Below are 115,066 nucleotides of genomic sequence, written 5' to 3'. Positions count from 1 at the left end.
CAGCAGCGAATGCCGGTCGGCGATCGCCCCGACGGCGAGCCCGACGACCAACAGGACGAACACCGACAGCACTGCCGTGCCGACGCGGCGACGGCCGGCCGCGATCAGGCCGAGCCCGGGGACGAGAGCGCCGGCGATCGTCAGCAGCACCGTACGGGAGAAGTCGTCGCCGGCGTCGATATGCGCTGCGCGGCGAGGACGCGCCGACCCTTCGGCGACGGGTTCGGCCGGGTCGTACGACGACTGGGCGCGCTGAGGAAGATCCCAGCTCCACTGGTCGTCGGGCACAAGCGACTCCTCGCTCTCGGCGGCATGTGTCGGCCGGTGTCGCCATGATCCGGTGATGACCACCGACGCCCGGCTCTGACGACAGACCGCGACCAACTGTACGGGTCAAGCCTGAGAACGCGAGATGAGTCCGCTGAAGTGGCCCCGTGGAGCGTCCCAGATCGGCGCCGCGAGCCTCCCTCCGGATGGGCTCCGTGAGCGGTGTGGAGAGGTCGTCCGGGGATCGCTTTTGCTCCGGAGGCATCCCAATCGGTAGTCTTGCCGGGCGTTCCGCGTCGTCGGCGTGGGACGTTGTGTTGGGGAGGCGTCGCCTAGTCCGGTCTATGGCGCCCGCCTGCTAAGCGGGTTTGGGGCTCAAACCCCATCGCGGGTTCAAATCCCGCCGCCTCCGCCCAGGAGCCGGTTCGAATCGGCTCATTGGGGAAACTGCTGCCGGGACTATCCGGCAGCAGTTTCCCCAAACCACGGAACCTCGGCGCAGTTGGGGCATTGCTGAAGCGGGCCGGGCCAGCCGCGACGGAGCAGAACGCCGCCGACCTGGAATGCGGTCAGGCAGGTGTCGTCAACCACGTCCTCCCAGCCGTAGCGAAGCGTGAGCTCCCCACGGACCGCAGAAACATTGTCTCGACGCAGGTCGCGGAATCTTCCCTCGTCATCGTGCCCGGGACGGCCGTCGAGTTCGACGACGACCGCGTACTCCTCGTACAACACGTCCCGGTAGGCGCGGCCGGTACGCTCGGCGGGGCCGGTCGTCCGCCCGCTCTGGCGGCGTCCGTGCGGTAGCCCGTGGGCCCGCTCGACGTCATGGAGGTAACGCACCTCGAGCGCCGACTGGGCGCCGACAACGACATCGGTGATCATGTCCTGGATCAACCGCCTGTTGATGCTCCGCGAGCGCCGGTCAAGGGCTGACTGCAGCCGGCGAGGCGTTGTCTTCCGCTGCTGGATCGCCGTCATCACCCAATCGGTCGGCGACCGGAAGCTCGGTGTCAGCTTCGGATCACAGAGGTCGAGGACGGTGTCCTCGATCGTGAGCCGTGGCGGCCCACCGATCGACCGGTGGTCGTGTGCACCCGGTCGTTCGCGCTGGAAGCGCCAGGGTGGGCGGTTGCGTCGACGCGCATTGTGCGGAATCAGGACGGTGATCTCCGTCGGTGGATCGACGAGAAGCCCGTGCAGGTATGCCGCGCTGGTGCCACCGATCCGAGCGGCGTCCCCGCCGAGCAGGACGCCTCCCCACGCCTTTGCTCCCCAGTCGTTCTGTGCGCCGTCGATGGCGTACAACCCGGAATCGAGCACGTTCCATCGGCCCTGTCCGACCAAACGCGCGATCGAATGGCGCCCGAGCCCGAACGCTGCTGCCTGTTCGGCGGTCAGAACGCCTTCCTGCATCCGGGCAAGGGTGAGGAGCTCCGGCGCCGGATCGATCCGAGACTTCATCCGTCAAATCTGATGCACCCTGTCCCTCGAACCGTCCCTGCAACGTGAATCTGTGGACAACCTCCGGACCGTGCGGAGGATCGGGGAACCTGCCACCGGGAGTTCCCGGCAGCAGGTTCCCCGATCTTGCTGCGGTGGCCTTCAGCCGAGGCGGTTGCGGAGGTTGTCGAGTTCGGTACGGAGGTCGGCCGGCAGCTTGTCGCCGATCCGGTCGAACCACTCCTCGATCAACGGCAGCTCGGCCCGCCACTCCTCGGGGTCGACGGCGCTGGCCGCGGCCAGGTCCTCGGGGCCGACCGACAAGCCGGAGACGTCCAGCGAGCCGGCGGCCGGCACCGATCCGATCGGCGTCTCGTCCGCGTCGGCCCGGCCGTCGATCCGTTCGGCGATCCACTTCAGCACCCGGCTGTTCTCACCGAATCCGGGCCACAGGAAGCCGCCGTCATCGGCACGACGGAACCAGTTGACGTAGAAGATCCGCGGCAGTTTGGCCTGATCATGATCACGACCGACCTGCAGCCAGTGCTCCAGGTAGTCCCCGACGTGGTAGCCGATGAACGGCAGCATCGCCATCGGATCCCGGCGCACCACACCCACCTTGCCGGTTGCGGCCGCCGTCGTCTCACTGGACAACGTCGCACCGAAGAAGACGCCGTGCGCCCAGTCCCGGGACTGGGTGACCAGCGGGACGGTGTCCTTGCGACGCCCGCCGAAGAGGATCGCATCGATCGGGACGCCGTTCGGCGAGTTGTATTCCGGCGCCAGGGTGGGGGTCTGCTTGATCGGCGTGCAGAACCGGCTGTTGGGATGCGCCGCCGGCTCGATCCTCTGCCCTGGTTGAGGATCGACGCCGTCGGGGCCCTTCCCCGGTGTCCAGCTGCGGCCCTTCCAGTCGGTCAGGTGGCCCGGCTTGGTGGTGGTGGCGCCCTCCCACCAGACGTCGCCGTGATCGGTCAGTGCGACGTTGGTGAACAGCGAGTTGCCCTTCTCCATCGCCCGCATCGCATTCGGGTTGGTGTCCCAACCGGTGCCGGGTGCCACCCCGAAGAATCCGTACTCGGGGTTTACCGCCCAGAGCCGCCCGTCGGCCCCGAAACGCATCCAGGCGATGTCATCACCGAGCGTCTCGGCCTTCCAGCCGGGGATGGTCGGGTTGATCAACGCCAGGTTGGTCTTGCCGCAGGCGCTCGGGAAGGCCGCCGCGACGTGGTAGATGCGGCCCTCCGGCGAGGTCAGTTTCAAGATCAACATGTGCTCGGCCAGCCAACCCTCGTCGCGGGCGACGGCGCTGGCGATCCGCAGCGCGTAGCACTTCTTGCCCAGCAGCGAATTGCCGCCGTAGCCGGATCCGTAGGACCAGATCGCCCGTTCCTCGGGGAAGTGGCTGATGTACTTGGTGTCGCTGCACGGCCACGGGACGTCGGTCTCGCCCGGCTCCAGCGGTGCGCCGACCGAATGCAGGCAGGGCACGAAATCCGCCCCGCTGTCGATCATCGCGTCCAGGATCGGCGTGCCCATCCGGGTCATGATCTTCATGCTCATCACGACGTAGGCCGAGTCGGTGATCTCCACCCCGTACATCGGCTGTGCTGCGTCCGGCGACCCCATGCAGAAGGGCACGACGTACATCGTCCGGCCGTGCATCGACCCGCGGAAGAGTTCGGTCATGGTGGCCTTCATCTCGGCCGGGTCCATCCAGTTGTTGGTCGGCCCGGCGTCGTCCGGCGATGCCGAGCAGATGAAGGTTCGGTCCTCGACGCGCGCCACGTCCTCGGGATCGGTCCGGGCGTAGAACGAGTTCGGCTTGGCACGGTCGTTGAGGCGGACCAGGGTGCCGGCTCGGACCAGGGTGTCTGCCAGTTCGTTCCATTCCGCTTCCGAGCCATCGCACCACCGGACGGCGTCCGGCTCGGTCAGGGCTGCGACCTCGTCGACCCAGCTCTGCAGCTTGCTGTTGGTGATCGGGGTAGTGCCGACCGTACGGGTGGCCGTGGCAGTCACGTGAAGACCTCCAGAAGTCAGGACCATTGATAGGACCAGTAGGTGATGTGGTCTGCACGATAGTCCACGGGCACTACTGGTATTATCCGAAAACAGGAACTTGGGTTGTGTGAGTCCGATCACCCTTGTCAGCAAGCGATTTCCCAGGCTGGACGACGGTCCGAAATATGAGGCAGCTCACGGCCGCACTGGCATGACCACTGGTATGACTGGTCTGATCCGACGCTTCCATCAGGCCGCATCGGCGCCCTGATGGGAGACTGGTCGCATGACGCGCGGAGAGCAGCCACCGGGTGCCGCTCCCTACCGCAGTCGCTCGGCCGCCGAGGTGCTGATGTTCCTGCTCAGCAGACAGATCACCACCCGCCGCGAGATCGCCGAACACACCGGACTCTCCGCCGCCGCGGTGACCAAGGCGCTGCGTCCGATGCTCGAGGCCGGTCTGATCGCTGAAACCAGCCTGCCGCGCGGCAGCGGGGTCGGCGCCGGTCGGCCCACCCAGCAGGTCCGGATCGTCGGCTCGCGGGTCACGGTGCTCGGGATCAAGCTGACCGCGGACGAGGTGATCGCCGTCGTCACCAACCTGTCCGGGGTGATCATCGAGCAGGTCCGGCACCCATTGCCCGAGCCGGTCGGGACGCTCGATGTCGACCCGGTGATCAACGAGGTCGCCGCCGTCGTCGCCGACCTGTCCGGTCGGCATCGACTGGATCGGGTCGGCGTCGCGATCTCCGGGGACGTCGACACCGAGCGCGGTGTTGTGGTGCTGTCACCGTTGCTCGGCTGGCGCGATGTCCCGTTCGCCGAACGGCTGGCGTCGATGATCGGTCCGCCGGTGATCATCGACAACGACATCCGGGCCCTGACCGCCGCCGAGCAGGCCTTCGGAGACGCCTTCGGGATCGACAATTTCGCCGTCGTCACGATCGGGGAGGGAATCGGCTGCGGCTTGGTGATCGGCGGTCAGGTGTTGCGCGGTGCGTTCGGGGTGGCGGGCGAGCTCGGTCACATGATCATCAACGCGGCAGGGCTGCCGGACGCCGATGCGACCGCGGGGCGACCGCAGCTCGGACAGATCGAGCGAATGATCTCCCGGCAAGCGGTGATGCTCCGCGCCGAGGGTGCTGTGTCGACGGAGCCGCAGAGTTTTGCAGAGTTGATCACGGCAGCCGCGGCAGGCGACACCGCCGCCGGCCGGCTGTTGGAAGCCGTCGGCGGCGAGCTCGGGATCGGCATCGCCAACGTGGTCAATCTGATCGGGCCGCAGCGGCTGGTGATCTCCAGCGAAGGGTTCGATCTGGACTCCGCCTTCGGAGACCTGGTCGACGAGGTGATCCGCAGGCACGCGTTCGGGCAGGCCGCGCAGGTCGAGATCATCCACCGGGAGATCCCGTTCTCCGAATGGGCGCGCGGGGCCGCGGTGGTCGCCCTCACTCGGCAGGTGCTGCCGTCCTGAAAGCCTCCCGCGCACCCCCTGAGCCCCGCTCTCGAGGGGTGCCGGTGGGTCAGACGGTGATCTTGTCGATGTCGGGGGAGTAGCCGCCCTTGGTGGCGATCACGATGTCGTTGCTGCCCCCTTCAGGGTGATCGGGACCATGATCGACTGCGGGTGATCCCAGTCGTTGTCCCCGGTCCCGGGGAAGGTGATCCAGGTGCCGGTGTCGGCGCCGTCGACGGTGAACTGTGCCTCTCGACTGACGTCGCCGTCGACATAGTCGATCTTGACCAGATAGCGGCCGTCGGTCGGTGCGGTCACGTCCTTGATCGTCAAGGTCGCGTCGCCGCCCAGATTGCCGATCTTGGCACCGCCCGAGCAGCCCGCGCAGTCCGCGACGCCGGCGTTGCCGGTGTGGTCGTTGCCGGCGTCCTCGGCCTCGTACGTGGTCGGTCCATCGGCAGCCGACGTGGTGATCGTCTGCGGCGAGCTGGGCCGCGACGTTCTGCCGTCGGCGCTCCGCGCGACGACAGCGAACCGGTAGCCGGTCGCCGGCTCCAATCCGTCGATCGTTGCGTCGTGCTCGGCGACGTCAGAGGCGACCAAACTGCCGTTGGCGTACACGTCGAACGTTGTCGCTTCAGGCTGCCGGCCGGGGGTGACCGTCCGCCAGGCCAGTGACACCGAGCCGGCGCCGGACGCCGTACCGTGCAGGTCGACCGGCGCGGCCGGCACCGTCAGATCCACCTTCTTGGGGGTGACGCGGAACAGTCGAGAACCGTGTGGGGGCAGCGATTCGGTGATCTTCTGGGTCGCAGCTCCCAGTCCCTTGCGCTGCCAGAGATCACGGACATCGGCGGTTCCGTCGAAGCCGAGGTCGGCAAACCTTGCGGTGACATCGGCGGTGCGTTGATCATCGAGATTGAAGAGTGCGACGGTGTAGCTGCCGTCGTCGTTCTTGGCGTACCAGACCTGCTGGCGGGACGCCTGGCTCACCGGACGGGCGGGATTGCCTTGCTGGTCGACGGCGATCACCTCGTCGTTGGTGATCAAGGAAAGCCCGTACCGGTCCAGCTTGGTCAGGTCGTCACCGAGGTAGAGCGGCGCGGACTCGATCGCCCAGAGGGTCATAGTGGACTGGCGTTCGTCCTTGTTCAGTCCGTCCATCTCGCCGACCCCGACGTTGAGGGTATCGAGATTGTTCCAGTGGCCGGGCCCGGCATCGTCGATCCATTGCACGACGTCGTTCCAGCGGCCCTTGACCGAGGAGTTCCAGGTCACCAGGGTGTTGCAGTAGCACTCGACGTCGGTGTCGATCCGCCAGCCGTTGGAGTAGTTCTTCCAAGTGTCGGCCTCGGTATGTGCCAGAGCCCAGGACAGCACGAAGGTGATCGGTCGGCCGGTCGCGTGCAACGCCTTGCTCCAGGCGGCGATGTCGGTGGTGTTGTCGTAATTCTCGCCACCCTTGAACGACCCGGGTCCGACGCCGTCGATCTTGAGGAAGTCCACACCCCAACCGGCGAACACGTCGGCGATCGAGTTGATGTAGAGCTGGGCACACGGACTGTCGAAGTTGATCTTGTACGACATGTCCCAGCCGTTGGTGGTCCGCAGGTCGGGATAGACCAGGTCGGAGCTGCGGCACTGCGGCGCGCCGTAGACGGGCATCGTGCCGTCGGCGTAGGCATCCTTGCCGAGGCCGACGACGGTGTAGACGCCGAGCTTGAGACCGCGGGCGTGTACGTAGTCGGCGAGGTAGCCGATGCCGTCGGGGAACCGTTCGGCGTTGACCGTCGGGCGGCCGTACCGGTCGGCTCCGTCCTGCCAGCCGGCGTCGATGTTCACGTACTCGTACCCGTGCTTTTTCAACAACTTGTCGATCACGTCGGCCTGTTGCAGGACGTGCTTCTGATTGAGCCAGCTGCCGCCGCCGTCCGGGTTGACACCCGGGTAGGTGGTTGCCTGCAGGCTCCAGCTGCTCCAACCCAGGTAGGGTTTCGCGGCCTGTCCGCGGGACGGGTCGATCCGGGCCGTGTCGGCCGTTGACCGGGGCGTCTCCTCGGCCAGCGCCGGACCGGTCGCGCCGAGCGCGGCCAGGCTCAGGCTGAGCATCATCGCGAGGGCTGTTGTGAGTGCTCTGCGTCCGGACCGTCGGGGGCGATCGGTCGACGGGCGCTCGTGTTCTTCTTTGAACATGGGGGATCCTCAGCTGCGAGTCCGGGAACGTCGATTCCCGTCAGGAGTCGGATGGGGCGTGCACCGTCCGAGAATTCTTTCCAGAAGAAATAAATCCTGTCAAGGGTCCCGAGTCAGCAGCAGATCAATGGAACTGCGGGATGATCAGGTAGAGCGCGAACAGGATCATGACGCCGATCAGGCCGAGCGCGATCCAGCCGGTGACCGTCGCTGCCGTTGCCGTGCGGCCCTCTTCATGGGCCAGCCGTGCTCGTGAGATCTGCCGGATGCCGATGGACAGCAGCACCGCGAACACCGCGGTCACCGAGATCGAGACGACGCCGACGATCAACAGCGAGAGCCAATCGATCTTCACTGGTCGGTCCCCTTCCGGTCGGGGTGCTGGGCAGCATCGGTCGATCCGGCTGCTGCGTGTTCGGCCTGCCCGGCCGCGGCCAGTCGGCGTTCCTCCTTGGCACGCCGCTCGGCTGCCTTGCGCTGCGCTTTGGCGATCTTGTTCGGCTTGGCGGCGTTCAGGACCAGGACGTCGGCGCTGTCGGTGACGTTGCTGCGATCCACCTGGTTGCGCCGGGAGATCAGCCAGATCACCAGGCAGGCCAGGCCGAGCAGCGCGAGCAGGATCAGGGTGCCGGCCAGTTCAAGGCCGGCCAGCAGCGAAGCCGCACCGCCGACGATCGCGGCCCCGGGCAGGGTCAGCAGCCAGGCGAACATCATCCGCCGGGCGACACCCCAGCGGACGTCGGCGCCTTTGCGGCCGACGCCGGAGCCGAGGATGCTGCCGGTCGAGACGTGCGTGGTGGACAGTCCGAAACCGAGGTGCGAGGACGCCAGGATGGTGGCAGTGGTGGCCGCGCCGGCGGCAGCGCCCTGCTCGGTGTCGATCTTGACGATGCCCTTGCCCATAGTGCGCATGATCCGCCAGCCGCCCGAGTAGGTACCGAGGCCGATCGCCAGACCGGCGAGCCCGATCACCCACCAGTGTGGACCGGTGCCGGCGCCCTGCAGTCCGGCGGCAACCAGGACCAGGGTGATCACGCCCATCGTCTTCTGGCCGTCGGAGGTGCCGTGCGCCAGCGCCACCATCGCGGCAGTGAAGGCCTGGGCCCGGCGGAAGCCCTGCTTGGTGTCCTTCTTCGGCACGTCGGTGACGATCTTGTCGGCGATCCTGATCGCCGCGGCCGCGGCGAGCCCGGCGACCAGCGGGGCGGCCAGTGCCGGCAGCAGCACCTTGGAGATGACCACCCAGAAGTTGACCGAGGCAAGGCCGGCGCCGATGATGACGGCGCCGATCAGGCCACCGAAAAGGGCGTGGGAGGAACTGGACGGCAGCCCGAGCAGCCAGGTGATCAGATTCCAGATGATCGCGCCGCTCAGGCCGGCCAGCACGATCTGCGGGGTGACCAGTTTCTCGTCGAAGAACCCACCGGAGATCGTCTTGGCGACCTCGGTGGACAGGAACGCGCCGACGACGTTCAGGATGGCCGCCAGCAGCACCGCCGTACGAGGTTGCAATGCGCCGGTAGCGATCGGGCCGGCCATCGCGTTCGCACTGTCGTGGAAGCCGTTGGTGAAATCGAAGATCAGTGCGACGACAATGACGCAGATCACGACGAACAACGCAATGGTCACGGTTCCCCTTGGTCCTTCGGGGCAGAGCTACAGGGCTGGGACGCCGATGCAGCCGGTCGAACCGACGTCTCGCGGTGAACAATAGGTGACCAGTGCCGTTGGTCCGCAACCCCAGGGGTTCCTCAATCGGTTGAGTGTCGTCCATCTCTCACGATGTGGCTGGCTCCTCGGGCGCCGACCACCCCGCTCGGACGTTCCCGACGCGAACGCATTTGGGCGGAACGGCACCCGACCGCTAAGCTAAGTCGGCGTTGCTCGCCAGCGGTGAGCAACAGGCGCCCGTGGCTCAACGGATAGAGCATCTGACTACGGATCAGAAGGTTGGGGGTTCGAATCCCTCCGGGCGCGCCAGCACAGTCGCCTTTCATCGCCGCCTCCCGGTCTCCAGGGGGCGGCTTTGTCGTTGGCTGCCGACACGTGATGATCATGCACGTGAGGCGGGAGTTGGGGAGGTGATCAACTCCGCACGCCGGCAACGTCCGCCCGGCGTAGCGTGAAATCGGGAGGCCGCACGGGGGCGGCCCATGTCATCGGGGGAAGTCATGTCAGCACTGGATTCGCGGAACATCGACACGCCGGACGAGACCCGGCCCTTCAAGGATCACGGGCACATGGACATCGTCACGATCGGTGATTTCACACTCGGCAAGGGGACCTTCGAGCCCGGCTGGCGGTGGTCGGAGGACGTCAAGCCGATCGCCGGTACGGAATCCTGCCAGGCCCGCCACACCGGGATCTGCATCTCGGGTCGGATGACCGTCCGGATGGACGACGGCACCGAGGCAGCCGTCGGCCCGGGCGATGTCATGGTCATCGAACCCGGACACGACGCCTGGGTCGACGGCGACGAGGCCTGCATCATGTACGACACCGGGGTAGCGGCCTATGCCAAACAACACTGAGTGTCCGAGACAGAACTGACGGGAACACGGCAGGAGAAGTCACTGATCGCCGAACGCCACGGCAGCGCCGTGCTCGGCCTGGTGGTTGGTGAAGCCCTCGTAGCTGAGTTGTTCGACCAATCCTGCTCGGGGGAATGACTGGGTGTCGAGGTACTCCTTGGCCTTCTTCACCGCCTGTTCATTCCAGTCGACGGCGATGTGATTGACCGCGTACTTGGCATCGGCAGAACTGAACTGCTCGTATTCGAGTTGTTCGATCAGGCCGCTCTTGCTGAAGGCCGAGATCTCGAGATATTCCTCGGCCTTCGCAACTGCCTGGTCACGAGATGTGGTCCCGTCGGACGCGTCGTCCGGCGCTGTGGTGTCGGTCTCTCCGTCCGCTGTGTCCTCGCCGGTCGAGTCCCCGGCCGCCGTGTCGTCCTCAGCCGCCGCGGTCTCTGTTGCCGTGACGGTGACGGTCGGAGCCGGCTTCGGCTTCTCGGTGACAGTCGCGGTGACCGTGGGAGCCGGCTTCGGTTTCTGGGTGACGGTCGCGGTCGCCGTCGCGGTGACGGTGGGAGCCGGCTCGGGTGTCTGGGTCACGGTCACCGTCGTGGTGGGATTTGCGGTGCTCGCCTCGCCACGCCCGGTGACTCCGATGACGATGCCGAGGACGAAGGCACCGATGGTCGCAGCAATCGCTGCGATCAGCCTTCCGGGCCGCCGGCGCGGCCGATGGTCGGGTGCCGTCGGATCATCCGACGGCGACCCCGGCTGCGTCCAAGGCGGTGGCGGATCCTGCTGATCGTGTTGCCAGTCGGCGTTCTGTGTTGGGTGGTTCATGATCAAGATTCCTCGTGGCCCACGCACGCCCTTCGCAGTGCGAGACAGGCGGTCGGCACATCCGGAAATCGTCGCGGGTACCGGCAATGCTGGGGTGTCTGCCCCGCACCAGCGAGTTGCTGCACTGCTCGCTGCGCCAATGACCCGTACCGTATTCCGCCGGCCGGGTGCCCGGATCGCTTTCGCCCGTGCCAAGGACCAAGGTCCCGACTAAGCACGGACGGACCCCGCGATGGCGCTTGCCGGATACGGTTCGACAAGCAGAACCAACGGCGGAGGAACAATGGAGTTCGAGGATGCCCTGGGCGCATTGGCGGCCAAAGTTCACAGCCAGCGCGACGCGATCCAGACCGAGGAAGCAACGAAGAATGCCTTCGTCATGCCTTTCATCTCGACAGTGCTCGGGTACGACGTCTTCAACCCGCTCGAGGTGGTGCCGGAGTTCACCGCTGATGTTGGGGTCAAGCGTGGGGAGAAGGTCGACTACGCAATCATGCGCGACGGCGAAGTGCAGATTCTGATGGAGTGTAAGACCTCGAGAGACGCGCTCCGGATCGAGCACGCCGCGCAACTCTTCCGCTACTTCTCCGTGACGAACGCGCGGATCGCGGTGCTGACCAACGGGCAGGTGTTCAACTTCTATACCGATCTCGACGCGCCCAACAAAATGGACGATCGTCCTTTCCTGGTGCTGGATCTGTTGGACATGGATGAGACCCTGCTGCCCGAGCTGCGCAAGCTGACGAAGGAGAGCTTCGACCTCGAGTCGGTGATCAGTGCGGCCGAGGAGCTCAAATACGTCGGTGCCCTCAAGCGGGCCATCGCCGAGCAGTTCAAGGATCCGGACGAGTCCTTCGTCCGGCTCTTCACAGCCCAGGTCTACGACGGACGGTTCACACAGGACACTCGGGTGCAGTTCACCGCCCTCGTGCAGAAGGCAGCGAAACAGTTCGTGAACGAGCAGGTCAATGACCGGCTCAAGACCGCGCTCGGAGCGACCACCCCGATAGCCCCGGTCGTGTCTCCGGCTGAGACCGGCGGGCCACTGACAAGCGGCCCGCCGGCTGCGTCCGATCTGATGCAGGACCATGAGATCGAGACGACATTGGAGGAACTGGAGGGCTATCAGATCGTCAAGGCCATTGCTTGCGGCGACGTCAAGCCGCAGCGGGTCGTGCATCGCGACGCCAAGTCCTATTTCGCGGTGCTGCTCGACGACAACAACCGCAAGACGATCGCGCGGCTGTGGTTCAACGGCAAGAAGCAGAAATACCTCGGGCTCTTCGATGAACAGAAGAACGAGACCCGGCACGCGATCGACAGCCTTGATCAGATCTATGAGCATGCCGACACGATCCGAGCGACCGTCCGCGGCTTTGCTTCCTAGGCAGCATCAGCACGTTACGTCCGCGATGGCAGGCGGTGAAGCGCTACTCGGCGACTCCGTACGCTCCGGCGTCGAGATCATCGATCAGGGTCGGACCGGTGGGAGCCCAGTCGAGCAACTGCCGGGTGGCCGCACTGGTCGCGGACAGGTCCATCGCGAAGAAGGCACCGATCCAGCCGAAATGATCATCGACATCGTCCGGGGCGATCGAGGTGACGGGGAGATCGAGGGTGCGGCCGATCGCTTCGGCGATGGTGCGCGTCGGCACGCCTTCTTCGGCGACGGCGTGCAGGCGGGAGCCGGCCGGTGCCTTGTCGAGCCCGAGAGTGATGAGCCGGGCGGCATCGGTGCGGTGCACGGCGGCCCAGCGGTTGGTGCCGTCACCGGGATAGCCGGAGACCCCTTTCTGCTGGGCGACGGCGGCGAGGAAGGCGACGAAGCCGTGGTCGCCGGCGCCGTGCACTGTCGGAGCAAACCGCAGGCCGACCGAACGGACACCTTGCGTGACGAACTCGAGGGCGAGGCTTTCACTGCCGCCCCGCGGCGCGTCCGGGCCGTGGAACGGGGACGCATCGTCCTCGCTGGCCGGACGGCCCTTGGCCAGGCCGGCCAGTCCGGAGGCGATCAGGAACGGGCGATCACTGCCGGCCAGGGCGTCACCGATGGTCTGGGTGGCGGCCCGTTCGGCGGCGTTCGATGCTGCCTGATCGGAGAAGTCGTGTTTGTTGGCGAGGTGGATCACGGCGTCGGCCTGTTCGGCTCCGGACCGGATGCCGGCCAGGTCGTCCAGGTCGCCGCGGAGGACGGCCGATCCCTTCGCTTCCAGGGCGGCTGCCGACGCGTCGGAGCGGGCGAGTCCGGTGACCCGATGTCCGGCGGCGAGCAGGTCGTCGACGGTGGCGGAGCCGATCCAGCCGGAGGCTCCGGTGACGAATACGTGCATGTCTGTCTCCCTCGGCTCCGCAACCGGAGCGGAGCCACGAGTGGGTGATGTCAGCGACTGATGTCAGCGACAGACATCACCATACACCTGTGACGACAGTCCCTGTCATCACGCCTAGAATCGACCCATGGTGCGTTGGGAACCGAGGGCCAAGGAGCGACTGCAGGCTGCTGCGCTCGAGCTGTACGCCAGCCGTGGGTACGAGCAGACGACGGCCGCGGAGATAGCAGCGTCGGTCGGGCTGACCGAACGCACCTTCTTCCGACACTTCAGCGACAAGCGTGAGGTCCTGTTCCATGGTCAGCAGAACGTCCTGCAGGCCTTCGTCTCCGGGGTTGAGGATGCTCCGGACGACGCCTCCGCACTCGATGCTGTCGGGTACGCGTTGCGGGCTGCTGCCGCGCTCTTCCCTGACGAGCTTCGGCCCCACTCGCGGATGCGGCAAGCGGTGATCGAGCAGAACCCGGCACTGCAGGAACGCGAGTCACACAAACTCGCAGCCCTGGCCACGGCCGTCGCCGGCGCGCTCCGGGCGCGCGGGATTGCCGAACCCGCCGCAACCCTGGCTGCCGAATCGGGCTCCACCGTGTTTGCCCTTGCCTTCGCGCAATGGCTGCAGGACGGTGAGCAGCGTTCGCTCGCCCAGACCTCCGACGATGTGCTCGGCGAGCTGCGGAGCCTGAGCGCGACGAGGACGACACCGACCGGGTGATCGGAGTTGATCATGGTCGACGGTCAGGACGACTCGCAGGCGACGCCGTCGCCATCTCCGTCGAGTCCGTGCGGGTCGTCGCCGGAGACGCTGATCGGTCCGTCGACGTCTGAGCAGTCCAGATCCGGCGGGTACGGCGGGATGCACGGGTCATAGCCGGGTGCGCAGTTGCCGCCGCCACCGGCAGCCGCCGAGGGCTGTCGGACCGGTGGCTTCGGTGCCGGCGGTTCGGGCTTCGGCCGCGGCGCCGGGTGGGCCGGGATCGCCGTACGCACAGGCAATCGGAGTTTCGGGCAGCCGGAGAGTACGCGGACCATGGCGTCCCGCTCGGCGGCGGTCACCGACAGGCCGTAGTTCTTCTTGACTGCGACCTGACGGGCGACGTACTGGCAGCGGAACGGCTTGTTCGGCGGCAGCCAGGTCGCGGTGTCACCGTCACCCTTGGACGCATTCACCGACTGGCCGACCGCCAGCAGGTTCAGGGTGTCGTTGGCGAAGGAGACCCGGGTCTGCTGACTCCACTGCTGGGCGCCCTTCTGCCAGGCATCGGACAACGCCACGACGTGATCGATCTGGACCTCGGCGGAGCTGCGCTGCCCGCGCCGGAACAAGATCGTCTTCCCGGTGTACGGGTCGTCCAGGACTCCGGTCAGCACCTTGCACCCGTCGAAGGTCTTGGATCGCAGGTCCCGATTGAGCACATCGTCGCGTTGCCGGCAGCCGTTGTCATCGCTGTCCGGCCAAGCCGAGCCGAAGCGCGCGCGGACGTAGCCGGTCTTGGCCGCGCGCCCCTTCACCGTCAGAGCCGCAACCGCCGCCAGGGCACTGTCGGCGGGAGCTCGTGCCGACGTCGGCGATGTCGAGTTCTTCTTGCGGGGCAGGGGGTCCGGCGTCGTCCGTGCCGATCGACTCGGGCTGGGGCGTTCGGAAGTGGGCCGTGCTGAACTGGGCCGTGCGGAGTTGGCGTCGGGTGATGCGGCCGCCGAGGAAGTCGCGGCAGAGGCCGACGGCCCGGTTGTCGACGCCGAGACGCTCGGCGCGACCGTTGTCGGCGGATCGGGCATCGCCAATCCGATGATCAACAACGCGACGAACAGCGCCAGCAGTACGCCTCCGATGATCGCCAACGTCCGACGGATGATCGAGATCCTGGGGCGCGCGACGGGCGACCGACCTCCTCCCGGAGGCACCGACATGCTCATCCTCCAGTCGTGCTGTGATCGGCTCAAACCGTAACAGCGCCACGATGATCGCGGGGCTGGTTCGAACAACTCGGGGCCGGTCGAAGGCTCCCGACGATCACCAGCCTCGGCTACGGAGGCAGCGGGACGAAGGCGAAGACCGCGGCACCTACCACGGCGGACACGACGGCACCGATGCCGAGGACGGTCCACCGGACACCGGCCGGGCAGCGGGCCAGCAGGATCGCCACCGGGGCGAAGATCGGGAACATCGACATCATGTTCCGCGGGGCGGCGTTCATTCCGACCCCGTCATAGGCACAGGCCACGAATGCGCCGACCACCATCAGTGCGATGATCGGCACCGGTGGCCGAAGGGCGATGGCGATGATCGTCAGGATCAGCAGCACGACCACGATGGTCGCGGTCACCAGGTGGACGTATCCCACCGGCGTGGACGCCGACAGGTCGAGCCACTTCAGCCAGCCGGCGCCGAAGTTGAGCTTCAGGTGCCAGCCGTCCCGCTCGGTCACCGCCCAGGCGTCCCATCGCCCGGCGTACAGCCCGGTACCGAGGACCGTACCGAGGAAGCCGAGTGGAGCGATCGCGGCGCCGATCGCACTGCGCCATTCCCGCCGCTGGGCGATCGCGATCAGCGCGGCAAGGCCGACGGCTCCGGCAAAGACGATCCCGGTCGGTCGGGTCGCCCCCGCCAGCGCTGCAGCGACCCCGGCCAGCACCCAGTTCCGACGCAGCATGAAAAGCAACGATGCCGCCGCAACCACGCCGAACACCGCCTCAGAATAGGCGGTCGTCAGCACCGAGGAGAGTGGAAACGTCGTCCAGACGCAGCCGAGCAACTGGGCTGCATGACGATCCAGATACTGCGAACCGACCAGCACGATCAGCAGCACCGCGGCGCTGGAGGCCGCCAGGTTGATGATCATGCTGCCGAGCCAGAACGGCATCCCTAGCGTCATCAATCCCTTGACCAGCAGGGGAAATACCGGGAAGAACGCCGTCGTATTGGATTCGACCTTGCCGTCCAGGCCGATCGGCAGGTCGGCCGGGTAGCCCTCGGTGGCGACCCGCTCGAACCATTGACCGTCCCAGCGCAGGACGACCTCGGGAAAGGTTCGCTCGCTGATCGCGGCGGCGATCAGCAGTGCCACGATGATCACCAGCCGGGTGGCCAGGTGGAAGACCAGCACGGGGCGGAGGATCGGCCAACTCGCCGACCGTTCCGTTCCCGCGACGGCATGGCCGGCGTCAGCTACGACGCGTCCCTCGAGCACACGCCCCAACGTATACGCATCCCGGCAGGGTTCCGTGCAGCCAATCGGCGCCCTCAAGCGACGTCGCTGGGGTCCTGCTTCTCGTCGTCGGGGTTGTCGTCGACCACCCGCAAGCGGGGTGAACGCGCCCGGTCCTGCTCGATGGAATCGCTCAGATCCCGCCTGCGACCGGCGAAACGGGCCCAGAAGATCACGAACAGCACGAGCAGCACGATCCAGCCGATCGCGATGTAGAGGAAGATCATGATGGGGGAACCTTCGTCGGTGCAGTCCTCCTTACACCGTACGCGAAACTGCGCGGATGCGAAGACATCCCAAGGCGAAGCTTCGGCAACGACACGCCGCAGCCGCGGCCGGACCTCAGCCGCCGGGGGAGAGGTGCCACCCGTTCGTGGTGATCGCGGCGGCGTCCCGGCGTCGCCCCGAATCGAAGACGGTCTTCGGCCCGGAGCGGACGACGATGTCGTCCAGATAGATGCCGCGGCCCTGGGACGTGGAATCGGTCTGGTAACTCCAGCGCAGCCGGGTGGTGCCGTCGGGCAGGTCAGCACTGCAGTGCAGCCAACGCCGTCCGCCGTAGCCGTTGACCGAGCCGTCACTCTCGGCAACGATGTCCCTGCCCCGCAACCGGAACGGCAGGGCGGCGAAGGTGCTGCCATCGGTCGAGCTCTGCAATCTGCCGTAGTCGTACAGCGGCTCGGTGTCGTACCAGAGATCGAAGTCCAGCCGACCGTCGGCCGTCGCCGGCAGCCCGACGTCAAGAGTCGTCGTGGTCTTGTCGGTGCGACCGCTGAACCAGGCCTGCCGACCGCTGTTCGGGCGGATCGTGGTCGCCAGCCCGAGATCGTCGGCGACCGCTCGCCGGGACGGGTTGTTGCTGCCCCACTCCCGATCCGGATGCACCCGGTTGGTCATCAAGATCACGAACTGGCGGTCGATCGGGTCGACCACGATCGAGGTGCCGGTGAATCCGGTGTGGCCGAACGAGACCGGCGACCAGAGCGCGGCGTGGTACCAGACCAGTCCGAGCTCCCAACCCAACCCGTGGGTGTCGGTGGGGAACTGTTCGCCGTTGTAGTCGTGCAGCATCAACCGGACCGTGTCCGGGCGAAGGATCCTCGTACCCCGGTAGCTGCCTCCGTTGAGGTAGGTCTGGGCGAAGATCGCCATGTCGCCGACGGTGGAGAAGACGCCGGCGTGGCCGGCGACGCCGTCCAGGGCCCAGGCGTTCTCGTCGTGTACCGAGCCCCAGACCAGGCCACGGTCGGCCCACGGTTCGTATTCCTGGGCGGCGATCCGGTGTTTCAGCGACGCCGGCGGGTTGTACATCGTGTCCCGCATCCCCAGCGGTGCGGTGATGTGATCATGGACGTAGCGGTCCAGTGACTGCCCGGAGACCTTCTCCACGATCAAACCCAAGGTCATGAAGTTGATGTCGGAGTAGACGTATTCGACGCCCGGGCCGGCGTGTGGCGTGGTGTCCAGGATCGCGGCCACCCGGTCGTCGTGATTGTCATATCCCTTCCACAGTGAGGGGATCGGGTCCGGGATCAGTCCCGACGTGTGAGTCAGCAGATGGCGGATCAGGATGTCGGACTTGCCGTGGGAGGCGAAGGCCGGCAGGTGGTCGACGACCGGATCCTGGAGGCCGACCAACCCCTGTTCGATCAGTTGTACGACCGCGGTCGCGGTGAAGAGTTTGGACATCGACGCCAGGTCCCAGATGGTGTCGGTCCGGGCGTCGATCTGCTGATCGGCCGGCAACTCGATGACGGTGGTGTCGGCCAGGCCGTAACGGACGGCCTTGCCGGCGGCCTCGTTCGCGACGATCACTCCGTCCTTGACCGCGATCACCGCTGCGCCGGCATATTCCGGATGGGCCGGCGTCTCGGGTGTCGGACTGAGGAAGCGGCCGATGTCGTCGGTGATCTTGTCGATACGGCCCGGTTCGAGTCCGACCTGGCGGGCCCGGCCGCGCCGCAGGCGGGTGTGCGGGGTGAATCGCAGGTCGTCGGCGGTGATCGTCGGCGTCCCGGATCCGGCGCTACGCCGGCCGACGGCCCGGTGCGGCGTGCCGGACTGTCCGGTCGAGGTGTCGGTGATGTCCCGTGGACTCGCCGCGGCGATCGAGCTGCCGGTCAGGGCGGCAGCGGTGCCGCCGAGCGCCGCACTCAGCACGACACGGCGCGATCTGCGGGGCGGTTCAATGATGGCCATGACGGAATCTTGCGCCCATCAAGCGGATTCCGGAAGACCTTCACCCGAACTGCCGTCATCCGGCGTCGAGCCGGAGACCGAGCGCAGCCTCGGGACCGCGTACCAGTCCAGCACCCGGGCGAGTTGTCGGACGATCACGGCGAGGTCGGCACCGGAGGTCGTACGGACGTCGGCAATGAGTCGGTGTCCCCGGATCGGATCGGCCTCGGCACGCACCCGCGCCCAGTCGAGCTGCGGATGATCGTCGAGGGCTCGCTGCACCGCCGACAGCGACACGTTGTTGCCGTTGATGATCACGATGTCGTCCAGCCGGCCGTCGATCATCAGACCGCCGTGATCGCCGAAGTGGCCGCGGTCTCCGGTCGGGGTCGGGCGGCGTGGGTCGGTCCCGAGCGGGCTGTCGATATGCACCTGGCCGTCGATGATCGTCACGCGCACGCCGGGAGCCGGCCTGCCGACCGTCCCCGGTGCCCGGGCGAGGTCGGCAGGGGTCGCCCAGGTGGCCCAGCCGGCCTCGGTGCTGCCGTAGAGATTGATCAGCCGGGGCCCAACGACATCCAGTGCACGTCGGCTCAGATCCGGTGACAGCGGCGCCGAGCCGGTGATCACCCGATGCAGCGACGCAGGTCTACTCGGCCAACGTTCGATCAGCGCCGCCAGTTGCACCGGCAACACGACGATCGTCCGGACGTGCCGTTGGTCGGCGATGGTCGCCAGGTCGACCGCGGATCGTCGCCGGGTCAGCAGGACGGGTACGCCGCCGGCCAGCGCCAACATCAGCATGCCGAGCCCGTACCCGTGCCACAGCGGTGCCATGATCAACATCGGGCCACCGGCGGGCTGCAGCAGTCGCCACAACCCGATCACCGGTCGGGCCAGGCCAGGACCGTAGCGACGGCGACCGGAGGCCGTCGGCGCGCCCGTCGTACCACTGCTGAGCAGGATCACCTGTCCCCTGCGGCGCGGCTTCGGCGCCCGCCGGCCGGCAGTCTCGGTACCGGTGCTGATCGGCAGCACCGGATGATCACCGGCGACCGACGCCAACCGGGAGCGGTCGGTGCCGGCGATCGCAGTGAGGCGGTGGCGGTCGATCATCGACGCCAGTCGTGCGTCGTCGTTGCGTGGCCCCAACCCGACGACGTCCCAGCCAAGTGCGGAGCCGGCAAGCAGTGCGATGACGAAGTTGCGATCTTGATCGCAGAGCACGCCGATGCGGTGCCGGCCCGGGGAGCGCCGCGCCCAATCGGCCGCGGTCGCCTGAACCGCAGCCCAGAGATCTGCACCCGAGACCGCACCGTCGTCGTCGAACAGCACCGGCGCGGATCGCCGTCCAGCAAGGAATCCGACCGCAGCCGGCGTTGCGCCATAGCGCAGCACCCCGTACACGGCAGCACCTAGATCCATGAACGTCACCGTGGTCGACCCATCCGCTGAAAGGCTCGGGCATGAAGCACGCCGGCAACCCGGTCGGTGAGCGGGCGGGTCAATCGCCAGCCGGCCGCTCCGGCGCGTGCCCACCACGGGATCAGGACCCGTGGCGATCGGACGATCACGGCGGCGATGATCTCTGCGGCCTCGTCTGCGGTCAGGCCCGGTGTCCGTGGACCGTAGGTCGGAGCGCTGCCGGCGGTGTGCACCAGGGGTAGGTGCACGCTGCTGACGGCGACGCCGTCGCCGAGGAGTTCCGGGCCGGCAGCCCGCAACCAGGTGTCGTAGGCGGTCTTGGAGGCGGCGTAGGCCGACCAGCCGGGGGCAGGCAGGTCGACGGTCACCGTACTGATCTCGATCAGCTGGCCGTGCGCTGCCGATCGGGTGGCCGGCAGCAGCCCGGTGGCCAGCCGGACCGGCCCCAGATAGTTGGCCGAGATCGTCCGGGTCACCGTGTCGAACCGGTCCACCAGCTCGGTGACGCTGCGCCGGATCGACAGTCCGGCGGCGTTGACGATGATCTCCACCGGCTGCGGGCCGATCGTTGCGATCGCGGCGGCCACCGCCTCGGGGTCGGCAAGATCGCAGGGTACGGCTTCGGCACGGCCGCCGGCAGCGTGGATCTGGGCGACCAGGGCCGCCAGCAGCTGACCGCGTCGGGCCAGCACGATCAGCTCGGCGCCGTGGCGGGCCAGCAGCACGGCGGTGGCACGCCCGATCCCCGAGGAGGCGCCGGTGATCAACACCCGCCGGCCCCCGACGGCATCCCGGATCGCCTCGGCCGACGCCGAACGCCAGGCCGGGCCCAGACTCGCGCGAAATACGCTCCGCCGCTGCAGGTGGGTCACGACGCCAGTGTTCCAGTCCAGCGGTTCCCGTCCAGGGGCCCCGAGGGATACTGCTGGTGTGAGCTCCGATCCCCGGCCCCAGCCGGTTGCTGCGGCGACAGCGGGCAGCCCGATCGTGATCGACGGCGGTCTGTCCAACGTGTTGCAGGACCGCGGCCACGACCTGTCCGATCGGCTGTGGACGGCGCGACTGCTGCGCGACGCGCCACATGAGATCGCCGAGGTCCACCGGGCCTACTACGCGGCCGGTGCCCGGGTGGCGACGACGGCCAGCTATCAGGCCAGTGTCCCGGGCTGGACCGCTGCCGGGGTGGCCGAAGCCGACGGTGCGGCGCTGGTCGGTTCCAGCGTGACCATCGCCCGCGACGTCCGCGACAGCATGGCCGGTGACGGCGTACAACGCTGGGTTGCAGCCTCGATCGGACCGTACGGCGCGGTGCTCGCCGACGGCTCGGAGTATCGGGGCCGCTACGGTCTGTCCGCCGCGGCACTGCGGGACTTCCATCTCCCGCGGATGGAGCTGTTGGCCGCCGCGGGGCCGGACCTGTTGGCGGTGGAGACCATCCCCGACGTCGACGAGGCCGAGGTGCTGGTGACGATCCTGGACGAGCTCGCATTGCCGGCCTGGTTCAGCTACACCATCGACGGCGACCGTACCCGGGCCGGGCAGCCGCTCGCCGACGCGTTCGCGGTCGCAGGATCGGCGGCGAATGTGATCGCGGTCGGCGTCAATTGCTGTCGGCCGTCGGACGTGTTGCCCGCCGTCCGGCAGGCGGCCAAGATCACCGGGAAACCGGCGGTCGGCTATCCCAACAGCGGTCGGGGATGGGACGCGACCGCTCGCCGTTGGATCGGACCGTCCGGGTTCGACCCGGCCTTGGCACCGCTGTGGCGCGATGCCGGGGCACGCTGGATCGGTGGTTGCTGCCGGGTCGGCCCGGGCGAGATCGGTGCACTGGCGAGGACCGTGGCCGACCACGTGCCGTCCTGATCATCGGTAGCTGGCAGGATGCGGTCCCGACAGCCACCGCAGTCTGAGGAGCCCAGAACTGATGATCAACGAGTTGATGATCAACAACGCGATCGTCCCGACGCCGCAACCGGACGCGGTCTTCGTCCAGGACGACATCGACGACCGATTGGCGGCAGCGGTTGCTGCGGGCAACCGCTGGACCCTGGGTCGTACGGTCGTCGATCTCGGCACAACCGGTAATGATCATGATCCGGCCGGTCTGACGATCGGCCTGCGGACCTCCGGCGAGGTGTCCAGGATCGTTCTCCGGTGGCGGCGGCGGTCACCGGCGACGATGACGGTCAGCGGCGACGCGTGGGAACGCTCCTACGGCGAGCTCGGCTGGGAGCGGCTGCGTCCCGAACGTGTCCTGCCGTGGTACTGGACCGGATGGGACGAGCCGTCCGGTGCCGTGATCGGTGCCGGGGTCGACGTCCGCCCGTCGGCCTTCTGCTTCTGGACGGTCGATCCGCAGGGCATCTCGTTGTGGCTCGACGTCCGCAACGGCGGATCCGCTCTGGTCCCCGGTGATCGCGAGATCGCGTTGGCGACAGTGCGTTGGATCGACAGCGTCGACCGGTCCCCGCAGCAGGCACAGCGCGATCTGGTCGATGCGATGGCCGGACGCCGGTCGGCCGGCCTGTTGCCGCAGCAGCCGCTGGTCGGGGCCAACAACTGGTATTACGCCTACGGCGTCGGCTTCGACCGCGAGGCGGTGCTCGGCGACGCCCGGACCGTGGTCGAACTGGCGGACCGACACCCGGTCCGGCCGTACAGCGTGATCGACGACGGCTGGAACGCCGGCGGGCCCGGCTCCGGCGGTCCCTGGGACGAAGGCATTCCAGGAATCTTCGACGACATGGCCGAGGTGGCAGCCGAGATCACCGCCATCGGCGCCCGCCCCGGCTTGTGGTTCCGCCCGTTGCGGTCCCGGGCCGAGTCCGACCGCGGGCTGGCGATCCCGCGGCCGGATCGGGATCGTGAGGTGACCCTCGACCCGACCCGTCCGGAGGTGCTGGACCGGGTCACCGATGATCTTCGTCGGTTCCGCGGCTGGGGTTATGAGTTGATCAAGCACGACTTCAGCAGCTACGACATCTTCGGCCGGTTCGGTCCGGCGATGGGTGCCGAGCTGACCGTTGCGGGCTGGTCGTTCGCAGATCGCAGCCGGACCAACGCCGAGATCATCAACACCTTCTACGACGTGATCCGGGAGGCGGCCGATTCGGCGCTGCTGCTGGGCTGCAACACGATCGGTCATCTGGCGGCCGGTGTGGTGGACGCCCAACGGACCGGTGACGACACGTCGGGACGGGACTGGGAACGCACCCGACGGATGGGGGTGAACACGCTGGCTCATCGGCTGGTCCAGCATCGCCGACTCTTCACCGTGGATGCCGATTGCGTGCCGTGCACGCCGCAGGTCCCGTGGCAGCTGAACCGTCAGTTCCTGGATCTGGTGGCGCGTTCCGGAACGGCCCTGTTCGTGTCGATCGACCCGCGGTCCCGGACCGAGCAGACCGACGCCGACCTGGCCGCCGCGCTGCGGATCGCACTGGACGGCGGAGACGCAGGGGACGGCTGCGGACCCGACTCGGTGCAGGCGATCGACGGGACGTACTCGTCGACGCCGGCGGACTGGTGTTTCGGTGAGCTGCGGCGGCATTACGACTGGGCGGACGCACCGGGGACGTCACCGTTCCTGGGCTGAACGGTTTGGGCTGAACGGCGAATCGTCCAGGAAGCGGATCGATTCCACCATGGCGCGGCGGACCCTTCACGGGTTTGAATGGTGACCGACCAATGACCAAGATCACCCGATCCACGTTCATGGGGAGTCGACGATGACCACCGCTGCAAGCCCGACGACCAATCCGACCGTCGAGTTGACCGACTCGACGCCACTGCTCGGCGATCCGCAGGCCCTGCTGGAACGCTCGGCGGAGGATGGCTACCTGTTCTTCCGTGGCCTGCTGGACCGCGACCGGGTGCTCGGCCTGCGTCGCCAGATGATGGAAGTGGTCCAGCGGCACGGCTGGCTGGTCGACGGCACCGACCCGATGGACGGTGTCGCCGATGTCGAGTCCTTCGACCGGGTGCCGCCGGTCGAAGCCGCGTTCTGCGGGACGGGCATCCCGCTGGACGCCTATCGCGACATCTATCGGATCGAGGAGTTCCACGCGATCGGCCACGATCCGGCGATGATCTCCTTGTATGCAGGGCTTCTGGGCATGCAGCCGCTGCGGCAGCCGTTGTCGATCGCCCGGGTGATGATCCCCGGCAGTTCGTTCACCCCGACGCCGCCGCATCAGGACTTCATCCACATCCAGGGCACGAAGAACGTCTGGACGGCCTGGTTCCCGCTGGGTGACTGCCCGCGTGATCTCGGTGGTCTGGCCGTGCTGGTGGGATCGCAGAAGGACGGCCTGCTGACCTATCACGCCGCCCAGGGGGCCGGCGAGTTGGAGGCCTACATCTGCGACTCGGGCCTGGCCTGGGGGACCACCGACTATGCCGCCGGTGACGTGCTCACCTTCAACAGCCTGACGGTGCATCGCGGCACGCCGAATAAGCTCGGCAACCTGGTCCGGCTGTCCCTCGACCTGCGCTATCAACGCTCCGACGAGGAGATCACCCATGGTTCGCTGACGCCGCATTGCAGCATCCTGGACTGGGACGAGGTGTATCAGGGCTGGCAGGATCCGAGCCTGCAGTACTACTGGCAGGATCGGGAACTCACGGTGATCGATCATGACGAGGATCTGCGCTGGCAGAAGCACAAGATCTGCTGACCGCCGCTGCCCGGGTTCGCCGTGGTCGAACGTGAGTGAGCGCTCGGGATCAGGGAGGTTCGGCGATGAGCACTGACGCCTCAGACGGATGGACTCGCGCAGCGATGGTTGTCGGTGGCGTGGTCCGACGGGACGAGTCTGTCCTACTGGTGCACGAGCACACTCTGGGTGGTGAAGGCCCCGACCAGTGGGTCATCCCCGGAGGTCGCCTGGAGCGAGGCGAGCTACTCGATGCCGCGGTCCGGCGAGAGGTCGAGGAAGAGACCGGGCTGTCGGTCCGGTCGGTAGGGTCGCTGGCGTTCGGTAGTCAGCACTACGCGCCGGGCCGCGATCAGCCGCTGTTGTTCCTCGCCTTCACCGTTGCTGTAGAACCGGTGATCGGAGATCGATTCGCACCGCATGATCCCGACAACCTGATCATCGAGGCACGCTTCGTGCCCGTCGACCAGGCAGTCGATCTGATCCTGCAACCGGGTATGACACCGGGATCGCAGTCCACCGCCAACTACCTGCGTCAAGATCAACAAGCGGGTCCGCCGATCTGGCTCTGGGACCTGAATCGGTCGGACCAGCAGCCGCTCGGACAGATCCCGACACCCTGATCCCTGATGCCGGGGCAGATCTGCTGGATGCCTGCCCGAGCTCATCGAGAACAGGCCAAGACCGCGTGCCCGCATCGTCGGACCTGGTTGCAGGCGGCCTCGAAGCAGATGCTGCGGTTCATCACGGCGCACACCCGCTGAAGGTCGGCGACCGGGCCCGCCCCTGCCATCGTTGGGACACCCGGGAGCAGCAGGCTGCCGCCGGTCACCCATCCCGGGCGTGTGTCTCGGCGTCGGCGAGCTCGGCGAGGTAGGACCTCTTGACGGTGTCGCTGGCAAAGGAGGCGCCGATGGCGTTGCGCAGGAAGCGCGGTATCTGTTCCGAGCCGACGAGCTGTGCGGCGATCTGCAGCTCCCGGGTCAGCGTGGTGCCGAACATCGGAGGATCGTCGGAGTTGATCGACACCGGGACGCCGGCAGCCAGCAGGGTCGGCAGCGGATGGTCCTCGTAGGTCTGCACCACCCGCGTCCGAACGTTGCTGGTCGGGCTGACCTCCAGGTGCACGCCGGCATCGGCCAGTTCGACCAGCACGGCCGGATCCTCCACGGCCCGGATCCCATGCCCGATCCGGTCTGCCTTGAGCACCTGCAGTGCAGCCCGAATGCTCTCCGGGCCGGACGCCTCACCGGCGTGCGGTACCGACCCCAGGCCGAGCGCTCGCGCTCGGCCGAAGTACGCAGCGAAGTCGGCCCGCGGAGTCTCCGGTCCACCCAGCCCGAGCGCGACCAGACCTGCCGGCTGCCGCTGCTCGCACAGGTCCATCACCACCTCGGCCGGTTCGCCGGTGAAGGCGGGGATGTCGAGAATCCAGTTGACTGTCAGATCCCAGTCGCGGGCCGCCGCAGCGCGGGCCGCATCCAGAGCCTCGACCAGGCCCTCGCGGGGGACACCACCGGTCAGGATCCCGTTGGGGGTCACGGTCATCTCGACATAGCGCACGTGCTGAGCTGCAAGATCGGCAAGATTTCCCACCGTGAGTCGATACACGTCCTCCGGGGTGGAGAGCAGCCGGGAGATGGCAGCGTAGACCTGGAGGAAATGATCGAAGTCGGTGAATCGGTAGAACTCCTCGAGTGCGGAGGGGTCGGTCGGTACGCCGGACTCGGGATGCCGTGCGGCAAGATCAGCGACCGTGTCGGCAGAGGTCGCGCCGACGTGATGGACATGCAATTCGATCTTCGGAACGGCTGCGATCCAGGCATGGGAGTACGCCGCCGCGCGATCCTCAGACATCGAGGTGTGCTCCGTCGAGGGGGCCATGACTGGTCTACCTGATCGCATCACGGTCTGGGTTCACCTCCCGGTCGTCCTGCTGTCGGCTGATCGTATGGCATGCGTTGTGTGGGGCACCGTGGCCGGATCGTCAATGCTGGAGGGCAGATCCGAAACAGGCCGGCGATCCGGAGCTCTGCGGCAGCAACAACTCCGGCGTCTCCTCGTCCTGGGGTACTCCCACGATCACGGCACCGGACGCGTCGTTCTCACCCGGCAACCCGATGGCCAGACCCATGATCGATCCGGACAGCGAAGCGCCCATCCTGTCGCCGGACTCGGGTGTGCCCGGGACTCCCCGGGTCGACTGGGTCCAGGCCAGACCGGTGCGGATCGTCTGCACCATCCCGGCCGCTTCCCGGTCCCCGATTGCCTCGTACGGCGTCCCGACGACCAGCTGCTGCAGATCCCCGATCACCGCCGAGCCGACCGCCCAGCCGAACCGGTCGCCCTGCTCCGTCGCTCCGGCCATCCCCGGCGAGTCCTGATCCCAGGCCACGATCTTGTCGTTCGGCCGACCGGTCGCCTCGGAGAACGGGACGACGTCAACGGCGCCGGCGTGCACGATGCCGTCGATCGTCTCGTCCGGGACACCGATCAGCAGTCTGGTCGGCGACGAATCGACCGACGGTGCGACGTGGACCGACCAGCCGAACCGGTCACCGGTCTCCGCGGTGCCGGGGAAGTTCCTGCTGTCCTGGCTCAACGAGTAGGTCGTGAAGTCGTTGTTGATCGATTCGATCATGACCTTGCCCGCGCGAGCGACACCGCCGACCGGCTGCCCGGGCGCGCCGATCGCCACGATCCCCGCATCGACGCTGATCGTCGTCCCGAGCCCGGCGTTCGGCGACGGCACGCCCGCGACGCCAGGAGTCGCGTAGGTGGTCGTCCGCGCGGCGCCGACCGGTCCATCGCCGGTCCCGGTGGTGAAGGAGGTCACCCGCCCAGCTCCGTCGATCCCGTTCACGTCCTCGCCGGGGATGCCGATGTACAGCCGCTGCGAGCCGGGATCGCTCCCGGGGCGGACGTCCGGCGTGGAGGCCACCGCTGTGCCGAAGTGGGCGCCCTGTTGCGGTGTGCCCGGAACCCCGTTGCGGCCGGCCGTGTAGGTGGCGCGGCGCTCGATCGTGCCTGAATCGGTGGGGCCGTAGACGTGGACGGCGCCGGCCTCGGCGATACCCGCGGCGCTCTCGTACGGGCTGCCGATGACGAGTTGGTTGCAGACGAAGGTCAGCGACGAACCGAAGCCCGGTTTGCCGGCGATCGTCTCGGTCTTGCCGTTGCTCAGGTGGACCGTGACCTGACCGTCACGCGGTGCGGATCCGCCCACGACACCTGGCGCGCCAACTACGGTGTCTGCCTGGTTGTCTCCGTTGAGATCGTGGTAGCTCTTGCATTCGGGGTCGGCCGCAGCAGGCGCCGCGGCGATGACCAGGCCCGTGCCGGCCAGAAGAAGAGCGACCGGTACTGCTGCTGTCCGGCGCAGTACGGCGGGCCGTCCCGCTGACCGTCGTGACGAACGGAACGTCGATTGCCTGCCGTTGATCATGGAGCTCCGATCCGACTCAGCCCGCGGGCGTCAGCGGACACTTATCCCTATCACTTTCCCGTCTCACCGGCAGCGATCCCGACGCGTCGATCAAGATCGCCAGACGGCCAGCAGTTCGGCAGCGGTGGTGAGGCGATCCGGCTGGTTGTGCCGCAGGTAGTCCCGGACCGCCCTGTTGTCGGTCTGATCGCCGAGATCGCGACCCGAGACAAGATCGGTCGGGACGAGATAGTGGTAGCCACGCTCGGCAGCGCCCTGGGTCGCGTACAGGACGCAGCAGACCAGCTCGACACCGCAGATGATCAAACCGTCGATACCCCGTTCGTCGAGCGCACGCACGAACTCGGGACTCTGCCAGCAGTCGAAGCGATGCTTGGTCACGATCACCGAACCGGTGACCGGTGGAAGGTACAACTCCGCGCCCCAGCTGCCGACCGCGCACAGTCCGCTCGGTGACTCCCAGCGCCGCTGCCGTTCGGTCAGCATGTCCATGTCCAGGACCTGCCGGGTATAGATCAGGTGAGCTCCGAGGGCGCCGGCCTGCTCGGCGAAGGAGTTGGCCCGGCGAGCCGTCTGCTCGTTGTGGGTGTTCGGTGGCGGCGGATCGCCGCCCCCGATGTCGGGGCTGCAGAAGTCGTTCTGGAAATCGATCAGCACGACGGCGACGCGATCCAACGGCAATGTCAACAGGTCGGCGGCCTGGGCTGTCATCAGAGATGTCCTCCTGGAATGGACGCGGAGGGGAAGGAGTGTCAGTCCGAGGTGTGGAAGCTGCGGCGGTAGGCGGTCGGGCTGACCGAATGCATGGCACTGAACTGTCGGGAGAAGTAGAAAGCGTCGGCATAGCCGACGGTGTGGGCGATCTCGGCGACATTGCGGTCCGAGGTGACCAGTAGCTCTCGGGCCCGGGCCATTCGCAGGCTCTTCACGTAGTCGGTGACGCCACTGCCGGTGGACCGCCGGAACAAGGCCGAGAAATGGGAGGTGCTGACGCCGCCCAACCGGGCCAGTTCCGGAAGGCTGATCTGGGAGGCGAAGTTGGCGCGCAGATACTCCTTGGCCAGCCGGACCGGCTCGCTGCGACCGACGCCGGAGATCCGGTCGGCCGCAATCTGGGCCATCAGCCCCCAGGCCGCGCCGGCGGCGGTGATCAGGTTGGGCATCGTCTCATCGGTTTCCAACGCGCTGACGATTTGATCGAACGAGGCAACCATCCGAAAACGATCGTGGACCTCGGTGACGCGATGCTCGGTGCCGCGACCGATCCCGTCGAGCAGCGCATCAAGATCACCACCGACCAGGTGACACCACCAGATCGTCCAGGGGTCGGCGACGTCGGCTCGGTAGAGGTGTGGCTGGTGTGGTGGCAGCACCAGCACCGACCCGGTCGGCACCGGGAGCACCTGGGCGTCGGTCTCGCACCAACCCATGCCCGCTACGCAGAAGATCACGATTGCCTCCGGAGCACCGCGGCGCCGCGCCCGTCCGTGGTTTGCTGCATGGGGAAACTGGCCCGCATCGGTGACCATCAGGCGCGCCGTCGGCTGCTGCCGCATGGCCCTGGTCACCAGCGGCCGTGGCAGCACCCGGATGCGCTGACCCGGAAACCCCTCGGGCATCAGCATGATCGCGACCCTACGCCCGCCGGTAGCGCGATGCCAGAGGTTTGATCATCGAATCGTCCAGGGATGCTGGTGAATCGGCCATTCCGGCCGGGTCATCGTGGACCCTAACGTTGTGCTGTGATCGACGACGACACGACCGGGCGGGATACCGGCACCCCGACGCCGCTACCGCAGCGGCCGCCGGAGCTTGCCGACCACCGGGTCGCCGGATGGCGGCAGCCGGTGACCATGGACAGCTACCTGCCCGAGCCGCCCGATCGCTATCCCGCCTATCTTGATCAACGCGTCTACCAGGGGTCGTCCGGGCGGGTGTATCCGCTGCCCTTCTTCGACCGGATCGCCGCGGAGCCTCGGCCGGTGAGCTGGGATGCGGTCCATCTGGAGAACGACTGGGTCCGGTTGATGATCCTGCCCGGTCTCGGCGGCCGGATCCATTGCGCGCTGGACAAGACGAAACATCCGGCCTACGACTTCTTCTACCGCAACCAGGTGATCAAGCCGGCCCTGGTCGGGCTGGCCGGACCGTGGATCGCCGGCGGTGTGGAGTTCAACTGGCCGCAGCATCACCGCCCGGCGAGCTTCCTGCCCTGCTCGGTCGAGATCGAGCGTGAGCCGGACGGGGCGGTGACGGTCTGGTGCTCCGATCATGACCCGATGCTCCGGATGAAGGGGATGCACGGCGTCCGGCTGCGCCCCGAATCCAGCCTGGTCGAGCTGCGGGTGCGGCTCTACAACCGATCCGAACTCACCCAGAGCTTCCTCTGGTGGGCCAACGTCGCCGCCCGGACTCATGATCATTACCAGTCCTTCTTCCCCGACGACGTGACGATGGTCGCCGACCACGCCAAACGTGCGGTGACGTCGTTCCCCGCGGCCGATCGACCGTACTACGGCATCGACTACCCGGCCCGCGCGTCACGGGTGATCGACGGTGTCCCCGGGGATCGGCTGGACTGGTATCGCAACATCGACGTGCCGACCTCCTACATGTGCGTGGACAGTTCGGGCGACTTCTTCGGCGGTTACGACCACGCGGCCGACGCCGGCTTCGTCCATGTTGCCGACCATCGGATCGCCCCTGGCAAGAAGCAGTGGACCTGGGGCAACGCGCCGTTCGGCCGTGCCTGGGATCGGCAACTCGCCGACGACGGCAGTGCCTACATCGAGCTGATGGCCGGTGTCTACACCGACAACCAACCGGACTTCTCCTGGATCGCACCGGGAGAGACCAAGACGTTCTCCCAATACTGGTATCCGATCTCCGGGATCGGTCCGGTGCAGCAGGCGAACACCGAGATCGCGATCCGCTGGCAACAGACCGAGTCGAACGGCTACCAGGCGCAGATCGCAGCGACCAAGATCATCGACGGCGCTCGGATCGAGCTGCGGGACGGCCACGGCAGGTTGATCGCCGCCCAACGAACCGACCTCGCTCCGGGCGAGGCGGCACGCTGCGACATCCGACCGAACGGTCCGATCCCCGCCGGGGCGCGACTGGAGATCCACGGTGCCAACGGCCCGTTGCTCGACTGGCCGGTCCCGGCGACCACCCGGCCGCAAGCCCCGGAGGCCAACCGGGCAACGGAATCACGAGCACTGCATCCGGCGGTCGAGCCGCCGGCACCGGAGGCGGTCGACAGTGTCGAACGGCTGTGGCTGATCGGAGTACACCTGACCCAGTATCGGCATGCGACGAGGTCACCGGTGCCCTACTTCGAGGAGGCGTTGCGCCGCGATCCGGGCCACACCGGCTCGCTGATCGCGCTGGCCGAGCACCACTACCGACGCGGCGAATACGATCGGACCAGCCAGCTGTGCCGGACGGCGATCGAACGACTGACCGAGTGGAACCCCAACCCACCGGACGGCAAGGCCTGGTATCTTCTCGGGCTCGCTGCCGAACGCACCGGCGACGCCGAGATCGCGTACGACGCCTACGCCAAGGCGACCTGGAACCGGGCCTGGCGCGGACCGGCCGGCTATCGGATGGCTCGGATCGACGCCGCTGCCGGCCGCGACCAGAGTGCGCTACACCACCTGTCCGACGTCACCGCGGCCGAGCCCGATCACCTCCAGGCGTCCGCGCTCCGGGTGATCATCCTGCGCCGTCTCGGTCGCGGATCGGAGGCCGACCGGCAGCTCCAAGATCAACTCCGAACCGACCCGCTGCACTGGTGGGCTCGGGACCTGGCCGGTCTGCCCTTGACCACCGACGCTCAGACCTGCCTGGACGTGGCCTTGGAGTACGCCGGCTGCGGCGAGTTCGATGCAGCGCTCCGGGTCCTGCAGGACGCCGCCGACGCCGATCGGCTCCGGGACCCGGGCGCCCCCGCTCTCGGCCCGATGATCGACTACTACCGGGCCGCGTGGGCGCTGCACCGCGAGGACGAAGGTATGGCGGACGCAGCGGCAGCACAGGCTCGGGCGACAGATGATCATTCCTGTTTCCCCGCCAGACTGGACGATGCCGACGTGTTGCAGGCGACGATCGACCGCCACCCAGACGATCCGACAGCGCGAGGACTGTTCGGCCACTGGCTCTACGCGCAGGACCGTCACCGCGACGCCGTCCGCCAGTGGCGGCGGGCCGTCGAGCTCGACCCCGAACGGCCGGTGATCTGGCGCAACCTGGGATTGGCGGCGGTCAATGTCGATCATGACCTGGCTACTGCTCGGGCCTACTATCTGCGTGCGCTGGAACTCGCACCGATGGACGCCCGGCTGTGGCATGAGTACGACCGGCTGGCCGAGCTCGCCGGTGACACGGCGGAACAGCGGCTGGCGATCCTCTCCGAGCACCTCCAGCAGGTTGCTCAACGAGACGATCTGACCGTCCGCTACGCCGAGTTGTTGATCACCACCGGAGCGCTGGACCAGGCCGAGCAACTGATGTCCGCACGGGCCTTCCAACCGTGGGAAGGCGGCGAGGGTGCGGTGCTGCGGTGCTGGGATCACATCCAGCTGGGCCGGGCCCGTCGGGCCGTCGACGACAGCCGACCCGAGGACGCGATCGCGGCGATCCGTCGGGCGCTCGAACCGCCGCCCTCCCTCGGCGAGGCACGGCACCCGTTGGCCAATTCCGCGGAGTTGCAGCTCGCCCTGGGAGACGCACAGGCCGCCGCCGGACGGCCCGAGCAGGCCCGCGAGGCCTGGCGATCGGCCGCCGATCAGGTGACCGACTTCGAGTCGATGGCCAGCATCCCGTACAGCGAGGCGACCGTGTCCTCGATCGCGGCTCTGCGCAGGCTCGGCGACGATGCCGCAGCCGACCGGCTGACGGCGGGCATGGTCGACCACCTCGACGAGATGTCCGGCACCGAACCGACGATCGACTACTTCGCCACCTCGTTGCCCGACCTGTTGCTGTTCTCCGACGACCCGCACCGGGCACGTGACCGACGGGTCGAGGGCCTGCGATCGCTGCTCGCTGATCAGCAGGGAGCACGCCGATGACCGTGATCGCCTCCGATCGGATCCGCCCCGGACTCCCGGAGAAGCTGACGATCACCCTCTGGGACTTCTCCTGGTATGTCCGGACCGGCCCGGGTGAACCGTTCGCCGACCTCGATCGTGCCTTCACCGACGCGGTACACCGCGGCTACAACACGATCCGGATCTGTGCCATGCCGCTACTGCTCTTCCGGTCCGGCCTTGCCACCGAACACTTCCGTCTGGAACCGCTGGGTGGTGGGACTCCGGGCAGCGGAGGCGTCGGACGCCGGACCCGCTGGTACGACGTCGCCCAACCGACCGTGATCAACGCCCGCGAGCAACTGCTGGAACTGTTCCGGGCAGCCCGACGGCACGACTGCTTCGTGATCATCTCCTCCTGGGAGTATCAGCAGAGTCCCGCGTTCGCTGCCGAACCGGGATGGCACGAGGCGCTGCAGGCGATCGACCCCGAGCAACGGCCCGATGCGCTCGCCGACGCCCAGGCCGACCTGATCGACCTGCTGATCGCCGAGGGGCTCGATGATCGGATCGCCTTCACCGAGTTGCACAACGAGGTCGTCACCGGTCACCTGACCGCCGACCTGGAACACCGCCGCGGTCCGGAGGCTCTGATCGGGCTGAAACCGCGACTGACCGCGGCCATCGACCGCTTCCATGATCGACACCCCACCCAGCCGTGCACCGTGAACTATGCCGGCGTGCCCACCGGTGCGATGCGCGGCATCCCGGACAACGTCGACGTGCTGGTCTGCCATCCCTACGTGTACGGCGTCCTGGACGACCTGATCGACACCTTCGGGATCCGTCGACCGGTCGCCGACTTCGACCCGGCGGGAGTCGCCGAGCTGCTGCAGCCACAAGCGCCGCCCTTCGACAGCTGGCGACCGGCCGGTGTTGATCACTGGAAGGAGAACGCCAGCATCGTCAATCGGGTCGAGATGTACGTCCACGACTGGTGTGACGCCGAGGCGTTCGACCGTTGGCTCTACGACCACTACCAGGTGCACCGGATCGCCATGCGACAACGGCTTTCCGAATGGATCGAGGTGGCCGCGGACTGGGCCGTCGGGCACGACGTACCGCTGGTCTTCGGCGAGGGCTGGGTGGGCTACACCCCTGCCGACGGCCGGTTCGAGGAGGGCCCGGTGGGTGCCGAGTTCTGCCGGCTCGCGATGGCCGAGTCGGCCCGGGTCGGCGCCTGGGGATCGATCGTCTGCTCCAACGCGGCACCCCAGCACGCGATGTGGGCCGACATCGAGCTGCAGCAGCAATGCAACGCGATCTTCGCTTCCGTCCATCCATGATCAACGACGATCTGCCGGAGCACCGGCGAAGGAGAGAGTTCCGATGAACCAAGCCAGCATGAATCCCGCACCGGCCGCGACGGCCGCGACGGCCGGTATCCGACGGACGGTGTTCGGCTCGTCCGTGGTCGGCCGCCGTTCGTTGTTGGGCGCAGCCGCAGCCCTGAGCGGCGCGGCCCTGACCGGCTGCATCGGCAGTGGGGGCGGCTCGCCGAAGCCGGTGGCGTCGGGCGCCAAGAACGCCAACGCACCGCTGACTCTTCAGATCGCCTTCTCCGAGCCGAAGGTGCGCGACGCCCTGCTCACCGTCGTCAAGGAGTTCCCGGGCCCGAAGACCACGGTGAACGCGGTCGCCTCGGAGCAGTTCCGTGCCCAGTTGTCGACCTATCTGACCTCGGCCACGCCCCCTGACGTGATCGGCTGGCTGGCCGGGTCGGTCGCCCGGGACTACGCCAAGCAGGGCTTGTTGCTCGACGTTTCGGACATGTGGACCGGGGACGGCGTCTGCGCCAACTTCTCGCCGGCGCTGAAGGCACTGTCCAGCACAGAGGACGGCAAGCAGATCTTCATTCCGACCAGCTACTACTGGTGGTCGATCTTCTACCGCAAGTCGGCGTTCAAGGGCTGGGGTGTCGAGCCACCGACAACCTGGGACGACTTCATCAAGCTCTGCAACACCCTGAAGAAGAAGGGCATCAACCCGTTGACCAACGGCATCGGTTCGACGCCGTGGATGGCATCGGGCTGGTTCGACTACCTCAATCTGCGGATCAACGGAGCTCCGTACCATCGCGAGCTGTTGGCCGGGGAGCACTCCTTCACCGATCCCCAGGTGGTGAAGGTGATGCAGGAATACAAGCGGATCCTGCCGTATTTCGACCCGAACATGACCTCCTACGACAACCAGACCGCGGTCACCCCGCTGGTGCAGAAGAAGGCCGCGATGTTCCTCACCGGCTCCTTCATCTCCACCGCAGTGCCGAAGTCGGTGGTCGATGATCTGGACTTCTTCTCGGTGCCGACCATCGACCCGTCCATCGCCAGCGCCGAGGAAGCACCGACCGACGGCTACATGGCATCGGCCAAGGCGCCCAATCCGACCGGTGCCAAGGAGCTGATGGCCTATCTGGCCAAGCCGGATCCGCAGCAGAAGTACATCGAATTGTCCGCGTCGGCGACCATCCCGACCAGTCCGGACGTCGACACCTCCAACTTCTCACCGATGGTGAAGAAGGGTCTTGCCCTGTTGGACAAGACCAAGGAGATCACCCAGTTCTTCAACCGCGACTCCTCCGATGAACTGCAGCTCACCGCGGACAAGGCGTTGACCCGGTTCATCGACCATCCCGACGAGCTGACCTCGATCCTGAAGGACTGGCAGAAGTCGGCGGAGAAGGTCTGGAAGTCGTGACAGCACCGGCCGCCAGCACGACGATGGCCGAGGAGATCGCACCGGCCCGGCCGACCCGGATGCGGGCGGCCGGCCGGGCGCTGCGCCGGGTGCCACCGGTGGCCTGGTTGTTCCTGATCATCCCGGTGGTGATGGAGATCGCCTGGGTGTTCTGGCCGGCCGCCAATTCGTTCTCCTTGTCGTTGACCCGGTGGAAGGGGGTCGGCCCGGCCGAATACATCGGCCTGCAGAATTTCGCCGATCTCGCCGTCGATCCGGTCTTCCGGACCGCGTTGATCAACAACGCGATCTGGGTGGTGCTGTTCGGCGGGCTGTCGGTGGCGGGCGGGTTGGCCCTCGCAGTTGCCCTGAACAAGCCGCGCCGCGGCGTCGGCATCTATCGCAGCGCGATCTACCTGCCGATGGTGTTCTCGCTGGCCGTCACCGGGCTGTTCTGGCGAGTGATCTACCAGCCCGACGGCGCGGTGAACACCATGCTCGGCCTGGTCGGGCTGAGCAAGCTCGAACATCCGTGGCTGGCCGACCCGGACACCGCGCTGCTGGCCGTTCTGGTGGCGGCCGTCTGGCGCCAAGTGGGCTACATCATGGTGCTCTACCTCGCCGGGCTGAAGGGCTGCGACCCGTCCCTGGAGGAGGCGGCCGCGGTCGACGGCGCCAACCGCTGGCAGCGATTCTGGTCGGTGGTGATGCCCCAGTTGAAGGGCGTCAACACGGTGATCTTCGCCGTCACCGTGATCGACTCGCTCCGCACCTTCGACATCGTCTGGGCGATGACCAGGGGCGGCCCGTACGACAGCAGCCAACTGCTCAGCACCTACATGTTCGAGCAGGGGTTCACCGTGGTGAACCTCGGCTACGGCTCGGCGATCGCGGTCGTGATCTTCGTCCTCGCGGTCGGCTTCATCATCAGCTATCTCGCCCGCGCGTCTCGACAGGAGGACTGAGCGATGGCAACCGTGGCAGCAGCCGACACCACCCACCGTGGCCGTGCCCGTGGCCCGAACAAACGCTCGCCGGTCTTCCACGTGATCATGATCCCGTTCACGCTGCTGTACATCAGCCCACTGGTGTTCGTCACCGTGATTGCCTTCCGCTCCTTCGACGACCTGTCGTTGAACGGACTGTCCTCCCTACCGCGAAGCTTCACTGTCGAGGGTTTCATCACCGCCTTCAACGCCGGCACCAAACACGCCCTCGGGAACAGTGTGATCGTCACGGTGTCGGCGGTCGTGCTGAGCCTGTTGCTCGGGTCGATGGCGGCGTACGCGCTGAGCAGATTTCGGATCCCGTTCCGCCGGGTGATCCTGCTGATCATGCTGGCGGGCAACCTGATGCCCCCACAGATCTTGTTGATCCCGGTCGCCAAGATCGCCGAAGGGTTGGGAATCTACGACACCCTGTTCGCGCTGATCGTGGTACAGGTCGGCTTCGGGCTGGGCTTCTACACCTTCGTGCTGCACGGCTTCATGCGCAGCATTCCGCAGGAGGTGTTCGAGGCCGCGGTGGTCGACGGTGCCGGCCCTTGGCGGATCTACCTGCGGATCGTGCTGCCGCTGTGCCGGCCGTCATTGGCGGCGCTGGCCGCGTTGGCAACGACCTGGATCTTCAACGACCTGCTCTGGGCGATGACGGTGCTGCGGACCCAGACCAAGTTTCCGGTCACCGCGGCACTGCTCAATCTGCAGGGCGGCTACGTCAGCGAGTGGAACGTCGTCGCCGCCGGGTCGATCATCGCCGCACTGCCGCCCGCGATCGTCTTCTTCATCTTTCAGAAGCACTTCGTGTCCGGACTGTTGGTAGGAGCCAACAAGTGACTGACAGCACCGACCGAGACGGACGGGTGTGGCGGCTGCCGACCCGCGGCAGCGAGTATGCGGTGTCCGAGTCACCGGACGGCACCGGCCTGATCATGATCGGCTGGGGTGAGCGGAGTGACGAACAGCCGTGGAAGATGCCGTGGGTCAACTACGACCTGGAGATCGACGCGGTGCCGACCGAGTACTCCGCGACCGGCACCCGGCAGACCAGGGGAGCCGAGCTGATCGTCGATCATGGTGACGGGCTGATCGGTGCACGGCTGCGACTCGACCCGGCCCAGGTCACGCTGGACACCGACGGTCCCCGGACGATCCTGCGGGCCGTGCACACCGACAGCACCGGACAGCTGCGGTTGACCTCCGAGATCGAAACCAGTCGTGATCATGACGTGGTCGCCAAGAAGGTGATCGTCAAGAACACCGGCAGCCGATCGCTGACCTTCCCGCGGCTGTTCAGTGCCGGCTGGCAGCTGCCGATCGGCCCGGGAGCCCGGATCGACTATCTCGCAGGTGCCTGGGCTCACGAGTTCGGCGAACAACGGGCCGTGCTGCCGTCGGGTGAGCTGTCGATCGGCAGCCGGCAGGGCTTCACCTCGCACCGCTACAGTCCGGTGATCACGGTCGCGCCGCTGGACGACTGGGATGCAGGCAGCGCGAGGCCGAGCTACTCGATCGCCCTGGCCTGGAGCGGTTCCTGGCGGATGCTGGTCGATGCGGTGCCGGGCGCCGATCGTGTCCGGGTCGCCGGTGGCATCGACGACGAGACCTGCGTGATCACCTTGGAGCCGGGGGAGTCGTTCGAAACTCCCGCCATGCTGGGGATCCGTGGCGCGGCCGAGGACTCCGACGCGATGGCGGCGCAGTGGCACCGGTATCAACGTGGGCAGCTGGCCCGCAACCAGGCTGTTGATCACCGACCGATCGTCTACAACTCGTGGTATGCGACCGAGTTCGATGTCGAGCTCGATCATCAACGCCGGTTGGCCGGAATCGCCGCCGAACTCGGTGCCGAGGTGTTCGTTGTCGACGACGGCTGGTTCGCCGGACGGACCAGTGACCGCGCAGGGCTCGGCGACTGGACCCCGGATCCGGCCAAGTTCCCCGACGGGCTGGGCCCGTTGATCGACACGGTGACCGGGGCCGGGATGCGCTTCGGTCTGTGGGTCGAGCCGGAGGCGGTCAACCCGGACAGCGATCTCTTCCGCGCTCACCCGGACTGGATCTACCGTGCTGGGGACCGGCCACTGCTCACCGGACGCAACCAGTACGTCCTCGATCTCGGGCGACCCGAGGTGCTGGCCTGGGTCGGCCAGATGCTGCGAGACGTCCTGGCCGACAGCCGGATCAGCTACCTGAAGTGGGACCTGAACCGCCCGATCAGCGACGGCGGCCGCCCCGGAGATGATCATGGACGGCAATGGAGCGTGCAACACACACTGGGCTACTACGCCCTGTTGCACCTGCTACGGACCGAGTTCCCCCACGTCACCGTCGAGGCCTGCGCCGGCGGCGGTGGCCGGATCGACAACGCCGTCCTCGCCCGCACCGATGTCGTCTGGACCAGCGACGAGACCGGACCGCGGGACCGGCTCGCGATCCAACACGGCTTCCTCGGTCGCTATCCGGCATCGGTGATGAGCTCCTGGGTCACCGACGAACCGGACGAACTCGACCATGACCCGGCCAGCCTCGGCTTCCGGTTCGCGGTGGCGATGACCGGTGTGCTCGGGGTCGGATCGGACCTGCTCGGCTGGGACAGCGCGACCCGGAGCCGCGCCGCGGAGCTGATCGCCACCTACAAGGAGATCCGCGGCACCGTGCACAACGGCGACGTCCACCGGCACGGCACGCCGCAGGACCCGATCTACATGCTCGAGTACGGCGACCGGGACCGCAGCTGTCTTTTCGTGTTCCTGCGGCCGGGCGCCGACCGGGACGAGACGGTGCGGCCGCGTGGTCTCGACCCGGACGCCCGCTACCGCCGGGTCGGTGGCGACACCGTCAGCGGTGCCGACGCGATGGCCGTCGGACTGCCGATCCGGTCCGTGCTGGCCCCTGATGCGGATCTGATCATCCTGGAACGCCAGGGATGATCACCGGTGAGGGCGGGCGATGACCCTTCGACTCAGCAGCGATCTGCAGCACGGTGGCAGATGGACCTCGCTGCGCAGTGCAGACCGCGAGTGGCTGTGGCGCCATCCCGATCCCGCGATCCACGAGGCACGCGACATCGCGATCAGCGGTCAGGACTTCGTCGACGCCGGCGGGGCGGAGGAGTGTTTCCCGACCGTCCGCGGCGCTCCCGATCATGGGGCCGCGTGGACCGCCCCGTGGACACCGTCGGAGGGGCCGTCGAGCGCCGGCTGTGACGTCGCCGAAGCACACCTGCAGCGCACCGTCGTCCCCGGCGCCGACGGACTCACCATCGACTACCGGATCCAGGGATCGCCCGGCCTGCGATTCACCCACGCCGTGCACGCACTGCTCGATCTCGGCCCGCAGGCACGGATCGAGATCACCGGCCGGCCACCGATGCGAGTCCTTGATCATCCGACGCTGCAACAGAGCTACTGGCCGCAGCTCGGCGCCGTGGACGCCGGCCGGCTGCTACCGGTCGACGGCACGGCGTACGCGATGATCATCGACTGTGCCGAGGTCGTCGTGGTGGACGGTTCCGACCGGCTCCGGTTGCGCTGGGAAGTGACCACCGGTGAGGCGTCGACCTCGTTGATGTATTGGCGCAATCTGGACGGCTGGCCCGCGGCCGCGCCATACCGGACGATCGGGATCGAGCCGATGATCGGGCGGACCGCCGAACCGGCCGCCGACCCGGAGGCCGCCGCCGTCCTCGACCGATCGGGCGAACTGCGCTGGCGACTGACGCTCTCCGAGGCGTAGCCCGCTTGTGCGGTGAGGGAGCGGCGGCGAACACCGAAGAATCGGCCGCCTCTCCGCTCAGCGACTGATCGCGTTGATCAGCAGGTCGGCCAGCGCATCGGCGTACTCGTCGGCGTCCTGCTCGGAGTGGGAGGCCAGATAGGCGAGCATGGTGTCGATCGCACCCTGGTAGGTGACCGCCATCACGCGAGTGTCGAAGTCGCGGAGTTCGCCGGAGCGTTGCCCTCGGCGGAACAGTTCCTGCTGCTGCCGGTACGTCTCCTCGTACAGATGCAGATCGAGGCGTGGGCTGCCGTCGGCCCGGCGCAGGTTGTGCACGATCGCGTTGACCGCCCGCAGGTGGGCGCCGTGGGTCCGGCCCAGCGCCACCACCTCGTGCAAGGCCGAGCGGATCACCTCCGCCACCGGTGCCGTGGTGTCGATCCGTGCCGCCAAGTCGTCCCGCAGAGCGTTCACGGTGGCGAGTGCGGTCTGTTCCATCAGTGCCTCGCGGTCGCTGAAATAGTGCGAGACCAGTCCCTTGGAGACACCTGCCGCCAGCGCAACCTGGGCCAGTGACGTGTGGCGATACCCGTGCCGTGCCAGCGCCGCGACGCAGCCGTCGATGATCTGCGAGCGGCGTTCGTCTTCGCCGAGTCGTTGTCGCGGGCCCGACCGTGCGGCTGCCATCAGTTGCCCGACCGCTGCTCGGCGACCGTTTGTCGAGAGCCTCGCACGACCGTCACCAGGAGCACGGCCATCAGCGCGGCGATGACGATCATCTCGATCCGCATCCAGCCGGGGAACAGACCGGTGGCAGCCTCGATCAGGTTGGCGATCAGCAGCACCGCGGCAATGATGCCGACGGCGCGAACAGCCCGTCGGTCACCGGCTCGTGCCGCTCGCAGGCGCAGGGTGAGGACGACGGCGAAGACGGCCACGATGATCGCATGCACCCAGGCTTCGGTGGTGGCGTATCGGGGTGCTGCTGCCGCCATGATCACGAGCGCGGCGAGGGTGCTGAGCGTGAGTCCGAGATAGCCGATCACGATGCCGGTGGCGGCACCGAGTGAGCGCTTATTGTCCACTCGGTCAATAGTAATGATCGGATGGCCTCGGAGCTGAGCCGTGGCTGTGCGCCCGAACCGTCGGTGCTTGCTGCCAGGATCGAGCCATGGCATTCAACGGCTGGCCGCGCGAGGCGTTCGACGTGCTCGCTCGCCTCGAGGGAGATCCGCCGCTGTCGGTCCGGGAGGAGGTCCGCGCCGACCGCGAGCGGCTGGTCAGGGTCCCGATGATCCAGCTGCTGGACGAGCTGGCGGATCGCGACCCCAGCTATGCCGACCATGCGGTGTGGCATTACGGCAAGACCGCGTGGTGGTGGCAGAACCAGTCGTCATCGATCAGGATCGACCGGAACATCGAGATCGGCGTCGGGCTCGGGTTCGAGGGGATGACGATGCAGGGCGCCTGGTGGTACGGGTCGACGGAGCAGCGGGAACGGTTCCGGGCAGCGGTCGCCGGTCGTTCCGGTGCCCGGCTGCAGCGGATCGTCGACGACCTCGTCGAGCGTGGCTACGAGATCAAGGGGGACAGGATGAAACGGGTGCCGAAGGGCTACCCGGCCGATCATCCGCGCGCGGACCTGCTGCGGCATCGATCGCTGATCGCCGCCCGGCATCTCGGCTTCGACGACTGGTTGTTCGGTGCCGAGGCGCTGGATCGGGTCGAGCAGGTCGGTGCCGAATTGCGCCCGCTGCTGGAGTGGTTGGCGGACAAGGTGGTCGCCGAGTCCTGAGGTTCGGCCTGAGTATTGCCGATCGCGGCTATTGATGATCATGGTCGGGCAGCGATAACCTCGAGTTCCATGACCTCAGCGCTGTCGTCTCCTCCCGTCCTGACCGATGAACAGCTCGCCGAATTCGACGAGCAAGGCTTCGTGATCATCAAGGGCGCCCTGTCCGCCGAGGACGCCGAGAGCTACCGACAGTCCATCCTGTCGATGATGCCGCCGAGCCTGGAGATCCCCGCGGTCTGGGGGTCCTACGACGGCCGGATCAAGCCGATGGCCGGCCCGGGGCGGCAGACCTTCGACACCCCGGACCTGCTGCCGTTGATGACCAACGACAAGCTGTACGGCGCCGCCAGCCAACTGCTCGGCTCGACCCGTCTGCGGGTGATGGACGGGTCGGTGGGGATCACGATCCGCAACGACGCGCACACCGACCGGCCGTTGAGTCAGACCCTGCATCTCGACGCGTCGGTACCGACCTCCGCCGACGACTTCACCTTCGACCAGCAAGAGCTCCAGGTCGGCGGCTGCTACTACCTGACCGACGTCGAGGCAGGAGGCGGAGGCATCCATGTGGTGCCCGGGGGTCACAAGATCGTCGAAGCCGAGGCCCGGGCAGCAGGATCGGGTGGCCGGCATCTGCATCAGGACTGGAAGCAGATCGAACACCTGACGAGTGTCGAGATCACCGGCGAGGCCGGTGACTTCGCCCTGCTGCACCACCTGATGCCGCACGGCGCATCGCACAACCGCAACTCCACTGCCCGGGTCGCCTACTTCGTTCGTTGGGTGCGTGAGGACCAGACCTGGGGCGCCGGCGCCAAGCCGGCACCGAACAGCTACGACGATGATCAACTGGCGGCGATGGGCGACCTGGGCCGCAAACTCTTCGGTGTCGACGACTGGTAGCCGTCGGGCCGTCCCAGGGTCGGCCGCGATGCCGGATATCAGTCCGGGCGCCAGGCCGTGCCGATCGACCGGACCACGGCATCGCCGTGGCTCACGGTGGCGATCGCCGACCGCACCGGGTCCAGCTCACCGGCGGACACGGCGATCCGCAGCGTGACCCGGGCGCCGTACTCGATCCCGAGGATCTCGACACCACGTTCCCGCAGATCATTGTCCAAACGTGGTGCGGTCGCATGGTCGGCGGTGATCTCCAGGAGTTCCCCGATCGTGAAGTGCCGCAGGGTTGCCCGGTCGATGGCCGCGCGGGTCGCCGACCCGTACGCCCTGATCAGTCCACCCGACCCGAGCAGGGTGCCGCCGAAGTAGCGGGTCACCACCGCGACCACGTCGGTGATGTCGGCGCCCTCGAGCGTCTGCAGCATCGGTGCACCGGCGGTCCCGGCCGGCTCGCCGTCGTCGTTGCTGCGTCGGGTCGACCGGTCCGGGCCGAGGACGAATGCCGTGCAGTGGTGTCGTGCGTCCCAGTGCTCGGCTCGGACGGCTGTGATCACCGACCGGGCCGCGTCCTCGTCCGTGACCGGGGCGAGCCGGCAGATGAAGCGGGACCGGCGATCCTCGATTTCGGCCTCGACGGCCGCGCCGATCGTGGTGTAGCCGGTGATCACGGTCGACCGGTGACTGCTCGGCGGACCACGATGATCATGCCGGTTCCAGTTCGGCGACCGGTCCGCCGATCGCGGCGACCGCGGCCTCGATCCGGCGCCGGTTGCGTTGATTGGTGTAGGTGCCCAACTCGGCCACCGGGACGAACCGGTAGCCGTGCAGCTCGTCCGGCGGCGTGACGATCGACGCGATCACCGACTCGTCGAGGACACCGCCGTCGTAGCAGAACATCAACGCTCCGTGCGGATCGTCGGTGCCGTCCGGTGCCACCCACTCCATGCAGAGCATGGCCCCGATGGTCAGATCGAGGCCGAGCTCCTCGAGGACCTCCCGGGCGCAGCCGCTGCGGGGTGATTCGTCGGCCTCGACGGTTCCGCCCGGCAGCAGCCAGTGCTCCCGATAGGTCGGCTCGACCAGGCAGACCCGATCGGACCGGTCTCGGATGATCGCACCGGCGGCGAGCCGGCGCCGCGGCAGGGTGGCCAGGAACTCCCTACGGTTGAGCATGCCTCCAGGTTCTCACGCTCAGAACAGTCCCTGCTTCGCCACCCGTCGAGCCAGCCAGTTGGCCAGCAGGATGAGGATCAGCGAGATCACGGCCTTGAACAGGGCGATGGCCGTGGCATAGGAGTATTGCGGGATCTGGGACTGGAAGGCGATCTGGAACGAATAGGTGTCCAACACCTGTGACACCGACAGGTTGTTGGGGTTCTGCATCAGCAACACCTTCTCGAAGCCGACACTCAGCATCTGTCCCATGTTCAAGATCAACAGCGTCACCGTGACCGGCAGGATGCTGGGCAGGTCGATGTGCCAGATCCGGCGCAGGATGCTCGCACCGTCGACCCGGGCCGCCTCGTGCAGCTGCGGATCGACACCGGCCAGCGCGGCCAGGAAGATGATCGCCGAATAGCCGAGGGTCTGCCAAGCGCCGGACCAGACGTAGGTGTGTCGGAACAATCCCTCACTCAGGAAGTCCACCGGTGACCCGAACAGGGCCGCGATCGGCCGGTTGACCACGCCGGTGGTCGGCGAGAACAGCATCAGGATGATGCCGACGAGCACCACCGTGGAGATGAAGTACGGCGCGTACGTGATCAACTGCACGGTCTTCTTGAAGCGCTGGTTGCGCAGCGAGTTGAGCAGCAACGCCAGCAGGATCGGCAACGGGAAGAGTGCGAGCAGCGCGTAGATGTTGAGCACCAGGGTGTTCTTGATCACCGGCCAGAACAGATGGCTGTGGAAGAACTGCGTCACGTACTGCATGCCGACCCAAGGGCTGCCGTTGATGCCCTCCATGATGTTGTAGTTCTTGAACGCCAGCTGCAGGCCGTACATCGGCCAGTACAGGAAGACGATCGAGAACACCACCGGAGGGATCAGCAGCACGTACAGTTGCCAGGCCCGGCCCATCCGACGCAGCAAGGGCGCCTTGCGGACCTGATCCGGACGTGTCGGCTGCCGGCGCCGCTGCTTGTGCTTCGGCGAGGCGTCGCGCTCGGCGACGGACGTCGTGGTCATTTGACGGATCCAATCAGCGCGCCCTTGACGAAGTGCTTCTGGACGAACGGGTAGGCGATCAGCGGCGGGATCATCGCGACGACGATCATCGCGTACTTCAGCTTGTCGAAGAGTTCCTTGCGACGGAGCAACTCGGCGACGTCACCGCTGCCGATCATGGACGGGTTGATCGCGCTCTGGCTCAACAGCTCCCGCAGCACCAGCTGCAACGGCTGCAGTCCCGGATCGGTGGTGTAGAGGAAGGCGTTGAACCAGCCGTTCCACTGAGTGATGCCGTAGAAGAGCAGGTTGACCGCGATGATCGGCTTGCTCAGCGGCAGTGCGATTCGGAAGAAGAAGCGGAAGTCGTTGGCGCCGTCGACCTTGGCCGCCTCCAACACCTCGTTGGGCACGTTCATCTGGTAGAACGTGCGGGTGATGATCACGTTGAACACGCTCATCGCGCCGGGCAGGATGATCGCCCACCGGGTGTCCAGCAGCCCGAGCTGCTGGACCACGATGTAGGTCGGCACGATTCCGCCGGCGAACAGCGCCGGGATCAGGAAGAAGAAGGTCAGTAACCGACGGAACGGCAGATCGTCCCGGGACGTCGCGTAGCCGGCCAGCAGGGTCAGCGCCGTCCCGATCAGTGCACCGGCCACCGTGTACAGCACGGAGTTGGCAAAGCCGATCACCAGGTTCGGCGACTCCAGGATCGTCTTGTACGCATCCGCCGTGACGCCGACGGGCCAGAGCACCACCTCGTTGTTGGCGATCGCGCCGGCGCTGGAGAAGGACGCACTCAGGACGTAGACGAGCGGGTACAGCACCATCAGCGTGAAGACGATCAACACGCAGTAGTTGACGATGTAGTAGGCCCGGTCGCCCTTGGGTTCCTTGATCCTCATGATCACTTCGGCCTGGAGTCGTAGGCCTTCTGGTAGATGTCCAGGTAGCCCTGGAGATCCATGGATTTGAACGCATCGACGTAGCCCTGCCAGTCGGCATCCTTGTTGATGTCCTTCTTGCCCAGCGCGAACTGGGACAGCCCCTGCTTGACCTGCTGCTGGATCGAGGTCGCGGTATCGGCCACTTGGGCCGCGCTCTCGTCGGGGATGATCACCGGCGGAAGCTGCATCTCCTTCTTCTGGGCAAACGGTTCGTAGAGTCGGCCGGCGTCGTAGAGACCCTTTTCATACGTCGGCTCCTTGGGGTTGACCTGCTGCCCTCCGCGGAAGTCCAGCGAGCGGTACATCGTCGCGTACTGATTCCAGGACTGGCCCTCCGGGGCCGGCCATTGGACGTCGCGGAACAGCGCCTGCCCACCGTCGATCCCGTCGGCGCCTTCTTTGGCCCAGAACCAGTTCTTGTCCTTGATGCCGTCGTACATCCACATGATCGACTCCAGGTCCATCTGATAGTCCGACCACTGGACGAGGATCTCGGGATTCTTGCAAGCGCTGGTGATCTGCAGCCCGTTAGTGCTGAAGCCGTAGTAGTCCCACTGAGCGACCTGATTGCCGTTCGGGCCCTTCAGCGGCGGAACCGCCACGTAGTCACGCCACGGCGCATCCTTCTCGAGGGTGACCGGGTTGAAGAAGGATCCCCACCAGTAGGCGCGAGCAAAGCCGATCATGCCCTTGTTGCCGGCGGTCTGCAGCTCGGTGTCGCTCATCGAGAAGTTCTGTGCGGTGAGTACACCGTCGTCGCCGAGCTGACGCAGATACTTCAGTGCCTCGCGCCACTCGGGCAGATTCGGGGTGAACTCGACCTTGCCGTTGTTCAGCCGCATCCAGCCGCCGTTCTGGTCACCACCCGGGGTGTACAGGAACGGCTGCATGAAGAACGGATCCAGAGCGTTGTTGACACCCGAGGCGAACGGCACGAAGCCACTCTTGCCCGACGGGTTCTTGCCCTTGAACTCCAGCAGCACCTGGCGCAGCTCTTCGGTGGTGGTCGGCATCTTCGCGCCGACCTTGTCCAGGTAGGTCTGGCTGATCCAGGCTCGGCCGTTGCTGCTGCGGCAGTGGTAGCAGTCGTTGACGCCCGGCATCTGATACAGCTTGCCGTCGTTGCTGGCCTTCAGAGCGCGCAGGTCCGGATAGTCCTTCATCGCCTGCCGGGTCTCCGGTGCGTACGTCGCGATCAGATCGTCCAGTGGCTGGAAGAGGCCCTGCTGACCATAGAGCGAGACCTGCGCGGTGGTGAAGGGGACGCCCATGAACGCGTCCGGCAGGTCGCCGCCGGACAGCATCGCGTTGATCTTGGTCATGTCGTCGCCACCGTTGGGGTTGGTGATCAACACTGCCTCGAACTTGACCTTGACTCCGGTTCGCTCCTCGAACCACGCCGTGGTCTTGTTCTTGTTCCAGTCGCCGACGGTCTGCGAGTCCTGCGGCACGACGATCCGGAAGGTCTTCTTGCCGTCACCGAACGGCTTCTTCTCCCGGGCCCGCGGCCCGACGTAGCCGGACTTGAAAACCGGCCCCTTGACCTCCGGGCCCAGTTCCATCGGCGGAATCGTCGGCTTCGATCCCTTGGGTCCGGAACCGCCGCCGGAGGAGTCGCAGCCCGCGAGCAGCGGCGTACCGAAGGCGGCCGCACCAGCCGCACCAGCAGCGAGCAGCGCGCGCCGGGACAGCCGCAGCTTCTCGTTGGATCTTCCTGTCATCTCGTTCCTCCTCCTTGAGGCAATCGGCACGACGCACGCCAGGCACCACTGCGACTGGGGCGACCAATCCCAGGCACAATGATCGGATGATTTGCTGAGGAGCGCAAGCGATACATCCGATTTTCTGCGCGCGCATGGCATCGAAGTATCCCAAGGCTGGACAAGTCCTCTGATGGCTGTCAGTATCGTCGGACCATTGGTCGGATGTCTTGTGGCCGTGCTGCTGGCGCCGATGGAAGAAGTGGCGGTCTCAACGATGCGAAAGCCGAGGGTCGACGGCTCGCCTGCCCTGACCGATGTCGCGGTCCAGAAGATCAAGCAGATGATCATCAGCGGCGAGCTGGCTCCGGGGCAGCGGCTGCCACGGGAGGCGGACTTCGCCGATCGGCTCGGTCTGTCCCGGAGTTCGCTGCGCGAAGCCGTCAAGGGGCTGTCGATGCTCGGCGTGCTCGACGTCCGGCAAGGCGACGGGACCTACGTCGCCAGCCTGGACTCGGTGATGCTGCTCGGCGGGATGGCTTTCGTCGTGGACTTCCATCGCGACGACGAGGTGCTGCACTTCCTCGAGGTCCGCAGGATCCTGGAGCCGGCCGCGAGCGAGATGGCCTGTGTCCGGCTGACCGACGCCGAGATCGATGAGCTCGATGCCCATCTGGACCGGCTCGGCGAGGATCCGAGCGTCGAGGAACTGGTCGCCTCGGATCTGGAGTTCCACAAGATGATCGTCGCCGGTTCGGGCAATCCGGTGCTGACGTCGCTGTTGGACAGCATCGCCGGCCCGATCCAACGCGCCCGACTGTGGCGCGGCAGCACCGAGGCGCACGCGCTGGCCCGGACCACCGCCGAGCATCGGGCGATCGTCCGGGCACTGCGGGCCCGGATGCCGGCCGTGGTCAGTGCCGCCGTCACCACCCACATCTTCGGGGTGGAGCAGTGGCTGCGGTCGGCCTCACCCGAACTCCGCCGGCAGCTGCAGCTCACCGCCCGCCCCTGAACGACGAGCTCAGGAACCGACGAAGGCGTCCACTGCGGTGGCCAGTTGATCGACCTGGCCGACAAGCTCGTCCAGGACGGCGCTGTCGGCGATCAACGGCGGGGCCAGGATCAGCATGGTGGCACCACGGTCATCGGGGCGGGTGAGCAAACCGGCCTCGCGCATGGCGGTCGGCAGCACCGTGCGGACGATCTGTTGCGCCTGATCGGAGGTGAGTGACCGGCCGGACTCGCGGTCGGCGGTGAACTCGATGGCGTAGAAGTAGCCGGTGCCGCGGACGTCGGCGACCGTCGGATGGGCATCGCGGACCTGATCCAGGCCGGCCCGGAAGTGCGACTCCAGTTCGCGGACGTTGCCGACCGCGTTCATCTCGATCATGGCGTCGATGTTGGCCACGGCCGCGGCGGTGGCGACCGGATGGCCGCCCCAGGTGTTGCCGTGGAAGAAGGATCCGCCGTCCGGGGAATCCCAGAGCGCCTCGACCAACGGCGTACGGATCGCCATCCCGCCCAACGGGGCATACCCCGACGTCGCCGCCTTGGCGAAGGTGATCATGTCCGGTACGACGCCGAAGCGTGCGGTGCCGAACCAGTCTCCGACCCGGCCGAAGCCGCAGATCACCTCGTCGGCAACCAGCAGGATGCCGTGCTGATCGCAGATCGCCCGGAGTTCCTGCCAATAGCCGTCAGGCGGGACCAGGGCGCCTTGGGAATTCTGGACAGGTTCGGCGAAGATCGCCGCCACCTTGTCCCCGCCGACCTCGTCGATGATCGACTTCAGGGCTGCGATCGACGGGAGATCAGCCGCTGTGCCACCCTCGGGGATCGTCTCGCCCAAGGTGTTCGGGAAGTGCCGGACGTCGGGCATCACCGGCGTGAAAGGCTCTTTGTACCAAGGGATCCCGGTGAGGGCCAGCGCACCCATCGTGACGCCGTGATAGGCCATCTCGCGGGCGATGATCACGGTTCGCTCCGGCTGCCCCTGGCTGCGGTGGTACTGCCGGCTGAACTTGATCGCCGACTCCACCGCCTCGGATCCGGAGTTGGAGAAGAAGATCCGGTCGAGATCGCCCGGAGTCAGCTCGGCGATCTTGGCGGCCGCCTCGATCGCGGACGGGTGCGCGGCTCCCCAGTTGGGCCAGTAGGGCAGCTTCTCCATCTGCTTCATCGCCGCGGCGACGATGTCGGTCCGGCCGTGCCCGATGTTGACGCAGAAGAGCCCGGACAGACCGTCCAGATAGCGCCGCCCACCGTCGTCGTAGACGTAGCAGCCCTCCCCGTGGTCGATCACCGGCAGTTCGGCCGACCGCCAGGCCTCGGCTCGGGTGAAGTGCGGGACGAGGTTCTTACGTGCCAGCGCTCGGAGTTCCTCGGGCGACGTCGGATTCACAGCGTTCCTCCTGCCGGTAGCGGGTGTACGCGTCCCATCTTCCGCCCCACCACGGCCGGCGTCCACCCGACCGCGGCCGCGTCGGATGGCTCAGGACAACGTTGCGCTCATCAGTCGGCCCGACAACCACACGACGAGCGTCGGTGCAGAACCGGTCGGGGCACCGTCCGGTCGCCCGAGACGCTCTCGCCCAACAGGTCCAGCAGGATCCGCCCGCTGACCCGTCCCAGATCGACCGGGTGGACGGCGACGCTGGAGACCGAGGGGGTCCACATGCTCGAGGCCTGCAGGTCGTCGATGCCGACCACAGCGCAGTGGGTGCTGTCCAACCCGTGTTCGGCCATCGCCTTCAACAGGCCATAGGCAACTTGGTCGCTGTGACAGAGGATGCCGTCCGGTGGCGGGCCGGCAGCCAGCAACTGCCGGGCGACTCGATGCGCGCTGCGCATGTCGGCCGGCAACGGCGCGGTCCAGCTCTCGTCGATCTCCACCCCTGCTCCGGTAGCCGCCGCGCGGAAACTCCGCTCGCGCTCGACGCGCGGGGTCGCTGCCAGCTCGCCTCCGAAGTAGCCGACGCGGCGACATTGATGATCACCGATCAGATGTCCGGCACCGATACTGCCGATCGTGTCGTCGGCCGTCCCGACGGAGGGCAGTGTCGAATCGCGCAAGCTCCGGTAGAGCACCAGCGTCGGCAATCGATCGCCCGCAGGGTGCAGGTCGGATCCGTCTGAGTGCAGCGCTGGGATGATGATCACGCCGGCGACTCGCTGCTCGGCGAGCGACTTCAACACCGACCGCTGGGTCGCCAGATCGTCGTTGGTGTTGGTGATCATGACGAAATAGCCGAGTTCTGCCAGCGCCTCCTGTGCGCCCAGCGACAACTCGGCGACGAACGGATTGACGACATCCGGCATCACCAGCGCCACCATGTTCGTCCGCTGGGTCCGCAGGCTCGCCGCCGTCTGGTTGTACACGTAGCCCAGTCGATCGGCCTCGGCGAGGACCTGATCACGGGTCGCCGCGGTCAACAAGGGGCTGCGCCGCATTGCGAGCGAGACGGTAGCCCTGGAAACGCCGAGCGACTCGGCCACGTCGATCATCCGCACTCGGCGTTGCGGGGGCTGCTGCGTCATCGTCATCCGTTTCTCTGCTGCGATCACAGCTATCGTCCCACGGAGCGGTCAGTCCTGGACGATGAGCGTCGCGGCATCCGGATCGATGTCGAGTCCGGCAAAGGCATCGCCTCCGCCTTCCGACGGCGCGGCACCGATCCGCACCGGATGGTTGTGACTGTCGGCGGCGACCCGTTCGAGGTCGAGCTCCTGGAAGTGTGCGGTGGCTTGTCGGCGCAGTGCCAACAGCTGCTCCCGGGCTCTGATGTTGTAGGCCAGGTTCATCGTCTCGAGCGGATCGTGGCGACGGTCGATCAGGTATTCGCGGTGGTCCGGAGCCGACCAGATGTACTTCCAGCGTTGGTTGATGACGCTGTACAGGCCGAGGGTGCCCTGTTGGTATTGGCCGTACAGGGTGCGGTCTGCGGCTGGAGTCTGCAGCGGCAGACCGTCGGTGTCCGGCAACTCCGCTCCTGCCGCCCGGATCGCGGTCGGCAGGATGTCCACCAGGCTGACCGGTGAGCCGATCCGCTGTCCGCGGCCGAATCCGGGCCCGGAGCAGATCAACGGTACCCGGGCAGCCGGGTCGAGGAACGACCGCTTGCCGTAACAGCCGTAGTCGCCGAGGAACTCGCCGTGGTCGGCGGTGAGGATGATCATGGTGTCATCCAGCCGGCCGGAATCGGCGAGTGCTGCGACGATCCGTCCGATCTCGTGGTCGGCGAAGGTGATCGACGCGTAGTAATACGAACGGATCAGCTGTTCGAGGCGGCGATCGCGGCCGCCGTCGCGGAACTTGTATCGATTCTGCAGCCGGTTGTACGAGGTCAGCAACGACCCACCGCCAGCCGGTCGGTGCGGCTCGGGGAGCAGCGAAGCGGGATAGCGACGGTGCCACGGCGCGGGCGGGGAGAACGGCGGATGCGGTGCGATGAAACTGGACCACAGAAAGAACGGAGATCGCCGTTCGGCCAGGAAGTCCCGTGATCGCTCAGCGACCCACCGGGTCGGGTGCGCTTCCTCCGGAAGGGGCGACAGTTGTGGGATGTAGTACATCTCATCCCGCATGCCGTGTGGAAACTGCACCGCATCATGGCCAGCGGCCGACAACCATCGGAGGTAGTCGTCGGACTCGCAGTCGCCGAACTCCTCTTCACTGTCACGGGTTTGGAATCCGCGGAGGTCCGCGGTGTCTGGGGTGAAGTGCATCTTGCCGACGCCGTGCGTTCGATAGCCCGCGTCGGTGAGCAGGCTCATCAGGGTCGGCGTCGCAGGCATCGGCGAGCCGTTGTCGAAGCAGCCGAGGCGTTGGGGTTCCTGGCCACTGATCAGGCATGCACGAGCTGGAACGCAGACCGGAGACGGGGTGTAGGCGGAGGTGAAGACCGTCCCACGTGTCGCCAGTGCGTCGATGTTCGGTGTCTCGACCGTCGGGTTGCCGTAACAACCGAGCGCATCGGCACGGAGCTGGTCGAGCAGGATCAGGCAGATGTTGGGGGAAGCGATGGCGACACTCCTGTCGGCTCGGGGTCGGTGGTCAGCGAGACAGCCTTCGCCGGCATGAAGATCAGACCGATCGCGACGCTGCAGAAGGTCGCCAGCGCGAGGACCCAGGCGAAGGCGGAGAAGCTGGCGGCGACGATGATCGGAACCACCGAGCTCCACAGCGCCAAGATCATCTTCTGCGCAAAGATGATCATGCCCTGCGCGGTCGTCCGCAAGGCGGTGGGGAACAGCTCCTGGCACCAGACCCGGTAGAACTGCTCCTGGCCGCACGATCCCGCAACGGCGTTCAGCACGATGAAGATGATCACTGCTGCCGTGCTGGTGATGGGGAAGATGATCAACATCAGGGCGGCGACGATCGAGAAGAAGCCGGCAATGCCGTACAACACTCGACGGTTCAGCCGGTCGACCAGCGGCATGAAGAGGAACGCCACTCCGAGACCGCCGAGCGCGAAGTTGAGCGCGTTGAAACCGACGCTGGCTCCTTGCCCTTGGCCGCCGACGGTCTTCAGGATGTAGGGCAGGAAGAAGCCGAACGTGCCGGCCGCGATGCTGCCCAGGGTGTGGACGCCGAAGACGAACAGCAACGGCCGGACCAGCCGTGGTGTGAACAATGCTCGAAGCTGTTGGCGGCCGAGCTGGCCGGTGTCCCTGGCGTGGTTCCAGACCTCGGACTCAGCCATCTTCCGACGGAGGAGCCAGGTCACCAGGGCTACCGCGACCAGGTGTCCGAACACGATGCGGATGCCCAGAACGCCGGTGTCGGCCAACGCGAAGGCCAAGAGCAGTGAGACCACCGGTCCGAGATTCCAGAAGAGGGACGTGAGTCCGATCATCCGGCCCCGGACCCGGTTCGGGGCGATCTCGCCGACCAGCGCCCACGATGTCGGGACGTCGGCACCGACAGCCAGCCCCATGATGATCAGGCCGACGAACAGCATGCCGCTGTTCAGAGCGAGCAGCACCAACAGGCCGCCCAGAACGTAGACCAACAGGTCCCATTGATAGATCCGTTTGCGGCCGAACAGGTCACCCAGTCGCCCACCGATCAGCGCGCCGACAGCGTAGGACGCCGCGTTGGTGCCGAGTGCGCCGAGCAGGCCCACGAGCGAGTCACTCATGCCGAAGGCCGACGACCAGAGGGCGAGTCCGGAGGACGCCGCGACGATCGAGCCGGCGTCGATGTAGTCGGCCATGCAGCCGAGGATTGTGCGCCGCCACTGCACCTGGCGCGGGCCGACGGGTTGAGCGGGAATCGAGGGTGAAGACATCGCTGTGCTCCTCCAATTAGATCGATCCAACGCTATTAGATCGATCTAATTGGTGTCAAGAAGGTGCCCTGAGTACTGGCTGCCGGACCGCTCCACAGGAGCTTGACAGGATCGGCCGGCGATGGAAACGTATCCAGTCCGACGGTGCCGTCGGAGCCGCGGTGTCCTGCGGCCAGGGTGAGGTCACCGACGGCTCACCGGCTGCACAGGACCCCGCCTGGCAAGGAGACCCGCGTGTATCGATCACCCCGTCCGCTACGTCCGTCGTCGCTCCGTCGTCGGCGTACGGCGTGGCGCCTGGGCGCTCTGGCCGTCGCCTCGATCGTCCTCGGCAGCCTGCTGCTGCCTCACGGACGAGCGGTCGCCGAGCCGGAACCGGACTCCGCGGCCGAATTCGCGTCGTCGCTGGAGGCGCAGGACCCGCAGCCCGATTGGTCGAGCGCGACCGTGAAGTCCTCCGGTGTGGTTCGCAGCACGACCGACGACACCCCTGGTTTCCGGACGGCGGTCGGCAACGGACCGACGGAGGCCGACACGGCCAAGACCGAGGTCGGGTTCAGCGGTCTCAAGGCCCTGCACTATGCCGGACACCAGCAGACAGCGGACCGCAGCTATGCCTACAACAAGCTCTTCGCCGTCGACATCCCGGTGACCGCGGCCACCACACTGTCCTACAAGATCTTCCCGGAGCTGATGAATCCTCATCTGGGTAAGGGATTGCCGACACCCAGTAGCTATGTCTCGGTGGACCTGGAGTTCAGCGACGGGACCCATCTACGAGACCTCCGGGTCGAAGATCAACACGGCTACCGGCTGACCGCCGACCAGCAGGGCGCGTCGAAGACGCTGTATGCCAACCAGTGGAACGCCGTCACCGCGGTGATCGGCGAACGGGCCGCCGGCAAGACCATCTCGCGGATCCTGTTGGACTACGACAATCCCGACACCGGAGCGGGCGACTTCAGCGGGTGGCTCGACGACATCGTGATCGCTCACACCGCCCCGCGACCGGACCGGGACAGTCTGGTCGATTGGGTGGACACCACCCGAGGTACCAACAGCAACGGCGACTTCTCCCGCGGCAACACCATCCCCGCTACCGCCGTCCCGCACGGATTCAACTTCTGGACACCGGTCACCGATGCCGGCACCACCCGCTGGCTCTACCGCTATCAGGAGGACAACAACGCCGCCAACCAGCCGCAGATCCAGGCATTCTCCTTGAGTCACGAACCCTACCCGTGGGGCGGTGAACGCAACACCATCCAGGTGATGCCGGCCGAAGGGGCGGACGAGCCCGATCCGGATCGGACGGCACGGGCGATGGCGTTCAGTCATGATCATGAGGTCGCCAAGCCCTACTACTACGGTGTGACCCTGGACAACGGCCTGCGGGCCGAGATCGCGCCCACCGATCATGCCGCGATGATGCGCTTCCGCTTCACCGGCGACACCTCGAACCTGATCTTCGACAACATCACCAACGACGGCGGCATCACGCTGGACCCGGAGTCCGGGACGCTGACCGGCTACACCGACGTCGGCGTGGAATCCCGGGCCCGGATGTTCGTCTACGCGACCTTCGACCGACCGGTGCGCAAGGGGGCGAAACTCGATCCGAGTGGTCGCTCCGATGTCGCCGGCTACTACCAGTTCGACACGTCGGCCGACAGCGACAAGACCGTCACGATGCGGATCGCGACCTCCTTGATCAGCATCGATCAGGCGAAACGGAACCTGCAGCAGGAGATCACCGACGACGACACGTTCGAGACCGTGAGGGATCGGGCCAAGAAGCTGTGGAACGACAAGTTGGCGGTGATCACCGACGTCCGGGGCGCGACACCGGACCAGCTGACCACCCTGTATTCCAGCCTGTATCGACTCAACCTGTATCCCAACTCCAGCTACGAGAACACCGGCACCGTGGCCGATCCCGATCTTCGCCACGCCAGCGATTATGCGGCGCCGGTCTCGGACAGCACGCCGACCAGGACCGGCGCCAAGATCATCTCGGGCATCTCGTATCGGCCGAGCAACTTCTGGGACACCTATCGCACCTCCTGGCCGGCCGACGCGCTGTTCTATCCTGAGCAGACCGGGCGGCTGATCGAGGGGTCGCTGAGCCAGTTCCGGGAGAGTGACTGGATCGCCACCGGGATGGTCGGCAGCAGTTCTGACGTCTCGTTCGCCGATGCCTACCTGAAGGGCGTGACCGGCTTCGACATCAAGACCGCCTACCGGGCCGCAGTGAAGAACGCCACCGTGGCTCCGACCGAGAAGGGCGGACGAGAAGGCCTCGAACGCGCGATCTTCCTCGGCTACACACCGACCACGACCCCGGAGAGCGTCTCCCGGACCACCGAGAACGCGATCAACGACTTCGGCATCGCCCAGCTGTCCGAGGCGCTCTACCGGTTGAGTGCGCCGAACGACCCGGAGCGTGAGACCTACCAGACCAACGCCCGCTACTTCCTGGACCGGGCACGCGAGTACGCCCACCTCTTCGATCCGAAGATCAACTTCTTCCAGGGCCGCGACGACGATGGTGACTGGCGGCAGGCGCCGGAGGACTACAACCCCGACGAGTGGGGCTGCCAGTACACCGAGGCCAACGGCTGGGGGATGGCGTTCGCCACCCCGCAGGACGGTCGGGGATTGGCCAACCTGTACGGCGGCAGGAAGGCGCTGGCCGACCGGCTGGACGAATACTTCAGCACCACTTCGACCGCGGAGTACCCCGGCTGCTACGGCAACGTCATCCACGAGATGCGAGAGGCGGCGTACATGCAGATGGGGCAGTTCGCGCTGAACAACCAACCGGACCACCACATGCCGTACATGTACAACTTCACCGACAAGCCGTATCGGACCCAGAAAGTCGTCCGGGAGGCGCTGGCCCGCCAGTTCGTCGGCAGCGAGATCGGCCAGGGCTATCCGGGCGACGAGGACACCGGCGAGATGTCGGCGTGGTACGTCTTCAGTGCGCTCGGCTTCTACCCGTTGCAGGTCGGGCTGCCGGAGTACGCGATCGGCTCGCCGCTGTTCACCTCGGCGACGATCAATCTGGAGAACGGCCACAAGATCGTCGTCAACGCACCGAAGAACAGCGCGAAGAACATCTATGTCCAGGGGCTGAAGATCAACGGCGAGAGCTACCGCAGGACGACACTGCCGCACGATCTGCTGGCCAAGGGGGCGGTGCTGGACTTCGACCTGGGACCGCAACCGTCCCGCTGGGGTGCCGGACGTGACGATGCGCCGGACTCGATCACCGACGGCGACGAACCACCGCAGCCGCTGCAGGATCTGACCGGCAGCAAGCACGGCACCGCCTCGAGCACCGACGGTGCGGTCGACGAACTCTTCGACAACACCTCCGAGACGCAGTCCCGTCTCGACTCCGACGAGCCGGCTGTCACCTGGAGATTTGCCGGCGGAAGCGAGCAGACCGCACAGCTCTACACCGTGACGTCCGGGGCCAGGACCGAGGACCCGACCGGCTGGATCCTGCAGGGCTCGACCGACGGCACGACCTGGACGACGATCGACCACCGGAGCAAGCAGAGTTTCGACTGGCGCCGCCAGACCCGCGTCTTCGCGATCAAGCATCCGGCCGCGTTCAGTCGGTATCGGATCAAGTTCAGCGGGCCGTCGAAGCAGCCGATCGCGTTGTCGGAGATCCAGTTGCTCGGCCGGCCGCCGTCGCAACCGGGCAAGGCGCTGGACGCCGAGTTGACGGCCGAGCAACCGCTGGCGCTGCCGCAGGACGAGCCGACCACGTCGGAGGCGCAGCTCACCGTCGACGCCACCGCGCCCGGGACCGCGGAGATCACGATCGGCGACATCGAAGCGCCGCAGGGCTGGACCGTCGAACCCCGGCAGAAGACCCTCGAGCTGGAGTCGGACGGCAAGCCGGTGCAGGGCACCGTCCCGTTCACCGTCACGATCCCGGGAGGGACTCCCGAGGGCGAATACCCGGTGGCAGCGACAGTGACGATGCCCGGCGCCGCACCGGTCCGGAGCGTCGCGCTCTACCGGGTCACCGAGAAGATCGCCTTCGACACCGGGACGGCCGACGAGCAGCCCTGGCTGTCCGATGCCGACGGTTCCCAGGTGGACGGTGGCGGCAACAGGTTCGCCGACAACGCCAACCACTTCACCTACACCTTCGCGCTGCCACAACAGTCGACCGGGGCGACGGTGACGTTACTGATCGACAACCAGTTCCGGGTGCAGGCCAGTGCTGACGGCAAGGACTGGACCGATGTGTTGGTCGAGGAGCGGGAGATCAGGGACGGCTCCAACCGGGCCGAGCGCAGTGTTGATCTTGCTCCCTATCTCGGCAGTGACAACACCGTCTCGGTGAAGGTGTCGGACAGCTTCCCCGACGACGGTTGGGGAGGCCGTGTCGGTCACGTCACCGTGACGATGAGTCGCTGAGGTCACCGCGTACTGCGACGACGTCGGCCAGGGTCCGGCATCGCCGCAGCGGCGAACGAGCAAGCGGTAGCACCGCGAGCAGGCCGACCACGGCGGCGGTCAGGATGGTCGCGCGGGGACCCCACCATCCGGCCGCTGCTCCACCCAGCAGCGCGCCGACGGGGCGGATGCCGTAGTTGATCGAGGAGAAGGCACCGACCAGACGGCCCCGCATGTCCTCAGGGATGACCTTGATCATCACCGAGTTGATGGTGATGTCGTAGAGCATGATGCCGCCGGTCACGACAAAGGCGCAGCCGGCGTAGCCGATGATCTTGGACGGCGCCGGTGTCGACTCCGGGATCACCGCGAAGATCACGAACGGCAGCGAGAACAGGACGGTGCCGATCATGGTGATCGGGAACAACCCGATCCGCTTCGACAACCGCGACGCCAACAGGGCACCGGCCAGGGCACCGAAGGCACCGATTCCCTGAGCCGTCCCGATCTGTCCGGCGCTGAGCCGCAGGGTCCGGGTGGCGAACACCAGAACGACGGCCAGGATCGCAAAATTGGCCAGATTCATCGTGCTGGTGCACCACAGGATCGAGGACAGCCAGCGGTCCCGGAGCATCGTCCGCAACCCCTCCACTGCTCCGCGCAGAACATGCTGATGTTGCCGCTCGGGTCGCGGCTCGTCCAGCCTGATCCCGATCACCGACAGCGCCGACACCAGATAGGACGCGCTGTCGACCAGCAGAGCCGCCGGTGCGCTGAGCGCTTGGATCAGCCAACCGGCAGCGGGTGGCCCACCGATCTCGGTGACCGAGCGAGCGGTCGAGTTCAGGGAGTTGGCCGTGATCACGTCGTCGGTGTGCACCAGCCGAGCGAAGAAACTGATGTAGGCGGTCTGCGAGACCGAGCCGGCCAGACCGACGAGCACTGCGACCATGATCAACTGACCGACGGTCAACCGGCCGATCAGAGCAGCGACCGGGATGCTGGCCAACGCTGCGGCGCGGGCCAGGTCGGTCAGCACCAGGATCCGTCGCTTGCTCGTGACCCGATCCACGGCGGTGCCGGTCAGCAGGGCGAACAGATAGGGCACCCAGCTGGCCGCGGTCAGCACCCCGAGCTGCCACGCCGGTGCGTGCAGCAGCAGGATGGCGATCATCGGCAGCGCGAGTGCGGTGACCTGATCGCCGAGCATCGAGATCGACTCGCCACCCCAGAGTCTGGCGTAGCGGCGGTTACGTCGGAGCAGGTCGATCATGACCATCTCGCGCCGAATCGCTGTCGGCGGACGGCATCACGTGCCGCACCATCTGGACCGGCCGGGCGTCCGGCGGGCGCTCTTCCCTGGTCACATACGGGGCGAGCAATGCCTCGACGGCGCGGTTGATCTCGCGGAGCTCGGAGAGCGTCACCGTCACGGTGGTGTCGTGACTGCTGGCTTCCGCTCGCCAGTCGGCATCCAGCAGCGGCTCGACCTCGCGGCGCCAGTCGCCGACGACGTCACCGCGTACCTGGTCCAGCGCGGACTGCAGCGAGATGGCGGCCAGCCTGCTCGCCTCGTCGGTCACCTCGTAGCGGAAGCCGGTTCCGGCGGCGCGCCACCACCGTTCTCGGCCGCGGCCCAGCTCGGGTGCGTCCACCACCAGACCGAACTGGGCGAGATGGCGCAGATGCCAGCTGGTCACCGAGGGAGAGGCCCCGACGGTCTTGCTGAGCATCGTCGCCGTCGCAGGCTCGGACTGCAGCCGGAACAGGATCTGGATCCGGACCGGATGGGCCAGTGCCCGCATCCCGGCTGCATCGAGCTCGACATCACCGTACGGGTTGGTCATCGGGTAGCCCATGAGAGAGTCATATCGACACAGTACTCTCGATATGAGTGTATCGAGAGATTTCTCTCAACTTGTACCGATGTTGACCTCAAGTCGGGTTGAAGGGGTTGACTCAGCCGGATGCCGAGCACTGCGACCCCGAATGCCGACGATGCATCGAATCGCGCCGATCAACCAATCGGCTATTGGGCCGGTGAGGCGTACCGCCGGATCTCGGCTGGGCTGATCAGGTCGCTGGCCGAGGTCGGCGTCTCCCAGCCGCAGTGGTGGGTGCTGATCCGGCTCGCGGACGCGCCCCGTCCGGTACCGCGCGAGCGGGTGGTCACCGAGCTGCAGCCCTACAGCGACAACGAGGAGGGCCGCGATGTCGACCTGGACGTCGCCGATCTCGTCGACCGGGGAGCTGTACGGGACGACAACGACGCACTGACGATCACCGAAGCCGGGACGGCCCTGCTCGCAGCGGCGCGGACGAACAACGAGCGGGCCCATCGGTCGATGAGGGCCGCACTGACCGATGACGAATACGCGGCGATGATCGACGGGCTCCGGAAGATCGTCGGCGCGCTCGGCGGCGACCCAACATTCCGCTAGTCGCTAATCCGCTCGTCACTGCGCCAGGAATGCTGGACACTGATCGGCATGCCCGCAGCGAACGGATTCGACTACCAGATCCGGGGTGAAGCCGTCGTGATCACCCACCACGGTCGGCGCGCCACCGTGCTGCGGGGATCGCGCGCCGCGGACTTCCTGGTCGACCTGGAGAGCGGTGACCCCCAACTGCTGATGGCCCGGCTGACCGGCAACTACCGCCGCGGCAACGAGCGGACCGCCCGGAACCACCCGCGGAACCGGGGCCGTTGAGGCGATTCAGCGATTCCGTTCGGCGGCTCAGGATCCTTGGTGGGTTGCTGCTTCGGCGAAGCTGGTGTCGACGTACTTGTCTGCCGGCAACGGCTTGTCGTAGTCCAACGCGCCGAGCTCGATCCACATCCGTTCCATTGCGGCCAGTTGGTCCGGCAGTGGTTTGAGGTCGGAGAACCAGGTGTAGAGCGGAACCGACTTCACCTGCTCCGGGGTCTGTTCGGTGGCGTCGCCGATGATCTTGAGATTCTCCTCGGAGTAGCGCGCGTCCCCCTGCAGGTCGGCTGCCCCCTTGGCCAACGCCTGATAGAACTTCTCGGCGTCGGGCGAGGTGACGAAGTCGCCACCGAAGATGACACCGGTCCCGGAGGTGTTCTTGGGCGTGGTCCACAGCTTGACCGCGACGCCGTCGTCGACGGCCTTGTTCCAGAAGGGTGCGGAGACGAAGGAGCCGTCGATGCTGCCGGACTTGATGCCGGTCTCGATGTCCGGATTGTCCAGCGGGGTGAAGGTGACGTCCTTGATCGACAGGCCGGCGTCCTCCAATGCCATCCCGGTGTAGAAGGCGCTGGTCGCGCCGGAACCACCGAGCGCACCGATCTTGTGTCCCTTCAGGTCGGCCACTGTGGTGATCTTGCCACTGTCGTGCAGCTTCTTGGACACGATCAGCGCCGAGGCGGGCTTCTCGGTGTCGCCGTCGGACACTCCCATCGAGCCGACGACCTTGACGTCCAGGCCGCTGTTGATCGCGTTGAACATGCCGGCGGAGAATCCGACCAGGGAGGCGTCGAGCTTGCCGCTGGCCGTCAGTGGGACGGCGTCCTTGCCCGACTTGACGACCTTGAGATCGACATCGAGCCCGGCGTCGGAGAAGTAGCCCTTGGCGTCGGCGACGAACAGGGGCGCGAAGATCGGCAACGGGACGTAGCCGACGGTGATCTTCCCGCCGCCCTGGTCTGCACCGCTGCCCGCGCCGCCACTACTGCCGGAACAGGCAGCTGTTGCGAACGTCAGGGTGATCAGGATCGCCAGACTGATGATTCTCTTCATCGAGTTCCTACCTCTCGGATGCGACGGGATCTGCCGGCTGAACGCCACGGGACCATGGCGCGCTCCAGCAGGATGATCAAGCCGGTGACAACGGCGCCGATCAGCGATACGGTGATCAGGCCGACGAACATGGTGGACGGCTGGAACAGTTGCCAGGAGTTCCAGATCAGATAGCCGAGTCCGTTGTCGGAGGCGACGAACTCGACCGCGGTGATCACGATCACCGCCATCCCAGCCGCCACCCGCAGCCCCGTCATGATCGACGGGGTGGCAGCCGGCAGCAGGACGTAGCGGAACAGCTTCCAGCCGGTCGCCCGGTAGGCGCGCGCTGCCTCCAGTGTTCGGTCATCGATCTGTACGATCCCTGCCAGCGTGTTGATCTGGACCACGAAGAAGACCGAGATCGCTACCGAAAGCACCTTCGGGGTCTCGGTCAGGCCGAAGATTAACAACAGCAGCGGCAGGATCGCGATCTTGGGCAGCGCGTAGAGGGCGGTGAAGGTCGGGGCGAGCGCAGCTCGCATCGGTCGCGACAGTCCCATCAGCAGGCCGACAGCGATGCCGACGATCGCGCCGAGCACGAAACCGGAGGCCAAGCGGGCGACGGTGGCCACGACGTGCGGGAGGATCTGCCCACTGACCGTCATCTCCGCAGCTCGGACGACGATCTCCGACGGCGGGGTGAACAGCCGGCGATCGAGGACTCCGACCAGGGCCAGCAACTCCCAGATGATCAACAGCAGCACCGGTGTCAGGATCGCCAGTCCAAGATCACGGACCCGCAGCATCCGGTCGTGCCGGTACTCCCGACGGATCGCCTGATCCAGGTCGGCCGAGGTGGACCGGCTCATGCATACCTCAGCGAGTCTTGGACCTCGTCGCGCAGTGACTCCCAGATGTCCTGCTTCAGCTGGGCGAATTCGGCCGTCGCCTCGATCTCCAGCCGGCGCGGCCGTCCGAACGGTACGTCGATGACGTCCTTCACCCGACCCGGACGGGCGCTCATGATCACGATCCGATCGCCGAGCAGCAGCGCCTCCTCGATCGCGTGGGTGACCAGTACGACGGTCTTGCGCTCCCGCTCCCACAGGCCGAGCAGTTGTTCCTGCATCAGGATCCGGGTCTGGGCATCAAGCGCACCCAACGGTTCGTCCATCAACAAACAAGGCGATCCGGTGGCGAAGGCCCGCGCGATGGCGATCCGCTGGCGCATCCCGCCGGACAGTTGATGCGGATAGGCCGACTCGAATCCGGTCAGCCCGACCTCGCCGATCCAGTAGCGGGCGTGCTCGGTCCGGTCGCGTCGCGAGACGCCGGCCATCTGCTCGCCGAAGGCAACGTTGTCCAGCACGGTCGCCCAACCGAACACCCCGTGCTCCTGGAACACGAAGGCCGAGGCCGGCACCCGGCCGGCGGCGGTCAGATTCGAGGTGACCGTGCCGGTGGTGGGCGTCTCGAGCTCGCCGAGGATGCGGAGCAGGGTCGACTTGCCGCAGCCGGACGGTCCCACGACGCAGGTGAAGGAGCCGGTCGGAAGATCGAGATCGATGCCGTCCAGAGCATGCACCGGCGTGCGGCCGATGAAGACCTTCGACACGCCACGTACGGCGAACGCCTCCTGCCTGGACAATGCTCACCTTCCCGCTCGGATCCGCGATGGCGTACCCGGGGCTCGAGGTGCCGGGGAAGGCCGGAGGGCACTTTACTGACATCAGCGTCCTTCGGCGCGATTATTTGCTCCAGACCGAAACGACACGCCGCGAGCAGGAACAGATCAGGCCGAAAACAATTCAGCCGCACCGGAGTGAACCGGTGCGGCTGACTGTTGCTGCTGTGTGGTCGTCGACCTCAGGCGGTGACGGCCTCCTTGGCCGGCCGCTTCCAGGTGACGGTCGGGGTGAGCGCCTCGGTGTTCACCCGATCCTTGTGCGACGACACGATGTCGAACAGCGACTCGATCAGGGTGTCGGACAGCAGATGCGGCTTCAGGCCGAGCTCCACCAGACCGGTGTGCTTGACGTTGTAGTAATGCTCGGACTGCTCGACCCGCGGGTTCTCCAGCTTCTCGATCTGGACCGGACCGGGGAAGGCCTCGGCGACCAGGTCGGCGAGCTGTCCGACCGAGAAGGACTCGGTCATCTGGTTGAACACCCGGAACTCGCCGCGATCGGCCGGATTCTCCACGGCCAGTCGCAGACACTCCATGGTGTCCCGGATGTCCAGGAAGCCACGGGTCTGGGTGCCGTCGCCGTACACCGTCAGCGGCTCGCCCAGCACGGCCTGGATGATGAACCGGTTGAGCACGGTGCCGAAGACCGAGTCGTAGTCGTAGCGGGTGGACAGCCGCGGATCGAGCTTGGTCGCCTCGGTCTCGAGGCCGTAAACCACGCCCTGGTTGAGATCGGTGGCGCGCAGACCCCAGATCCGGCAGGCGAACTCGATGTTGTGCGAGTCGTGCACCTTGGACAGGTGGTAGAAGGAGCCAGGCTTCTTCGGGTAGAGCATCCGGTCCTTGCGACCGTTGTGCTCGACCTCCAGCCAGCCCTCCTCGATGTCGATGTTGGGCGTACCGTACTCACCCATCGTGCCCAGCTTGACCAGGTGGATCTCCGGGTTCAGCTCGGCGATCGCGAACAGCAGGTTGAGGTTGCCGATCACGTTGTTGTGCTGGGTGTAGACGGCGTGTTCGCGGTCGATCATCGAATACGGCGCGGCCCGCTGCTCGGCGTGGTGGATCACCGCGTCCGGAGCAAAATCACGGAGGGTCTCGTAGACGAAGTCGGCGTCCAGCAGATCACCGGCATAGGACGTGATCGTCTTGCCGGACACTTCCTGCCAGGCCTTGACGCGGGTCTCCAAGTCCTCGATCGGCACCAGGCTCTGCACACCCAGCTCCTCGTCGTAACCACGACGGGCCAGGTTGTCCAGCACGGCTACCTCATGGCCGGCCTGGGAGAAGTGCAGGGCTGTCGGCCACCCAAGGTAACCGTCACCGCCCAGGATCAGTACTCGCACGAAATGTCCACCTCCGCGGATCGCTTCATTTCCCTGTTGCAACATCAGTCACAAGCGTTTAGTTCTAAGCGGTCCGCCGCTCAAAACCCTTCCAGCATCGTATCTTGTTCGACTGTGTGTCCAAGTCAGGCGCGAACCGTGGGTCCGCTGTGAAAGTCCGCACGATCCGCTCAATCTGCGGCCAATTACCCCGTTGAACACGTTTCAACCGGTGACTTTCCTCAGCACCGCCAGGGTCTGCTCCACATCGTGCTCGGCGGAGAAGCCGTGGAATCCGAAGCGGAGGTTGCCATTCCGCGCCGTCGCTCGGACCCCCGCCGCGGTCAGTTCACCGACCGCACGCTCCGCGTCCGGCACCCGGAGGGTGACGATCTGGCTCGGGCGTTCCGAGCCCATCACGGCCAATCCCTGGTCCCGGGCGCCGTCGGCCAGCGCTTCGGCGAGCCTCAGACAGTGCTGTTGCAGAACAATCGGGTCCAGCCGTCCGAGCAACTCCAGGCCGGCCTCCGCAGCGGCCCAGACCGGCCAGCTCAGCGGCAGATCCAGTCGTTCGGCGCCGTCGGCGTAGCTCAACGGGCCGCCGTAGTCGCCCGCTCCTGCGCCGGCCGTCCGTGAGTTCGCCGCCAGCGGGCCCAGAGCGGTGAGTCGATCGCGCCGGACCGCCAGGTACGCCGTGCCGCGGACGCCGAGCAGCCACTTGTACCCGTGTGCCGCGACGAAGTCCGGATCGACGCCCGCCGGGATCGACAGCACCCCCGCGCTCTGGGTTGCGTCCAGGAAGAGCCGTGCGCCCACCTCGCGGCAGCGTTCGGCGATCGGGATCAGGTCGACCCGACTGCCGGTAGCCGACTGGACCACGCTGACCGACACCAGGCTGGTCCCGTCGATGATCGCCTCGCACACCCGCCCGCTGTCCAGCAACCCGTCCGGCATCGGCACGGCGGCGACGGTGACGCCGCGGCGCTCCGCCGCCAGCCACGGATAGATGTTGCTGCGGTACTCCCGTTCGCCGACGACGATCCGGCCGCCGCTGGGCACCGATCCGGCCACGGTCGCCGCGGCCTCGGCCGTCGAGGACAGCAGCGCGACCTGGTCCGCCGGCCGTCCCAGCAGCTCGGCGAACCGGCGCCGGCAGGCTTCGGCGCGTCGATCGCGTTCGGTCCAGTCCGCGTCGCCGTCCGCCCAGCGGTCCAGCTCCGCCCGTACGGCGCGCAGCACCGGCGACGCGGCCGGCGCACAACTCGGTGTCGCCAGCCAGCTCAGTCGCTCGGTGATCGGGAACTGCTGACGGAAGCCGTCGAGCTGCATCGTGGGTGACCTCCCTCGGGTGTGGTCGATCTCGGCCGCGCGCGGCGATGATTCGTGACATGACCATAGGTGCGAGACACTGGACGGGTGTCAGCAGCTACCGATGGTCCGCCCCCGGCTGCCGCTGACGCGCGGGCGAACGAGGTGACCGAGCAGGCCGGCGCCGGTCGTCCGGGACTCTTCGGCCGCTTGCTGCGGGCCGGTGCCACCTCGATGATGGCGACGATCTTGTCCCACGGCACCTATATCGCGCTGCTTGCCGCGGCGCACGCCGACGCAACCGTCGCCAGCGCCATCGCCTTCGCGATCGGCGCCAGCTTCAACTACTTCGTCGGTCGTCGACTGACCTGGGGACGGACCAACCGTCCGCATCCGGTCAAGGAGATGCTGCCGTACGTGATCGTGATCGCCGCCGGCGGTCTGGTCTCGGTCGGTGTCGCAACCCTGGTGCAGCACATCATCACGCCGATGGGGCTGACCAACACCGAACGGACCATCGTGCTGGAGATCGCCAACATCGTCAGCTACGGCGCGGTCTTCTTCTTCAAGTTCCTGCTGCTGGACAAGCTGGTCTTCCGGCACCGCTGACGTCAGGTGATCAGGTCCGCCGGTGGGAGAGGGATCGAGGAGACGGTGGCTGCGCTGGTCCAGACGAGTCGGGCGAAGGGTCCGGTGCCGAGGTCGTGGGTGCCGGTGGCGTCGACGATCAGGGTGCGGCCGTGGCCGGTCTGCCAGACGAAGAGATCTGGTTCGGGTTGGCGCACGTCGATCTCGCCGAACGTCTTGTAGCGATGTTCGGGTCGGACGAGGGGGCCGAGGTCGTGCAGTCCGGTTTGCCATCGTCGGCCGGGGACGTAGGCGATGGTGTGGTCGATGTCCATCTTCTGGCTGAGGCCGGTGCTGTTGGGGAAGCGGCTGAGTGGGTTACGGACCAGCACGGCTTCGCGGGTCCGGTCCGGGATCTCGTAGGCGTCGACGGGTGCGATCCGGGCGGGGTCGATGACGGGTTTGAGGTTGATGGTGGCGGTGTTGCCGAACCAGCGTCGGGTCATCGCGAGGGTGGCGGCGCCGAGTTCTTCGATCCGGACGGTGCCGTTCGTGTCGGTGGCGAGGTCTTCGGCGGCGCAGTGCACGTGGAAGGTGATCGGTGCCAGCAGCTTCTCCGGCGGGATAGCGCGGATGATCGCGCGGACGGCGGCATTGCAGTCGTCGGGGTGATGATTGCGCCGATGCGCCGTCTGGTTGTCGGACTGTGCCTCGACGGGGTCGGGGACCTGCCCGGGTTGGGCGGATTCGTCATGATCAATTGGCCCCGTGAGCGCAGGCTCGGTGCCGGCGCTGTCTGCTTGCGTCTCGCTGTGGTGCCCTTCGACAGGCCCAGGGACCTGCTCCGGTTCGTCATGATCAACAGCGTCGCCCGGTGTCTGCTGTCCGTCGGCCGTCGGATCGGCCGGTGCTTCGGATTCGTCGGCCGGCGGTTCGGCCTGGTGGTCGAAGGGTGCTGTCGGATCGTTGGTGGGGTAGTGCTTCGGCGCCGGGTGCGGCCAGCCGCGAGGCTCAAGGGGGTTGAATGGAGCGACGGCTTGGTCGAACAGGTCGGGTTGTTCGTGTTCGAGCAGGAGTTGTGCGGTGCGGATCGGGGCGGCAAGGGTGCCGAGGGCGACGGCGGCCCATTCGTCGGCCGTGGCGGCGTCGCGGTCTTTGATGCCGGGCAGGTCACCGGGGTGTTGGCGCAGGATGGTGACGATCCGTTCGACCATGGCTTTCAGGCGGAGGGCGTCGGGGGCGTCCATGCGGCCGTAGAAGTCGGTGAGGCCGTGATCGTTGCCTTGGCTGATCCGGAAGTAGCGGGCGCGGCGGGCCTTCTCGGCGAGTTGTTCGTAGCGTTCGGCGTCGACGGTGATCAGGGCGGCGGTGATCAGGTTTTCCAGTCGTTGTCCGGTGACGCCGGCGAGTTTGGGGAGCAGGATGTCTTCGACCTGTTCGGCCTGGGAGACGGTGATGTCGCGGGTGGCGCGGGAGATGCGTTGCGCGGTCCAGCGGGGTAGCTGGCCTTCGCGGACCCGGCCGAAGATGCGGGGGTAGCGGTAGCGGACGTCGACGGCGTCGGCGAGGAAGTAGCGCATCTTGTGCACCGACCAGCCGGTCTCGACCGCGAGCGAGGCGGTGATGAACTCGGCGACGGGTGGGGTGCCGGGGCCGCCGATCCGGATGGCGCGTTCGCCGGTGAAGGTGGTGTCGACGCTGCCGGCCAGCGGGAGTCCGTCGGTGGGGTGCAGGTCGGGCCAGAACGCGGCCAGCACGAATTGCTGGTTGTGGGCGCGGAGTGCGGTCCGATCGGCCGCCCGGAATTGTTCGATCGCGGTGGCCGCGGCGAATCCCTCCGGAGGTTGATCGAACATGCATACGATTCTAGCCGATCAAGGACTCGTCGCCTAGTGGATATCCACACGAGTTCCCTTACACACAAGGAAAAAGCCCGCAGTCAATCCGATTGACCTGATCGTTGCCAGGGCGCTACGTTCACGCCGTGACCGTCACCACGCGCGATGCGACGAGCCGGGATCAAGATCACCTGGCGCGCGCCCTCTTCGCGGCCTGGCAGTGGCGGCATCCGTGGGACGAGCAGGCGTTCCAAGATCATCGTCGATCGGGAGGTCCGGACAGCTACCTGGACGACTTCGGTCGGCGTGCCGGTGACGCCGGGATCGTTGCCGAAGAGGTCACCGATGCGGGGCCGCAGTTCGCCGGAGCGGCCTGGTATCGGTTCTTCGCTGCCGATGATCATCGCGCCGGCTTCGTCGCCGAGGACGTTCCCGAGCTGGTGCTGGCTGTCGATCATCGGATGCGTGGCCGGGGTGTCGGCAGCCGGCTGCTCCGTCAGCTGGTCGCTGTCGCGGGCCAGCGCGGGATCCGGGGGCTGAGTCTTCATGTCAGCAACGAGAACCGCGCCGCTGCCGGACTGTACCGATCCCTCGGCTTCGAGCTGCTGCACCGCCATGACGACCGCGGAGCGGTGATGTTCAGAGCGACAGTGCCAGCGGAAGATGACGTCCGGACATGCTGAGCACAGCCGACGTCGGTCGGGTGATCGAGGACGACTACGGCCGGACACCGACCCGGATCAGTTTGATCATGAGCGGTCACAACGACAGCTACCGCGTCGAGACCGACGAAGCAACGTACGCATTCCGGGTCTACGGCGAGGGCAAGTCCTGGATCCGGGGTGTCGCCGATCTCCGCTTCGAGCTCGACCTGCTGAGCCATCTGGGTGATCGTGGCGCGCCGGTGTCGACCCCGGTCGCCCGGCGAAATGGCGACGTCCTCGGCACCCGGACGGCACCGACCGGCGACCGGCACTACGCGCTCTTCACCTGGTGTCCGGGACTACCGATCGATGCCGACGAGCTGACCTTGCCGCAGGCGGCCCGGCTCGGCGCTGCGCTGGCTTCGATCCACGTTGCTGCCGACGACTTCGACAGCGAGTACGCGCGCTACCACCTGGACGAGCAGACCCTGATCCAGCGATCCCTGCGGCTGATGTCGCCTTCACTGCGGCAGGCCGACGCCGGCGATGCCCGCTTCATCACCGAAACCGCTGCCCGGATCAGCGAGCGGCTGCGTGACTTCCAGCCCGGGGCCCACGGATGGGGCATCATCCACGGCGACCCCCAGACCCTGAACTGTCATTTCACCGAGCACGGGGAGATCGCGTTCTTCGACTTCGACCATTGCGGCTTCGGGTGGCGCGGGTACGACCTCGCCTACTGCCTGCGCCACACCGGCAGCCCCGGCGACCCGCACGGTGAGGACATCCGAGCGGCCGCCGTCGACGGCTACGAATCGGTGCGGCCGATGAGCCCGGCCGAGCACGGCATGCTCGAGACGCTGGGGCGGGCGGCTTGGATCCGTGAAGGCACCGCCGGCGGCAACGGGCTGGCGCCGGCCAAACTCGCGCGATTGTTGCGCGACCCGTACGGGCCCTGGGAGTAGCCGGAACGGCCGGTGACCGCTCAGCGAGGTTGCGGTGTGCTCAACTCTTCCTCGGCGGCGGTCGATCCGGAGTGGGCAGATCGCGCGGCGTTCCGCAGCCGCCGGGTGGCGCGGTTGCCGACCCAGTCACGCAGCCAGGTGCCGATCATCACCCGGGCGTAGTTCGCGCCGTAGGTGATGCTGCCGCCCTTCTTGGACTTGCCGCTGTTCCGCAGCCGCATGGTCAACGGCACCTCGACCACCCGGGCGCCGCGGGCCATCACACCGAGCAGCAGTTCCGAGGCCTGATACTGCGGCTCGGTCAGCAGAGTGCCCTGGGCGACCTCGGCCCGCATCGCCCGGAAGCCGAACGAGGTGTCGGTGATCTTGGTCCGGGTCAGGATCGAGGCCAATGTCGCGAACACCCGAACGCCGACCCAGCGGATCTGGCTGTCGGCCTCCTCCGAACCCAGTCGGCGGGAGCCGGTGACGAAATCGGCACGGTCGGTGAGGATCGGCTCCAGCAGCTCGGGGAGTTCGTCGATCTCGTACTGACCGTCGGCATCGGTGGTGACGATGTAGCGGGCACCGCGGTCTGCGGCCAGGTGGTAGCCCAGCCGCAGCGCACCGCCCTGTCCGCGGTTGTCGGTGGCAACACAGACGTAGGCGTCGTGTTCGGCGACGACCTCGGCGGTGCGGTCGCTGGCGCCGTCGACGACCACCACGGTGGCGACATCCAGCGAGCGGCCGTCGGGCGTCGGGCAGGTCTTCGGCATCCGGTCCAGCACCGGACCGATGCCCTTCTCCTCGTTGTACGCGGCGATCACCACCACCAGTTCGGGGAACCGGACCTCACCGTACTGCTCGGAGAATCGCTGCAGCGCAGCCTGATCGGTGGCGTCGGGGTAGGCGGCCATCGCGGGCCGTTTCCGGGCGGTCAACGCACTGAACCCGATCGCAGCGGCCAGCGGGAAGAAGACCAGGCCGGGTAGCTGATACCGCCAGGAGAATTCGAAGCCGGCCGCGCCGCCGACGAGCAGCAGTCCGAAACCGACCGTGACCAACGATTCGGCGCGCAGTCCGCCGCGTCGCCGGATCGCGCCGGCGAGTCCGAGCAGCACCGCGAAGGCCAGGAACGTGCCGCGGGTGTAGCCGCCGTGCAGCTGGTAAGCCCGCAGGAAGGTCGTGAATGCACCGATGACGTGCGGATCGGTGTTGTCGAAGCGTTGGGTGACCGCATTGGCGTCGGTCGCCTCCCATCGGGTGTAGTCGTGCTCGAACTGCCATCGTTTCAACGGGACGTCATTGTGCGACGTCGTGCGGCTCCAGGCGAATCCCTTGGCAAAATCCTTGAGCACGGCGAAGATCAGATCGAACGGCTGGTGCCGGAGCACCGTCATGCCGAACTCGTGTCGCAGCTGTTCCTGGGTCGTTCCCTCCGGCAGCGGTTCGACCTTCGACCCGCTGTGGGTGTAGGCGTCCACGCCGTCGCGCTGATCCAGCGGAACGTTCGGGCACAGCTGGGTGAGGTTGGCATTGAGATCGAGTTCGTTGCACTTGGCGACCGTCGCGGCCCGGCCGTAGAGCACGTCCGAGCTCGCAGCCGACAGGCCCCAGCCGCCGGTCGCGATCCGGAAGACGATCATGTAGCTGCCGAGCAGGACGGCAAATGCGACCGCCCCGGCAACTACGCGCTTGATCATCTTCTTCCACCAGATCCGGTCCCGCCAGCGGGCACCGGCGAGGATCAGGTAGCCGAAGAACGCGATCGCGACGACCAGTCCGATGATCCGGATCGGGACGTTGAAGGCGATCAGCGCACCGGCGGTAGCCGCCTGCCAGGGCAGCGGGCCGTAGCGGCGATCGGGATCGTCATGATCATGATCCCGGTCATGTTTGGGCCGCAGTCGGTGTCGCGCGGGGATCCCCTCCGCGCGGCGGAATTTCCAAGCCAGCAACAGCCACAGTGCGCCGAGCAGGATCGCGTCCGACCAGATCTCGGCCATGATGTTCTGCTCGATGTGCAACTGATAGGCGTCCAACAGCACCGGCAGCGTGATGATCGCCGAGACGATCTTGGGCGCTCCCAGACCTCGGGAGATCCGGTACAGCACGATCGCGATCGCCAGGCCGAGCAGATGCTGGACCGCCGTGGTCAGCGCCAGGCCGGAGTTGAACAGCCGTCCGATGCTGATCAACGGCACCAGGATCAGGTCGTAGCCGACCGGATTCAGCCCGTCGACACACAACGAGTACAGATTGTTGATGTAGCGGAAGGAGTCGATGTAGAGCATCGCCGGCTGGTAGGCCAGCCAGGTGATGATCCGCATGATCAACCCGAGCGCGAGGAAGATCGAGAACAGCCGGTTGGCCGCGACCAACCGCACGAGCCGCCGCGCCAACGAGGGTCTCGAGCTGGGGTGATCGGAAGTCACGACGCCGGTTTGACCGACTCGCGGAAGTACTCCCAGGTGCCGACCAGTCCATCGGCGAACCGGACCGACGGACGGTAGCCGATGGTTTGTTCGCTGTCGGCCAGTTCGACGATCACCGCGGGCATCTCACCGGCCGGCGGATCAATGTGTTCGGCCGGGATCGGCGCGCCGGTCACCGTACGGGCGTCCTGGACCATCTGCAACACCGTCACCGACTCCCCGCCGCCGACGATGGTGGTGCCGACGTACTCCGAATCCAGGGCGCTGATCAGGCCGGCCACGATGTCGTCCAGGTGGACCAGGTCGCGGCGCTGGGTGCCGTCGCCGTAGATCTTGACCCCACCTCCGGTCAGCGCGGCGCGCATCAGGCGGGGGACGAAGCTGTCCTTGTGGTCCATTCCGGGGCCGTAGACGTTGGTGAACCTCAGCGAGCAGGTGCTCATGCCGTACGAACCGGCGTAGCCCGAGATCAGCATCTCGCTGGCAGCCTTGGTGGCGCCGTACGGGGCGAGCGGGCGGATCGCCATCTCGGTGTTGATCGTGCGGGTGCCGACGTTGCCGACCACCGCGTTGGTTGAGGCGAAGACGAAGCGCGGTACGGCATTGATCCGGGCCAGCTCCAGCAGCCGCTGGGTGACGACGACGTTCTCGGCGAAGGTGCCCTGCGGGTCCTCCTTGGACTTCAGCACGTACGTCATCGCCGCCAGATGGATGATGCCGCCGGTGTCGGCGCCGATCGCGGCCTCGCAGACCGCGTCGTCCTTCAGATCGCCGGTGATCATCTGCACCCGATCGGCACCCGGAATGTCCTTGCCGACCTCGCTGAACGGGACCTTGTCCACTACGGTCACCGGTCGCGATGCCCGGAGCAGTTCGGCCACGACGGCGCGTCCGATGAACCCCGAACCACCCGTCACCACGATCCGACCGCTGCGGGCGGTTCCCCGATTTGTCATGCCCACACGGTATCCGCCCGAGTGGCCGAACCTCGATTCGACGGGCCGCGCGGGCGTGGATCCGGCCACCCGTCCGGCACTATCGCGGCGGCTGACCGGTCGAGGACCGGACGGTCAGGCTGGGCGCCGGGTCGGTGATGACCAGGTCGTTCTCGTGCGGCTCGCGCATCTGCTCCAGCAGCCGCTCGACGGCCAACGCTCCGAGTTTGCGCATCGGCAGCGCCACGGTGGTCAGCGGCGGTCGGAGATGCTCGGTGAACCAGCTGTCATGGATCGCCACCACGGAGAGGTCGTCGGGCACCGACAGGCCGGATTCGTGGACGGCCGACAGCACACCGACCGCTGTTTCGGCGTTGACCGCGATGATGCCGCTGGGCCGGGCGCCGGTCGCCAGGTGTTCGACGACCGCGTCGTGACAGCGTTCGGCCGACCAGCCCGCCGCGAGCATCCGCCCGGTGGCATCGGGGTGCCGTTCGACGGCCCGGTCGAAGCCGTGCCGGCGCCGCTCCGACGTCGAGCCCTGGGGGGAGCCGACGAACAGCAGATCGCGGTGGCCCAGGTCGAGCAGGTGCCGGGTGGCCAGGTCCGCGGCTTCCTCGTCCTGCAGGACGGCGCCCGGGATGCTTCCGACACCGTGCGCGTTGAGCAGCACTGCCGGGATCGCGCTGATCCGGTCGAGTGGGATCGGGGTGCTTGCGTCGAAGCCGCCCTGCAGCAACAGTCCGTCGATCCGGCGAGCGGCGATCAGTTCGGCGAACAGGGCGGGACGGCGTTCGACCTCGTGCGCGTCGATCATCAGGATGAAGAAGCCGTGCGTCGCCGCCGCTTCCTGGGCGCCGTGCACGATGCCGTCGTACATCGGGCTGGTGACGCTCTCGATCACCATTCCCAGGGTGGATGTCCGGGCGTAGCGCAGCGAACGGGCTGCCGAGTTCGGGACGTAGTCGAGCTCGGCAGCCGCCGTGATGACCGCCTGCTTGGTCTCCGGACGGAGTCGGACGCTGGCATCGTTGTTCAGCACCCGTGACGCAAGCCCCGGTGACACCCCGGCCCGTTGTGCGACATCCCTGAGCCGGGCAGGTGTCGACCTGTCGCTCCGCGTCGCCATGGTCGAGATCTTAGGCGTGCTGCTCGCGGCGGAGTGTCCTTCCCCGGCGGTCCCGCATCAGGGCTGCACCGATCGCGGCGATCAACGCCACGACGATCACCAGGATCGACACCGAACCGGTCGTACCGGTGGCGGCGATCAACGCGGTTGCGACGAACGGCAACGTCCCGCCGACCAGTGCGCTGGCCAGTTCGCGGGAGATGGCGACCCCGCTGTAGCGGACCTCGGTCGGGAACTGTTCGGGCAGGATCGACGCCTGCGCGCCGAGCATGCAATGCCCGGCGATGCTGAACAAGATCACGAACGCCGCCGCGATCACCGCGAAGTTGCGCGTGTCCAACATCGAGAAGAACGGGAAGGCCATCGCCGCGATCAACAGCGCGCCGGCGATGAACACCGGGCGTCGCCCGATCCGGTCGGTCAGCAGTCCGGCGGTGGGCAGCACGACCATCGCGAAGACGTTGCCGATGATCACCGCATTGGTGCCGGTGACGGCGGGGAGGTGCAACGTGTTGGCCAGGTAGGAGACGCCGAACACCGTCGGGAGATAGCTGGACGCATTCGGGCCGATGTTCATCATCACGGCCTTGAGCAGCGGAACCGGGTGTCGGTGCAGTAGCTCGAGCACACCGACCCTGCCTGCCGCACCGCCCTGTTGGGTGTCGACGTAGACCGGCGACTCCGTGACCCGCAATCGCATCCACATCCCGAACGCGAACAGGACGACGCTGAGCAGGAACGGGATCCGCCAACCCCAGGACAGGAACTGATCATCGGGCAGCAGCGTGAACAGACCGAAGACGATCGATGCCACGATCGAACCGATCGGACTGCCGACCGTCGGGATCGCCGACACCAGACCGCGCCGGCCATCGCTGGAATGTTCGGCGGCGAGCAGCGTCGCCCCGGCGTACTCGGCGCCTGCCCCGAGTCCCTGGGCGATCCGCAACAGCACCAGCAGCAGGGGACCGCCGATGCCGATCTGCTGATAACCGGGCAACAACCCGATACAGAAGGTGGAAGCGCTCATCAGGATCAACGTGATCACCAGGATCCGGCGTCTGCCGAGTCGATCGCCGAGATTGCCGAAGATCACGCCACCGACCGGTCGGGCGAAGAAGCCCACCCCGAAGGTCGCCAGCGAGCTCAGGGTGCCCCGGACCGGGTTGTCGGAGGGGAAGAAGACCGGACCGAGCACCACGGCGCTGGCCAAGCCGTACAAGGTGAAGTCGTACCACTCCAGTGCCGCACCGATCGTGCTGGCGACGACGGCTCTACGCCGCTGACGAAACGTCGTTGTCTCCGTCATCGGATCAACCCTTGAGAACGAGATGGGTCAGGACCGTTGCCGGACTCGTCGCGGTCGCGCCCTCGACGACCAGCCGCAGCCAGCCGCCGAAATGGGTTGCCGGGATCCGGCTGATCATGGTGTCGACGCCGAGCTCGACCGCGGGCCCGATGTCCACCCAGGCCAGCCCGTCCGGGGAGGTCTGCGGTCGCAGTGACAGTGCCGGATGGTCGCCCTCGGTCTGCACGAACCAGGTGGCCTCCAACGCCCAGCCGGCTTCGTAGGGAAAGGTCTGATGATCATCGGTGATCGTCACCCGGCGATCGAGGACCGACGTGTTCGAGTTGAGCATGCTGCACTCCTGTCGTGGGGTAGCGGGCGGTCAGTCGATGGAGTAGACAACCGAGTCGAGGTAGAGGTTCACGCTGCGATCGGTGTCGGTCTCGACGAAGAAGATCGGATTGATCAGGTTGTCGATGCTCCGGTAGCGGGGCGACAGGGTCGGCGCCAGCCCGCGCAGATCGAAGACCCGGTCCTGACTCTCGAACTCGATGTACTGCCGTCGTCGGTAGTCGAAGGTGAGTCGGAGATAGAGCCAATTGATCTTGTCCGGGCTCTCGTTGTAGACCAGATCCTGTTGGCCGTCAGGGATCCACTGGTAGGCGTCGGCCGAGCCGTCGGGATGCCGCCGGCCGTACCAGAGGTTGTCGATCCCGGGCTCCTGCCAGCCGTCGGCCAGGCCGTAGCACCAATCCGCGCGGCTGACCCCGTCACGCACCTTCCAGTACTGCCAGCGCTTGACCAGTTCCCCGTTGACCGAGTTCACATAGCGCACGCCGGGCATGAAGCGGTACTCGGTGTCCTGGAGATCGAAGAAGAAGCCGAACGCGCGGATGTCCTCCTCGCCCTTGCCGGTCCGGTCCTGCTGCGGCGTGTAGGCGTACCAGGCCTCGATCTGGATCGTCGAGGTGTTGGCGATGTTCGACAGCCGCTTGATCGCGGTTCCCATGCTGCCGGCCGCCGGCGGCTCCTCGTAGCGGGCCGCGGTCGGCCGGGTGGTGAGCTTCAGCGAGTAGGTGCCCTCCATCGATCCGTGCGAGGCGGCGAACCGCATCGGGGCGGCGCTCAGCATGGACGGCGCCCAGCGCTCCAGATCGACGATGCTGGGAAACGACCGGTAATCCTCCTCGACGAAATTCGGTGTCAGGTCCATCCAGCCGTTGAAGCCGTGATCGAAGTCGTCGTAGGTGATCACCCGGTCCAACGGTTTGAACTTGCTCAGTCCACGTTCGTAAGCGAGTACGGGCTGCATCAAAGCCTCCTGGTATGACGATTTACCACACCGTCATGCACTGCCGCGACGGTGGTATAACGATTTATCAGAGCGTAACGGGGCCGCCCGAGTGATGCAAGGGGGTACGTCGCCGGTTACCTCGGAGGATGCCTTCGGTGACGATCCGGGCTCGTCCGGCCGACATCTGGGCATGTTGCGGGCAGAACCGCGGCGAAATCACGTGGCCGATGTCACCGGTCCGTCTAATATCTGCGCAGGAGGCGCGGATGACCGACGTGCTGGTACTCAACGCGAGCTATGAGCCGCTGCAGCGGGTGAGCGTGCGGCACGCCATCGGCATGCTCTACCGCCAGGTCGCCGTCGTCGAGGAAGAGGTCGACGGATCCACCTTCGGTCCCTATCCGCTGCCGCGTGTGCTCCGGCTGGTCCGCTACGTCGTGATGAAGTGGGTTCATCGCGGCACTCCGCCGTGCACCAAGGCCGGCATCCACGCCCGCGACCGGGCCTGCGCCTACTGCGGTGGCAAGGCCACCACCGTCGATCACATCCTGCCCCGATCGCGGGGCGGCGGCTCGACCTGGCAGAACCTGGTCTCCGCCTGCTCCAAGTGCAACGAACGCAAGGGCAACCGGACTCCGGGCGAGGCAGGGATGAAGCTGCGGGTCACTCCGTATGCGCCGAGTTACCTGCAGTTGAAGGCGCTTCGCGCTCGGCGGTAGCCGTCCGGGCCAATGCTGCGAGCACCTCGGGCAGCCGGACGAAGCCGCTGAAATGCCCCGATGCCGGCCACACGGTCAGCGTGCTGTTCGGCACCAGCGCGGCCTGGTCGACCGCGTGCTGGATCGGGACGTTGCGATCGTGATCAGCGGCGTAGAAGTCGACCGGGACGGCGATCTCGGTGAGGTCGAAGCCCCAGGGTTGCACGGCCAGCCACAGGTCGTAGGCCAGTCCGTCGATGCCGTTGACGGCGGCCGGCCGGAGATCGCCGACCTCGGCGGCCATCCGTGGATCGGCCTCGATCACCGCCCGATCCTCGGCCGGCATCGCTCGCAGGATGGCGGCCAGTGCGTCCCGGTCCGGCTCGGTGCCTCCCGTCATCGACTCGATGATCGGGCGGCAGGCCTCGACGCCGGTCGCGGCGGCTTCGAAGACCGGCCGATTGACGTCGTACAGGCCGGCGATCGCGTCGGGGGTGTGCAACGGGCCGACCCCGTTGGTGACCACCGCGCCGACCAGCCGCGGGTCGCCGGCCGCCGCCGTTGCCAGGGCGTACGGGCCGCCGCCGGAGACACCGGCCACCCAGTAGCGCTCCAGCCGCAGCTGATCGGCGAGCGCGCTCAGATCGCTCGGCAGGTCGGTGATCCGACGGTCGGGCTGGAACGACGACAGCCCGCAGCCGGGGCGATCGGGAACGATCAGCCGGACACCCGCCGATTCCGCCGCCGAACCGAGCCCGCTCCACATCACCCGGCAGCCGGGGATGCCGTGCAGATAGAACACCGCAGGGCCGTCGGTTGGTCCGTGTTCGTCCCAGCTGAGATCGCGGCCATCGGCCAGCCGCAGCGTGCCGGTCGGGGTGGGGAGTCGGTCGGCCATGCGGATCCTCGTTCGTTCCGGTTCGTCGTGGCTCAACCCTGACGGGACCGCGAGCCCGGGCGCAATAGGGAAAATTCCCGATGTGGGGAATAGCGATCACCCCTACCATTGCTGTTGGTTCTGGCGGTCGGTGCTGATCGGTGGATGCTGTCGGGCATCCACGTGCAGGACCTCCACTCTCAAACTTCGTTCTCGGCGTCGCTGGATGTCGAAATCAGATGGGTGTCTTCGACTACGGGGTGAAGGCACCGACCACCGGAGCCCGTGACGTATGAAAGGCCACCAGCGTGACCACCACTGACGCTTACAGCGCCGGACCCGGCGTCCCGCAGCGGATGACTGCCGGTGATCGCACGGTGATCGGCATCCTGCTGATCGCAGCGTTCGTCGTCATCCTCAACGAGACCATCATGAGCGTCGCGCTTCCGCGGCTGATGGAGGATCTGCACATCACGGCGAGCACCGGACAGTGGCTGACCACCGCGTTCATGCTGACCATGGCCGTGTTGATCCCGACCACCGGCTTCGTGCTGCAACGGCTCACCACCCGGACCGTCTTCATCCTGGCGCTCGGGCTGTTCTGCCTCGGCACCCTGCTGGCCGGGCTGGCCCCCGGCTTCGCGGTGCTGTTGATCGCTCGGATCATCCAGGCCTCCGGCACCGCGGTGATGATCCCGCTGCTGATGACCACGGTCCTGAATCTTGTGCCGCCGGCTCGCCGCGGCACCTTCATGGGCACCGTCAGCATCGTGATCGCCGTCGCCCCGGCTATCGGGCCGACCGTGTCCGGCCTGATCCTGCAGTACCTGTCCTGGCGGTTCATGTTCCTGATCGTGTTGCCGATCGCGGCCATCGCCCTGATCATCGGCATCCTCCGGCTGACCAACATCGGTGAGAAGGACGAGCATCCGATCGACATGGCGTCGGTCGCGTTGACCATTCCGGCCTTCGGCCTGTTCGTCTTCGGCCTGAACCAGTTCGGTGCCGGCGGTGGCGGCGGGGTGCCGGTCACCGCGATCGTCGCCCTGGTGATCGGGATCGCCTGCCTGCTGGTCTTCGGCTTCCGGCAGATCCGGCTGCAGCGCTCCGGTAACCCGCTGTTGGACCTGCGGGTGTTCGGTTTCACCGATTTCCGCAAGAGCCTGGTGGTGATCCTGCTCGGGATGGTCGCGATGTTCGGGATGATCTTGATCCTGCCGCTCTACCTGCAGCAGGTGCACGGTCTGAGCACCCTGGCCACCGGGCTGCTGATGCTGCCCGGCGGGATCCTGATGGCGATCATGGGGCCGATCATCGGCCGGCTGTACGACCGTTATGGCCCGAAGGTGCTGATGATGATCGGCACCGGGCTGCTGAGCCTGATGCTGGTGGCGTTCGCCGTCTCCGACGAGAACACTCCGCTGTGGCTGTTGGGTGTCCAGTACGCGCTGATGATGGGTGCCGGGATGGGCATGATCATGACGCCTGCGATGACCAACGGCCTGAACCCGCTGCCGCCGCATCTCTACTCGCACGGCAGCGCCACCCTGATGACGCTGCAGCAGGTCGCCGGTGCCGCCGGTACCGCGTTGCTGATCGCGATCATGGCGATCCGCACCGGAGCACTGGCCCGGAGCGGTGTGGACGCGTTGCACGCCCAGCTCGGCGGCATCCACGCCAGCTTCCTGGTCGGTGCAGTCGCGGCAGCGATCGCCTTCGTGCTGTCGGCCTTCGTGACCAAGTCCGCCCCGGTGGAGGGGGCCGGTCACGGCGCCTCGGAGTCGGAGCCGGTCGCAGCGCACTGAGCCGTCAGCGTTCAGCCGGCGCGGCTCCGTCGCCGGCCGAACGTGCGCAGCGCCCGCAGGAAGTCGCGTTCGGAGAAACCGGGCCAGTAGCTGTCGCAGAAGTAGTACTCGGCCCGGACTCCCTGCCAGAGCAAGAAGTTGGACAGCCTGATCTCGCCGCTGGTCCGGATGATCAGATCCGGATCGGGCTGATCGGGCTGGTACAGCCGACGGCTGATCTCGTCGGGCTCGAAGGTTGCTGCGAGCCGTTCCAGTGGCTGATCGCGATGATCGTCGAGGTAGTCCCGGAGCGCGTCGATGATCTCCTGGCGACCGCCGTAGCCGATCGCGATGCTGAGATGGCACGGAAGGCCCCGTCCGGCCGTCTTCTCGGCCGCGGACTTCAGGGCGTTCCGGGTGTTGTCGGGCAGCAGATCGATCCGGCCGGACAGGTGCAGCTGCCACCGGTTGTCCGTCCGAGCCGCGCGATCAGACAGCAATCGATCCATCGTGGACAGGATCGCCGCGATCTCCGAACCGGGCCGGCGGATCAGGTTCTCGGTCGAGGCGACGAAGACGGTGACGTGGTCGATGCCTCGGCGCTCGCACCAGCCCAGGACGTCGGTGAGATGGGCAGCTCCCGCACGATGACCGACGCTGGGATCCTGATGGCCCGCCGCACGCGCCCACCGGCGGTTGCCGTCCATCACCAGCGCGATGTGGCGCGGCCGGGGCAGGTCGCGCAATTGCCGGACCAGCCGCCACCGGTAGACCGGATCCAGGATCCGCGTCAGGGTCGAGATCATGGCAACAACTCTGCCCGATCACCGACCAGGACCGGACCCGGACGGGCCACCGTCGCCTGAACGCCGAAGATCGGGTCGCCGTACAGCTCGTCGCGCGGGGCCGACCGTCGCAGGACCTTCAGCAGCGCACCATCCCTGCTGCCGGTCTCCGGGCAGATGTCGATCACCGCACAGCGGGCGACCGGCGCCGTGATCGAGATGGTCGCGCCGCCGATCTGCACCGATCGTCCGATCCAGTCGGGCTCGGGTGTCCTGGCGGCGTCGGTGGAGTCGTCGATGACGACGGTTGCTCGCCACCGGGCCGGGTCGATCGGCGTACCCAGTCGCGCTGCGAGGTTGTCGATCGAGGTACGCGTCACCACCGTCACCGCTTCACCGAACACGACATCTCCGGGTGGGCAGGCGACCAGCAGCAGGTCGGCGCCGAGGTATCGCCCGAAGGCACCGGCCCACGGGCCGGCTACCACCTGCCCGGTCGCCGTCCGGCCCCAGTAGTCGAAGCTGACCTGGTCGTCGGTCAGTGCGACGGGCGCGGAGATCACGGTGTGGTCGGGGAAGCGGCAGCTCAGGACCGGGTCGGTCCAGTCGGCGCGGACCGCGACCAGTTCCGGATTCTGTACGGTGCGCAATGCTCGGCCGCGGCCCGGATCGACCAGGCAGAAGCGGCGGTCGCCGACCGGCCCGCCGGTGCCGAGGGTGATGGCCGGGTAGGCCAGGTGGCGGGTCCCCTTGACCGGGGCGAACCCGACCCGCTCGACCGTCCATGTCACCCGGCGCATCCTGCCACGACGGGTGCGGCAACCTGGCAACAGGCTGAGCCTGTGGCGACCGATTCCGGTCGCCGGATCGGCGGTCACGGCTGGTTCTCAGCAACCGCTCAGCGGGTCAGGCCTACCGTGGTCCCTGGATACAACTTCGAGTTGTAGGACCTGGTGACCCAAGATCGAGAAGGAGCCGGCGTGCTCAGTGGACGAGTCCCCGACCTATCGGCCATGCAGCTGTTGTCTGCGGTGGACCGAACCGGCAGTCTCTCTGCCGCTGCCCAGGAGATGGGCTACTCCCAGCAGGCGGCATCGTCACGGATGCGTTCGTTGGAATCCCAACTGGGTGCCGAGCTGGTCCACCGCAGCCCGACCGGTTCGCAGCTGACCCAGACCGGTCGGCTCGTCGCCGGTTGGGCTCAGGATGTGTTGTCGGCGGCCGAGCGGATGGACTTCGGCCTTGCCGCGCTCCGTGAACGACGGGCGACGCGGATGCGGATCGCGGCGAGTCTGACCACCTCGGCACACCTGGTGCCGACCTGGCTGGTCGAGCTGCATCGCCAACAGCTGCGGGTCGGAGCGAAGCCGACCGACGTCGAATTGATCACCGGCAACAGCTCCAAGGTCGTCGACCTGGTCCGCAACGACAAGGCCGCGATCGGCTTCATCGAGACTCCCGAGCTGCCGCGCGATCTGAAGTGCCGGGTGATCGCCGAGGACGAGCTGGTGCTGGTCGTCGCACCCGGACATCCTTGGGCTCGCCGGCGTGGCGGGGTCTCCCTGGAACAGGTCGCCAAGACCCCACTGGTCACCCGTGAGCCCGGGTCCGGAACCCGCCGCGCCCTGGAGCTCATCCTGGCCAAGGCGTTGCCGGACGCCGAAATCGCCGAACCGGCCGTGGAGCTGAGCACCGAGGGTGCGGTCAACGCCGCCATCGGCGGCGGCCTGGCACCCGGTGTGCTGAGCCGACTGTCGGTCGCCGACGAACTGGCCCTCGGCCGGCTCCGTTCGGTGAAGATCCGCGACCACGACCTGACCCGCCCACTGGCCGCGATCTGGCGCACCGGCCGCTACCCGACCCAAGGCCCCGGCCGCGACCTGGTCGCCATCGCCGCCGCCTGAGTCCCACCCGCCCCAAGAGCAACAACCCCAGCGCGATATATCAAGGTTAGGCACGTTCCCGCGGTGCTGGGACGTGCCTAACCTTGATATATCGCGCTTAGTTCTCCTGGCCGGAGATGAGGGTTTGGAGGGCCTGGCGGAAGTGCGGGATGGCGACCTCGGGGGGTTCGATCTCGGGGTGCCAGGCCTTTTCCCATTCGAAGTCGACGTAGCCGGTGAAGTCGGCGGCTCGGAGTACGCGGATTGCGTCCCCGAGGGGGACGATGCCGGTGCCGGTCAGGACCAGGTCGAACTTCTCCGGGGTGGCGACGCTGCCGTCCTTGACGTGCACCTGGCGGATCCTCGGGCCCAGGGCCGACCAGGTCTGCTCGGCGGACTCTCCGTTGCGGAAGCTGTGCATGAAGTCCCACAGGACGCCCAGACGGTCGCTGGTCCGGTCCAACAATGGCTGGACCGTCGCGGCGGTGCAGAAGTCGTCGTGGGTCTCCAGCAATGCCTCGATCCCTGCCGCGTGGGCGTCGTCGGCGACCGTGCCGAGGCCGTCGGCGATCGTCTGCAGCGACGTGTCGGGATCGGCGTCGGCCGGCCGGGTGCCGCCGAAGACGCGGATGTAGCGGGCGCCGAGCGCACCGGCGATCTCGCAGTTGATCTTGGCGATCTCGCGCTGGGTTGCCAGTTCGTCGGGATCGCCGGAACCGAACCGGACACTGGTGTCGATGCAGCTGACCTCGACACCCGCATCGGCGAAGATCTTCGCGGTGTCGGCGATCCGGCCGGCGGAGAACTCCTCCAGGGTGGCCAGGTCGACCACGCCGCGGATGAATCGGATCTCCACGCCGTCGAAGCCGTTGTCACGGGCCAGCGCAGCCACCTGCTCCACGCTGTAGCCCGGGCAGCCGAGCGTACTGAATCCGATCTTGAACATGCCGTTCGTCTCCCACCTCGTCGTCGGCCGAACCGCCTGGTCGGCTCCGACCGTCAGGTATATCGGGGCCCGCGGCGTACCGGCAAGACTTTGCCGCGAGATGCCATGCGTACGGTGCATGGCACGGCAGCTGCTGTCGATCCCGGTCGCCACATAGCGAGAGGGTGAGCAGGTCATTCAGTCTTCATCCAGGTACGGTGACCTCATGGCAGACGGGGACGAACGTCGTGTAGCGGTCATCATCGAGGACGACGCCGACATCGCGAACCTGCTCGCCGCCGTGCTCGCAGAAGCGGGCTTCGAGTCGCATCAGACGGCCGACGGTGTCGAGGGGATCGAGGCGATCAAGGAGTACGAGCCGATCCTGACCACGCTCGACATCAGCCTGCCCGGGATCGACGGCTTCGAGGTCGCCCGGCGGATCCGCGAATTCAGCTCGACCTACATCATCATGTTGTCGGCCCGGACCGATGAGATCGACACCTTGATGGGGCTGGACTCCGGCGCCGACGACTATGTCACCAAGCCGTTCCGGCCCAGGGAACTGCGGGCTCGGGTGGAGGCGATGTTGCGGCGGATGCGTCGGACTCCGGGCAGTCCGCTCGGCGGCGAGCCGGATCCGGCGACAACGGGTACCGAACAGGGTGGCGAGGAAGGCGGCTGGCTGTCGCACAACGGACTGCGGATGCATCCGCAGATGCGGCTGAGCGAGTTGGACGGCGATCCCGTCGAGCTGACCCGCAGCGAATTCGACCTGATGCTGGCGATCCTGGAGCGGCAGCGCCGGGTGATCACCAAGAACGAACTGGTGCTCGAACTCCGCGGCGACGGCAGCACCGGCGGCTACATCAGCGACAACGACCGCCGCGCGGTCGAGGTCCACCTGGCCAATCTGCGGCGCAAGCTGGGTGATCCGGTCGGCAAACCGCGCTTCGTCCAGACCGTCCGTGGCGTCGGCTACCGGCTCGCGCCGGACGAGGACTGAGCAGACGTCAGGCGACGCTGATCCGGGCGAGCCGGAGCTTGGCCTGTTCGACGCGGGAGATCAACTGCAGTCGGCTGGCATCAACCGCGGCCGGGTTGCCCGAGGCGGATCGTTCGCGTAATTGCTCGGCGGCCTCGGTCACGTCGCTGGCCCCGAGCATCGTGCTGGACGTCGCCAGGCTGAGCAGGTCGACGGTCGCCGCCGGAAGGTCTCCCCGGGCCAGGTCGCTGTCGATCCGATCCAGCCGGGACGGCAGCAGGCGGAGGTAGTCAGCGACGAACCGCTGGACCACCGGTGCGTCGAGATGCAGGGTGGAGCACAGTGTCTGGAGGTCGGCTTCGGCGGTCACCGGCGGTTCGGCGGTCACAGGCAGGGGATCGGACTCTGTCATCGCTTCCTTTCAGGCTCCACCCTGAATGCTCCGTCCAACGGCGCGCTTGGTTGGCGCCGCGCTTTTGCTCAACATTGCGGCAGACCTTCGTGGTCACCGCATTAATGCTTTGCCCTGCAACAAAGTTCCGCAGATGCGGTACTTTCTGGACTCCGACGAGAAGGACGCAGGAACGCCATGACCCTGACAGATCTGCTGCCCGCGAGCGCGGATCCCGATGACGTCTTCGGCGCATTCACCGACTGGGCGACCGATCGGGGCCTGTCGCCCTACCCGGCTCAGGAGGACGCCCTGATCGAGCTGGTGTCCGGCTCCAATGTGATCCTCGCCACGCCGACCGGCTCCGGCAAGAGCCTGGTCGCGACCGGGCTGGAGTTCGCCGTCCTGGCGGCCAGGAAGGCTGCCGAGGAGAATGGTCGACCGGTCGGCAGAGTCTTCTACACCGCGCCGATCAAGGCGTTGGTCAGTGAGAAGTTCTTCGCCGCCACCGAGATCTTCGGCCACCAACAGGTCGGCATGATGACCGGTGACGCCGGCGTCAACACCCAGGCGCCGATCATCTGCTGTACCGCGGAGATCCTGGCCAACATGGCGCTGCGGGACGGCCGCGACGCCGACGTGGCCGCGGTGATCATGGACGAATTCCACTACTACGCCGATCCGCAGCGGGGCTGGGCCTGGCAGGTGCCGCTGATCGAGTTGCCGCAGGCGCAGTTCCTGCTGATGTCTGCCACCCTGGGTGACGTCACCCGGTTCGCAGACGATCTTGAACGGCGGACCGGTCGGACGACGACGGTGGTCGCGTCGGCCGAGCGTCCGGTGCCGCTGCACTACGAGTACGTCACCACCACGCTGCACGAAACGATCACCGAACGGCTGGAAACCCACCAGACCCCGATCTATGTCGTGCACTTCAGCCGAGCGGCCGCGATCGAACAGGCACAGGCACTGACCAGCCTGAAGGTCTGCAGTCGCGAGGAGAAGGACCGGATCGCCGAGTTGATCGGCAACTTCCGCTTCAGCTCCGGCTTCGGCAAGACGCTGTCCCGGCTGGTCCGCAACGGGGTCGGTGTGCACCACGCCGGAATGCTGCCCCGCTATCGCCGGCTGGTGGAGCGGCTGTCCCAGGCCGGGCTGCTCAAGATCATCTGCGGCACCGACACGCTCGGCGTCGGCATCAATGTGCCGATCCGGATCGTGTTGCTGACCTCGCTGAGCAAGTACGACGGCGAACGCCCGCGGCTGCTGACCGCACGGGAGTTCCATCAGATCGCCGGTCGCGCCGGCCGGGCCGGGTACGACACGTCCGGCACCGTCATCGTCCAGGCGCCCGATCACGTGGTGGCCAACGAGAAGGCGCTGGCCAAGGCCGGCGACGATCCGAAGAAGCGCCGCAAGGTGGTGAAGAAGAAGCCGCCGCCGGGCACCGTCGGCTATGGCGAGCCCACCTTCGACCGGCTGGTCGCCGCCGACCCGGAGCCGTTGGAGTCGAGCTTCGCGGTCAGCAATGCGATGCTGCTGAACGTGATCAACCGGCCCGGCGACTGCATGGCCGCGATGCACCATCTGCTGACCACCAACGACGAGCCGCCGCAGCGCCGACGCCGACACATCCGGCGGGCGTTGGCGATCTATCGCGGGCTGCGTCGAGGGGGCATTGTCGAACAGTCCGACGAGCCGGACGAGTTGGGTCGGCGTGCCCGGCTGACCGTCGAGCTGCAGCCGGACTTCGCGTTGAACCAACCGCTGTCGCCGTTCGCGTTGGCGGCGTTCGAGCTGCTGGATCGGGAGTCGGCGAGCTACCCGCTGGACGTCATCTCGATCATCGAGGCGACCCTGGACGATCCGCGCCCGATCCTGAGTGCGCAACGCAATCGGGCTCGTGGTGAAGCCGTGGCCGAGATGAAGGCCGAAGGTCTGGAGTACGAGGAACGGATGGAGCGGCTGGACGACGTCACGCATCCGCAGCCACTGGCCGATCTGTTGTTGCCGGCCTACCGGACCTATCTGCAGACCCACCCCTGGCTGGCCGACACCGAACTGTCGCCCAAGTCGGTGATCCGGGAGATGGCCGAACAGGCGATGAACTTCAGCGAGTTCGTCGCCTCCTACCGGCTGGCCCGATCGGAGGGCATGGTGTTGCGTTACCTCGCCGACGGCTATCGCGCGCTGCGGCAGACCGTGCCCGAGGAAGCCAAGACCGGCGAGGTGCAGGATCTGATCGAGTGGCTCGGTGAGGTCGTCCGGCAGACCGATTCCTCACTGCTGGAGGAATGGGAGGAACTGGCCCACCCGGAGCTGCACCGTGTTGATCAGGATGGCCGGTCGGAAGTCGATTATGGTCCGCCGCCGGTGACCGGCAACGTCCGTGCCTTCCGGGTGCTGGTCCGCAACGCGCTGTTCCGGCGGGTCGAGCTGTGTGCCCGCGAGGACTGGGAAGCGTTGGCGGACATGGACGGCGACCGCGGCTGGAACGCTGACGTCTGGGCCGACGCGATCGAACCGTACTTCGATGATCACGACGAGATCGGGCTCGGGCCGGACGCCCGCGGCCCGGCGATGTTGATCATGGAACAGGCTGGTCGCCGTTGGACCGTACGGCAGATCTTCGACGACCCCGAGGGTGATCACGACTGGGGATTCTCCGCCGTTGTCGATCTTGATGCCAGTGATGTCGAGGGGGTGCCGGTGATCACGGTCACCGGAGCCGGCCGACTGGACGCCGTCTGATCAGTGGCAATCGTCGACCGCGCTGATCCGACCGGACTGCCAGGCGTACTCCCAGGCCTGGATGTCGGGCGGCTGGATGCCCAGTCCGGTCAGGATGGCACAGACCTGTTCGCGGTGATGATTGGCGTGGTTGATCGCCTGGGCCAGCAGGATCCCGGCTCGGGTCTGCTCGGTGTCGTCGTCGACCAGCACGATCCGTTCGGTGTCGATCGGTGGTCCGGCCAGGCACCGGTCCCAGCGGTCGATCAACTCCTCGGCACGGTCCCGCAGCACGCTGAGATCGAGGACGGTCGGCGTGTCCACCCAGCCGATGTCGATGATGGCCAGCCGGCGCAGATAGCTCGCGTCACAGATCACGATGTGTTCCAGCGTCTGCGGAATGGTGCCGAAAGTGCCGACTCCGGTCGCTGTCAGTTGATCCGGGGTGAGGCGTTGGGCGATGACGAAGTCGATCAGCGCCCGGGTTGCCCAGGTGTTGTGTCGGACGATGTCGTGCAGGACAGCATTGGCCATGCTCGATTGTCCCCGCCGGCGAGGCTGCAGGGCCAGCGGTTTCAGCTCGGGCCGAGGACCAACCGGTCGCCGACGGTGATGGTGCCGGCCGCCGCGGCGGCCGCCCGGTAGCCGCGATGACCGTCATCCAGGTCGATCAATGCCTGGCGGACGGCGTCGCTGACCTGCGGCGACGGTTGCTCGCCCAGGCAGAACCGGGAGAACTCCACACACGGATCGGCGACCCGGGCCTGTACGAACGCGATCATGCCGGCGGCACCACGGATGGCGAAGGTCGTCGGGAAGTCGAGGTCGGCGAGCCCGGCCGGAGCGTCGACCAGCACCGACTCGCCGACCGCTCCGTCGACCAGATGCGGCCCGTACCGTTCCCGCAGCGCGTCGTAGTCACCGGTGCCGAAGACCGAGAGGCCGGCACCGCCCTTGCGGTTGCGGGACTGGGGATGGTCGCGGTGGTGGACGTCGATGGCCCGTTGTTCGTGGCCGTCGTCGGCGGTCCAGACGCCGTGGCTTCCGCGGTCGTCGATGAGGAGTCGCTCGACCTGCTGCAGACCGTCGGTGCGGTACTGCCGGAGTGGCGCCCGGCCGACCTTCATCGGACCGGTCTGGATCTGCAGCCGGACGATCCGGAACTCTGCTGGCCGAAACTCTGCTGGCATGGGGCCAAGCTTGCCAGTCCCGGAGGGTTAGGACGTCCTCAGTGCCGCCGTACAATGGCGGCATGGACCAGGTCGACACGCGATGACGGGACTGTTCTCGACCTGGCCGTATCCGCTCGCGGTCTCGATGCTGTTCCTGATCGCGTTGGCCCGCGGCAATCTGACCTACTGGCTCGGACGGGCCGCCCAGGCCGGCGCTCGGAGGACCCGGGCGCGGCGGCTGATCGAGTCGCCCGGCTTCGGTCGGGCCAGCCGACTGCTCAATCGGTGGGGCCCGCCGGTGGTCAGCGTCTCGTTCCTCACCGTCGGCTTCCAGACCTTGATCAATCTCGCAGCTGGGGTCAGCCGGATGCCGTTGCGGCGTTACCTTCCGGCGGTCGGTGTCGGGGCATTGCTCTGGGCATTCCTCTACGCCACCGTCGGTTTCGTGGCCTTTGCTGCCTGGTTCCAGCTGTATGAACGATCACCCGTGCTGGCGATCGTGGCGTTGGCTGTCGTCGTGGTCGGGTTGTTGATCTTCGTCCTCAGCCAGCTGCGGTCTCGGCGGTCGGCCGTGTCCGAGGGGGACCACCGGGTGGACAGCACGACCGGTTCCTGATCGGTCGCCGGGTCATCGGGCTCGTCGGGCACTGTCCTGATCGAGGTAGGCCAGCACGGCCAACACGCGACGGTTCGCGTTGTCGTCGGCGCTGATGTCGAGCTTGTCGAAGGTCGTGGTGGTGTACTTGCTGATCGCGCTCTCGCTGAGGAAGAGCCGGTTGGCGATGGCCGCATTGGACAAGCCTTCGGCCATCAGGGCGAGGACGGACCGTTCTCGGTCGGTCAGCCGCTGCAGGCCGGAGGCCGCGGTCGGCCGGGCCAACAGCTTGGCCACGACGGCGGGGTCCAGGGCGGTGCCGCCGGCCGCGACCCGCTGCAGGGCATCATTGAACTGGTCCCCGTCGAAGACACTCTCCTTCAACAGATAGCCGACACCGCCGGTCTGGTCGGTGAGCAGTTCCCGGGCGTAGAGCTGTTCGACGTGCTGGGAGAGGATCAGCACCGGAAGGCCGGGGATCCGGCGCCGTGCGTCGAGAGCGGCCCGTAGACCCTCGTCGGTGTTCGTCGGTGGCATCCGGACATCGACGACCGCGACGTCGGGGCGGGTGTCGATCAGTGCGGTCAGGGTCTCCTGGCCGGTCGCCGTGGCGGCGACGATCTGGTGACCGTACGACTCCAGCAGCCGGACGATGCCGTCCCGGAGGAGATAGAGGTCCTCGGCTACGACAACGCGCATGGCAGCTCCATTCTGATCTGGGTCGGACCGCCCGGCGGGCTGTGCAGCGTGAGGGCACCGTCGAAGCTGCGGATCCGCCTACCGACGCCGTCCAACCCGCCGCCCGGCGTGCTCACGGCACCGCCGGGACCGTCGTCCTCGACGTCGATCACCGCCCGGTTGCCATCATGGTCGATCCGAACGACGACCTCGGCACCGGGCGCGTACTTGCCGGCGTTGGCCAGCAACTCGGCGACCCCGAAATACAGCGCGGCCTCGACCGGGGACTCGAGCCGACCGGTCAACGAACCCTGCACCGTCACCGGCAACGGGCTGTCCAGCGCCAGGGCGTGGACCGCGTCGACCAGACCGCGTTCGACCAGAACCGGCGGATGGACGCCGCGGACCAGTTCACGCAGCTCGGCCAAGGAGGTGGACGTGCCGGAGCGTGCCTCCCGCAGCAGCGCCTTCGCGCGATCAGGGTCGCTGTCCATCAGCCGTTCCGCGGTTGCCAGGGACAGCCCGACCGCGATCAACCGAGCCTGGGCGCCATCGTGCAGGTCGCGTTCGATGCGGCGGATCTCGGCGGCCTGAGCCATCGTTGCTTCCACCCGTTGGGCCTCGACTGTTCGCAGCCGGTCGATCATCGCGTACCGGTCCGGCAACCGGAGCCAGCGATCGGCGGTCGGATGCAGGATCCGCCAGGCGTACGGTGAGCTGCCGATTCCGATCAACAGCAGCACGATCCCCAGCCCGATCCCGATGCCGCCGCCCTGGGCGACGGCGATCACCGCGCCGACCAGGCCGGCGATCGGGACGAGGCAGATCGGGGTGATCATCAACGCAGCGACGACTACCCAGCGCAGGTCACGCCAGTAGGCGGGGTCGGTCCAGCGCCGGCGCCACCGTGCATCCAACTCCGCGTCCCGCCGGGTGCGTTCGTAGGAGTGTCCGTTCCACCAATGCCCGGTGGCCAGTTGGACCGGCTGGACGGGCGGTCGGTAACCGTCGTCGATCGACAGCTCTGCCCAGCGCGCGGCGAGCAGGCGGAACAACCGGCCGAGTGGCCGGGCCGCTGCCACGGTCAGTGCAGCCGCGATGATCAGCCAGCCGACCCAGGACCACACATTGCCCACGGTCCACGGGCTGCCGAGCAGCCAGCCGCAGAAGGCCGGGATGAGTGAGGCGATCGGGACGGCCGATCCGGCCGCGGCGAGGAATGTCGCTCTGACGAATCCGACGCCGACCCGACGCAACCATCCTGCTGCTCGCTCCATCAGGCCCCTTCAGCGATCTCGATGCGATGTCTCGGGATCAACTTTGGCCCGGCGAGGGCGGCGACGCCAGCAGGTTGGCTCAGGAGTGGGCCCAGCCCCACCTCAGCGGGGGTTCAGCCGCACCGGACGACCCCACCGTGGTCGGCGTCCAAACCCCTACAGCCGCTGCTGACCGATTCCTACCGTCGAAACGTGGTCGGGAGAGTCGGCCGCGTGATCGAAAGGAATCGCCATGCAACAAGGAAACATCAGTACTGCCACGAGCCCGGTCGGATCGGCGTTGCGGCTCGCCCGGATCGCACTGATCGGCTACCTCGGACTCGGCGGGCTGCTGTTGATCATCGATCTGATCTTCACCGGCACCGGGCACGGTGTCGGCGTCAGTTCTTTCATGTGGGGCCGGTCGGCAGGTGTGGTCGGCAGTGGTGCGGCGTTCCTCTGGTTCGCCGCGGCGGCATCGCAGGGTCGGCGCTGGGCCTTCCGGCGGCTGCAGATCGTCTCGATCGTGGTGCCGATCGTGATCGTCGGACTGATGATCATCCCGGACGTCGCACCGTCCTGGTTCAAGATCATCCAGCTCGGCTGCGCGGCCTGCCTCGGCGGCGTCGCGGTGGTGATCAACGCACCCCGGGTCCGTGCCGCCTTCCGCTGACTCAGGGCGTCGGCCCGAGCGGGGGATAGGGCTGGAACACCAGGAAGAACGAATAGGTGCGCCGCTCCGCCCCCCGGTCCCGGGTGCGATCCGACCAACGGTCCAGCAGGTCGGACACCTCCGCGGCGAACTCGTTGCGCTCCTCGGCGGTGAGGCGGATCGCGGAGTCGATGATCGACCGGTCGCCACCGCCGTCGTCCTCCTCGTCCTGCATCGCCCGGTCGACCAGATAGCCGGCCCGGGCCTGCACGTGATTCTTGTAGACCGCGACCGCTCCCTCGCCGCCGGTGGTCCGCTCCAGGGTCTTCAGGTTCACCTGATAGCCGTGTTCGGCCGATGGCCGCCAGACCCGGTCGCGCCGATCACGAGCCTGATCGGGCGCCTCCTCGACCAGCCCGTACTTGGCGAGCTGGCGGAGATGGAAGCTCGCCTGGTTGGCGGGAATCCCGAGATCTCGGGCGAGGTCGGCGGCTCGGGCGGTGCCCACGGCACTGAGCTCGGACAGGATCCGGCCGCGGGTCGGGTGCGCGATCGCGCGGAGCACCCGCGGGTCACTGACGACGGGGGGTTCGGCCATGCGAGCAGCCTACACACTTTCGCACCAACTATTGCGCACTACCTATTGCGCAATAGTCGGTGCGCAACCTACGATGGACGTCATGAACAGCAACTCGAGGTTCCACGAGACGGGCACTGCCGGGAGTGATCCCTACTTCGGCCGTCTGCTGGCCGGGCGAAGTGTTGCCGATCTTCACAGCGAGGGTGCGGCCCGGCGACTGATCAACGAGCAGCGCCGATTGCGTCCTCGCGCCGACCTCCGGTCGGTGGTCGCGGCGGGATTGCGGCGGGTTGCCGACCGGTTGGCGCCGGACATCCGGCAGGCCCCGTCGGCGGTTCCGGTAGGGCGTCAGTTCTGCAGCTGAGTGATCAGCTCGGCGCTTCGGGGGACCCCTGCGATCTCGAGGGCCAGCAGTGCGGCCCCGCCCACGGGATCAAGGATCGTTGTCGCGATCTCGATGACCTGACCGGACGTGTCGCCGCCAGCGGTGAGCAGGGTCAGGTCCTCGTCGAGGCGTCGTACGAAGGTCGGCGCGGTGGCCAGCGAGCCGGCCAGGGCGACCGGCGCCCGCACCCCGGTGATCAAGGGCGCCAGCAGTGCGATGCCAACCGCCGTCTTGGTGGTGAGCGTGCGCAATGCGGCGTCGGCGAGTGGGGAGGTGTCGGCAGCAGCGGTGATCAACGGAGCAAGATCACCGTAACGCCGCTTGACGTCGTTGCGGTCCTGCGCGCGAAGATCAAGGACGATCCGCCGCAGCTGATCGACATCGGAAGCCTTCCAGTACAGGAGAATCTCCCCGATCAACGTTGCGTCCGCCTCGCCGATCTGGCCGGTGAACACCCGATGCATGGCATCGAAGACGAGATGGCGGGCGCCGCCGGCATAGTGCTGGAGGTCACCGCTTTCGATCATCTCGCCGGCCTCGGTGATCGCCGCGATCATCGAGCCGGTCCCGGCGACCACGATCACGCCGGGCTCACCGGCGAGCGCTCCGGCGTGCGCGACGACCGCATCGTTGACGATCTTGGTCGGGCAGCACAACCCGGGTGATCGGATGAAGGACTCGGCCCACGGATTGTCGCGACCGTTGACGAAGGCCGCCACTCCGGCGAGCAGGGCAACGGCTTCGGTGCTGTCCAGTCCGCCGTTGCGCAGTGCGTCGGCCAGCGTTGCGGCGACGTTCTCGGCCGCATCGTGATTGTGATTCGGGCTGCCGCCCGGTCCGGTGGCACCGCCCAGTCTGCTGCCGTCCAGGGCGAAGCAGCCGACCCGCGTATGCGTGCCGCCGGCATCGACGGCGATCACAAAGCGCGGCATGCACGGAACCGTAGCGAATCGCCGTCGCGGCCGGCATCGGATTAAGTCGCGCGGAGATGGTGTGCGCGAAGACTTCAGGTGCGGTGGCCGAGCGCGCCGATCAGGGTTCGTGCGAGGAGTGCCGACACCTCGTGGCGTGCGGCACCGGAGGACTGCACCTGCCAGGCGCCGAACAGCAGGACCCACAGCGTGGTGACGATCCATGGGGTGGGCAGGGCGGCGTCGATGCTGCCGTCGTGGTGGCCGCGTTCGATGATCGCGGCCAAGCCGGTGCCGCCGTTCAGCTCGTCGCTGCCTCCGCTGCCGTCGCGCTCCTCCACGTCTTCCCAGTTGTCGGGGTCGATCAGTGCGTTGTCGGCGAAGATCAACGACAGCACCGGCCCCAGGTCGAGATACTCCTGGGCGAGTCGGCCGATCGCCTCCAATCCGGTGCCGGTGAAGACCTGCGCTCGCCGGCTCGCGTCGTCGAAGCGGTGTCGACACTCGTCGTCGACGGCGGACAACAGGGCCGTGCGGTCGGCGAACTGTCGATGCAGGGTCGAGCGGCTCACTCCGGCGGCGTCGGCGATCTCGCCGAGTGCCGCTGACTGCCGTTGTCCGAGGGTCTCGATCGCGGCATCGATGATCAGCCGTCGAGTGCGTCGGCTGGCCGCCGATCGGGGTGCCGCGGACGGTGGTTGCACCGAGTCGGCGGAGTCGGCTGGGTCGTTCACAATCCCCGACTATAGAGCCAATCTGCAACAAGTCACATTCGCGACGTTCCGACATGACACACTGATGTGTCATTATGGGTCGGTGGCTGACCATGAATCGTCGCGACCGTCCTCGGAACACGGCGCCAGCGAGCGGACCGTTCTGGAGGTCAAGCCGGCGCACCAGGCCGTGATCGTGATCGGCCTGACGGTGGTCGGCATCGCGCTCGGTGTCGTGGCGCCGTTCCTGATGCAGTGGGCCGACGGGCAGGACTGGTTGCCGTTCGAGGGGCCACGGCGGCTGTTGGAGAAGTTGTCGTCCACGGTCGGATCGTGGATCCTGATCGCCATCGGTGCGGTCGCCGGCGTCCTCGCCGGGCTCGGCATCGCCGGTGAGCTGAGCAAGATCAGCATCAGTGCCGACGAAGTGATCATCATCAAGGGCAGCAAGAAGAAGCGATTCTCCCGGGCCCAGGTCACCAGGGCGATGTACGACGACCGACACCTGGTGCTCCGCGACGATCGCGACGCGGACCTGATCCGGGAGGATCTCGACGTCGCCAAGGACGATGTGCTGACCGCGTTCCGGCGGCACGGTTGGCCGACCGAGTGAACAGAAGATCCCAGGACCGTCCTGGCAGGACACTGGTCCGGACCGTCGCGCGGAGGCAGGATGGGCGGCGATGGTATCGAGCTTCGACCAGCAGACGGGATACGCCCGGGCAGACGGACTGCTGCCCGGGGCGGTCGCGTCTGCGGTCGGCTACTCCTCCGACGGCGACCTGCCCCGGCTGCATCGCGGGCTGCCCTCGCCGTATCTGACCTTCATCATCAGCCTGGACGGTCCGGTGGTCGGCGGCTACACCCCCGAACAGGCGACCGGTGAGAGGGCATTGCGTGCCGATGTGCTGGCCGCCGGTCTGCACACCGCCGCCAGCTATGTCGTCCAGCCGGAGCGGCAGTCCGGGCTCCAGTTGGCGATCTATCCACCGGCCGTACGACGTCTGTTGGCGACGCCGCTGGGCGAGATCACCGACCAGAGTTGGAACGCCGCCGACCTGCTCGGCCGGTCGGCGACCCGGCTCTGGGAACGCGTCGGGAACACCGAGGGGTGGGCGGAGAGATTCGCTGTCCTGCAAGGATTCCTGACTCACCAGCTCGACCGGTCCGACAGTCGTCGGCAGATGCGTCCGGAGCTGCTGGAGGCCTGGAAATGGCTGGTCCGGCACCGCGGCGCCGGATCGATCGGTGGGCTGTCGGAGCACGTACTCCTCAGTCGACGTCAGGTGCAGACCCTCTTCGTGCGTGAGTTCGGTGTCGGTCCGAAGATGTTCAATCGATTGCTGCGCTACCACCGGTCGATCCGCTTGATCAGCGCCCGGATCAGCGAGCAACACAGCATCGGCGATGTCGTCGATGATCATCCGGCCGGGGCTGCTGGTGTTGATCTTGCTCGGATCGCCGCCGAGTGCGGCTTCGCCGACCAGTCCCATCTCAATCGTGATTTCGTCGCGTTCACCGGGGTCAGCCCGACCGCCTGGATCGCCGAGGAATTCCCCAACATCGTCGCCGGCGGGCACCGCAACGGGGACGCGGACGATCCCGCGCCGTGACGGCAGACCGGCGACTGCCGAAAGATCCAAGTCACCGGGACTACCGGCCGGCAAGACTGTGGTGATGTCCGATTCAGCAACGACCACAGCCCAGACAACACGATCCGGGGAGCCGGCACCGACCGTGTGGCCGGCCTTCCAGGTCCGCGACGCCGACAGCATGGTCACCTTCCTGACCGACGTGCTCGGCTTCGAGAACACCGCGCTGTATGCCGACGGCGGCACGATCGCGCATGCACAGTTCGACTGGCCGGAGGGTGGCGGCGTGATGTTCGGCAGTGTCGCCGAAAACTCCGTGTGGCAACGGGAGCCGGGCGTCTCCGGCTTCTACGTGGTCACCGATCGGGTCGATGAGATCTTCCAACGGGTGCAGGCATCCGGGGCGAAGGTCCTGCGGGAGCCGACCGACACCGACTACGGCAACCACGAATTCTCCTGCGCCGACCCGGAGGGAAACCTGTGGTCCTTCGGGACCTATCGCGGAGAGCCGCCGACCGGTTCCTGATCGAACGGCTCAGTGCATCTCGTTCAGCCGGGTCCAGAACGCCGACCGCAGCGTCCGACGGATCGGCTGCAGGTCGGTGCTCGGCTCGCCGATCCTGCTGGCGCAGTCCTTGAGCAACACCACATCGAGATGGCGTGGCAACACCGGCTCGTCGGACTTGATCTCCTCCAGTTGCGCTTCGGTGGTCGTCTCGAACAGCTTCTCGGCCACGATCCGGCCGACTTCGTCGGCGGCCTGCAACAGCTCGGCGGTCACCACGGTCGTCCGCTGGGCGATCGCCGACGTGTCGGTGCTGCCCGAGCCGTCCGGAGTCTGCCCGTTCCCGTTCGTCCGGCCCGCGGCCGGTGTGATCGGGTGACTGCGGGCCAGGACGCTCGGATCGGGGCGGGACACGGCGCCGGGGCCGACCGTCGCCGGCGTCGGAGCCGCGGACCGGGTCGGATGGAAATGCTCGGAGATCAACGAGGTGGGCAACCGCAGCAGGCCGTCGACCTGGAGTGCCAGCTGTTCGGCGACCGACATCACCCCGAGTCGATGATCGGCGTCCTCGATGCCGACCAGCTTGACCTTCATCCCGAGATCCTGAGCGGCCTCGATCGCCTCGGTCAGGTCGTCGTCACCGGTCAGCAGGTAGGCGGTGCAGGCGGCCCGGTTCCGCGCAACACCGATCAGGTCCAGGGCGAGTCGGAGGTCGACGCCCTTCTGGCTCCCGCTGACGCCGATCCGGCCCAACCGGACCTTGACGTCGGGCAGCAGCGCGATCTGTTTGTGCTGTGGGGTGAAGGCGGCGTCGGGCGTTGCGTCGTACCAGTAGATCCGCAACGGATCCAGCCCGCAGTCGGCCGCGACCTGTTCGACGATCGCGGTGATCAACGGCCCGACCTCGACCGTCGTCGCCGAGCGCAGCGACGTCCCGGACACCCGGGTGCCGCCCGCTCCGAGCAGAAATCCGGCATCGACAAAGATCGCGCAGCGTCCGTCCATGCCAGCCGACCCTACAGAGCTTCGGGTCGGTCGGCGTTCATCCGGCGCGGTTGGCTCCGAGTACGGTGTGTCGGGTGACGCAGGCTGCTCCCGATCCCTCCTCGATCGCCAACCCGTTCCGGCCGGATGTCTGGGAACCCGTTGCCGGTTTCGACTTCACCGACATCAGCTATCACCGTGCCAAGGCCGCGCCGGTGGTGCGGATCGCCTTCGACCGGCCCGAGGTGCGCAACGCCTTCCGGCCGCACACCGTTGACGAGTTGGCCACCGCTCTTGATCATGCTCGGACTTCCTCCGACGTCGGAGCGGTGTTGTTGACCGGCAACGGCCCGTCACCGAAGGACGGCGGTTGGGCGTTCTGCAGCGGCGGCGATCAGCGGATCCGAGGCCGGGCGGGTTACCAGTACGCCGACGGCGAGACCGCCGAGGAGGTCGACCCGGCCAAGCTCGGACGACTGCACATCCTGGAAGTGCAGCGGATGATCAGATTCATGCCCAAGGTGGTGATCGCGCTGGTCAGTGGCTGGGCGGCCGGCGGCGGACACAGCCTGCATGTGGTCTGTGATCTGACCCTGGCCAGCGCCGAACATGCCCGGTTCAAGCAGACCGATGCCGACGTCGGTTCCTTCGACGGCGGTTTCGGCTCGGCCTATCTGGCCCGACAGGTGGGGCAGAAACGAGCCCGGGAGATCTTCTTCCTCGGGCGTGCCTATGACGCCGAGGAAGGCAAGCAGCTGGGCATGGTGAACGAGGTCGTCCCGCATGCCGATCTGGAGCAGGTCGGCCTGGAATGGGGCAAGATCATCTGCCAGAAGAGCCCGACGGCGCAACGAATGCTGAAATTCGCCTTCAACGCCATCGACGACGGCCTGGTCGGCCAACAGGTGTTCGCGGGCGAGACGACCCGGTTGGCCTACATGACCGACGAAGCGGTCGAGGGACGCAACGCGTTCCTGGAGAAGCGCGACCCCGACTGGACCGAGTTTCCCTACTATTACTGAGCCCGAATCCACCGACGTGCGGCTACTGCGCGACGGTGGATTCAGGCTGAACGATCGGCTCACCGCCGAACGACTTACGGTAGGCCAGCGGTGACAGTCCGTAGGTGATCTTGAGGTGATGGCGCAGTGACGCCGGTGAACCGAGTCCGGAGCTCGTCGCCACCCGTTCGATCGGCAGGTCGGTGGTCTCCAGCAGCTCCGCAGCCCGTGCGACCCGCTGTCGGATCAACCATTCGCCGGGCGTCTGCCCGGTCTCGATCCGGAAGCGTCGGGTGAAGGTCCGAACGCTCATCGACGCCTGCCGGGCCATCTCGGCCAGCGCGATCGGACGATCGAGGTTCTCCAACATCCACGCCCTGACCGACGCGGTACCGCCACGGACCACGTCCGGCAGCGGTGCCTCGATGAACTGCGCCTGGCCGCCGTCCCGCCACGCCGGCACGACCAGATGGCGGGCCACCGCGTTGGCCACCGCCGCGCCGTGGTCCCGGCGCAGCACATGCAGACAGAGATCGATGCCGGCGGCCAGCCCGGCCGAGGTCAGGACGTCACCGTCGTCGATGAACAACGCGCTCGGGTCGACCCGGACGTCGGGATGCTCGGCCGCCAGCTGGGCCGAGCTGGCCCAATGGGTCGTCGCCGGCCGGTGGCGGAGCCGACCGGCCGCGGCCAGCGCGAACGCACCGGTGCAGATCGACATCCAGCGTGCCCGGTCCGGCACCAGGTCGAGTGCCGCCGCGGTGGCGTCGTCGAGTCGACCGGCGTCGCGGATCACCGGATTCCGGGTGCCGGGGATGACCACGGTGTCGGCCGATGCCAGCGCCGACGCCGGTGCGCTGGGCGTGATTCCGTAGCCGAGCGTGCTGGCGGCCGTGCTGTCGTCCGGGGTCACCAACGACACCCGGTACAGCCGCTGCCCGGCGGCATCGACGGCGGTGCTGAAGGCCTGCACCGGGATCGTGGCGTCGAAGCCGATCACCGGTGGGATGGCCAGGACGACGACGTGATGGCGACCGTGGTCGGGTGGCGTCGGCGCGGATACGGACGGCATGGCCAGATTCTGTCACGGATTGGCGATCTGGCCACTGGTCTGTCGGATCCGGGTCCGACAGGATTGCTCGACGTGGAGCCCAACACGCTGCGTTCGGACCGCACGGCGGTCCGTTCGGCCTGGCCCTGGATCGTTGCCGGGGCGGCCTTCGCGACCCTGGTCGCGGCCGCCGGATTCCGCTCGGTGCCGGGAGTCCTGATGCAACCGCTGCAGGACGAGTTCGGCTGGGGGCGCGGAACGATCGGGCTGGCGGTCTCGGTCAATCTCGTGCTGTACGGCCTGTTCGCCCCGTTCGCCGCCGCGCTGATGGAACGCTTCGGTGTCCGCCGGGTCGCGGCGACCGCGCTGCTGGCGATCGCGGTCGGCTCCGGAGCGGCGATCTTCGTCACCCAGGCCTGGCAATTGATCCTGCTCTGGGGCTTCGTCGTCGGGTTGGGCAGCGGTGCGATGGCGATGAGCTTCGCGGCGTTGATCATCGGCCGCTGGTTCGTCCGACGGGCCGGACTGGTCAGCGGTGTGCTGACCGCCGGCGGGTCGACCGGGCAACTGATCTTCCTGCCGCTGCTGTCCCGCTTGAACGAGCAGCTCGGCTGGCGGCCGGCGGCGTTGCTGACTGCCGGGGCGGCGTTGCTGGCGGTGCTGATCGTGGTCGCCGGGTTGCGGAACCGGCCGTCCGACGTCGACACCGTCCCGTGGGGTGCAGCACCGGACTTCCGACCGGCGCCGGTTGTGCCGCAGGGGTCGGTCGGCCGGGCCTTCGCCGTGCTGGGACAGTGTGCCCGCCGACCGGCGTTCTGGCTGCTGGTCGGCGGTTTCGCGATCTGCGGGATGACCACCAACGGGCTGATCCAGACCCACTTCGTCTCGGCCGCCCATGATCACGGCATGCCGCAGACCACCGCAGCCGGACTGCTGGCGCTGGTCGGGATCTTCGACATCGTCGGCACCGTCGCCTCGGGGATGTTCTCCGACCGGGTCGACCCGCGGGTGCTGCTGCTGCTCTACTACGCGCTGCGCGGGATGTCTTTGTTTGCGCTGCCCGGCCTGTTCGGACCGCATGTCGAGCCGCCGATGTGGGCGTTCATCATCTTCTACGGCCTGGACTGGGTGGCCACCGTGCCGCCGACGATGGCGCTGTGTCGGCGGGAGTTCGGCGAGTCCGCACCGATCGCATTCGGCTGGATCTTCGCCTCACACCAACTGGGCGCGGCGATCGCGGCCACCGGCGCCGGGCTGATCCGTGATCGCACCGGTGACTACCGGCTCGCCTGGTGGATTGCCGGCAGCCTCTGCGTCGTCGCCGCGCTGATGTCGATCATGATCGCCCGCAACCGGGAGCGGGCACCGGCGCTGATACCGGCTCGGGACTGAGCTGCATCGGTCGGGTCGGCGGGCGGGTCAGGCGTCGCCGACGACGCCGTACAGTCGGTCGCCGGCGTCGCCGAGGCCGGGGATGATGTAGCCCTGCTCGTTGAGCCGCTCGTCGACGCCGGCCAGCACCACGGTGCACGGCACCTGCAGGTCGTCCAGCAGATCCTGCATCCGGTGCAGCCCCTCCGGCGCGCCGAGCAGGCAGATGCAGGTGATGTGATCGGCACCCCGGTCCACCAGGAACTGGACCGTCGCCGCCAGCGTGCCGCCGGTGGCCAGCATCGGGTCCAGCACGTAGCACTGCCGACCCGACAGATCGTCGGGCAGCCGCTCGGCGTAGGTGGTGGGTTGGAGGGTCTCCTCGTTGCGGACCATGCCGACGAAGCCGACCTCGGCCGTCGGCATCAGCCGGGTCATGCCCTCCAGCATCCCGAGCCCGGCCCGCAGGATCGGGACCACCAGCGGGCGAGGATGGGACAGCTTGACCCCGTCGCACGGCGCCACCGGCGTCTGCACCCGGTGCGGCTCGACCCGGATCTCGCGGGTCGCCTCGTACGCCAGCAGCGTCACCAGCTCCTCGGTCAGGCGGCGGAAGGTCGGCGAGTCGGTGTCCCTGCTGCGCAGAGTGGTCAGCTTGTGGGTGACCAGCGGGTGATCCACGACGAGTTGCTTCACAGCAGAACCGTAACCGAGCGCGTCCAATTCGCGGTCGAATAGTTATCGGTGTGGACGTAGGGTCTGACACGATAGGGAGCCAGATGCGAGCGTGCCTCCGGTGACAGCCGGTGGGGCGGACGAAGTGGAGGGGAGATCGTGGCCGACATCGACGAAGACCAGCTGGAGTCTTTCGGTCTCGACGACGAGGATCCGCGTCAGTCGGCATCCAGCCGCGACCTGGCCGAGGTGGACGACGAGGACGACTCCGACGACGACCTGGACGACCTCGAGGACGCCGAGCCCGAGGACATCGACTTCATCGTCGCCGCCTACCGCGAGGACGGCCAGAGCATGGTCAACGCGCTCAGCGAGGACCTGGCCAACGATCTTGATGAGTTCATCGTCCAACTGCGCCGGCTGCCCGGCGACGGTGGCGCGGTCGGCCTGTTGAGCCTGGTCGGTGAGGTCGCTGTGATCGTCAGGGTCCGCGGCCGGCATGTCCAGGTGATGTTGTCCGACAGTGCGGCCGCCAACGACTGGCCGATCGCCCGCGACATCGCCGAGTTCCTGGACGAGGACATCGCCGAGGAGGACGACGACGATGACTCCGAGCCGATCGGTGATCTCGGCATCCTGAAGGACCTCGGATTGCCGGAGTTCGATCTCACCGCGATGTGTGACGATCTCGATCTCGGCAGTGATCAGCTGCTGACCGAGGTCGCCGACAAGATCAAGATCGGGCCACAGTTCCGTAAGGTCGTCGAGACCGAGTTCGGCGACGACTGATCACCGCCCGTGACTCACCGGCCCGTGACGACAGCCGACTGGCGTGCGGCGATGTCCGTCGCCCTGGAGCAGGCCGATCATGCTGCCGCGCACGACGACGTCCCGATCGGTGCGGTGGTCGTCAATCCTGAGGGGTTGGTGATCTCGGCAGCCGGCAACGAGCGCGAGCTCACCGGAGACCCGACCGCGCACGCCGAGGTGCTGGCGATCAAGCGGGCCGCCGAGACGATCGATGGCTGGCGGCTCGATGATCACACCCTGGTCGTCACCCTGGAACCGTGCACGATGTGTGCCGGCGCCCTGGTCCAGGCTCGGATCGGACGCTTGGTGTTCGGCGCTTACGACCCCAAGGCGGGCGCGGTCGCCTCGCTGTGGGACGTGGTCCGGGACAGCCGGCTGAATCACCGGGTCGAGGTGACCGGCGGGATCGACGAAGAGGCGTGCGGTCGGGTGCTGCGCGACTTCTTCGAACACCGTCGACCATGATCGACTGAACCCGAGGCTCCCGAATCATCGCTGGCCGGACCGAGTAGGGTCGGGACCGATGAAGATCACAGCGGTCAAGTGTGCGGTCATCGGTGATCATCCGACGATCAGGATCGTCACCGATGAAGGGATCGACGGCTACGGCCAGGCCGAGTCGTACAAGCCGTGGCTGAAACCGGTGGTCCTGCACTTCGAGCCCTATCTCCTTGATCAGGACCCGACCGACGTGCAGCGGGTGGTGGATCGGGTCCGTCGGCTGGGCGGCACTAAACCCTGGGGCAGTGCGGTCAGCGCGATCGAGATCGCGCTCTGGGACCTGGCCGGTCAGGCAGCCGGTCTGCCGGTGCACAAAATGCTCGGCGGCAAGGTCCGCGACCGGGTCCGGGTCTACAACGGCGGAGTCCGTCAACCCTTGACCAGTTGGGATCCGGCCGGTTATCGCCAGGCGGCGGCGTACATGAAGTCGGCTCCGGAAGGGTTCACCATCGTCAAGGAGGGGGTCGCCTTCCACGGTGCGATGGCGGCGCAGACCCCGGACTTCTTCTACGGCGATCTCCGCAGCGGGCCGCCGCATCCCGACGGTGGGCTGTTGACCGAGCGTGGACTTGATCATGTGGTCGCCTGCGTGGAAGCGATCAAGGACGAGCTGGGCGACGGCATCGGGCTGGCTTTGGACTGCGGGCCCGGTTGGCGGATCAGTGACGCCATCCGGTTCGCCCGTCGGGTCGAGCACCTCAACCTGCTCTGGCTGGAGGATCTGCTCTCCGGTGACTACACCCCCTACACCGACGCGGCAAGCTATCGCGAGGTCACCCGGGCCACCTCGACCCCCACCCACACCGGCGAGCAACTCTATCTGCGCCAGGGATTCCGTGAACTGATCGAGACCGACGCGGTCCGCGTGATCGGGCCCGACCCGGCCGACGTCGGCGGGCTGGCCGAGCTGAAATGGATCGCCGAGTACGCCGACCTGCACGGGATCGGCATCGCACCGCACGGCGTCTGGGACGGACTGCTCGGACTGGCCGCGCACATCCAGCTGGCCGCGACGTTGCCGGACAACTTCATCGCCTTCGAGTATCCGGTGCCCAGCCACCGCTGGTGGTACGACATCGTCGACGGCCTGCCCGACCCGATCGTCGTCGACGGACACATCGCCGTCGGTGATCGTCCCGGACTCGGCGTGACGATCATCCCGGAGGCCGCCAAGGGCTACCTGCGTCCCGAGGACGCCGACTTCTTCGACTGAGGTCGGCGCGCGGGCTCAATCGCCGAAACCGTCCAGCACGTGGGCGCGAAGATGATCACGATCGAAGGCGATGCCCAACCCGGGACGGTCCGGCAATCGCAGCACACCGCCGCTGTTGTCCAGCGGTTCCTCCAGCAGCACGTTGTAGCCGCTCAGGTCGAAGCTGCTGGTCTCCAGCCGGTAGAAGTTCGGCACGGTCGCCATCACCTGCGCACCGGCCATCAGATTCACCGGACCGCTGGCATCGTGCGGCGAGACCGGGATGTTGTACGCCTCGGCCATGATCGCGATCTTCTTCAACTCGCTGATCCCTCCGGTCCAGGTGACGTCCGGCATCACGAAATCGGCCAGCCGCCGTTCCAGGACAGGGACGAAGTCCCAGCGGGTGTGCAGTCGCTCGCCGACCGAGATCGGCATCCCGATCGCCTGCCGTGCCTGCTCCAGCGCGTGATAGCTCTCCGGTGGCACCGGCTCCTCGAACCAGTGCAGATCTGCGACCCGGCCGAGCGCTCGGGCGGCGCGGATCGCGGTCGGAACGTCGAAGCGTCCGTGCGCATCCACCAACAGTTCGACGTCCGGTCCGGCCGCGTCGGCGATCTGTCCGGTCAGCTCACTGGCTCGTCGTTCCAGGGACCGCGGCAGCTGGCCGTCCAGATAGTCGTCGTTGGTCGGTGAGACCCCGGCCGGATGCGGGAACGGATCGAACTTGATCGCATCGTGTCCGGAGGCGACGATCCGACCGATCTCGGCCGAAACCCCTTCCGGGGTTGAGAACTGGCTTTGATCGGGATGGGTGTAGAGCCGCAGCCCGTCGCGCAGCCGGCCACCCAGCAGCAAGTCGCAGATCGGCAACCCGAGCGTCTGACCGCGGAGGTCCCACAGGGCGATGTCGATTGCGCTGGTCGCATTCAGGGCAGCGCCCCGGCTGCCGGTGTAGGTAAAGGATCGGAACACCTTCTGCCACAGGTGTTCGATCCGGGCCGGATCCTCACCGGCCAGCACCTCGCTGAGCTGCCGCAGAATCGCTGCCACCGCCCGATTCGCCGTCCTGGTGGTCGTGGTGACCTCGCCCCAGCCGGACGGGCCGGTGTCGGTGCGGACCTCGACGAACAGATACTCGCCCCAGTAGGAGTTCGAGGATTCGACCAACCACGGGACGATCCCGGTGATCTTCATTCCGCGGTCCCGGTCGTCGGCGACTCCTGCTGGCGGCGCCACTCCTCGTACTCCGGACGGGCCTCGGCCGACAGCGGATAGTAGCGGCGCAGGTCGCCGCCCTCGGCCAGTCGGATCCGCGAGAACTCCTCCCATTCGGCGTGCTCGCCGGCGGTCTGGAGCAGTTTCGGCGCCAGCTTGATCGGTACCACCACGGCGCCGTCGTCGTCGGCGACGATGATGTCGCCCGGCTCGACGACGGTGCCGCCACAGGCCACCGGCACGTTCACCGCGGTCGGGAAGATGTCGGTCTGGGAATGGAAGTTCGGAGTGGTTCCCCGCAGCCACAGGCCGAGCCCGAGTTCCTTGGCGTGGCCGGAGTCCCGGATGCAGCCGTCGATCACTACACCGACACCGCCGCGTCCACGGAAGTAGGTCAGCATCATCTCCCCGAACACACCGCTGGTCATGCTGCCGCGGGCATCGACGACCACGAAGTCGCCGGGCTGGGTGTGATAGAGCACGTGCCGATGCAGCTGACGCTCCGGATCGGCGTACTCGTCGACCTGGTAGAGATCCTCGCGTTTGGGCATGAACTGCAGGGTGAGCGCCGGGCCGGCGACCGCAACTCCCGGGGTATGGCTGAACGGACCGGTGAGGTGCGCGCTGCGGACACCGAGCTTGCTGAGCTCGCCGCTGGCCGTCGCACTGCCGATCTCGGCCAGACCACTGACCAGTCGGGGATCCGGACGGACGATGTCGGGTGTCTGAACAGGCCTCTGGGTCATGACTTCCTCTCCGCGTCGGTGCCGCGCTTCGGCGATCCGACCCTACTCGCGTCCGGTTCGAAAGTGCCAGCACATCCACTCGAAACTGTCCGAAAGAATGGAACACGCATTGACGGTTTCGGTGTGGCGATCGTAGTTTGGTCCGGCACGGGCCCGCTCGACCGGGCCGGACTGCTCCGGACGTTCGTGCCGGGCTCACTGCAGAGCGGGGGAGGGTGTTGTCATGCGGCGCAGGCCGACGACGCCGGCTGCCATCGTCGTGGCGGCGGTGTTGACGCTGTTGGTGACGGCGTGCGGCGGCGGTGTCCAGGAGGCGACCTCGTACACCACCTTGGATCGCAACGGGACCTTCCGGATGGATCTGGGGAGCGACCCGGGCAGCATCAACCCGTACGAGAGCACCGGCGGCCTGAACCGCCAGGTGTACGCGTTCGCCTACGACACGCTGGTCGGGCGGGCGCCCAGCGGTGAAGCGGTGCCGCAACTGGCGTCGTCGTGGAAGGTGACGCCGAAGTCGGTCACCTACACCTTGCGTGACGACGTCACCTGCAGCGACGGGACCGAGCTCAAGCCCAGCGACGTGGCCGCGGACTTCGACTACATCAAGAATCCCAAGACCTTGTCGCCGTGGGTGCAGTTCTCGGTCCCGGTCGACTACAGCGTCTCCGCCGATGATCGGGCCGGCACCTTCACGATCACCTCGACGACCGCGTTCGGTTCACTGCTGCAGGGCGCCGGCGCGGTGCCGATCGTCTGTCCGTCGGGGCTGAAGAACCCGCAATCGATCCAGCACGCCACGGCCGGCACCGGCCCGTACGTGATCACCAAGTACGTACAGGGCGATCACTACGAACTCGCAGCGCGGGAGGGTTACCGCTGGGGTCCGGATGGTGCCGCGACCGACGAGCCGGGGATGCCCAAGAAGGTCGAGATCGCCTTTGTGGCCAACGAATCCACGATGGCCAACCAGCTCGTCGCCGGCGAGATCAACGCCGCTCAGATCACCGGACCCGACCGGGCCCGGCTGGACGAGACCCGTGGCATCAAGCGCTTCGACCTACCGGTGATCGTGGGCGAGATCAATTACAACGAGGCCGCCGGCCGGGTGTTCCGCGACACCGCGGTGCGGAAGGCCGCCACCATGTCGCTGAACCGCCGTGATCTTGCTTCGGTCAGCACGGCGCGGCAGGGGACCCTGGCCAAGAACCTGATCGCCGAAGCGCCGGTGCAATGTCCGGGCGATGAGACCACCGGGTCCCTGCCCGAGCGGGATCTCGATCGAGCACGCCGGCTGCTGGACTCGGCCGGCTGGCGTCCCGGGCCGGACGGGATCCGACGCAAGGACGGCAAGCCGCTGACGATCAAGATCATCTACCAGACCGGTGCCCCGCAGACCGAGTCCGCGGTCGAGCTGACCGGACAGTATCTGAAGTCGATCGGCATCGGCACCCGGCTGGTCGGCCTGACCAACGCCGCATTCCTGGAATCGCTCTACACCACGGCCGACTTCGACATCTTCTACAGTGCGATCAACGTCGACTTCCCGTACATGGCCTCGACCTTCTTCGGCGGTGCCACACCGGCCGACGGCGGACGCAATGCGGGCGCGATCGACAATCCGGAGTTCGCCCGGCTCTCGGCCAAGGCCGCGGCCGCACCGGAGAAGAAGTCCTGCCCGTTGTGGATCGCGGCGCACAAGGCGCTGCTCTCCCGGGCCGATGTGGTCCCGATCTCCAACGGCAACCGGCCCTTCTACACCTACAAGGCGACACTGCAGACAGTCGGGTTGTTCGCCGTGCCGACCAGCATTCGGGTGTACCGATGACGGCCGCGACACTCGATCAAGCCGGTGCCGCGGTGCGTCGGACGACCGCTCGCCGCTGGGGATGGTTCATCGGTCGACGGCTGCTGCGGCTGGTGATCTCCCTGTTGATCTTGACCTCGGCGACATTCGTGATGATCCATCTGATCCCCGGGGACCCGGTGCAGGCGGCGTTGGGTGAGCAGGCGACACCTCAGCTGGTCGAACTGCGTCGTCACCAACTCGGGCTGGACCGGCCGTTGATCGTGCAATACCTGGACTACCTGCGTGGTGTCGCCACCGGCGACCTGGGCAACTCGATCGTCACCGGCGCGCCGGTCTCCGACCTGCTGGCGACCCGATTCCCCAACACCCTCCGGCTGGCGATCCCGGCATTCGTCCTGGTGATCCTGATCTCGGTGCCGATCGGCCTGCTGACCGCCGTCCGTACCCGGAACGGTCGCGGTCGGCTGACCCGCGCAGTGTTCGTCAACATCACCGGCCTGTTCAACTCGATCCCCGACTTCGTCCTGGCGACGGTGTTGACGATCGTCTTCGTGATCGGGCTGCGGGCGTTGCCGGCGGCCGGGGACGAGAGCATCGGGTCCTACCTGTTGCCGGTGGCCGCGCTGATCGCCGGCCCGACAGCGTCGTTGGCGCGGATCGTCCGGGTCGAGGCGCTGAAGGTGCTGGACACCGAGTACGTCCGCGCCGCACGAGCCAGGCGGCTGCCGACGCTGCTGCGCTACGGGCGCCACGTGCTGCCGAACATGATGACCGCCGCGCTGACCTTCAGCGCGATGATCCTGGCCGGCCTGATCGCCGGAACCGTCCTGGTGGAGAACGTGTTCGGCTGGCCCGGTGTCGGGTTGGTGATCTCGCAAGCTGTTGTGCAGAAGGACTATCCGCAGATCCAAGGCGTCCTGCTGGTCCTCGGCACCACGGTGCTGGTGCTGAACATGGTCGTGGACGTGCTGCTCGGTGTGTTGGATCCGACCTCACGGATGGGGGACCGTTCATGATCAGCCGACAAGCCGGGGGCCGGTCGCGGTGGACGGTCGGGGCGGTGGTCCCGTTGGTGCTGATCGGCTGGTTCGCCTTCCTCGCGATCGCCGGCCCGGCGATCTGGGGTGCCACCGCCGAGCGCACCGATCCGCTGCATGCCGGACTCGGGATGAGCCTGGACCATCCGATGGGCACCGATGATCTTGGTCGCGACGTGTTGGCTCGGACGCTGGTCGCGATCCGGCGGTCGCTGGTGCTCGCGGTGTTGTCGACGGTGATCGGCGGCTGTGTCGGAGTTGCGCTCGGCCTGGTCGCAGGGATGGCGGACCGGATCGGCCGGATCGTCGGCGCGTTGATCACGACGCTGATCGCCTTCCCGGCCCTGTTGCTGGCGATCTTCTTCGCGGTCCTGTTCGGGATCGGGACGACCGGCAGCGTTCTGGCGGTCGGTGCCGCCTTCGCGCCCGGGTTTGCGCGATTGTCCCAGACCCTGTCGGCCTCGGTGTCGACCCGCGAGTACGTCCAGGCGGCCCGGATGCTGGGCAAGAGCCCGGTCAGCATCGTGCTGCGGCATGTGCTGCCGAACATCGGCGAGCCGCTGATCCTCTACACCACCATCCATATCGGAACGGCCATCCTGTCCCTGTCCGGGTTGAGCTTCCTCGGACTCGGGGTGCAGCCGCCGAGCTATGACTGGGGCCGGATGCTCAGCGAAGGGCTGACCAGGGTCTACGTGTCACCGGGGTCGGCATTGGCGCCGGCGATCGCGATCGTGCTCGCCGGGATCACATTCAACCTGGCCGGCGAGCAGCTCTCCGACGTCCTCGGTGGCCGCGAGGCCGCCGCCCGAACGGTGACGGCCGAGGCCGCTGAGCTCGTCCCAGGGGCCGAGGACGTCGATCATGATCAACCGTCGGTGCTGCAGGTGCGTGGCCTGCGCGTCGTCTACGGCGGCCGGGATCGGGTCGCGACGCCGGTGCGTGATGTCTCGTTCTCCGTGACGCAGGGACAGACGGTGGCGATCGTCGGGGAGTCGGGCTCGGGCAAGAGCATGGCGACCTCGGCCGTGGCCCGGCTGGTCGAGCAGCCGGGTTCGGTCGCCGCTCGTGAGTTGCGCCTGGCCGAGAGTGACCTGTTGGGCCCCGACGCCGAACGTGTCCTGGGCCAGAACCTGGCGATGATCTTCCAAGATCCCGGGGAGGCGTTGAATCCGGCGATCAAGATCGGCACCCACCTGATCGAGCCGGCGGTCGTGCATCGCAAGGAATCCCGGGCGACCGCCCGTGCCAAAGCACTGGAGGTGCTGCGGTCGGTGGCGATCCCGGACCCGGAGCGACGCTACGGCCAGCATCAGCACGAGCTGTCCGGCGGCATGAAGCAACGGATCTGCATCGCGATCGCCCTGATGGGGGAACCGAGACTGTTGATCGCCGACGAGCCGACGACGGCCCTCGATGTCACGGTGCAACGTCAGATCCTGCGGCTGATCGCCCAGGCCGGCGAACAGACCGGAGCGAGCATCCTGTTCATCTCCCACGACATCGCCGTGGTCTCGGAGATCTCCGATCGGATCGTGGTGATGTATGCCGGCTTCGTGGTGGAGGACGCACCGACCCCGGACCTGCTGAGTGCACCGGCCCACCCGTACACCGCGATGCTGATGGCGGCGAGTCCCGACATGACCGCCGACCTTGATCAACCGCTGCCGACCTTGGACGGCACGATGCCCCGGGCAGACGAGGATCTCCCGGGCTGCTATTTCGCGAACCGCTGCCCGCGGGCCGACGAAACGTGTCGGACCAGTCGTCCGCCGCTGACCACCGCCGGCGACACCGATCGGCGGGTCGCCTGCTGGCATCCGTTGACCGCGGGCGATGCGCTGATCTCCAACACCCGAGAGCAGGTTGCATCGTGACCGCCGGGCTGACCGTGCAGGACCTGACGGTCCGCTACGGCCAGGTGACCGCCGTTGACGACATCAGCTTCTCCGTCGCACCGGGCACCGTCCTGGGGCTGGTCGGCGAATCCGGGTCCGGCAAGAGCACCGCCGCCCGTGCCGTCGTCGGACTTGCGCCGGCGCAGGGATCGATCATGCTCGACAATGTTGATCTTGGTCGGCTACCCGGCCGGCAGGCCCGGCGGGAGCGACGCCGGCTGCAGATGATCTTCCAGGACTCGCGAAGCGCGCTGGATCCGAGATTCACCGTCGCGCAATGTGTCGCCGAGGGGTTGCCGTCGGCTTCCGGTGTTGATCATGGTCGGCCGGATCCGGCTCGGGACGCACCGCGGAGGAGTCGCGGTCGGATCGCCGAACTGCTGGAGCTGGTGTCACTGGACACCGGATTGATGAACGCCCGCCCGCGGGCGTTGTCGGGTGGCCAGCGGCAGCGGGTCGCGATCGCCCGCGCATTGGCTGCGGAGCCGGACGTCCTGGTCGCCGACGAGGTGACGGCATCGTTGGACGTGTCCGTCCAGGCGGTGGTGCTGAATCTGTTGCGTCGGCTGCAGGCGGACCTCGGCCTGACGATGATCTTCATCAGCCACAATCTGTCGGTGGTCCGCTACATGGCCGATCAGATCGCCGTGATGTACGACGGACGGATCGTCGAGCAGGGCCCGACCGCTGACCTGATCGCGGGCCCGGAGCATCCGTGCACCCGATCCCTGCTGGCGGCCATTCCCCAGATGGGGCAGCGACGGTTGCTGTCCGACGAGGGAATCGAGGCCTCCGTGGTCAGCGGACCGGCGAGCGCGCCCGGCTGCGCCTATCGCCTGCGCTGCCCGATCGGACCGGCTGCGTCGTCGGACGGTCGGGAGATCTGTACCTCCACCGACCCGATGGCCGAGGCATTCGACCGGCACCATCAGACTGCCTGTCATTTCGCGTCCGTCGGATCCTGAGGATCGGGGATCAGCGGTTGGGTGCTGCAGCGGTACTGGACCGGACCACCAGCGTCGTCGGCAGCTCGGTGCGCGCCACCGGCGGCCCGTCCGCCTGCTCCGTGCGGTCCAGGATCGCTCGGACCGCCAACCGAGCCAGCTCGGGGATCGGCGCCCGGACGGTGGTCAGCGCCGGCAGCACCCATTGCGACATCGGCACGTCGTCGAAGCCGATCACGCTCAACTCGTCGGGGACCGACAGTCCGTGCCGCTGGGCGGCGGCGTACACCCCGAGCGCCTGTTCGTCGTTGCCGGCGAAGATCGCGGTCGGCGGGTCGTCCAGCTCCAACAACGCGGACGCGGCCCGCTCGGCCGAGTCGTAGTGGAAGTCTCCTTGCCCGATGAGCTGCTGGTCGGGCGTGATTCCGGCCCGTTCCAGTGCGGCTCGATATCCGGCCAGCCGGGCCTGGCTGCACAGGTAGCGCATCGGTCCGGTGATGGTGCCGATCCGACGATGTCCGAGTTCCAGCAGATGTTCGGTGGCGGCCAGTCCGCCGCCCCAGTTGCCGGCGCCGAAGGACGGCACGTGGGAGGCGAAGTCGCCCATCGGATCGACCATCACGGTCGGTACGTCGAGCTCGGCGATCCGCCGCTGAGCATCATCGGCGAGCACCGATCCCAAGATCACCCCGACCGAGCCACGGGAGGCGATGGTGTCCACCCATCGATCGTGGCTGTGTTCCTCGTCGAGGACCGAGACGACCACCGAGATGCGCTGGTCGCGGGATGCCTTCTCCACGCCGCGGATCATCTCGGTCGCCCAGGGCGAGCCCGGATCGGTGAACACGATGTCGATCAGCCCGGGGCGTTTCGCCTTGCGCGGGCTGGACGGAGCGCGCGGAGGCTTGACGTAGCCGTGCGTGTCCAGCGCGGTCTGGATCCGTTCCCGGGTGGACTCGGCAACATCTGCCCGCCCGTTCAGCACCTTCGACACGGTCGCCACCGAGACACCCGTCTCAGCGGCGATGTCGGAGACGGTCACCTTGCCCGTCGGAACGTTCGATGCCAACGCCTGCCCTCTCGATACCTGACCCGGTGTGCATCCCATCATCGCAGAGACCGGTTCGAAACTCGTTCGAAACCCTCGATCGCCGAATCGGCTGCCATCGTGCCGCAGCGTTCTGGGATGATCGGCGAGCGAGGATCAACGAAACTATCTCTATATGGACTGAAAGTTGCTCGACGAGTTTCGTCGCATTATCGTTCTGACCATCCGTCCAGCGAAGGAGCCGTCGTGAGTACCCCCGTCACCGCCAACAAGCTGCCATCGATCCGCACCGACGGCACCCGATTCGTCGACGATTCCGGTCGCGCGATCCGGTTGCGCGGGGTTTGCCTCGGCGGCTGGCTGAACATGGAGAACTTCATCACCGGATACGCCGGCAACGAGTCGCTGATGCGCTCGACCGTCCGGACGGCGATCGGAGCCGACCGCGCGGACCGGTTCTTCGAACGGCTGCTGACCCGCTTCTTCGACGCCGACGATGCGGCCTTCCTCGGACGCAGCGGCTTCAACGTCGCCCGGATCGCGATCAACTATCGCCATCTGGAGAGCGACGACAAGCCGTTCGAGATCATCGAGGACGGCTTCCGGCACCTGGACCGGGCGATCGAGCTGTTGGCCCGGCAGGGCATCTACTCGATCATCGATCTGCATGCCCTGCCCGGTTCGCAGAACCATCACTGGCACTCCGACAACCTGACCCACGTAGCCGCCTTCTGGCAGTACCGGCACTTCCAGGACCGGGTGGTCAACATGTGGCAGGCGATCGCCACCAGGTATCGGGACAACACCGCGGTCGCCGGCTACAACCTGATCAACGAACCGGCCGACGAGACCGGCGAGCTGGTCGGCCCGGTGTACCA

At 67.1% G+C, this 115,066-nt stretch carries 106 protein-coding genes and 2 tRNA genes (2 of these 108 cut by a window edge); 47 read left to right on the top strand and 61 right to left on the bottom strand.

The annotated features are described in order from the left end of the window. Positions 1-288, bottom strand: the 5' portion of a protein-coding gene (locus tag BLU38_RS11910; protein WP_157683402.1) for an LCP family protein. The gene continues 1,470 nt to the left of window position 1, outside the view; only the first 288 of its 1,758 coding nucleotides appear in the window; its start codon is at positions 286-288; its stop codon lies off the left edge, out of view. 300 nt (positions 289-588) lie between these two features. Here BLU38_RS11910 and BLU38_RS11905 point away from each other — a divergent pair. Then, positions 589-679 (top strand) — tRNA-Ser (locus BLU38_RS11905). A 47-nt stretch (positions 680-726) separates the two neighbouring features. On the opposite strand, the gene BLU38_RS11900 is transcribed toward BLU38_RS11905, so the two are convergent. Beyond that, the gene (locus BLU38_RS11900) at positions 727-1,728 is read right to left on the bottom strand and encodes a type IV toxin-antitoxin system AbiEi family antitoxin domain-containing protein (protein ID WP_091524883.1); all 1,002 of its coding nucleotides are present in this window, start codon (positions 1,726-1,728) and stop codon (positions 727-729) included. A gap of 141 nt (positions 1,729-1,869) precedes the next feature. Then, positions 1,870-3,729, bottom strand: a complete 1,860-nt coding sequence (locus BLU38_RS11895; RefSeq protein WP_231920304.1) for a phosphoenolpyruvate carboxykinase (GTP) — start codon at positions 3,727-3,729, stop codon at positions 1,870-1,872. Between the two features lie 268 nt (positions 3,730-3,997). Between BLU38_RS11895 and BLU38_RS11890 the strand changes: the two genes are divergently transcribed. Beyond that, complete coding sequence (locus BLU38_RS11890) at positions 3,998-5,185, top strand: ROK family transcriptional regulator (protein ID WP_091524875.1); 1,188 nt, start codon at positions 3,998-4,000, stop codon at positions 5,183-5,185. Positions 5,186-5,284: 99 nt separating this feature from the next. Here BLU38_RS11890 and BLU38_RS11885 read toward each other — a convergent pair whose 3' ends face one another. From BLU38_RS11885 to BLU38_RS11875, 3 genes are all read right to left on the bottom strand, one after another. Next, the gene (locus BLU38_RS11885) at positions 5,285-7,360 is read right to left on the bottom strand and encodes a fibronectin type III domain-containing protein (protein ID WP_197680088.1); all 2,076 of its coding nucleotides are present in this window, start codon (positions 7,358-7,360) and stop codon (positions 5,285-5,287) included. Between the two features lie 124 nt (positions 7,361-7,484). After that, positions 7,485-7,715 (bottom strand): hypothetical protein, encoded by a 231-nt coding sequence (locus BLU38_RS11880; protein WP_091524872.1) that lies wholly within the window; start codon positions 7,713-7,715, stop codon positions 7,485-7,487. Then, positions 7,712-8,989, bottom strand: a complete 1,278-nt coding sequence (locus BLU38_RS11875) for an inorganic phosphate transporter (RefSeq protein WP_091524868.1) — start codon at positions 8,987-8,989, stop codon at positions 7,712-7,714. Before BLU38_RS11875 ends, BLU38_RS11880 begins: the two co-directional genes overlap by 4 nt. 275 nt (positions 8,990-9,264) lie before the next feature. On the opposite strand from BLU38_RS11875, the gene BLU38_RS11870 reads away from it, so the two are divergent. After that, a tRNA-Arg gene (locus BLU38_RS11870) sits at positions 9,265-9,340 on the top strand. A gap of 191 nt (positions 9,341-9,531) precedes the next feature. After that, complete coding sequence (locus BLU38_RS11865) at positions 9,532-9,891, top strand: cupin domain-containing protein (protein ID WP_091524865.1); 360 nt, start codon at positions 9,532-9,534, stop codon at positions 9,889-9,891. A gap of 39 nt (positions 9,892-9,930) precedes the next feature. Here BLU38_RS11865 and BLU38_RS11860 read toward each other — a convergent pair whose 3' ends face one another. Continuing rightward, on the bottom strand, positions 9,931-10,713 hold the full coding sequence (locus tag BLU38_RS11860; RefSeq protein WP_091524862.1) for an Ltp family lipoprotein: 783 nt from the start codon (positions 10,711-10,713) through the stop codon (positions 9,931-9,933). Positions 10,714-10,996: 283 nt separating this feature from the next. Between BLU38_RS11860 and BLU38_RS11855 the strand changes: the two genes are divergently transcribed. Continuing rightward, on the top strand, positions 10,997-12,100 hold the full coding sequence (locus BLU38_RS11855) for a type I restriction endonuclease (RefSeq protein WP_091524859.1): 1,104 nt from the start codon (positions 10,997-10,999) through the stop codon (positions 12,098-12,100). Positions 12,101-12,143: 43 nt separating this feature from the next. On the opposite strand, the gene BLU38_RS11850 is transcribed toward BLU38_RS11855, so the two are convergent. Further along, entirely contained in the window at positions 12,144-13,043 is a 900-nt protein-coding gene (locus BLU38_RS11850; protein ID WP_091524856.1) for an SDR family oxidoreductase, read from the bottom strand. 127 nt (positions 13,044-13,170) lie between these two features. Here BLU38_RS11850 and BLU38_RS11845 point away from each other — a divergent pair, with 127 nt between their 5' ends. Then, complete coding sequence (locus BLU38_RS11845) at positions 13,171-13,755, top strand: TetR/AcrR family transcriptional regulator (protein WP_091524853.1); 585 nt, start codon at positions 13,171-13,173, stop codon at positions 13,753-13,755. Between the two features lie 23 nt (positions 13,756-13,778). Here the strand turns inward: BLU38_RS11845 and BLU38_RS11840 are convergent, their stop codons facing one another. The 6 genes from BLU38_RS11840 to BLU38_RS11815 form a co-directional block, all read right to left on the bottom strand. Further along, complete coding sequence (locus BLU38_RS11840) at positions 13,779-14,951, bottom strand: GmrSD restriction endonuclease domain-containing protein (protein WP_231920303.1); 1,173 nt, start codon at positions 14,949-14,951, stop codon at positions 13,779-13,781. Between the two features lie 116 nt (positions 14,952-15,067). Then, a complete protein-coding gene (locus BLU38_RS11835) occupies positions 15,068-16,231 on the bottom strand; it encodes a hypothetical protein (RefSeq protein ID WP_157683401.1) in 1,164 nt (387 codons plus the stop codon). Between the two features lie 53 nt (positions 16,232-16,284). Further along, on the bottom strand, positions 16,285-16,476 hold the full coding sequence (locus tag BLU38_RS11830) for a hypothetical protein (protein ID WP_091524847.1): 192 nt from the start codon (positions 16,474-16,476) through the stop codon (positions 16,285-16,287). Positions 16,477-16,591: 115 nt separating this feature from the next. Then, positions 16,592-18,448 carry a serine hydrolase domain-containing protein gene (locus BLU38_RS11825; protein WP_091524844.1) on the bottom strand — a complete coding sequence of 619 codons (1,857 nt, stop codon included), beginning with the start codon at positions 18,446-18,448 and terminating at the stop codon, positions 16,592-16,594. An 18-nt stretch (positions 18,449-18,466) separates the two neighbouring features. Continuing rightward, entirely contained in the window at positions 18,467-19,852 is a 1,386-nt protein-coding gene (locus tag BLU38_RS11820) for an AMP-binding protein (RefSeq protein WP_157683400.1), read from the bottom strand. 5 nt (positions 19,853-19,857) lie between these two features. After that, entirely contained in the window at positions 19,858-20,724 is an 867-nt protein-coding gene (locus BLU38_RS11815; RefSeq protein ID WP_157683399.1) for an SDR family NAD(P)-dependent oxidoreductase, read from the bottom strand. Positions 20,725-20,782: 58 nt separating this feature from the next. Between BLU38_RS11815 and mmuM the strand changes: the two genes are divergently transcribed. The 4 genes from mmuM to BLU38_RS11795 all read left to right on the top strand — a co-directional run bounded on the left by mmuM (position 20,783) and on the right by BLU38_RS11795 (position 25,130). Further along, complete coding sequence (gene mmuM / locus BLU38_RS11810; protein ID WP_231920302.1) at positions 20,783-21,715, top strand: homocysteine S-methyltransferase; 933 nt, start codon at positions 20,783-20,785, stop codon at positions 21,713-21,715. Between the two features lie 61 nt (positions 21,716-21,776). Then, on the top strand, positions 21,777-23,447 hold the full coding sequence (locus BLU38_RS11805; protein ID WP_091524833.1) for an alpha-amylase family protein: 1,671 nt from the start codon (positions 21,777-21,779) through the stop codon (positions 23,445-23,447). A gap of 133 nt (positions 23,448-23,580) precedes the next feature. Next, positions 23,581-24,528 carry a phytanoyl-CoA dioxygenase family protein gene (locus BLU38_RS11800; protein ID WP_091524830.1) on the top strand — a complete coding sequence of 316 codons (948 nt, stop codon included), beginning with the start codon at positions 23,581-23,583 and terminating at the stop codon, positions 24,526-24,528. A gap of 65 nt (positions 24,529-24,593) precedes the next feature. Further along, entirely contained in the window at positions 24,594-25,130 is a 537-nt protein-coding gene (locus tag BLU38_RS11795; RefSeq protein ID WP_197680087.1) for an NUDIX domain-containing protein, read from the top strand. A 205-nt stretch (positions 25,131-25,335) separates the two neighbouring features. Here the strand turns inward: BLU38_RS11795 and add are convergent, their stop codons facing one another. The 4 genes from add to BLU38_RS11775 form a co-directional block, all read right to left on the bottom strand. Continuing rightward, positions 25,336-26,364, bottom strand: a complete 1,029-nt coding sequence (add, locus tag BLU38_RS11790) for an adenosine deaminase (protein WP_091524825.1) — start codon at positions 26,362-26,364, stop codon at positions 25,336-25,338. 130 nt (positions 26,365-26,494) lie between these two features. Then, positions 26,495-27,733, bottom strand: coding sequence for a hypothetical protein (locus BLU38_RS11785; RefSeq protein WP_091524822.1), 1,239 nt, complete (start codon positions 27,731-27,733; stop codon positions 26,495-26,497). A 309-nt stretch (positions 27,734-28,042) separates the two neighbouring features. After that, positions 28,043-28,663, bottom strand: a complete 621-nt coding sequence (locus BLU38_RS11780; protein ID WP_091524819.1) for a cysteine hydrolase family protein — start codon at positions 28,661-28,663, stop codon at positions 28,043-28,045. 41 nt (positions 28,664-28,704) lie between these two features. Further along, on the bottom strand, positions 28,705-29,577 hold the full coding sequence (locus tag BLU38_RS11775; protein WP_197680086.1) for an AraC family transcriptional regulator: 873 nt from the start codon (positions 29,575-29,577) through the stop codon (positions 28,705-28,707). 117 nt (positions 29,578-29,694) lie between these two features. Between BLU38_RS11775 and BLU38_RS11770 the strand changes: the two genes are divergently transcribed. The 7 genes from BLU38_RS11770 to BLU38_RS11740 are packed head-to-tail and all read left to right on the top strand — an operon-like array spanning position 29,695 to position 40,460. Continuing rightward, complete coding sequence (locus BLU38_RS11770; protein ID WP_091524815.1) at positions 29,695-33,030, top strand: DUF5107 domain-containing protein; 3,336 nt, start codon at positions 29,695-29,697, stop codon at positions 33,028-33,030. Then, positions 33,027-34,334 carry a cellulase-like family protein gene (locus BLU38_RS11765; RefSeq protein WP_091524811.1) on the top strand — a complete coding sequence of 436 codons (1,308 nt, stop codon included), beginning with the start codon at positions 33,027-33,029 and terminating at the stop codon, positions 34,332-34,334. The genes BLU38_RS11770 and BLU38_RS11765 overlap by 4 nt, the downstream gene beginning before the upstream one ends. Before the next feature lie 43 nt (positions 34,335-34,377). After that, entirely contained in the window at positions 34,378-35,745 is a 1,368-nt protein-coding gene (locus BLU38_RS11760; RefSeq protein WP_197680085.1) for an ABC transporter substrate-binding protein, read from the top strand. Beyond that, complete coding sequence (locus BLU38_RS11755) at positions 35,742-36,689, top strand: carbohydrate ABC transporter permease (RefSeq protein WP_231920301.1); 948 nt, start codon at positions 35,742-35,744, stop codon at positions 36,687-36,689. The genes BLU38_RS11760 and BLU38_RS11755 overlap by 4 nt, the downstream gene beginning before the upstream one ends. A 3-nt stretch (positions 36,690-36,692) precedes the next feature. Next, entirely contained in the window at positions 36,693-37,559 is an 867-nt protein-coding gene (locus BLU38_RS11750; RefSeq protein ID WP_172836120.1) for a carbohydrate ABC transporter permease, read from the top strand. Beyond that, positions 37,556-39,655: an alpha-galactosidase gene (locus BLU38_RS11745; protein WP_091524807.1), complete on the top strand. Its 2,100-nt coding sequence runs from the start codon at positions 37,556-37,558 to the stop codon at positions 39,653-39,655. Before BLU38_RS11750 ends, BLU38_RS11745 begins: the two co-directional genes overlap by 4 nt. Before the next feature lie 19 nt (positions 39,656-39,674). After that, positions 39,675-40,460: a hypothetical protein gene (locus BLU38_RS11740; protein WP_091524802.1), complete on the top strand. Its 786-nt coding sequence runs from the start codon at positions 39,675-39,677 to the stop codon at positions 40,458-40,460. Positions 40,461-40,517: 57 nt separating this feature from the next. Here BLU38_RS11740 and BLU38_RS11735 read toward each other — a convergent pair whose 3' ends face one another. Then, the gene (locus tag BLU38_RS11735) at positions 40,518-41,129 is read right to left on the bottom strand and encodes a TetR/AcrR family transcriptional regulator (protein WP_091524799.1); all 612 of its coding nucleotides are present in this window, start codon (positions 41,127-41,129) and stop codon (positions 40,518-40,520) included. Next, positions 41,129-41,527: a hypothetical protein gene (locus BLU38_RS11730; protein WP_091524795.1), complete on the bottom strand. Its 399-nt coding sequence runs from the start codon at positions 41,525-41,527 to the stop codon at positions 41,129-41,131. Before BLU38_RS11730 ends, BLU38_RS11735 begins: the two co-directional genes overlap by 1 nt. Before the next feature lie 86 nt (positions 41,528-41,613). Here BLU38_RS11730 and BLU38_RS11725 point away from each other — a divergent pair, with 86 nt between their 5' ends. After that, positions 41,614-42,237 carry a DUF2461 family protein gene (locus BLU38_RS11725; RefSeq protein ID WP_091524793.1) on the top strand — a complete coding sequence of 208 codons (624 nt, stop codon included), beginning with the start codon at positions 41,614-41,616 and terminating at the stop codon, positions 42,235-42,237. A 69-nt stretch (positions 42,238-42,306) separates the two neighbouring features. Continuing rightward, positions 42,307-43,140 carry a phytanoyl-CoA dioxygenase family protein gene (locus tag BLU38_RS11720; RefSeq protein ID WP_091524790.1) on the top strand — a complete coding sequence of 278 codons (834 nt, stop codon included), beginning with the start codon at positions 42,307-42,309 and terminating at the stop codon, positions 43,138-43,140. 38 nt (positions 43,141-43,178) lie between these two features. On the opposite strand, the gene BLU38_RS11715 is transcribed toward BLU38_RS11720, so the two are convergent. From BLU38_RS11715 to BLU38_RS11695, 5 genes are read right to left on the bottom strand one after another with little or no spacing between them, the layout of a single operon-like run. Continuing rightward, entirely contained in the window at positions 43,179-43,805 is a 627-nt protein-coding gene (locus tag BLU38_RS11715) for a YigZ family protein (protein WP_091524786.1), read from the bottom strand. 34 nt (positions 43,806-43,839) lie between these two features. Beyond that, positions 43,840-44,310 carry an NUDIX domain-containing protein gene (locus tag BLU38_RS11710; protein WP_091524782.1) on the bottom strand — a complete coding sequence of 157 codons (471 nt, stop codon included), beginning with the start codon at positions 44,308-44,310 and terminating at the stop codon, positions 43,840-43,842. An 18-nt stretch (positions 44,311-44,328) separates the two neighbouring features. After that, positions 44,329-45,324 carry an ABC transporter permease gene (locus BLU38_RS11705; RefSeq protein ID WP_091524778.1) on the bottom strand — a complete coding sequence of 332 codons (996 nt, stop codon included), beginning with the start codon at positions 45,322-45,324 and terminating at the stop codon, positions 44,329-44,331. After that, positions 45,321-46,211 (bottom strand): carbohydrate ABC transporter permease, encoded by an 891-nt coding sequence (locus BLU38_RS11700; RefSeq protein WP_091524775.1) that lies wholly within the window; start codon positions 46,209-46,211, stop codon positions 45,321-45,323. Before BLU38_RS11700 ends, BLU38_RS11705 begins: the two co-directional genes overlap by 4 nt. 2 nt (positions 46,212-46,213) lie before the next feature. Further along, a complete protein-coding gene (locus BLU38_RS11695; protein WP_091524772.1) occupies positions 46,214-47,974 on the bottom strand; it encodes a type 2 periplasmic-binding domain-containing protein in 1,761 nt (586 codons plus the stop codon). 256 nt (positions 47,975-48,230) lie between these two features. Here BLU38_RS11695 and BLU38_RS11690 point away from each other — a divergent pair, with 256 nt between their 5' ends. Further along, positions 48,231-48,968, top strand: a complete 738-nt coding sequence (locus tag BLU38_RS11690) for a FadR/GntR family transcriptional regulator (protein WP_091532297.1) — start codon at positions 48,231-48,233, stop codon at positions 48,966-48,968. 9 nt (positions 48,969-48,977) lie between these two features. On the opposite strand, the gene BLU38_RS11685 is transcribed toward BLU38_RS11690, so the two are convergent. The 4 genes from BLU38_RS11685 to BLU38_RS11670 all read right to left on the bottom strand — a co-directional run bounded on the left by BLU38_RS11685 (position 48,978) and on the right by BLU38_RS11670 (position 54,174). Then, on the bottom strand, positions 48,978-50,357 hold the full coding sequence (locus BLU38_RS11685) for an aspartate aminotransferase family protein (protein WP_091524768.1): 1,380 nt from the start codon (positions 50,355-50,357) through the stop codon (positions 48,978-48,980). Positions 50,358-50,467: 110 nt separating this feature from the next. After that, complete coding sequence (locus BLU38_RS11680; RefSeq protein ID WP_172836119.1) at positions 50,468-51,493, bottom strand: LacI family DNA-binding transcriptional regulator; 1,026 nt, start codon at positions 51,491-51,493, stop codon at positions 50,468-50,470. 48 nt (positions 51,494-51,541) lie between these two features. Continuing rightward, positions 51,542-52,951: a sulfatase-like hydrolase/transferase gene (locus BLU38_RS11675; RefSeq protein ID WP_231920385.1), complete on the bottom strand. Its 1,410-nt coding sequence runs from the start codon at positions 52,949-52,951 to the stop codon at positions 51,542-51,544. A 2-nt stretch (positions 52,952-52,953) separates the two neighbouring features. Further along, positions 52,954-54,174, bottom strand: a complete 1,221-nt coding sequence (locus tag BLU38_RS11670) for an MFS transporter (protein WP_157683397.1) — start codon at positions 54,172-54,174, stop codon at positions 52,954-52,956. A 309-nt stretch (positions 54,175-54,483) separates the two neighbouring features. Here BLU38_RS11670 and BLU38_RS11665 point away from each other — a divergent pair, with 309 nt between their 5' ends. After that, positions 54,484-58,692 carry a GH92 family glycosyl hydrolase gene (locus BLU38_RS11665; RefSeq protein WP_197680084.1) on the top strand — a complete coding sequence of 1,403 codons (4,209 nt, stop codon included), beginning with the start codon at positions 54,484-54,486 and terminating at the stop codon, positions 58,690-58,692. Here the strand turns inward: BLU38_RS11665 and BLU38_RS11660 are convergent. Then, on the bottom strand, positions 58,670-59,950 hold the full coding sequence (locus BLU38_RS11660; protein WP_091524757.1) for an MFS transporter: 1,281 nt from the start codon (positions 59,948-59,950) through the stop codon (positions 58,670-58,672). The genes BLU38_RS11665 and BLU38_RS11660 overlap by 23 nt on opposite strands. Continuing rightward, complete coding sequence (locus tag BLU38_RS11655; protein ID WP_231920300.1) at positions 59,922-60,530, bottom strand: ArsR/SmtB family transcription factor; 609 nt, start codon at positions 60,528-60,530, stop codon at positions 59,922-59,924. Before BLU38_RS11655 ends, BLU38_RS11660 begins: the two co-directional genes overlap by 29 nt. A 108-nt stretch (positions 60,531-60,638) precedes the next feature. Between BLU38_RS11655 and BLU38_RS11650 the strand changes: the two genes are divergently transcribed. Further along, positions 60,639-61,112 carry a MarR family winged helix-turn-helix transcriptional regulator gene (locus tag BLU38_RS11650; RefSeq protein WP_091524753.1) on the top strand — a complete coding sequence of 158 codons (474 nt, stop codon included), beginning with the start codon at positions 60,639-60,641 and terminating at the stop codon, positions 61,110-61,112. Positions 61,113-61,160: 48 nt separating this feature from the next. Beyond that, positions 61,161-61,382: a hypothetical protein gene (locus BLU38_RS11645; protein WP_091524749.1), complete on the top strand. Its 222-nt coding sequence runs from the start codon at positions 61,161-61,163 to the stop codon at positions 61,380-61,382. A gap of 27 nt (positions 61,383-61,409) precedes the next feature. Here BLU38_RS11645 and BLU38_RS11640 read toward each other — a convergent pair whose 3' ends face one another. The 5 genes from BLU38_RS11640 to BLU38_RS11620 all read right to left on the bottom strand — a co-directional run bounded on the left by BLU38_RS11640 (position 61,410) and on the right by BLU38_RS11620 (position 66,755). Further along, the gene (locus BLU38_RS11640; protein ID WP_091524746.1) at positions 61,410-62,432 is read right to left on the bottom strand and encodes an ABC transporter substrate-binding protein; all 1,023 of its coding nucleotides are present in this window, start codon (positions 62,430-62,432) and stop codon (positions 61,410-61,412) included. After that, entirely contained in the window at positions 62,429-63,283 is an 855-nt protein-coding gene (locus tag BLU38_RS11635) for an ABC transporter permease (protein WP_091524743.1), read from the bottom strand. Before BLU38_RS11635 ends, BLU38_RS11640 begins: the two co-directional genes overlap by 4 nt. Next, entirely contained in the window at positions 63,280-64,062 is a 783-nt protein-coding gene (locus tag BLU38_RS11630) for an ABC transporter ATP-binding protein (protein WP_197680083.1), read from the bottom strand. Before BLU38_RS11630 ends, BLU38_RS11635 begins: the two co-directional genes overlap by 4 nt. 218 nt (positions 64,063-64,280) lie before the next feature. Further along, entirely contained in the window at positions 64,281-65,447 is a 1,167-nt protein-coding gene (locus BLU38_RS11625; RefSeq protein ID WP_091524735.1) for an NAD-dependent epimerase/dehydratase family protein, read from the bottom strand. 204 nt (positions 65,448-65,651) lie between these two features. Further along, positions 65,652-66,755 carry an aminotransferase class V-fold PLP-dependent enzyme gene (locus BLU38_RS11620; RefSeq protein ID WP_091524732.1) on the bottom strand — a complete coding sequence of 368 codons (1,104 nt, stop codon included), beginning with the start codon at positions 66,753-66,755 and terminating at the stop codon, positions 65,652-65,654. Positions 66,756-66,842: 87 nt separating this feature from the next. On the opposite strand from BLU38_RS11620, the gene BLU38_RS11615 reads away from it, so the two are divergent. After that, positions 66,843-67,343, top strand: coding sequence for a GtrA family protein (locus tag BLU38_RS11615; RefSeq protein ID WP_157683395.1), 501 nt, complete (start codon positions 66,843-66,845; stop codon positions 67,341-67,343). Positions 67,344-67,345: 2 nt separating this feature from the next. On the opposite strand, the gene BLU38_RS11610 is transcribed toward BLU38_RS11615, so the two are convergent. Next, complete coding sequence (locus BLU38_RS11610; RefSeq protein WP_091524724.1) at positions 67,346-69,157, bottom strand: DUF222 domain-containing protein; 1,812 nt, start codon at positions 69,155-69,157, stop codon at positions 67,346-67,348. Between the two features lie 128 nt (positions 69,158-69,285). On the opposite strand from BLU38_RS11610, the gene BLU38_RS11605 reads away from it, so the two are divergent. Together BLU38_RS11605 and BLU38_RS11600 are read left to right on the top strand one after the other, a co-directional pair. Further along, a complete protein-coding gene (locus BLU38_RS11605; RefSeq protein WP_157683394.1) occupies positions 69,286-69,822 on the top strand; it encodes a GNAT family N-acetyltransferase in 537 nt (178 codons plus the stop codon). Next, a complete protein-coding gene (locus tag BLU38_RS11600; RefSeq protein WP_091524717.1) occupies positions 69,816-70,748 on the top strand; it encodes a phosphotransferase in 933 nt (310 codons plus the stop codon). Before BLU38_RS11605 ends, BLU38_RS11600 begins: the two co-directional genes overlap by 7 nt. Positions 70,749-70,768: 20 nt before the next feature. On the opposite strand, the gene BLU38_RS11595 is transcribed toward BLU38_RS11600, so the two are convergent. From BLU38_RS11595 to BLU38_RS11570, 6 genes are all read right to left on the bottom strand, one after another. Then, positions 70,769-73,129 carry a glycosyltransferase family 2 protein gene (locus tag BLU38_RS11595; RefSeq protein WP_231920299.1) on the bottom strand — a complete coding sequence of 787 codons (2,361 nt, stop codon included), beginning with the start codon at positions 73,127-73,129 and terminating at the stop codon, positions 70,769-70,771. Positions 73,130-73,158: 29 nt separating this feature from the next. After that, entirely contained in the window at positions 73,159-74,118 is a 960-nt protein-coding gene (locus tag BLU38_RS11590; RefSeq protein WP_091524713.1) for an NAD-dependent epimerase/dehydratase family protein, read from the bottom strand. Positions 74,119-74,197: 79 nt separating this feature from the next. After that, a complete protein-coding gene (locus BLU38_RS11585; RefSeq protein ID WP_091524710.1) occupies positions 74,198-75,226 on the bottom strand; it encodes a LacI family DNA-binding transcriptional regulator in 1,029 nt (342 codons plus the stop codon). Positions 75,227-75,236: 10 nt separating this feature from the next. Then, on the bottom strand, positions 75,237-76,535 hold the full coding sequence (locus tag BLU38_RS11580) for an MFS transporter (RefSeq protein ID WP_091524707.1): 1,299 nt from the start codon (positions 76,533-76,535) through the stop codon (positions 75,237-75,239). Positions 76,536-76,539: 4 nt separating this feature from the next. After that, positions 76,540-76,866, bottom strand: a complete 327-nt coding sequence (locus tag BLU38_RS11575; protein WP_091524705.1) for a hypothetical protein — start codon at positions 76,864-76,866, stop codon at positions 76,540-76,542. A 30-nt stretch (positions 76,867-76,896) separates the two neighbouring features. Next, the gene (locus BLU38_RS11570; protein ID WP_091524701.1) at positions 76,897-77,826 is read right to left on the bottom strand and encodes a DUF6772 family protein; all 930 of its coding nucleotides are present in this window, start codon (positions 77,824-77,826) and stop codon (positions 76,897-76,899) included. 248 nt (positions 77,827-78,074) lie between these two features. Between BLU38_RS11570 and BLU38_RS11565 the strand changes: the two genes are divergently transcribed. Further along, positions 78,075-78,527 carry an HNH endonuclease gene (locus BLU38_RS11565; RefSeq protein WP_091524698.1) on the top strand — a complete coding sequence of 151 codons (453 nt, stop codon included), beginning with the start codon at positions 78,075-78,077 and terminating at the stop codon, positions 78,525-78,527. On the opposite strand, the gene BLU38_RS11560 is transcribed toward BLU38_RS11565, so the two are convergent. Next, positions 78,472-79,404: an alpha/beta fold hydrolase gene (locus tag BLU38_RS11560; protein ID WP_091524695.1), complete on the bottom strand. Its 933-nt coding sequence runs from the start codon at positions 79,402-79,404 to the stop codon at positions 78,472-78,474. The genes BLU38_RS11565 and BLU38_RS11560 overlap by 56 nt on opposite strands. A 287-nt stretch (positions 79,405-79,691) precedes the next feature. Between BLU38_RS11560 and BLU38_RS11555 the strand changes: the two genes are divergently transcribed. After that, positions 79,692-81,188 (top strand): MDR family MFS transporter, encoded by a 1,497-nt coding sequence (locus tag BLU38_RS11555; protein ID WP_197680082.1) that lies wholly within the window; start codon positions 79,692-79,694, stop codon positions 81,186-81,188. A gap of 11 nt (positions 81,189-81,199) precedes the next feature. On the opposite strand, the gene uppS is transcribed toward BLU38_RS11555, so the two are convergent. Then, positions 81,200-81,973 carry a polyprenyl diphosphate synthase gene (uppS, locus tag BLU38_RS11550; protein WP_091524692.1) on the bottom strand — a complete coding sequence of 258 codons (774 nt, stop codon included), beginning with the start codon at positions 81,971-81,973 and terminating at the stop codon, positions 81,200-81,202. Beyond that, positions 81,970-82,743, bottom strand: coding sequence for an MOSC domain-containing protein (locus tag BLU38_RS11545; RefSeq protein ID WP_172836118.1), 774 nt, complete (start codon positions 82,741-82,743; stop codon positions 81,970-81,972). The genes uppS and BLU38_RS11545 overlap by 4 nt, the downstream gene beginning before the upstream one ends. Before the next feature lie 189 nt (positions 82,744-82,932). Here BLU38_RS11545 and BLU38_RS11540 point away from each other — a divergent pair, with 189 nt between their 5' ends. Continuing rightward, a complete protein-coding gene (locus BLU38_RS11540; protein WP_091524686.1) occupies positions 82,933-83,856 on the top strand; it encodes a LysR family transcriptional regulator in 924 nt (307 codons plus the stop codon). A 97-nt stretch (positions 83,857-83,953) separates the two neighbouring features. On the opposite strand, the gene BLU38_RS11535 is transcribed toward BLU38_RS11540, so the two are convergent. Continuing rightward, entirely contained in the window at positions 83,954-84,781 is an 828-nt protein-coding gene (locus tag BLU38_RS11535) for a sugar phosphate isomerase/epimerase family protein (protein ID WP_157683392.1), read from the bottom strand. 205 nt (positions 84,782-84,986) lie between these two features. Here BLU38_RS11535 and BLU38_RS11530 point away from each other — a divergent pair, with 205 nt between their 5' ends. After that, on the top strand, positions 84,987-85,766 hold the full coding sequence (locus BLU38_RS11530; RefSeq protein WP_091524680.1) for a response regulator transcription factor: 780 nt from the start codon (positions 84,987-84,989) through the stop codon (positions 85,764-85,766). A gap of 7 nt (positions 85,767-85,773) precedes the next feature. Here BLU38_RS11530 and BLU38_RS11525 read toward each other — a convergent pair whose 3' ends face one another. Next, positions 85,774-86,157 (bottom strand): hypothetical protein, encoded by a 384-nt coding sequence (locus BLU38_RS11525; RefSeq protein WP_157683391.1) that lies wholly within the window; start codon positions 86,155-86,157, stop codon positions 85,774-85,776. A 177-nt stretch (positions 86,158-86,334) separates the two neighbouring features. Between BLU38_RS11525 and BLU38_RS11520 the strand changes: the two genes are divergently transcribed. Then, complete coding sequence (locus BLU38_RS11520; protein ID WP_091524673.1) at positions 86,335-88,887, top strand: DEAD/DEAH box helicase; 2,553 nt, start codon at positions 86,335-86,337, stop codon at positions 88,885-88,887. On the opposite strand, the gene BLU38_RS11515 is transcribed toward BLU38_RS11520, so the two are convergent. Continuing rightward, positions 88,888-89,400 carry a DinB family protein gene (locus BLU38_RS11515; RefSeq protein ID WP_091524670.1) on the bottom strand — a complete coding sequence of 171 codons (513 nt, stop codon included), beginning with the start codon at positions 89,398-89,400 and terminating at the stop codon, positions 88,888-88,890. A 41-nt stretch (positions 89,401-89,441) separates the two neighbouring features. Next, on the bottom strand, positions 89,442-90,056 hold the full coding sequence (locus tag BLU38_RS11510; protein ID WP_091524666.1) for a hypothetical protein: 615 nt from the start codon (positions 90,054-90,056) through the stop codon (positions 89,442-89,444). An 82-nt stretch (positions 90,057-90,138) separates the two neighbouring features. Between BLU38_RS11510 and BLU38_RS11505 the strand changes: the two genes are divergently transcribed. Next, positions 90,139-90,654 carry a DedA family protein gene (locus tag BLU38_RS11505; RefSeq protein ID WP_091524663.1) on the top strand — a complete coding sequence of 172 codons (516 nt, stop codon included), beginning with the start codon at positions 90,139-90,141 and terminating at the stop codon, positions 90,652-90,654. A gap of 12 nt (positions 90,655-90,666) precedes the next feature. On the opposite strand, the gene BLU38_RS11500 is transcribed toward BLU38_RS11505, so the two are convergent. Both BLU38_RS11500 and BLU38_RS11495 read right to left on the bottom strand, forming a co-directional pair. Further along, positions 90,667-91,332 carry a response regulator transcription factor gene (locus BLU38_RS11500; protein ID WP_091524660.1) on the bottom strand — a complete coding sequence of 222 codons (666 nt, stop codon included), beginning with the start codon at positions 91,330-91,332 and terminating at the stop codon, positions 90,667-90,669. Further along, positions 91,317-92,588, bottom strand: coding sequence for a sensor histidine kinase (locus BLU38_RS11495; RefSeq protein ID WP_091524658.1), 1,272 nt, complete (start codon positions 92,586-92,588; stop codon positions 91,317-91,319). Before BLU38_RS11495 ends, BLU38_RS11500 begins: the two co-directional genes overlap by 16 nt. 232 nt (positions 92,589-92,820) lie before the next feature. On the opposite strand from BLU38_RS11495, the gene BLU38_RS11490 reads away from it, so the two are divergent. Beyond that, entirely contained in the window at positions 92,821-93,240 is a 420-nt protein-coding gene (locus BLU38_RS11490; protein WP_091524655.1) for a hypothetical protein, read from the top strand. A 1-nt stretch (position 93,241) separates the two neighbouring features. On the opposite strand, the gene BLU38_RS11485 is transcribed toward BLU38_RS11490, so the two are convergent. Further along, positions 93,242-93,817: an ArsR/SmtB family transcription factor gene (locus BLU38_RS11485; protein WP_091524652.1), complete on the bottom strand. Its 576-nt coding sequence runs from the start codon at positions 93,815-93,817 to the stop codon at positions 93,242-93,244. Between the two features lie 82 nt (positions 93,818-93,899). Here BLU38_RS11485 and BLU38_RS11480 point away from each other — a divergent pair, with 82 nt between their 5' ends. Continuing rightward, a complete protein-coding gene (locus tag BLU38_RS11480; RefSeq protein ID WP_157683390.1) occupies positions 93,900-94,163 on the top strand; it encodes a hypothetical protein in 264 nt (87 codons plus the stop codon). Here BLU38_RS11480 and BLU38_RS11475 read toward each other — a convergent pair. Both BLU38_RS11475 and BLU38_RS11470 read right to left on the bottom strand, forming a co-directional pair. Beyond that, entirely contained in the window at positions 94,148-95,116 is a 969-nt protein-coding gene (locus BLU38_RS11475) for a BadF/BadG/BcrA/BcrD ATPase family protein (RefSeq protein ID WP_091524645.1), read from the bottom strand. The genes BLU38_RS11480 and BLU38_RS11475 overlap by 16 nt on opposite strands. Positions 95,117-95,190: 74 nt before the next feature. Next, complete coding sequence (locus BLU38_RS11470; RefSeq protein ID WP_197680081.1) at positions 95,191-95,829, bottom strand: TetR/AcrR family transcriptional regulator; 639 nt, start codon at positions 95,827-95,829, stop codon at positions 95,191-95,193. 82 nt (positions 95,830-95,911) lie between these two features. Here BLU38_RS11470 and BLU38_RS11465 point away from each other — a divergent pair, with 82 nt between their 5' ends. From BLU38_RS11465 to BLU38_RS11455, 3 genes are all read left to right on the top strand, one after another. After that, complete coding sequence (locus tag BLU38_RS11465) at positions 95,912-96,421, top strand: YqeB family protein (RefSeq protein WP_091524641.1); 510 nt, start codon at positions 95,912-95,914, stop codon at positions 96,419-96,421. 70 nt (positions 96,422-96,491) lie between these two features. Continuing rightward, positions 96,492-97,421 (top strand): AraC family transcriptional regulator, encoded by a 930-nt coding sequence (locus tag BLU38_RS11460; protein ID WP_091524638.1) that lies wholly within the window; start codon positions 96,492-96,494, stop codon positions 97,419-97,421. Positions 97,422-97,485: 64 nt separating this feature from the next. Beyond that, positions 97,486-97,926, top strand: coding sequence for a VOC family protein (locus tag BLU38_RS11455; RefSeq protein WP_091524635.1), 441 nt, complete (start codon positions 97,486-97,488; stop codon positions 97,924-97,926). Positions 97,927-97,935: 9 nt separating this feature from the next. On the opposite strand, the gene BLU38_RS11450 is transcribed toward BLU38_RS11455, so the two are convergent. Further along, positions 97,936-98,910: an NYN domain-containing protein gene (locus BLU38_RS11450; protein ID WP_091524632.1), complete on the bottom strand. Its 975-nt coding sequence runs from the start codon at positions 98,908-98,910 to the stop codon at positions 97,936-97,938. A gap of 74 nt (positions 98,911-98,984) precedes the next feature. Here BLU38_RS11450 and BLU38_RS11445 point away from each other — a divergent pair, with 74 nt between their 5' ends. Next, positions 98,985-99,911, top strand: coding sequence for a 1,4-dihydroxy-2-naphthoyl-CoA synthase (locus tag BLU38_RS11445; protein ID WP_231920298.1), 927 nt, complete (start codon positions 98,985-98,987; stop codon positions 99,909-99,911). Between the two features lie 22 nt (positions 99,912-99,933). On the opposite strand, the gene BLU38_RS11440 is transcribed toward BLU38_RS11445, so the two are convergent. Continuing rightward, positions 99,934-100,962 carry a GlxA family transcriptional regulator gene (locus tag BLU38_RS11440; RefSeq protein WP_091532284.1) on the bottom strand — a complete coding sequence of 343 codons (1,029 nt, stop codon included), beginning with the start codon at positions 100,960-100,962 and terminating at the stop codon, positions 99,934-99,936. Positions 100,963-101,034: 72 nt separating this feature from the next. Between BLU38_RS11440 and BLU38_RS11435 the strand changes: the two genes are divergently transcribed. Continuing rightward, entirely contained in the window at positions 101,035-102,333 is a 1,299-nt protein-coding gene (locus BLU38_RS11435; RefSeq protein ID WP_231920297.1) for an MFS transporter, read from the top strand. A 27-nt stretch (positions 102,334-102,360) separates the two neighbouring features. Here the strand turns inward: BLU38_RS11435 and upp are convergent, their stop codons facing one another. Next, positions 102,361-103,008 carry a uracil phosphoribosyltransferase gene (gene upp / locus BLU38_RS11430; protein WP_091524625.1) on the bottom strand — a complete coding sequence of 216 codons (648 nt, stop codon included), beginning with the start codon at positions 103,006-103,008 and terminating at the stop codon, positions 102,361-102,363. Positions 103,009-103,146: 138 nt separating this feature from the next. On the opposite strand from upp, the gene BLU38_RS11425 reads away from it, so the two are divergent. From BLU38_RS11425 to BLU38_RS11415, 3 genes are read left to right on the top strand one after another with little or no spacing between them, the layout of a single operon-like run. Beyond that, positions 103,147-103,776, top strand: coding sequence for a tRNA adenosine deaminase-associated protein (locus BLU38_RS11425; protein WP_091524622.1), 630 nt, complete (start codon positions 103,147-103,149; stop codon positions 103,774-103,776). A gap of 24 nt (positions 103,777-103,800) precedes the next feature. Further along, entirely contained in the window at positions 103,801-104,262 is a 462-nt protein-coding gene (gene tadA, locus BLU38_RS11420; RefSeq protein WP_269458173.1) for a tRNA adenosine(34) deaminase TadA, read from the top strand. 58 nt (positions 104,263-104,320) lie between these two features. Then, a complete protein-coding gene (locus BLU38_RS11415; RefSeq protein ID WP_091524619.1) occupies positions 104,321-105,511 on the top strand; it encodes a mandelate racemase/muconate lactonizing enzyme family protein in 1,191 nt (396 codons plus the stop codon). Positions 105,512-105,526: 15 nt separating this feature from the next. Here BLU38_RS11415 and BLU38_RS11410 read toward each other — a convergent pair whose 3' ends face one another. Next, entirely contained in the window at positions 105,527-106,729 is a 1,203-nt protein-coding gene (locus tag BLU38_RS11410; protein WP_197680080.1) for a mandelate racemase/muconate lactonizing enzyme family protein, read from the bottom strand. Continuing rightward, positions 106,684-107,454, bottom strand: a complete 771-nt coding sequence (locus BLU38_RS11405) for a ribonuclease activity regulator RraA (RefSeq protein WP_091524613.1) — start codon at positions 107,452-107,454, stop codon at positions 106,684-106,686. The genes BLU38_RS11410 and BLU38_RS11405 overlap by 46 nt, the downstream gene beginning before the upstream one ends. Before the next feature lie 223 nt (positions 107,455-107,677). Between BLU38_RS11405 and BLU38_RS11400 the strand changes: the two genes are divergently transcribed. From BLU38_RS11400 to BLU38_RS11385, 4 genes are read left to right on the top strand one after another with little or no spacing between them, the layout of a single operon-like run. Then, the gene (locus BLU38_RS11400; protein WP_091524610.1) at positions 107,678-109,279 is read left to right on the top strand and encodes an ABC transporter substrate-binding protein; all 1,602 of its coding nucleotides are present in this window, start codon (positions 107,678-107,680) and stop codon (positions 109,277-109,279) included. After that, positions 109,276-110,277 carry an ABC transporter permease gene (locus tag BLU38_RS11395; RefSeq protein WP_091524607.1) on the top strand — a complete coding sequence of 334 codons (1,002 nt, stop codon included), beginning with the start codon at positions 109,276-109,278 and terminating at the stop codon, positions 110,275-110,277. The genes BLU38_RS11400 and BLU38_RS11395 overlap by 4 nt, the downstream gene beginning before the upstream one ends. Further along, the gene (locus BLU38_RS11390) at positions 110,274-112,175 is read left to right on the top strand and encodes a dipeptide/oligopeptide/nickel ABC transporter permease/ATP-binding protein (RefSeq protein WP_091524602.1); all 1,902 of its coding nucleotides are present in this window, start codon (positions 110,274-110,276) and stop codon (positions 112,173-112,175) included. The genes BLU38_RS11395 and BLU38_RS11390 overlap by 4 nt, the downstream gene beginning before the upstream one ends. Then, on the top strand, positions 112,172-113,161 hold the full coding sequence (locus tag BLU38_RS11385; protein ID WP_231920296.1) for an oligopeptide/dipeptide ABC transporter ATP-binding protein: 990 nt from the start codon (positions 112,172-112,174) through the stop codon (positions 113,159-113,161). The genes BLU38_RS11390 and BLU38_RS11385 overlap by 4 nt, the downstream gene beginning before the upstream one ends. 10 nt (positions 113,162-113,171) lie before the next feature. Here BLU38_RS11385 and BLU38_RS11380 read toward each other — a convergent pair whose 3' ends face one another. Next, complete coding sequence (locus BLU38_RS11380) at positions 113,172-114,209, bottom strand: LacI family DNA-binding transcriptional regulator (RefSeq protein ID WP_197680079.1); 1,038 nt, start codon at positions 114,207-114,209, stop codon at positions 113,172-113,174. 225 nt (positions 114,210-114,434) lie between these two features. On the opposite strand from BLU38_RS11380, the gene BLU38_RS11375 reads away from it, so the two are divergent. Continuing rightward, a protein-coding gene (locus tag BLU38_RS11375; RefSeq protein WP_231920295.1) for a glycoside hydrolase family 5 protein crosses the window boundary here: on the top strand, positions 114,435-115,066 show its 5' portion. The gene runs 766 nt beyond the window's last position; 632 of the gene's 1,398 nt are visible here — the first part of the coding sequence; the start codon lies at positions 114,435-114,437; its stop codon lies beyond the right edge, outside the window.

Source organism: Microlunatus soli, assembly GCF_900105385.1.
In the GTDB taxonomy this organism is placed as follows: Bacteria; Actinomycetota; Actinomycetes; order Propionibacteriales; family Propionibacteriaceae; genus Microlunatus; species Microlunatus soli.
This window is presented reverse-complemented; position numbering and strand designations above follow the sequence as displayed.

Bases quoted from the DNA above. Each gene is read 5' to 3' on its own strand.
- BLU38_RS11900 (WP_091524883.1), bottom strand. From the start codon at position 1,728: ATGAAGTCTCGGATCGATCCGGCGCCGGAGCTCCTCACCCTTGCCCGG.
- BLU38_RS11760 (WP_197680085.1), top strand. From the start codon at position 34,378: ATGAACCAAGCCAGCATGAATCCCGCACCGGCCGCGACGGCCGCGACG.
- BLU38_RS11525 (WP_157683391.1), bottom strand. From the start codon at position 86,157: ATGACAGAGTCCGATCCCCTGCCTGTGACCGCCGAACCGCCGGTGACC.
- BLU38_RS11795 (WP_197680087.1), top strand. From the start codon at position 24,594: ATGAGCACTGACGCCTCAGACGGATGGACTCGCGCAGCGATGGTTGTC.
- BLU38_RS11390 (WP_091524602.1), top strand. From the start codon at position 110,274: ATGATCAGCCGACAAGCCGGGGGCCGGTCGCGGTGGACGGTCGGGGCG.
- BLU38_RS11515 (WP_091524670.1), bottom strand. From the start codon at position 89,400: ATGGCCAATGCTGTCCTGCACGACATCGTCCGACACAACACCTGGGCA.
- BLU38_RS11885 (WP_197680088.1), bottom strand. From the start codon at position 7,360: ATGTTCAAAGAAGAACACGAGCGCCCGTCGACCGATCGCCCCCGACGG.
- BLU38_RS11825 (WP_091524844.1), bottom strand. From the start codon at position 18,448: ATGGCCATCATTGAACCGCCCCGCAGATCGCGCCGTGTCGTGCTGAGT.
- BLU38_RS11750 (WP_172836120.1), top strand. From the start codon at position 36,693: ATGGCAACCGTGGCAGCAGCCGACACCACCCACCGTGGCCGTGCCCGT.
- BLU38_RS11860 (WP_091524862.1), bottom strand. From the start codon at position 10,713: ATGAACCACCCAACACAGAACGCCGACTGGCAACACGATCAGCAGGAT.
- BLU38_RS11660 (WP_091524757.1), bottom strand. From the start codon at position 59,950: ATGGTCATGATCGACCTGCTCCGACGTAACCGCCGCTACGCCAGACTC.
- BLU38_RS11635 (WP_091524743.1), bottom strand. From the start codon at position 63,283: ATGAGCCGGTCCACCTCGGCCGACCTGGATCAGGCGATCCGTCGGGAG.
- BLU38_RS11805 (WP_091524833.1), top strand. From the start codon at position 21,777: ATGATCAACGAGTTGATGATCAACAACGCGATCGTCCCGACGCCGCAA.
- BLU38_RS11490 (WP_091524655.1), top strand. From the start codon at position 92,821: ATGCAACAAGGAAACATCAGTACTGCCACGAGCCCGGTCGGATCGGCG.
- BLU38_RS11500 (WP_091524660.1), bottom strand. From the start codon at position 91,332: ATGCGCGTTGTCGTAGCCGAGGACCTCTATCTCCTCCGGGACGGCATC.
- BLU38_RS11600 (WP_091524717.1), top strand. From the start codon at position 69,816: ATGCTGAGCACAGCCGACGTCGGTCGGGTGATCGAGGACGACTACGGC.
- BLU38_RS11415 (WP_091524619.1), top strand. From the start codon at position 104,321: ATGAAGATCACAGCGGTCAAGTGTGCGGTCATCGGTGATCATCCGACG.
- BLU38_RS11650 (WP_091524753.1), top strand. From the start codon at position 60,639: ATGCCGAGCACTGCGACCCCGAATGCCGACGATGCATCGAATCGCGCC.
- BLU38_RS11400 (WP_091524610.1), top strand. From the start codon at position 107,678: ATGCGGCGCAGGCCGACGACGCCGGCTGCCATCGTCGTGGCGGCGGTG.
- BLU38_RS11710 (WP_091524782.1), bottom strand. From the start codon at position 44,310: ATGCTCAACCGTAGGGAGTTCCTGGCCACCCTGCCGCGGCGCCGGCTC.
- BLU38_RS11440 (WP_091532284.1), bottom strand. From the start codon at position 100,962: ATGCCGTCCGTATCCGCGCCGACGCCACCCGACCACGGTCGCCATCAC.
- BLU38_RS11450 (WP_091524632.1), bottom strand. From the start codon at position 98,910: ATGGACGGACGCTGCGCGATCTTTGTCGATGCCGGATTTCTGCTCGGA.
- BLU38_RS11655 (WP_231920300.1), bottom strand. From the start codon at position 60,530: ATGGGCTACCCGATGACCAACCCGTACGGTGATGTCGAGCTCGATGCA.
- BLU38_RS11800 (WP_091524830.1), top strand. From the start codon at position 23,581: ATGACCACCGCTGCAAGCCCGACGACCAATCCGACCGTCGAGTTGACC.
- BLU38_RS11585 (WP_091524710.1), bottom strand. From the start codon at position 75,226: ATGGCGACGCGGAGCGACAGGTCGACACCTGCCCGGCTCAGGGATGTC.
- BLU38_RS11455 (WP_091524635.1), top strand. From the start codon at position 97,486: ATGTCCGATTCAGCAACGACCACAGCCCAGACAACACGATCCGGGGAG.
- BLU38_RS11740 (WP_091524802.1), top strand. From the start codon at position 39,675: ATGACCCTTCGACTCAGCAGCGATCTGCAGCACGGTGGCAGATGGACC.
- BLU38_RS11405 (WP_091524613.1), bottom strand. From the start codon at position 107,454: ATGACCCAGAGGCCTGTTCAGACACCCGACATCGTCCGTCCGGATCCC.
- BLU38_RS11720 (WP_091524790.1), top strand. From the start codon at position 42,307: ATGACCTCAGCGCTGTCGTCTCCTCCCGTCCTGACCGATGAACAGCTC.
- BLU38_RS11700 (WP_091524775.1), bottom strand. From the start codon at position 46,211: ATGAGGATCAAGGAACCCAAGGGCGACCGGGCCTACTACATCGTCAAC.
- BLU38_RS11695 (WP_091524772.1), bottom strand. From the start codon at position 47,974: ATGACAGGAAGATCCAACGAGAAGCTGCGGCTGTCCCGGCGCGCGCTG.
- BLU38_RS11530 (WP_091524680.1), top strand. From the start codon at position 84,987: ATGGCAGACGGGGACGAACGTCGTGTAGCGGTCATCATCGAGGACGAC.
- BLU38_RS11460 (WP_091524638.1), top strand. From the start codon at position 96,492: ATGGTATCGAGCTTCGACCAGCAGACGGGATACGCCCGGGCAGACGGA.
- BLU38_RS11865 (WP_091524865.1), top strand. From the start codon at position 9,532: ATGTCAGCACTGGATTCGCGGAACATCGACACGCCGGACGAGACCCGG.
- BLU38_RS11725 (WP_091524793.1), top strand. From the start codon at position 41,614: ATGGCATTCAACGGCTGGCCGCGCGAGGCGTTCGACGTGCTCGCTCGC.
- BLU38_RS11690 (WP_091532297.1), top strand. From the start codon at position 48,231: ATGCGAAAGCCGAGGGTCGACGGCTCGCCTGCCCTGACCGATGTCGCG.
- BLU38_RS11565 (WP_091524698.1), top strand. From the start codon at position 78,075: ATGACCGACGTGCTGGTACTCAACGCGAGCTATGAGCCGCTGCAGCGG.
- BLU38_RS11735 (WP_091524799.1), bottom strand. From the start codon at position 41,129: ATGGCAGCCGCACGGTCGGGCCCGCGACAACGACTCGGCGAAGACGAA.
- BLU38_RS11495 (WP_091524658.1), bottom strand. From the start codon at position 92,588: ATGGAGCGAGCAGCAGGATGGTTGCGTCGGGTCGGCGTCGGATTCGTC.
- BLU38_RS11570 (WP_091524701.1), bottom strand. From the start codon at position 77,826: ATGCAGCCCGTACTCGCTTACGAACGTGGACTGAGCAAGTTCAAACCG.
- BLU38_RS11485 (WP_091524652.1), bottom strand. From the start codon at position 93,817: ATGGCCGAACCCCCCGTCGTCAGTGACCCGCGGGTGCTCCGCGCGATC.
- BLU38_RS11705 (WP_091524778.1), bottom strand. From the start codon at position 45,324: ATGACCACGACGTCCGTCGCCGAGCGCGACGCCTCGCCGAAGCACAAG.
- BLU38_RS11840 (WP_231920303.1), bottom strand. From the start codon at position 14,951: ATGTCGGTGCCTCCGGGAGGAGGTCGGTCGCCCGTCGCGCGCCCCAGG.
- BLU38_RS11820 (WP_157683400.1), bottom strand. From the start codon at position 19,852: ATGGATCTAGGTGCTGCCGTGTACGGGGTGCTGCGCTATGGCGCAACG.
- BLU38_RS11830 (WP_091524847.1), bottom strand. From the start codon at position 16,476: ATGATCTTCCTCTACATCGCGATCGGCTGGATCGTGCTGCTCGTGCTG.
- BLU38_RS11580 (WP_091524707.1), bottom strand. From the start codon at position 76,535: ATGACGGAGACAACGACGTTTCGTCAGCGGCGTAGAGCCGTCGTCGCC.
- BLU38_RS11480 (WP_157683390.1), top strand. From the start codon at position 93,900: ATGAACAGCAACTCGAGGTTCCACGAGACGGGCACTGCCGGGAGTGAT.
- BLU38_RS11535 (WP_157683392.1), bottom strand. From the start codon at position 84,781: ATGTTCAAGATCGGATTCAGTACGCTCGGCTGCCCGGGCTACAGCGTG.
- BLU38_RS11510 (WP_091524666.1), bottom strand. From the start codon at position 90,056: ATGCCAGCAGAGTTTCGGCCAGCAGAGTTCCGGATCGTCCGGCTGCAG.
- BLU38_RS11505 (WP_091524663.1), top strand. From the start codon at position 90,139: ATGACGGGACTGTTCTCGACCTGGCCGTATCCGCTCGCGGTCTCGATG.
- add (WP_091524825.1), bottom strand. From the start codon at position 26,364: ATGTCTGAGGATCGCGCGGCGGCGTACTCCCATGCCTGGATCGCAGCC.
- BLU38_RS11520 (WP_091524673.1), top strand. From the start codon at position 86,335: ATGACCCTGACAGATCTGCTGCCCGCGAGCGCGGATCCCGATGACGTC.
- BLU38_RS11645 (WP_091524749.1), top strand. From the start codon at position 61,161: ATGCCCGCAGCGAACGGATTCGACTACCAGATCCGGGGTGAAGCCGTC.
- BLU38_RS11845 (WP_091524853.1), top strand. From the start codon at position 13,171: ATGGTGCGTTGGGAACCGAGGGCCAAGGAGCGACTGCAGGCTGCTGCG.
- BLU38_RS11475 (WP_091524645.1), bottom strand. From the start codon at position 95,116: ATGCCGCGCTTTGTGATCGCCGTCGATGCCGGCGGCACGCATACGCGG.
- BLU38_RS11640 (WP_091524746.1), bottom strand. From the start codon at position 62,432: ATGAAGAGAATCATCAGTCTGGCGATCCTGATCACCCTGACGTTCGCA.
- BLU38_RS11575 (WP_091524705.1), bottom strand. From the start codon at position 76,866: ATGCTCAACTCGAACACGTCGGTCCTCGATCGCCGGGTGACGATCACC.
- BLU38_RS11620 (WP_091524732.1), bottom strand. From the start codon at position 66,755: ATGCAGCTCGACGGCTTCCGTCAGCAGTTCCCGATCACCGAGCGACTG.
- BLU38_RS11670 (WP_157683397.1), bottom strand. From the start codon at position 54,174: ATGGCCGACTACATCGACGCCGGCTCGATCGTCGCGGCGTCCTCCGGA.
- BLU38_RS11395 (WP_091524607.1), top strand. From the start codon at position 109,276: ATGACGGCCGCGACACTCGATCAAGCCGGTGCCGCGGTGCGTCGGACG.
- uppS (WP_091524692.1), bottom strand. From the start codon at position 81,973: ATGATCTCGACCCTGACGCGGATCCTGGATCCGGTCTACCGGTGGCGG.
- BLU38_RS11680 (WP_172836119.1), bottom strand. From the start codon at position 51,493: ATGACGCAGCAGCCCCCGCAACGCCGAGTGCGGATGATCGACGTGGCC.
- BLU38_RS11590 (WP_091524713.1), bottom strand. From the start codon at position 74,118: ATGACAAATCGGGGAACCGCCCGCAGCGGTCGGATCGTGGTGACGGGT.
- BLU38_RS11890 (WP_091524875.1), top strand. From the start codon at position 3,998: ATGACGCGCGGAGAGCAGCCACCGGGTGCCGCTCCCTACCGCAGTCGC.
- BLU38_RS11780 (WP_091524819.1), bottom strand. From the start codon at position 28,663: ATGACAGCCCAGGCCGCCGACCTGTTGACATTGCCGTTGGATCGCGTC.
- BLU38_RS11610 (WP_091524724.1), bottom strand. From the start codon at position 69,157: ATGTTCGATCAACCTCCGGAGGGATTCGCCGCGGCCACCGCGATCGAA.
- BLU38_RS11850 (WP_091524856.1), bottom strand. From the start codon at position 13,043: ATGCACGTATTCGTCACCGGAGCCTCCGGCTGGATCGGCTCCGCCACC.
- BLU38_RS11765 (WP_091524811.1), top strand. From the start codon at position 33,027: ATGACCGTGATCGCCTCCGATCGGATCCGCCCCGGACTCCCGGAGAAG.
- BLU38_RS11775 (WP_197680086.1), bottom strand. From the start codon at position 29,577: ATGCTGATGCCCGAGGGGTTTCCGGGTCAGCGCATCCGGGTGCTGCCA.
- BLU38_RS11560 (WP_091524695.1), bottom strand. From the start codon at position 79,404: ATGGCCGACCGACTCCCCACCCCGACCGGCACGCTGCGGCTGGCCGAT.
- BLU38_RS11855 (WP_091524859.1), top strand. From the start codon at position 10,997: ATGGAGTTCGAGGATGCCCTGGGCGCATTGGCGGCCAAAGTTCACAGC.